The organism is Paraburkholderia sp. RL17-368-BIF-A, assembly GCF_046054045.1.
In the GTDB taxonomy this organism is placed as follows: domain Bacteria; phylum Pseudomonadota; class Gammaproteobacteria; order Burkholderiales; family Burkholderiaceae; genus Paraburkholderia; species Paraburkholderia graminis.
Window position 1 is genome coordinate 55756 of the sequence record NZ_JARESN010000014.1, and the last position, 106110, is coordinate 161865.

The window sequence follows — 106110 nt, forward strand, 5'->3', positions numbered from 1 at the left end:
TAGTCGCCCAGCATATGCAGATAGCGATTCGTGCCGGCGGGCAGCAGAAACGCGATGCGCATGGGTCTGGAAGCGGCCGCAGCAGGCGCTTCCTGTGTGAGCAGATAGCCGAGTTGCGCGGCCGCCTCCAGCACACGCCGTGCGGTGACGGCGCGCACGCCTTCGCGCCGGTTGAGCACACGGTCCACCGTGGCAGTGGAGACGCCCGCAGCGCGCGCGATGTCCGGAATGCGGGCACGTGCGGCGGTGATGAGGTTAACCGGATCGGCCATAACCGTCCTTCGCAGATTGGAAGTCCATCAAAAACCATCAGGTTCGCGGTTTGACAGCGATTGCCGCGCACGCCTAGTCTTGCAGCTATCACACGACAGATCAACGCAGTCGATCGGAAGTCGGAGCGTTGCCAGCAGGTGATGATGTTTTTTGATGGATTCGTCAGTCACATCAATTATAAGCAAGGAGACACTCAAATGACCAACCTCGCGAGACGCGCATTGCTGCGTGCCGCAGCCGCCGCGCCGATGGCCGGCGCGCTCGGCTTTCCGGCGATCGTGCGTGCTGCATCCGGCCCGGAGTTCGTGTTCAAGTACGGCAATAACCTGCCGCTGACTCATCCATTGAACGTTCGGGCGCAGGAGGCGGCCAATCAGATCCGCGAGGCGTCGAAGGGGCGCATGGAGATCCGTATCTTCCCGAACAACCAGCTCGGCGGCGATACGGACATGCTCGCGCAGGTGCGCAGCGGCGGCATTGAGATGTTCACGCCCTCCGCACTCGTCGTATCGACGCTCGCGCCGTCGGTTGCGATCAACGCCGTCGGCTTTGCGTTCAACGACTACAACCAGGTGTGGGCCGCGATGGACGGCAAGCTCGGCGCTTATGTGCGCGCGGCGATGCAGAAGGCCGGACTGGAGTCGTTTGAAAAGATGTGGGACAACGGCTTTCGTCAGACGACCACCAGCAACGGACCGATCACGAGCGCGCAGACCATGCGCGGACTGAAGATTCGTGTGCCGGTGAGCCCGCTCAGCATCGACATGTTCAAGGGGCTCGGCGCCGCACCGACCAGTTTGCAATTCAGCGAAGTGTATTCGTCGCTGCAAACACATATTGTCGATGCGCAGGAAAATCCGCTGCCTATCGTGCAGGTCGCAAAGCTCTACGAAGTGCAGAAGTACTGCTCACTGACGAATCACATGTGGGACGGCTACTGGTTCGTACTGAATCCGCGCGCATGGCAGCGTCTGCCGAAAGACCTTCAAGGCATTGCGAGCGACGCGTTCAATCAGTGCGCGCTGAAGCAGCGCGACGATGTGCGCAAGCTCAACGACGCGGCGGTCGCCGATCTGCAAAGCAAGGGCCTTGCGATCAACCGGCCCGCGCCTGATTCGTTTCGCGCGGCGCTGCGTCAAGCGGGTTTCTACGCGCAATGGAAAGGCAAGTTCGGCAATGAGGCGTGGGACCTGCTCGAGCAATCGGTCGGCAAACTGGCCTGATGCAACACCGCGCGGGCAAGCATCGGACGACGCGCGGCGCACGGCCGCGAGGAGATGGCAGCATGTCGAATCACGTATTGAACGCGGCGCAGGCCACTGTGCCGTTGCCGACGGTGAGCACGCCGCGCCGCTGGCTGAAGGCGCTCGACCGCGGCCTGATTTCGGTCGTCGAAGTGTGCGCGGCGCTGCTGCTTGCTGTGGAAATCGTGGTGATGCTGGCGGGCGTGGTATCGCGCTACGCGTTGCATCAACCTCTGGTGTGGTCGGATGAACTGGCCGGCATCCTGTTCCTTTGGCTCGCGATGCTAGGCGCCGTACTCGCATTGCGACGCGGCGAACACATGCGTATGACCGCGCTCGTCAGCCGGTTATCGGCGGAGCGTCGCGCATTTGTCGACACGCTTGCCGTTGCCGCGTCGGTCGCATTGCTCGCGCTGCTCGTTGCGCCCGCCTATAACTACGCATCCGGGGAAGCGGCCATCGTCACGCCTGCTTTGCAGATCAGCAATGCGTGGCGTGCGTTTGCATTGCCGATTGGCGCCGCGCTGATGCTGGTCGTCGGCGTGATGCGGCTTGCACAGACTTGCCGCATGCGCGACGTCGCTATCGCTCTGGTGATCGCGGCGCTTTTCGGCGCAGCGGCGATGTGGGCAGGACCGTGGTTCCAGACGCTCGGCAAGGCGAATCTGATCATCTTCTTTGTGGGCGTGGTTGCAATCGGCATCTTTTCCGGCGTGCCAATCGGCTTTTCGTTCGCACTCGCCACGTTCGGCTATCTCGGCCTGTCGACCTACACTCCGCTGGAAGTGGTCGTGGGGCGCATGGACGAAGGCATGTCGCATCTCGTGCTGCTGGCGGTGCCGCTGTTCGTCTTTCTCGGCCTGCTGATCGAGATGACAGGCATGGCGCGCGCGATGATCCAGTTCCTCGCGAGCCTTGTCGGTCATGTGCGCGGCGGGCTGTCGTTTGTGCTGATCGGTGCGATGTATCTCGTGTCCGGCATTTCCGGATCGAAGGTGGCCGATATGGCGGCCATCGCGCCCGTGTTGTTTCCCGAGATGAAAAAGCGCGGCGCGTCCGAGGGCGACCTCGTCGCCTTGCTTGCCACCACCGGCGCGCAAAGCGAAACCATTCCGCCGAGCATCGTGCTGATTACGATTGGCTCCGTCACCGGGCTTTCCATTTCCGCGCTCTTTACTGCGGGGATGTTGCCGGGCGCCGTGCTCGCGCTCGTTCTGTGCGTCGTCGTGTGGTGGCGCTATCGGAAGGAGGATTTGAGCGGCACGCAGCGCTTCAGCAAGCGGCAGATAGGCCGGCTCTTTATTGTGTCGCTGCCCGCGCTGGCGTTGCCGTTCGTCATCCGGGCCGCGGTGGTCGAGGGCATCGCGACCGCTACGGAAGTGTCGACCATCGGCATCGCCTACTCGATGCTGATCGGCCTCCTCATCTATCGCCGTTTCGAGTGGCGACGGCTTCCCCGCATGCTTGTCGATGCAGCCACTTTGTCGGGCGCGATTCTGTTCATTATCGGCTGCGCCACTGCAATGGCATGGGCCCTCACGCAATCGGGTTTCTCGCAGGACCTGGCGCAATGGATGGGTGCAATGCCCGGCGGCGCATACGGTTTTCTGGCCGTGTCGATCGTCGTGTTCGTGATGCTCGGCAGCGTGCTCGAAGGCATTCCGGCGATCGTGCTGTTCGGTCCATTGCTGTTTCCAATCGCGCGGCTTGCGGGCGTGCATGAAGTTCACTACGCGATCGTGGTGATTCTCTCGATGGGTGTGGGTCTCTTTTCGCCGCCGTTCGGCGTCGGCTACTACTCCGCGTGCGCGATCAGCAAGGTCAGTCCCGATGCGGGCATCCGTCCTATCGTCGGCTATATGGGGGCGTTGATCGTAGGGCTGATTGTCGTTGCCGCGATACCCTGGATCTCAACCGGCTTTCTCTAACTGCTGTCTATCCGTTCGACCTTCGGGCGCTGCATTTTTGCCGCGCCGGGGAGTCGCTCGTCTATCAATATTTGCTGCGTGGGGAGATTTTCATGAGTCGTTTCTTTGGCGAGATTCGTCAAGCGGGGTACGTGGTGCGCGATATCGAAGCCGCGATGGATTACTGGAGCCGCGTGCTCGGTGTGGGACCGTGGTTTTACAACGAACGTGTGCCCATTGAAAACTACACTTATCGCGGGCAATCATACGAAGTCCATAACTCCGTTGCGCTGGCGAACTCCGGACCGCTTCAGGTCGAACTGATTCAGACAAGGAACGAGGCGCCCTCCATGTACCGCGATTTTCTCACCGCTGGCAATACAGGGCTTCAGCACAACGCTTACTGGACCACTTCGTTCGACGCCGACCTCGCGCGTTTGCAGCAGCAAGGCTTCAAGGTTGCGATGAGCGGCGAAGTCGGCCGCAACGGCCGCTTTGTTTACTTCGACACGGAGAATCATCCGGGAACGGTGATTGAGCTCTCGGAGATTGCGGGTCCAAAGGGCAAGCTCTTCGACATGATCTACGCAGCCTCACGCGATTGGGACGGCCGTGAGCCGGTGCGCCGCTTTCCTGATCTGAACGCGCTATGACCGACGCACAGCAGCCGCATGGCGGCGATCGCGATTCGCTCGAAGCCGATTATCTGATCGAGACGCCGCTCGATCCCACGCGCGTCGCTGAGATCATGGCGGGCGAGCAGTCGAGCGGCACTTTCGTGCGCGTGGCGAACGAAACCGACGCACTGCGCGCGCGAAGCCGCGCGAGCGTGCTGCGCATCGACGAGATGGAACCCGCGGCGCAGCCGAGTCTTCATAGCTCATGGCTTGCCCGACAGGGCGCGCGAGGGCCGTGGCGGCGCGCGCGCGTTACGCTGTCTTTTCCGCTTGCCAATATTGGCGCTAACTTGCCGACGCTTGCCGCGACCGTCGCAGGCAATTTGTACGACCTCGGCGAAGTCACTGGCATGCGCCTATTGTCGCTGCGTTTGCCGGCGTCTTATCGTGCGCGCTTTGAAACTCCGCGTCATGGCGTGCAGGGTACGCGTGCGCTGACGCAGGTAACCGGCGGGCCGCTGATCGGCACCATCATCAAACCGAACGTGGGCCTGAGTGCTGAAGAAACCGCGGCACTGGTACGCGATCTGTGCGAAGCAGGCGTCGATTTTATCAAGGATGACGAAGTAAGTGCGAACCCCGCGCATGCGCCGCTCGCGGAACGCGTGCGCGCGGTCATGTCCGAAGTGCGTCGCTACCGCGAGCGCAGCGGCCGCACGGTCATGGTCGCCTTCAATATCACCGACGACCTCGACGCGATGCGTCGTCACGCGGAACTGGTGGAGCGTGAGGGCGGCACGTGTGTGATGGCAAGCATCAACTGGTGCGGCTTTTCTGCTATTCAGACTTTGCGTCGCGCCACGCCGTTGGTGCTGCACGCGCATCGCAACGGCTACGGCATGATGTCGCGGGATCCGTCGCTCGGCATATCGTTTCAGGCTTATCAGACGCTGTGGCGTCTGGCCGGCGTCGATCATATGCATGTACACGGCCTCGCCGGCAAGTTCGCGCAAAGCGACGACGAAGTCATCGAGTCCGCACGCGACTGCGCGACGCCGCTCGCCGCAGGCTGCGACGACACGGTATTGCCGGCGTTTTCTTCGGGACAGTGGGCAGGCACTGCGCAAGCGACGTTCGATGCAGTGCGATCCACCGACCTGTTGTTCATGTCGGGCGGCGGCATCCTCGCGCATCCCGATGGCCCCGCAGCCGGTGTGATGAGTGTGCGGCAGGCATGGGCCGCGGTAGAGGCGCGCACGCCCGTGCCGGTCTACGCGGAGCGCATGCCGGAACTGCGGCGCGCGCTCGAGTTTTTCGGCGGCCGCAAGTGAGTTCACACGACGACCACAGCCGTAGCGGCGAGGCCGGCGGCGGCCCGCAATACGCGTTTTACGGCGACGATTTCACCGGCGCGACCGATACGCTCGCGCATCTCGCACGCGCCGGCTTGCGCACCATGCTGCTGTTAGCGCCACCGGACGCAGCGCGTCTGCGAAAGCTCGGCCCGCTCGATGCGATTGGCGTGGCGGGAGCCGCGCGTACGATGTCGCCGGATGAGCAGCGGGTCGAACTCACAAATGTCGGTCAGGCGTTTGCCGAACTCGGCGTGCGCGTGATGCACTACAAGGTCTGCTCGACTTTCGATAGCGCGCCGCAAACGGGCAGCATCGGCGTGGCGATCCGCACGTTGCGCGACTATTGCGCGAATCCGCTTGTTGCAGTGATTGGCGGACAGCCCAATCTGCGGCGCTATTGCGTGTTTGGTGAGCTGTTTGCAGCGGCGGGTGCTGACGATGACAAGTCGTCCATCTATCGGATCGATCGTCACCCGACCATGAGCCGGCATCCCGTTACGCCGATGAACGAGGCGGATCTGCGCGTGCATCTGCAGCGGCAGGGCGTGGATAACGTGCAGTACATCGACTGGCGCTGCTACGCGGCAGGCGAGGCCGCGCTTCGGACCGAGCTGCAACGCCGGCTCGCTTTGCGGCCCGATGCCGTGCTGTTCGACGTGCTCGACGATTCGCATCTTCACGCGATTGGGCGCTTGCTGATGCATCAGGTGAGAAGTGCCGCGCCGCTGCTTGCGGTAGGCGCGAGCAGCGTGGCGCAGGCGTATGCGTCGGCGCTCGGCCAATCGGCGGCCAGTGAAGCAGTGCCACAGCGCGAGCGGTTGGCTCGTGCACGCGGTCCGGTATTCGTGCTGGCCGGCAGTCTGTCGCCGTTGACCGAGGTGCAGATCGGCGCCGCGCATTCCTATCGCCACATTGAACTGGACCCGCTGCAGATGACGGGCGAATCGGCACACGGCTATCTAATGGCGCAAGTGGCCGCAATCGCCGACGCGTTGCGCAATGGAAGCAATGTGCTGGCCTTCACGGCGCGGCGCCGGTCGAACGCGCACGAAACGCCCGGCGCGCTGCCACAACTCGCGCACGCGTGTGCGTCATTGCTGCGCCAGGTGCTGGGCGCAGTGAAATTGCAGCGTGTCGGCATTGCTGGCGGAGACACCTCGAGCATCGCTGTGCGGACCTTGGGCGCATGGGGCCTGTCGTACCTTGCTCCGCTGCCGGCCGGCGTGACCGTGTGCCGCGTGCATGCCGACAGTGCCGAACTGGACGGCGTCGAGCTAATGCTCAAGGGTGGCCAGATGGGCGACGCAGACGTGTTTCAGCAAATGCTCGAAGGGTATGGCGACGACGAACGCAGCAACGTTTAACTGCGTTGACCGTTGATTGGCAGGTGTCCGCCGCGTCCCGATCTTCGCGATTACGGATGAATGGTTTCGCCGCGATTCAGCATGCCGATGAACTCCTCGATCTTTCGCACCCGTGTTGCGGGCTTTTTGGCGTTCTGTATCCGAAACAGGATGGCGTAGCGGTTTCGTCCATTCAGCGTCGCAAAGAAGGCGCTGGCCTTGGGATTCGCAGCGAGTGCGGCCTGCAGGTCGTCCGGTACGACTGAGTTGCTGGCCGACGTATACGCAGCTTCCCAGCGGCCATCCTCTTTGGCTTTCTCGACTTCCCGCATGCCCGAAGGAAGCATTCGGCCTGCGGCGATCAGCGCTTCGGCCCGCTCTTTGTTGAGCTTCGACCAGATACTTTTTGCTGATCGTCGCGTGAAGCGTTGCAACCAGTATTCTTCACTTTCAGCCTGTTTTTGGCCGTCGATCCAGCCATGACAAAGGGCGCTCTCCAGCGCCTCTTCGTAAGTCAAGGTTGGCTGCCCGGCTCCCTTTTTGGCAAGGCGCAGCCATATTCCGGTCGACGTGTCGCCGTTTTGCGTCAACCAGTTTTCCCATTCATGCTGGTCAAGGCATGTCAGACGAGGCTCAGTCATGGTGGGTCCGAATGGTTGCATTCAGGCCGACGGCGCTTTCGTTCACCGAGGGCTCGCATTACCGGCGTTCAGTATCGTGCCCGGTATCGCGTTGCGTCGGGATCTCGCTTTCGCGCCCGGCCGGCGCCTCATCATTACGCGACGGATGAACATCGCCATCGCCTCGCTCGCCATTGTCGGGCGAGCCGCCGGTCACCGGCGCGCCGCGCTGATTGCCGAAGGAGCCGCCGCCGGAAGCCCCGGTAGATTTCGAAGGGTTGCCCCGATCATCGTCGTCGTTCGATGGTGTGTTCGTCATCGTGTGCTCCTATGGGTTGCATTAGTGCGTTCATCGCGAGCAAGCCATGCGCCAGCACTACCGATACGCTCAACCCAGCGCCCCCGTTTCACACGCTAGCTATTGCGCTGCCCACCCGCAATCACCCGCTCCAACGACAGCTTCAAATGCCGCAACATCGCCGCTTGCGCCTGGATCGCATCGCGCGCTTCAAGCGCTTCGAGAATCGCGCGATGCTCGTCGGGCACCGCGCGCCACGTCGTTTCGTTTTCGAAGTGGCCGCGCAGCTTTTCCGACAGCGGACTATGCCGCGCGTCGAATAGCGAACTGACGGTGCGCACGAGCACTTCGTTGCCGGACATCTGCGCGATGGCGAGATGGAAGGCGCGGTCGGCCGTCACGGGGATTCTGCCGGCCTCCACTTCGTGCTCCATCTCCTTGTAGATCGCACGCAGCGCCTTGAGGTCCTTCGGCTTGCACAACGGCGCGACGCTCGCGACGATCGCGCCTTCGATCACGCAGCGCGCCCCCATGATGTCGAGCAGGCTGTCGCCGAGCTCGGCCTGCGAAAGCGCCGCGCCTTTTTTCGCGGGCGGCGCAGCGCACAGATAGACGCCGGAGCCCATGCGAATTTCGACGAGCCCTTCGAGTTCCAGCGCGACGAGCGCTTCGCGCACCGACGGCCGCGACACGCCGAGCGTCTCGGCCAGCGCGCGTTCGGGCGGCAAGCGGCCATTCGGCGCGAAGTCCGGCTGGGCGATCAGGTCGCGCAGCTTTTCCGCGATCTGGAGATAGAGACGGCGAGTGTCGGCAGCTCTGGTGGTCACAAAACGTTTCCTGGCGGTGGAGCTTCATCAAGCCCGGTAAGGCGAACGCCGATTGTAGAGCGAAGCGCCAGCGGCGCAAATCGCGGCTCGGGACGAAGCTCGGGGTTTTCCCAGGGAGCCGGCAAATTGGCTTGACCAGTGAGCCAGTTTACCGTTATTTTTCGCAAAGTGGTAAGGCCGGAAGCGATGCAACCTGCGGGCGTCGCTGCGCCGCGCTCCTTGCCGAACGAAATTCCACACTGACTAAAAACTCAAACCGGACGCGCGCGTCATTAACGTGCTGCTCGCGTGCCGAGCCTGGAGTAACCAACAATGGCCAACCCGATTCTTCAATTCGGCACAAGCCGATTTTTGCAGGCGCATGCGGATCTGTTCGTGTCCGAAGCGCTCGACGCAGGGCGCGCGCTCGGCCATGTGACCGTCGTGCAGACCACGGCGAATCCGGAAAGCCTCGCGCGTATCGACGCATTGCGCGCGCAGGGCGAGTACGACGTGCGTATCCGCGGCGTGCGCCGCGAAGCGGTGATCGATACCACGACGCGTTGCCGTGCGATCAGCGAAGCCTTGAACGCCAACACGGATTGGCCGACGGTGGTGGAGCGCTTCGCGCGCGATGCGCGCGTCGTGATCTCGAACACCGGCGACCGCGGCTACGAGTGTTTCTCCGACGATACCGCCGAGCTGCTGCGCCGTGACGCCAGCGTGCCGCGCGGCTTCGCGGCGAAGCTCGTGGTGCTGCTGCACGCGCGCTTCAACGCAGGCGCCGCGCCGCTCACGCTGCTGCCTTGCGAACTCGTATCGCGCAACGGCGAGACGCTGCGTGCGCTCGTCGCCGACATCGCGCGTAGCTGGAATGCCGAGCCCGAATTCATCCGCTATATCGAAGAGACCTGCGTGTGGGTGAACTCGCTGGTAGACCGCATCGTGTCGGAGCCGATCCGGCCGGTCGGCGCCTATGCCGAGCCATACGCGCTGTGGGCGATCGAGCGCCAGGACGGCATGGTGCTGCCGTGCGAGCACGAAGCGATGATCGTCACCGACGATCTGCCGCACTACGAGCGCCTGAAGCTGTTGCTGCTCAATCTCGGCCACACGTGGCTCGCGGAACGCTGGAAAGTCGACGCGCGCGATCCACAGGAAAACACATTGCATGCGATGCGCGATCCGGCGCTGCGTGCGGACCTCGAATCGCTATGGCGCGACGAGGTGCTGCCCGTTTTCGACGCGCTCGGCCAGGGCGACGACGCGCGTGCGTATCTCGATGACGTGCGCGAGCGCTTCGAAAATCCGTTCCTCGATCATCGTCTCGCGGACATCGCCCGCAATCACGAGCAGAAGAAGCAACGCCGCTTTCAACCGGTGATCGATCTGGCGCATGAACTGCGTTTGGACCTCGAACAGCCGCGTCTTCGCGCGGCGCTCGCAGCGTCGCCCGATCATCTGAACACCTGACTATCAGCCCAGGAGGAGACAGTTTCATGAAAAAAATGCGTTGGGTTGTGATCTTTCTATGCTTTCTCGCGATCGCGGTTAACTATATCGACCGTGCGAATCTCGCGGTCGCCGCGCCGCAAATCGAAAAGGCGCTGGGCATCGGCCCCGCCGAAATGGGCTTCATTCTGAGCGGCTTTTTCTGGACCTACGCGTTGATGCAGATGCCGTTCGGCTGGTTCGTCGATCGCGTCGGCGCGCGCATTGCGTTGCCGCTCGCAGTCGGCTGGTGGTCGTTGTTTACCGCCGCGACCGCGGTGACCACCAGCGTCGCCGGCATGTTCGGCTGCCGGCTGCTGCTCGGCGTGGGCGAGGCGGGTGCGTATCCGTCGTGCGCGAAGCTCGTCAGCCAATGGTTTCATCCGCGTGAGCGCGCCATCGCGACGAGCATCTTCGACAGCGGTTCGCGCGTCGGCTCGGCGCTGTCGATTCCTGTCGTCGCGCTCATCATCAGCGCGCTCGGCTGGAAAGCGGCCTTCGTGCTAACCGGCCTGCTCGGCGCGGTGTGGATCGCGGGCTGGTTCGTGATTTATCGCAATCCGTCGCAAGACGATCTGGACGGCGCGCACGACGCCACGCGCGCAGCGCAAACGAGCGGCCAGCAAAAGGTCACGTGGGCGTCGCTGTTTCGCCACCGCACGCTGTGGGGCATGATGCTCGGCTTCTTCTGCCTGAACTTCGTGATCTATTTCTTCATCACGTGGTTTCCGAGCTATCTCGTGCAGACGCGCGGCTTTTCGCTGAAATCGCTCGGCACGCTCGGCATGATTCCGGCGTTGATCGCGATTCCCGGCGGCTGGCTCGGCGGCTATGTGTCCGACGCGCTGTTCCGGCGCGGCTGGAGCCTGACCGCGGCGCGCAAGACGTGCATGGTCGGCGGCATGCTGTTGTCGTCGGTGATCACGCTGTCGGCGTTCACGGAGAACGTGTATCTGATGCTCGCGTTCTTCGGCATCGCGTACGGCAGCCTCGCGTTCGCCGCGGCGAGCATCTGGTCGCTGCCAGGCGACGTTGCGCCGACGCCGGGCCATGTCGCGTCGATCGGCGGCATTCAGAACTTCGCGTCGAACCTGGCGGGCATCGTCATCACCACGTTCACCGGCGCGATGGTCGCGCTCACCAAGGGCTCGTTCACGATTCCGCTCGTGGTGGCAGGCGGTTTCTGTTTTCTCGGTGCGTTCAGCTATCTCGTCATCGTGGGCCGCATCGAGCCGTTGTCGATCGAACCGGCTCGCGACGACGAGCGCGAGCGCGTGAGCTCCACTGTCTGACCCATCCGATTCATTCTGCTTTCGAGGCTTCTCATGTCGACTCAAGCCAGCGTCGCATCCGCGATCATCCGTCTGCATCCGGGCGACGACGTCATCATCGCGACTCGCCAGCTACTGCCGGGCACGCGCATCGACGCGGAGCAACTGGTGGTCACCGGTTTGATACCACCCGGCCACAAGATCGCGACGCGCGACATCGCGAAAGGCGAGCCGGTCAAGCGCTATAACCAGATCATCGGCGTCGCGCGCGAAGCGATTGCGCGCGGCCAGCACGTTCATGTGCAGAACCTCGGCATGTCCGAGTTCGCGCGCGAGCATGTGTTCGGCGTCGATGCACAACCGACCGCTTATGTGAAGGAACCCGCGCACTTCATGGGCATCCGTCGCGGCGACGGGCGCATTGCGACGCGCAATTACATCGGCATCCTGACGAGTGTGAATTGCTCGGCGACGGTCGCGCGCGCGATCGCGGATCATTTCCGCCGCGACGTGCATCCCGATGCACTCGCCGATTATCCGAACGTCGACGGCGTGATCGCGCTGACGCACGGCCTCGGCTGCGGCATCGACACGCAGGGCGAAGGCATCCGCATTCTGCGCCGCACGCTCGCGGGCTATGCGGTGCATCCGAACTTCGCGTCGGTGCTGTTCGTCGGGCTCGGCTGCGAAACGAACCAGATCGACGGCGTGCTCGAGGCCGGCGGTCTCGGCAGCAGCGACCTCAAGCTGCGCAGCTTTACGATCCAGGACAGCGGCGGCACGCGCAAGACGATCGAGCGCGGCATCGCGATGGTGCAGGAAATGCTCGCCGACGCGAACCGCATCCAGCGTGTGCCCGTGCCGGCTTCGCATCTCAGCATCGGCTTGCAGTGCGGCGGCTCGGACGGTTACTCGGGCATCTCCGCGAATCCCGCGCTTGGTGCCGCGGTCGATCGCGTCGTGCGGCATGGCGGCACCGCGATTCTCTCGGAGACGCCGGAGATTTATGGCGCCGAGCATCTGCTCACGCGCCGCGCGGTGAGCCCCGCTGTGGGCGAGAAACTGCTTGCGCGAATCGCATGGTGGCAGGACTACTGCGCGCGCAACGGCGGCGCGCTCGACAACAATCCGTCGGCCGGCAACAAGGCGGGCGGCCTCACGACGATCCTCGAAAAATCGCTCGGCGCGGTCGCGAAGGGCGGCACGACGAATCTCGTCGACGTCTACGAATACGCGCAGCCGGTCGCCGCAAAAGGTCTCGTGTTCATGGATTCGCCGGGCTACGATCCGGTCTCCGCGACGGGCCAGGTTGCCTCGGGTGCGAACGTGATCTGCTTCACGACGGGGCGCGGCTCCGCGTATGGCTGCGCGCCGTCGCCGTCGCTGAAGTTTGCGACGAACAACACGCTGTGGGAGCGTCAGGCGGACGACATCGACCTCAACTGCGGCGGCGTGATCGACGGCAGCGCGAGCATCGACGAACTGGGTGAAGCGATCTTCCAGATGATGCTCGATTGCGCGTCCGGCACGCGCACGAAAAGCGAATTGCATGGCTACGGGCAAAGTGAATTCGTGCCGTGGCAAGTCGGCGTGGTGACGTGACACGAACCCGCACGTTACGCAAACTGAAACCCGATTGAAACGCGATAGCCGCATGAATCGCTGATAGGAGACACTGAATTGGAACGCCGCCTTTATGCAGGCCGCGACGTGAAGCGTGCGCATGGCATCGACGATCTGCGCGCGATGGCGCGCCGGCGCTTGCCGAATTTCTGTTTCGAGTATGTGGAGGGCGGTTCCGAAGACGAGGCGACACTGCGCCGCAATCGCGATGTGTTCCGCGAACTCGCTTTTCTGCCGCGTACGCTCGTGAACGTTGAAAAGCGCAATCAGAGCGTGACGCTGTTCGGCGAGCGCAGCGCTGCGCCGTTCATGATCGGCCCGACCGGCTATAGCGGACTGATGTTCCGCGAAGGCGACGTCAAGATGGCGAGCGCGGCGGCGGCGGCCGGCATTCCGTTTGTACTGAGCAACGTATCGACCGTCGCGCTCGAAGACGTCGTGCGGCGTGCGGGCGGCCGCATATGGATGCAGGTCTACATGTACCGCACGCGCGAATCGCTTGCGAAGCTCGCGCAGCGTTCGGAGGCCGCGGGCATCGAAGCGCTCGTCGTGACGACCGACAGCGCGGTGTTCGGCAAACGCGAATGGGACCTGCGCAATTACGTTGAGCCGCTCAAGCTCGACTGGCGCAACAAGTTCGATGTGCTGCGGCATCCGCGCTGGATGGCGAACGTGTTGTGGCCGAGCGGCATGCCGCGCTTCGCGAATCTCGGCGACTTGTTGCCGCCTGGGCAAAACAGCGTGAAGGGCGCGACGATCACGCTCGGTCAGCAACTGGACCCGTCGCTGTCGTGGGACGACATCCGCTGGTTGCGCGATTTGTGGCCGCATCGGCTGATCGTGAAGGGCGTGCTCGGCGCGGCCGATGCACTCGAAGCGGTGAAGGCGGGTGTCGACGGCATCGTGCTGTCGAATCACGGCGGCCGGCAACTCGACGGAGCGGTCTCGGCGATGGATGTATTGCCCGAGGTCGTCGAGCAGGCAGGCGGCAGGCTGTGCGTGATGCTCGACGGCGGATTCCGCCGCGGCACCGACATTCTGAAAGCGGTCGCGTTGGGTGCCGATGCGGTGCTGCTCGGACGCGCGACGACTTATGGCTTGAGCGCGGGCGGTCAGCCGGGCGTCGAACGCGCCATCGATATTCTCAAAACGGAGATCGACCGTGCGCTCGGACTACTTGGTTGCCGCGATATCGCGGAACTCGACCGAAGCTATCTGCGCCGTGTTGGGCACGACGGGGCGCTATCGCGGCGGCTGCAGGAACGACGCGTTGCCCTCGTCGGCCACGACGCTCCGGTAACTGGCGAGCCTTACCTGCAGGCGTGAGATGCAAGGCCGCGCTGCTCATTGCGCAAGCTGCCAGCGCAATACCGGATGCGTGGCGCCTGCCGGCATCGCCCACACGCCCGTTGAGCTGAAGTCGTAAGTGGGACCGAAGCTCGACGGCGCGCTCATTTCCGCAGTGGTCAATCCCTTCGCCGCCGATGTGCCAGTGCCGCTATACACGTCGCGCGTCGCGTGAGTGGTCTGCGTATCCCAGTAGACGTCGCCCGCAATCGTGCCGTTGTTGGTGCTCGCGACGCCGAGCGCGGGCGGACCCAGCGCGGGCTGAATGCTCTGGATCACCTGGCCGGTCGCGAACGACTGCTCGATCGTGCCGTCGTTTCGTTGAACCAGGGCGGCGCTGCCATCTGTGCAGGCCGTGCCGTTGCCGCCGCCGCAATAGTTCGGCTGAAACGATACCTGACCCGTCGCATACGACTGCGAGATGAGGCCCGAGTTGCTTCCTGCGAGTCCGCCTCCGCCGCCGGTATGCGCCTCCGCCGTCACCGCGCCGGTCGCATACGATTGCCTGATCGTCCCCGCGTTGATGCCCACGAGACCGCCCGGTGTGCCTTCGGCCAATACATTGACGCTGCTGCCCGAGCGCGTGATCGTGCCGTAGTTATAGCCGACGAGGCCACCCGTACTCGACGCGTAGCTGTAGCCTCCAAAGTCGGATGCCGATCCGCTCGTGCGAACGTAGGTGACGAGTCCGTAGTTGAATCCCGCCAGTATTCCGTACGATCCATAATCGTTCGGATCGCTAATGTTTCCGTTCACGTTGACATTGCGCACGACACCCGTCGTGCCGATCACGCCGAAGAGTCCTGCTGCGCGCTGGTCGGGACCGCCGGTGATCGAACCCGGCGTAACGAGCACCGTGCGCGACAAGGTAAGGCCGCTGATGGCGTGACCCATGCCGTCGAACTGACCGGAGAACGGCGTGGCGCCGTCGCCGATGGAAGTAAAGGCGAACGCCGGTGGAAAGCCCGACGTGGCGCTCGCGTCAATGTCCTTGCCTAGCGCATAGTTGCCGGCGAGATCCGCCGATACCTGCTGCAAGTCGTTCAGCGAATTGACGAGCTTGTAGGCCGTCGCCTGCGTCAGCAGTCCGCTGAACGGCGCGGCGGTCCACGCGCTATTGGTGAGCACCGTGCCGGGGCTGTAGGTGCCCGTCATGTCGTAAAGCGCGCTGACGATGCCGGTGCTCGCGGACCAGTCGAGCGTGCCGTGGTTCGCGATGCTGCCGCCGTTGTCGATGCCCGACGCGTCCGCGCGCAACGTGAGATTGCCGGAGCCCGAGTTTTTCAGCGTGACGCCCGATGCAATCGAGACATCGTGATAAGCCGCAAGCGACAGCGCGGCTGCGCCGTTCCAGTTCAGACCCGAGGCGACGCTCAGATCGCCGGATACGCCGTTTGCGCCTGTCGTGGTCACGTTGACGGAGGTGCCCGCGTCGAGACTGCGGCGAAGCGCACCCGCGGCGGCGGTGTCGATCGTGAATACGGGGGACGTCACGTTCCACTGCGATGCGAGCACGCGTGCGTCGCGGCCGAACGAGAGATTGAGCGCCTGCGTGTCGACGGTGCCGCCGCTGCCGTCTGCGTTGGACGCGACAATCGTGCCGCGCTGCGCGACGCTGCCCGTATCGGCGACGAGCCACACGTGGCCGCCGCGCGTCGCCGTGCCCGTTGCGCGTACGCGCGTGCCGCCGCCCGCGAGTGCGTAGATGTTGCCGTCTGCGGCTTGCAAATTTATCTGCGCGGCGCGCAAGGCCCCGGCGTTCGCAACCGTACCCTTGCTGCCGGTTTGCACGAAAAGCTGCTTGCCACTCGACGAATCCTGCAACAACACGTTGGCACCGACGCCGAGTTCGGCGGTTCCGTTGGGCGCTTCGACGGTGCCCGCGTTGACTACTGCGTTGCGCGCGATCAGAAATACGTCGCCGCCCGTCGAACTAATCTTGCCGAGATTCACGACGCTCGCATTCGAGTCGCCTGCGAATGTCAGCGCGCCGCCGTTCATGAACGCGCAATTGCAGACGTCGAGTGTGGAGGCCAGGAAACGTCCGCCGGTGCTGATCACACCCGACGGCCCCACGACGATACCTTGCGGGTTGATCAGATAAACGTCGCCTGTTGCACTCAGCTTGCCGAGGATCGCGGAGAGCGAACCGCCCGTCACGCGATTGAGCGTCGCGCCCGAGCCGTTCTGAAACATCACGGCATTGCCCTTGCCGATCGAGAAGCTGTTCCAGTCGATCACGCCGCGCGTGGAGCCCGGTTGCGTGACGATCAGGTTGTTGCCGCTGGTGTTGATCGAACCCTGGCCGCCGACATACTGACCGCCTTGCGGCAACACGCCCGCCGCTATCGCCACGGAAGCCGGAATCAATCCGGCGAGCGACAGTGCGAGCGCAATTGAACGATGCCGCGCGGCGATGCCTGTCCGAAGAGTGCCTTGAACCGCTCGGGGTATTAACCGAAATGACATGTGTGCCTCCTCGGTGTCAGTCCGATACGCGCGCGGCGGAACGCGGATGCCGTTGCACGATCCGCGTCGTCGGATGAAGTCTGCTGAATCAGCTTAGCAGTGCGCTTTGATGACACGCTGTAATAATCACAGCACTTTGTGCCGTGATGGTGTCGCTTTTTGCAGATCATTGGGCATGTGTGGAAGGAAGCGCAGGCGTTTGCCGCGCGCTAAATCCCTACGTTTTCATGACGTCATCTGTCATTTCGCTGACGCATTTTTTTGTGCGAGCGCAGCGACGGATTTTTCGCTGCTGGTGCGTTCAAGAAGAAACGAAGCCGCATTGTGCTTCGACATGCTTCGGCATGTTTCGATATCGAACGGGAGAAACCAGCATGACATCGAGAAAAAGCCTTGGGACTTTCATGCTTGCCGCCGCTTTGGCCGGTGGCGCCTTCGTCGGCTCCGCGCCCGCGTTCGCGCAGGCCGTGATCATCGCGCCGGTCGCGCCGCCGCCTCCGCGCGTCGAGGTCGTGCCGGCGCCTCGTGCGGGCTACGTGTGGGATCAGGGCCGCTGGCGTTGGCATCACGGCCGCTACGTGTGGGTGCCCGGTCACTGGCAGGCGGTGCGCGTCGGCTATCACTGGGTGCCGGGACATTGGGTGCAGCGCGGGCCGAACTGGCGCTGGGTCGAAGGTCATTGGGCCTGAACGGCTTCGCGTAACCAGTGAGGCAATCGCCATGAAAACGCTTGTGATAATGCTGCTGGCGGCGTCGCTGGCCGGCTGCGTGGTGTATCCGGCGCGGCCGGTCTACTATCGTCCGGCAGTCGTCGTGTATTGAGAGTGGCGGTCCCGGCTGCCGTGCGTATCGATCACCGTTGCACGCGCAACGAACATGAGAGTTGAAGCCGACGTGAATTGCATCGCATGTATGCCGGGAGCGCCGCGTCTTGAGTGAACGCGACCCCGACGCGGAGTTGCTCGAGCAGGTCGGCCGCCACGATGCGGCCGCCGTGCGCACGCTCGTCGCACGCAAGCTGCCGCGTCTGCTCGCGTTGGCCATGCGCATGCTGGGCGACCGCATGGAAGCGGAAGACGTCGCGCAGGAAGTGTTCGTGCGAATCTGGAAACACGCGACGCGTTGGCGCGAAGGCGAGGCGAAATTCGACACGTGGATTCATCGCGTGGCGCTGAACCTTTGCTATGACCGGCTGCGCGGCCGGCGTGAAGAAGTACGCGACGAACTGCCCGACGAGATCGATCCCGCCGCGCTGCCCGACGTGCGGCTCGAAGCGCGGGCTCGCGACGAGCGCGTGCGCGAAGCACTCGCCGCACTGCCGGTGCGGCAACGCGAGGCGCTGGTGCTCTGCTATTACCAGGAGATGTCGAACATCGACGCGGCCGCGCTGATGGGCATCACCGTCGATGCGCTGGAAAGCCTGCTCGCTCGCGCACGCCGCAATCTGCGCGCTCAACTGGCCGGCAGCGGCCTTAGCAAGGACAAGTCATGACGCCCGAAAGATTTCATCAGATCGTCGAAGCCTATGGCGCCGATCCACAGCGTTGGCCGCCGCAGGAGCGAGCCGCGGCGCAGGCGTGGGCGGGTTTGCATCGTCAGCAGGCGCAAGCATGGCTTGACGAAGCCGCCGGGCTTGATGCGTGGCTCGCGACGGATCGGCTCGCGTCGCCGGACGTCGCGTTGCAGCAGCGCATCGTTGCAAGCGCGCCCGCGCGGCCTGCGCGGCGGGCGACACCACAGCGGCGCGCGTGGTGGTGGTCGGGCGCTGCGGTCGGTGTCGGCCTGCTCGGTGGCGTGGCCGGCGCGTTGGCGGTGTCGTTTTTCGTGTTGACGGAAGCGGTGCCGCCTGTGCATGAATCCTCTTATCTCACGTCGAGTTTCGGTGGATCGTCCGCCGACTGGAGCGGCGAATGAACAGCCGGTCATGGAAAGTCGTGCTCGTAGTGTCGCTCGTCCTCAATGTGTTTTTGCTTGGCGCGATCGCGGGCGGCGCTTATCGATGGTATGCGGCGCGCGATGCCGCGGCGCCGCTCGCCGCGCAGCAGCGGGCCTTGCGTTTTGCCGCACAGACGCTGTCGGCGGAGCGGCAGAAGGCGTTCGCCGAGAGCCTGAGGAATGGACGCCGCGACGGCCGGCAGCTTGCGCGCGAGGCGCGCGAAGCGCGTCGCGAGGTATTGCGTCTGCTCGCCGCGCCGCAACTGGATCGCGCGGCGCTCGACGCTGCGTTGGCTCGCACGCGTGAGGCCGACAGCGGCCTGCGTGCGAAAGTGGAAAGCAGTGTCGCGGATTTCGCCGCGACGTTGTCGCCGCAAGAGCGCGTGGAGTTCGCCGACAGCCTGCGCTTGCGCGGACAGTGGCGCGAGCCGCAAACAAGCGCGAAGGGCGCCGGTCCGGCGAGCGCTGCATCGCCGGCCGCCCCTTCGAGCGAATAAAAATGTTTGCGAGCGGCGACGGATTGCATGCGTGCGCAACGTTCAAGCACTATTCAATGCCTGAGAGGGCGGTATGACTGCCTCATCCAATCTGACGACTGCTGCGATCGCGCTGAACCGTTTCGGCCTCGGCGCGCGCCCCGACGACCCAGCGCCCGCCGACCCGAAGGCGTGGCTGCTCGCGCAATTCGAGCACTATGAGCCGAGGCCTGCTGCCTGGGCCGATCAGCCGGATTCGATTGACTTGTCGAGCGAACTGGAACAGCAGCGCATGCAGTTGCGTCAGCAACGGCAGCGCAAGCCTGGCGATGGGAACACGCCGCAACAAAGCAACGCGCAAGGCGGCCAGCAAGCGGCATCGGAAAGCTCGGTGAAAAAAGATAAGGAAGCCGAACGGAAAGCGATGCATGTCGAAATACGCGACACGTATCGCGCTTCGGTGAATGCGCGCGTGCTTAGCGCATTGACCACGCAGACGCCTTTCATCGAGCGGCTGGTTCATTTCTGGGCGAACCATTTCGCGGTATCGACGGAAAAACCCGCCGTGGCCGCGCTCGCCGGTTCGTTCGAAGCGGAGGCGATTCGCCCGCACGTGCTCGGCCGTTTCGAGGACATGCTGGTGGCGGTCGAGCGTCATCCGGCGATGCAGGTGTTCCTCGACCAGACGCGTTCGGTCGGGCCCGACAGCACGGCGGCGCTGCGTGCGGCGGCGCGCAATCCCGAGCGCAAGCGTGGCCTCAATGAAAACCTCGCGCGCGAAATCATGGAGCTGCATACGCTCGGCGCGCGCAGCGGCTATAGCCAGGACGACGTTACTGAATTTGCTCGCGCGTTGACGGGCTGGAGTGTGGCGACCGATCCTGCCAACGCCGGCATGCAGGGCAAACCGCCCGCGCAGTCCATGCCGACTGCCGCCGCGCCCGGCACCTTCGTGTTTCGCGAAGCGCTGCACGAGCTCGGCGCGCGAACCGTCATGGGACGTCGCTACGATCAGCGCGGCGAGGACCAGGCGCTCGCGATCCTGCATGACCTCGCGACTGCGCCTGCGACCGCGCAACACATCGGCGCCAAGCTGGCCCGTCATTTCATCGCCGATACTCCGCCCGCGGCTGCGAGCGACAAGCTGGCGAGCGCGTTCATGACGAGCGGCGGCGATCTGCCGACGCTGTACCGCACATTGATCGACATGCACGAAGCCTGGTCGCCCGTCGCGGTGAAGTTCAAGACGCCGTGGGAATGGGCGATTTCGTCGATGCGCGGGCTCGGCTGGCAAGACCTCGGCAATCTGCAGGCCGCACCTCTGTTGACGCAGCTTGGTCAACCCGTATGGCGTCCCGGTTCGCCCGCCGGTTACGACGACGTCGCCGCAAGCTGGGCCGCGCCCGATGCGCTCGTGCGCCGCGTCGAGGTCGCACAGCGCTTCGCGGCGCGCGTCGGCGACCGGCTCGACGCGCGCTCGCTCGGCCAGGCGCTGCTCGCCGGATCGCTGGGCGCGCCGAGCGCGGTGGCGATCGCGCGCGCCGAAAGCGCATCCACTGCAATTGCGCTTTTGCTGGTCTCACCGGACTTTCAACGGAGATGAACGCCATGTCCTCACGCCGTCAATTTCTGCGAGTCGCCGCTGCGGGCGCGGGCGCGATTCTCGTGTCGCCGCGCATCGCGTTTGCGAATGTGGTCAGCGAGCGCCGTTTCGTGTTCGTGATTCAGCGCGGCGCGGCCGATGGCCTGAACATCGTCGTGCCGTACGCGGAACCTGCCTATGCGAAGTTGCGCGGCGCGCTCGCAATCGATCCGTCGAGCGCTCACCGGCTCGACGGCAGCTTTGCGCTGCATCCCGCGCTCACGCAGATGGCCGCGATGTACGCGGACCGTCAGGCGCTGTTCGTGCACGCGGTGGCGTCGCCGTATCGCGATCGCTCGCATTTCGACGGACAGAACGTGCTCGAGACCGGCAGCGCGTCGCCGTATCAGGTGAAGGACGGCTGGCTGAACCGGCTCGCCGCGCTGCTGCCCGCCGCGCGCGAGACGGCAATCGCCTTTGCGCCCACCGTGCCAATGGCGCTGCGTGGCACGGCGGCCGTCACGTCGTACGCGCCGTCCGCGTTGCCGCCGGCGCCCGACGATCTGCTGATGCGCGTCTCGCAACTCTACGACGACGACGCGCAGTTGCGCCCCTTGTGGGAATCCGCGATGACGGCACGCGGTCTCGCGGGCGACGCCGGCGCGCGCCAGGACCCCGCGAGCCTCGGCAAACTGGCGGCCGGATTTCTCGCACGCGACGACGGTCCGCGCATCGCAATGATCGAGACCGGCGGCTGGGACACGCATAGCGCGCAGAACGCGCGTCTTGCCAATCAGTTGAAAGCACTGGACACGATGCTCGCGGCATTGCGCGACGGCATGGGTCCTGCGTGGAGCAAAACCACCGTGCTGGTGGCGACCGAGTTCGGCAGGACTGCGGCCGCGAACGGCACCGAAGGCACCGACCACGGCACGGGCTCGGTAGCGATGGTGCTGGGCGGCGCGGTGGCGGGCGGCCGTGTCGTCGCGGACTGGCCGGGCCTCACGCCTCGCGATCTCTATGAGGCCCGCGACCTCAAGCCGACCGCTTCGCTCGATGCGCTGATCGCCGGTGCCGCGAGCGAAGCACTCGGTCTCGATCCGAAGCACACGGCGCGCGTGCTGTTCGGCCGCGCGGCTGCGGTGAAGCCGTTCAGCGGTATCGTTCGCGCGTAGTCGATACGCTCCGGCTGCGTGCCAGCCGGAGCGCCTCCCTCTCTCCTTCCTCCTCACATCTGCGGCAAGCAGATCGTTCCCCCGCAGCGGGCGCTCACGCGAGATTCAAATTTTTTTCGCGTGAGCCCTACGCAAGCGGCCGTTTCCTGCCGACATCCAGGCATGGGTTGCAGTGAGCAGCCAGCGGGAAAATTGACCGCGCCCCATTATTCGTGGCGATCGCCTCGTCGGCGCCCAACGCCGATTGATAAGGATGGCGAACGAATAAAGGCAGCGCTGTTTTCCCCATCCGCAACCACCTCTGATTTCACCGATTTTTGTCCGGGCCTCCCCGGCGTTGGATTGTCTTGCCATGGTTAAACGACGTGAGTTTCTCGGCTTGCTGACGGCTGTCAGCGGCAGTTATGTGCTGAGCGCATGCGGCGGCGGTGGCGGTGGCAGCGGCGACGGCAAGGGGACGAGCGCGGGCGTGACGACCAGCGCGACGTCCAGTTCAACGAGCGCGGCGTCGGGAACCACAAGCACTACAGGCACCACAGGGACCACAGGCACGACCTCGGCGACCGACAGCACCGGGGCCACGCAGAGCAACGCAACGTCGAGCGGATCGAAGGGCAACAACGGAGCGTCGAATACGTCGAATAACGACGCATCCGGGTCCGCGCTCGCGTCGGCGGATGGCACGGCGATTCCGCCCGCGGCATCGGTCATCGACAATCAGGCGGCGGTGTGGACCGTCGTCGGCGGATCGGTCTACCGCAACGGCGCGAAGGCCGGCAACACGTTCAGCGTGTCCTTGCTGCTGTGGTCCGGCGGCGTGATCTATCACCAGGGCACGGGCGGGCAGTTCTACGGCTGGAGCGGCTCCGCGTGGTACGCGTGCGCCGATCCGCGCCTCGGCGGCACGTCGCTCGACGGCACGACGATTCCTGGCGCGTCGCGCATCATCGACAGAGTAGGCGCAATCTGGACCGTCGCGAACGGCGTCGTTCTGCGCAACAACGCCGCGGTCGGCGTGAGCTCCAACGTGTCGCTGCTGCTGTGGTACGGCGGCAAGCTGTGGTGCCGCGCAGCGGGCGCGCAGTTCTACGTGTGCAACGATATCGACCAATGGCTGCCGTGCGCCGATCCACGTATTCCGGTGGCGGCCGCTAGCGGCATGTTCCATGGCATCAACGGACACTACGACTATCGCTACACGCCCGCGCAGGTCGTGTCGATCATGCAGAACATGGGCTGCTCGACATATCGCGTCGGCGTCACCGACGACCCCACCGAACTCACGGCCGTCGTCAGACTCGCGCAGGCTTTCCAGGCGGCGGGGCTCACGCTGTTCGTGGTGATCCAGATCGGCATGCGCGACGCCAACGGCGCGCTGCTCGCGAGCGAATCGGCGGCTTATGCGCGGGGGCATTCGTGCGGCGTGACAGTCGCCGGCGCGCTCGCGCCATACGGCGTGGTCATGTACGAGTGCGGCAACGAATTGACTCGCGATCCCGCGATCATTCTCGACTCGACCAATGCCGGCACGAAGGCGGTCGACTTCAGCAACGCGAACTGGCCGATCATGCGCGGCCTGATGCGCGGCATGATGGATGGCGTGAAGTTCGCGCAGCCCGCGGCGAAATGCGGGATCAACTTCTGCGTCGCGGACGTCGGCGCCGCCGACGCATTGTGGGACGGCACGCAACCGGACGGCACGAGCGGCTACCCGACCGTGCGCTGGGACATGACGACGTGGCACAACTACGAGATCTACGGCGACATCTTCGACATCGGTTCGGACGGTTCGGGTCCCGGCTTCGATCTGCCGACTTACTGCAAAGCGCGCTACGGCAAGCCGTTTTTGCTAACGGAGTGGAATACCGGACCCGAAAAGACGGTGGCCTATCGCGCGGATTACATCAGCGCACGCTACGCGAGCTACTATCAGGCGAGAAAGACAAAGAACATCCAGTCGACGATGTACTACGAGCTCGATAGCGGCAACACCACGTATGGCGTGATGATCGACGGCGTGGTGGTCAATCAGACGTATAGCGCGTTCGTGAGCGCCGTCGCGAGTCATCCGGACAATTGAGCGCGACGCCGAACGATGCCTGACCGATCGGCATCACGCTTCACACTCAGTCGATGTAGCGCAGCCCCAGTTGCCGCAACGGCTCGCGCATCTGATACATGTCGAGGCCCAGCACGCCGGAGGCGAGCTTCGCGCGCTTTTGCGCTTCGTTTGCTTCGCGCGCGCTGGCCTTGTCGAGCGTCTCTTGCGCTTGCGCCGACGGCACCACGGCCACGCCGTCGTGATCGGCGACGATCACATCGCCCGGCGTCACCAGTGCGCCCGCGCAGACCACCGGAATATTCACGGAGCCGAGCGTGGCCTTGATCGTGCCCTTCGCCGAGATCGCCTTGCTCCACACAGGGAAGCCCATGTCGGTGAGCACGGTCACGTCGCGCACGCCTGCATCGATGATGAGCGCCCGCGCGCCGCGCGCCTGGAAACTCGTGGCGAGCAGGTCGCCGAAATAGCCGTCGGTGCAGTCGGCGGTGACGGCGGCCACGACCACATCGCCCGGTTGAATCTGTTCGGCCGCGACGTGCAGCATCCAGTTGTCGCCGGGATGCAGCAGCACCGTGACGGCGGTGCCCGATGCGTGCGCGCCGGTGTAGATCGGCCGCATGTACGGCTTCATCAGGCCGACGCGTCCCATGGCTTCGTGAACGGTTGCGCTGCCGAGCGCGCCGAGTCCTTCCGCGACGCGGCTATCCGCGCGCGCGATGTTGCGATAAACCACGCCGAGTTCAAACATGTTCAACGTCCTTGTGCTTTGAGTGCGGCATCGAGGCGCGGATAGACGCGCCGCGCGTTGCCTTCATAGATCTTGTCGCGCTGTTGCGGATTCATCTCCGCTGCTTCGACATAGCGCTTCGTATCGTCAAAGTAGTGGCCGGTTTGCGGATCGATGCCGCGCACCGCGCCGATCATTTCGCTGGCAAAGAGAATGTTGTCGACGGGAATCACTTTCGTCAGCAGGTCGATGCCCGGCTGGTGATAGACGCAGGTGTCGAAGAAAATGTTCTTCAACAAATGCTCTTCGAGCAGCGGCTTTTTCATTTCCTGTGCAAGGCCGCGGAAACGTCCCCAGTGATAGGGCACTGCGCCGCCGCCGTGAGGAATCACGAACCTGAGCGTGGGGAAGTCGCGGAACAGATCGGACGTGAGGCATTGCATGAACGCGGTGGTGTCCGCGTTCAGGTAATGCGCGCCGGTGGTGTGAAAGCAGGCGTTGCAACTCGTGCTGACATGGACCATCGCGGGAATGTCGTACTCGACCATCTTCTCGTAGATCGGATACCAGTAGCGATCGGAGAGCGGCGGACTCGTCCAGTGTCCGCCCGATGGATCGGGGTTCAGATTGATCGCGACATTGCCGTACTGCTCGACGCATTTCACGAGTTCGGGAATACAGGTGGCGACGTCCACGCCGGGGCTTTGCGGCAGCATCGCAGCCGGAACGAAGTTCTCGGGAAACAACTGGCTCACGCGATAACACAGTTCGTTGCAGATCGCGGCCCATGTGCTCGACACGTTGAAGTCGCCGATGTGATGCGCCATGAAGCTCGCGCGCGGGCTGAAGACGGTGAGGTCGAGGCCGCGTTCGCGCATCAGGCGCAACTGGTTGGTTTCGATTGACTCGCGCAGTTCGTCGTCGCTGATTTGCAGTTCGGACGGCCTGGGCGCGTCAGTGGGATTGCCGAGCGCGGCGATCTGGCGATTGCGCCATGTTTCAAGCGCTTTCGGTGCGGTCGTGTAGTGACCGTGAATGTCGATGATCATGCAAGTAGTCCGAATTAAAATGCGGTGTGATGTGTCGTCAGCGCGACGCGGTTTCTGTAGCCGACGCCGCCGCGAGCAAAGGCTCCGCGTCGCCGCCCAACGCCTTCGTCACGCGCGCGGCGAATTCCAGCAGGCGCGGGCGATAGCGCTCCATCTCCTCCATGCCCATGCGCGCGGAGGGTCCGACGATGCCGAGCGCGCCGACGAGTTCCTGGCCGACGCGGAACACGGGTGCCGATATGCCCGAGGTTTCGCGGTCGCGTTCGCCCATCGACAGATACACGTAGCGCGAGCGCACGGTCTCGTACGGCTCGCCGGGTTCGCCGGCGAACGCGAGCAGCACGCGGCCGCCCGCGCCGCGTTCGAGCGGCTGTGTGTCGCCTTGCTGCACTTCGGCGCGGATCGAGTGGCGCGACGCGATGCGATAGAGGCACACGCGGTGATCGCGCTCGCGCACATGAAACGAAACGGCCTCGCCGGTTTCCTCGCTCAATTCCTTCATCGCGGGCAGCAGGATGTCGCGCAGATCGAAGCCGGCTTCATAGACCGCGCTCAGATGCATCGCGGCCGAGCCGATCCAGTAGCGCCCGTCGTCGCGGCGAATCAGAAGCTGGTGATGACACAGCGCCTGCGCGAGTCGCGACAGCGTGCTCTTGTACAGCCCCGTGCGTTCGGAAAGCTGCGTCAGCGTGAGCGGTTCGTCATTGCGGCGAAACGCAAAAAGGATCGACGCCGCGCGGTCCAGCACGTCGATGCCGCTCGAGGTGACGCCTTGCGGCGTGCGCGCCGTCTCGCTACTGCGGGCCATGATTCGCTCCGGTGTTTGTTCTATTGGATAGAACCAATAATCGTTGGATGGAACAATGCTAGTCCGATCGCCTCGTGCCGTCAATCGCGGATGCAGGAGCCTCGTCGGTAATATCCCTGAGCGACAGCGCCGGATGGTATCGCTACCATCGCGTCTATCACGACAGCGCCGTCCCGCGACCAAGCCTTGTGGCGGGATGGTAGCGATACCATGGAGACATCAGTGGCGAACCGCAAAACATCCGAGCAGTTGCGCAGTTATCGCTGGTATGGCGTGAACGACCTTCGCTCGTTCGGTCATCGGTCGCGGACGGCGCAAATGGGCTATCACGCGTCCGATTACATGGGCAAGCCGGTGATCGCCGTCGTCAATACGTGGAGCGAGATCAACTCGTGCCATACGCATTTCAAGCAGCGCGTCGAGGAAGTGAAGCGCGGCATCTGGCAAGCCGGCGGCTTTCCGGTCGAGATGCCGGTAATGACTTTGGCCGAGCCGTTCCAGAAACCGACCACGATGCTGTACCGCAATTTCCTCGCGATGGAGACGGAGGAAATCCTGAAGTCGTATCCGTTCGACGGCTGCGTGCTGATGGGCGGCTGCGACAAGACCACGCCTGGCCTGCTGATGGGCGCGATCAGCATGAACCTGCCGGCGATCTTTCTGCCGGCAGGTCCGATGCTGCGCGGCAACTGGAACGGCCGCACGCTCGGCAGCGGTTCGGACACCTGGAAATACTGGGCCGAACTGCGCGCGGGCAACATCACCGAGGACGACTGGAAGGGCATCGAGAGCGGCATCGCGCGCTCGCCTGGCCATTGCATGACGATGGGCACCGCATCGACCATGACCAGCGCGGCCGAAGCGCTCGGCCTCACGCTGCCGGGCTTTTCGTCGATTCCCGCCGTCGACTCGCGGCATGCGCAATTCGCGTCGCTGACCGGGCAGCGCATCGTCGAGATGGTGTGGACCGACCTGAAGCCGTCGGACATTCTCACCGCGAAATCATTCGATAACGCCGTCACCACCGTGCTCGCGATGTCGGGGTCGACCAATGCGATCGTGCATCTGGTGGCCGTGGCGCGTCGCGCCGGCATCGACCTGACGACCGCGCGCTTCGACGAACTGTCGCGCATCACGCCTGTGATCGGCAATCTGCGGCCGTCGGGTCAGTACCTGATGGAAGACTTCTTTTACGCGGGCGGCTTGCGCGCGCTGCTGGTGGAACTGGGCGATCTGATAGACGGCTCGCAACTGACGGTCAACGGCGCGACGCTCGGAGAAAACATTTCGGGTGCCGAAATATTCAACGACGACGTGATCCGTCGACGCAGCAATCCCGTCGTGGCAAGCGACGGCCTCGCCGTGCTGGCCGGCAATCTCGCCCCCGACGGCGCGGTGATCAAACCGGCCGCGATGGAAGCGCATCTTCTCAAGCATCGCGGTCCCGCCGTGGTGTTCAAGGACTATGCGGACATGGCGGCGCGCATCGACATGGAAGAGCTCGACGTGAGCGCCGATTCGGTGATCGTCCTTCAGCACGCGGGGCCGGTTGGCGCACCGGGCATGCCCGAATGGGGCCAACTGCCGATTCCGCAAAAACTCCTGAAGCAGGGCGTGCGCGACATGGTGCGCATCTCCGACGCACGCATGAGCGGCACGAGCTACGGCGCATGCGTGCTGCATGTGGCGCCCGAGTCGTTCGTCGGCGGCCCGCTTGCGCTCGTGAAGGACGGCGACATGATCGAACTCGACGTGGCCGCGCGGCGTTTGCATCTCAACGTCACCGACGAAGAACTCGCCGCGCGCAAAGCAGCGTGGCAGCCGCCGAAACTGCCATTCGAGCGCGGCTTCGGCGTGATGCATCAGTTGCATGTGTTGCAGGCGAATAAAGGCTGCGACTTCGACTTCCTCGAAGAGCCGCTGAAGGCCACGGCTTCGCGCGACACGGCACAAAGCGCGCCGGACGCGAAACGCGGCGAACCCGAGATCCACTAATTCAAACGGAGTCCTTCATGACCGCATCCGAAATCGTCGTGAGCGAAGCGACGCTCGAACAGTTGAGGCACGTCAGCACCGCTACCTTGACCACGCAACTCTTCAAGCGCGGCTTGCGCAACGTGTTCTTGCAAGGCGTGGCGCCGCTCGTGAAGCCCGCGCCCGGCGCGCCGAATGTCGTGGGTCCCGCGTTCACGCTGCGCAATATCCCGGCGCGCGAAGACCTCGATCACGTCGGCGTGTTTCAGGACCCGGATCATCCTCAGCGCAAGGCCGTCGAAACGGCGCCTGCCGGCAGCGTGCTCGTGCAGGACTGCCGCGGTGAGCGATCGGTGGCATCGGTCGGTTCGATTCTCGCGTTGCGTCTTGCGAAGCGCGGCGTCGCGGGCATGGTGTCGGACGGACCCGTGCGCGACAGCGGCACCATCGCGGCGCTCGGCTTGCCGATCTGGTGCGCGGGCGCGAGCGCGCCGCTCAATCTCGCGAAACATCATGCCGTCGATATGAACGTGCCGATCGCGTGCGGCGGCGTGGCGGTGTATCCGGGCGACATCGTCGTCGCGGACGTGGACGGCGTCGTGATCGTGCCGCGTGAAATGGCCGCCGATGTCGCGCGCGATGCCGCCGAGCAGGAGCAGCTCGAAGTGTTCATCGCCGCGCGCATCGAAGAAGGCCGGCCATTGCGCGGCACTTATCCGCCGAACGAGGAAACGCTGGCCGCGTACGCGCAATGGCGTGCGCAACGGCCATAAGCGGCGTGGCATCTGCATCTGCATCGCCGAATCGAACGACGCTTGATTGATCCATCGCAGGAAACAGGCTCGCGCAAAACACGCGGCCGTAGGAGACGTTGTGAGCACCATGACACCGGCCATCGCCGAATCGCGCCTGATCAACCGCCTTGCCCTGCGTTTGATGCCGCTGCTGGGGCTGCTTTATCTGGTTGCCTATATCGACCGCTCCAATATCAGCTTTGCGAAGCTGCAAATGCTCGGCAGCCTCGGACTTTCCGAGGTCGCGTATGGTCTGGGCGCGTCGCTGTTCTTCATCGGCTATCTGATTTTCGAAGTGCCGAGCAATGTGATGCTGCACAAGTACGGCGCGCCGCGCTGGATGGCGCGCATCATGTTGACGTGGGGCGTGGTGACGATATTGCTCGCCTTCACGCAGAACGCGACGATGTTTTACGTGCTGCGTTTTCTGCTCGGCGCATCGGAAGCGGGTTTATATCCTGGCGTGATCTATTATCTGACGCTGTGGTTCCCGTCGCGGCATCGCGTGCGCATGCTCGGCTATTTCACGGTGGGCAGCAGTCTCGGCAATATGGTCGGGGCGCCGATTTGCGGCTGGCTGCTCGACAAGGGCGGGCTCGCGGGGCTGGACGGCTGGCAACTCGTGTTCATCGTCACCGGGCTGCCGTCGGTGCTGTTGACGGTGGTGGTGCTGTTCCTGTTGCCGTCGTCGCCGAAAGAAGCCAAATTTCTTTCCGCCGACGAGAAGCAGTGGCTCACGAACACGCTCGATGCCGAGCGCGCGCAGATCAAGGCGAGCGTCGCGACGCACGGTTCGCTGTTGAGCGTGTTGACCGAGCCGCGCGTGATCGGCATGGCGCTCTACTACATGATGCTGTCCATTTCCGTCTACGGCGTGAGCTACTGGTTGCCGACGCTCGTGAAGGGCTTTGGCGTGAGCAATACGACCAACGGTTTGCTGAACATCATTCCGTGGCTGATGGCGACGATCGTACTCGCATGGTTGCCTTCGAAACTGCGCGACACCGGCAATCGCGCGCTCATCGCAATGCTGGTTTCGGCACTGCTCGGCGTGATGTGTTTCGCGAGCGCCGTGTTTCTGCCGACCAACACGCTGCGCTTTATCGCGCTGTGTTTCGGCGCGCCGTGCATGTATCTGCTGATTCCGTGCTTCTGGACCTTGCCGCCGAAATTCCTGTTCGGCGCGCGTGCCGCGGCCGGCATTGCCGCGATCAATTCGCTCGGCAACATCGGCGGCTTCATCGCGCAGAACCTCGTGCCGTGGGTTCGTCAAACGACGGGCAGCGTGAAGGCGCCGATGATGATTCCCGCGACCTGTCTGCTCGTATTCGCTATCGTCACGGTTTTCATCTTGCGCCGCGACCGAGGCGCCCGTGTCGCGCAAAGCGGGGTCGCGGTGACTGAGTAAGCCACGACGCGCAGCGCTCAATGCATGTCGCGCGAGTGCCCGAGCCGTCTGCGATAGGGCGCGGTTTAGAATACGCGCGCGATCCATCTTCTCCTGTCAGCCACCATGCCGAATAAAGAACCGCCCGCTGCCGCCGGCGCTGAGTTGCCCGACGCGGCGGCGCCCGTCCGGCGCATGCGCGGCGGTCCCAAGGGCTTGCGCATCACCGATGTCGCCGCGCAAGCGGGCGTCGCGCCGATCACGGTGTCGCGCGTGTTCAACAGCCCCGAGACGGTCGCGCCGGAAACGCTCGAACGCGTGCGGCAGGTCGTGCAAAAGCTCGGCTATGTGCCGAACCGGCTCGCGGGCGGCTTGTCGTCGTCGCGCTCGCGGCTCATCGCGGCGATCGTGCCGACCATCGCGCATTCGCTGTTTTCCGAAACCATTCAGGTATTCAGCGAGACCATGTCGCGCGCCGGCTACCAGGTGCTGCTCGCGCTGAGCGGCTACGACGATTCGAGCGAAGAGGCTTTACTCGACGCAGTGCTGAGCCGCCGTCCCGAAGGCGTACTGCTGACGGGCGTCGCGCATACCGATTCGCTGCGCGAGCGGCTTGCGAACGTCGGCATTCCGATTGTCGAGACGTGGGACATGACCGATCGACCGATCGACATGCTGGTCGGCTTTTCGCATTACCAGATCGGCGTCGCGGTCGCCGAGCATTTTCTGCAAAGGAATGTGCGCAAGCCAGGGCTCGTGTCCGCTAACGACGAACGCGCGCTCGCCCGTCGCCGCGGTTTTCGTGAGCGGCTCGCGCAGGCGGGCATATCCGGGATTGCCGAAGTACTCGTCGCGCCGCCGAGTTCGGTGGCGCTCGGCAAGGCGGCGCTGCCTCGTTTGATCGAGCAGGCGCCGGATATCGACGCCGTGTTTTGCGGCTCGGATCTGCTCGCGATCGGCACGTTGAGCGCGGCGAGGCAAATGGGGTTGAGCGTGCCGTCGCGATTGGCGATCTGCGGATTCGGCGATCTCGAGTTCGCGACGGAGACGACGCCGCAACTTACTTCGGTGCATGTCGATGGCACGCGCATTGGAGTCACGGCCGCGCGGTGTCTGCTCGATCGGCTTAGTGGGTCGGGGCAGAGCAAGGTGACCGATGTGGGGTTTGAGGTCGTGCGGCGTGGTAGTAGTTGAAGTGGGTTTTTCTGGTGGTTAATGACTCAGATGATTGATACGCGTGAACAGATCAAGCAGCGCCTTTTGGTCCTCGTCGGGCTGAACGTTAGTGGCGTGGGACACGCAGCGGAGGACGAAGCGCCAAACTATAAAACGTGTCGGCGCATGGTCAGTTCAAACGATTGAGGTCGGGGATAACGGTATGGTGCGCATCGGCTTGTCCGGAGATGTCCGGATTTCGATCACCACTGACGGAATATCGGACGAGGAGGACTGGCGGTTCTTTGCTTCGGGATCGGATGCTAAGCACTTTGTGATTACAGGTGGGAAGGTGGATCCTTGGTCTTTATCGTGACTGGCCGTCGCAAACAGGATCGTCTGGGGGAGGAGAGTTGCTTTGCTTCGTAAGACGGTACTGACGCAAGGCGCACAAACCGGGCGATCTGAAGGACCGCGATGCGACAAGAAGCCTGAAAAGGCGATGCAGCGAATTCAGCCCGCGGACTTGTCTGAGCTGCTAAACGGCGATGACGACGGGCGAAACGCGTGGACTTCATCGTGAGGTCGCGAAGCTACGTGCATGTTCACGCACGGCTCGAATGATTTTTTTCTGAGAGGATCAAACGCGCCGCCACACCCCGCTTGCTGTGCGCATGGCGGCGCGCGCCACGCCCTCGACTGATCCCCCTTGTATGACCGCAGAAATGTGCGTCGCGAATAGTTTGCCGTGCACTTCTGTCAAGATTTGTTGCTTCCCGCCTATCCCGAATTAAATTCGTTGACCTTATTGAACTTAAATGGTCAGTTAACGGGTTTGGCAGCTGAACGCTGCGTCGCTGGTCTTTTCAGGGAGCGGGGAGTGGCAGAGTTTGATCCATTACGGCAGGGCGTCACCGGACGCCAGGCGTATTTTCTCGACGTGCCCGGCACGGACAGCGCGGCGGCGCTCTCGGTCGTGTCATTCACGGCAACCGAAAAGATGGGCGCACCGACCGAAGTGTGCCTCGAGTTGACCCACCCGCAACAGCTCGCGCGCGCCGAATACCTCAGCCGCGATGCGTCATTTTCGATCGAGCCGGACGACGGTGCGCCCCGGAAATTCTCAGGCTTCATTGCGCGGTTTTCGACGGTTCAAACGACGAAAGATTTCACGAAATATCAGGTTGTCCTGAAGTCACGCATCGGGCGGCTCGAGGCCGTCACCCGGAACCGGATATTCCAGCACGCGAGCACGCCCGAGATTATCGCGGCGATCCTTCGCGGTCACGGGCTGAGGGAACATCAATTCCTGTTCCGTCTGCGCGGGCAGTACCGCAAGCATCTGTTGCGCATGCAGCACCAGATGAGCGACCTTGCTTATGTGCACATGCTCGCAGAGAAGGCGGGCCTGTACTTCTACATCGTGGAAACGGAATACGGCGACCAGGTTGTAGTGGGCGACGACGTCGACCATTACATTTACGAAAGTCCGCAACGCATTCTGCCGTACCGCGAAGCGGCGGGACTCGAAGCGGGCGGCGTCGAGGCGGTAACGGCGGTAAAGACGCATACCGTGACCGTGCCGCAGTCGTTCACGGTCGCGGACTACAACCCGCACCAGGCCTGGGAGCGTTTTCGCGACACGTCCAACGTTGCGCCCGACGATTCCACGACCTACGGCCAGCCCTACGTCTACGGCACGCACCATCTGGACCAGGCGGGCGCGAAGTGGGAAGCACAATTGCGGCATGAAGCGGCCATCGCCTGGCAGGTAGTTTATGAAGGTGAAAGCAATCTGCTGGCGTTGCAACCGGGCTATGTGCTGGAAACAGACATCGTCTTGCCCGATGCCCCCAAGGGCCAGCTGATCGTCGAGGTCACGCATAGCGGCGCGCGCGATGCATCCTATACGAACAGCTACCGGGCGATTCCCGCCGACCGTCGATTCCGGCTCAAGCTCGAGCCGCAAACCTGGGCCAAAGTGACCGGCACACTCAGCGCGCGTGTGACGAGCCCGGACAAATACACCTACGCATACGTCGATAAAAACGGCCACTACACGGTCCGTTTCGATTCCGATTTCGAAACGTGGCCGAATGGCGGCGAGAGCGTACCGCTGCGGCTGGCAAAGCCGTTCGCGGGCAAGCTGCAAACCGGCATGCACTTCCCCGCGCTGGACGATGCAGAAGCGGTGATTACCTGCCGTGACGGCGATCCGGACAAGCCCGAAATCATCGCGTTCCACCACCACAGCCAGGCGCGCGATCTTGTCACAAACGACCGGCGCTGGCTCTCGCGCAACATGATCCGCACGCAGGCGAACAACAAGCTGCGCATGGAGGACTGGGCGGGCCAGGAAGGGATCAAGCTCAGTACGGAACACTCGGGCAAGTCGCAACTAAACCTCGGCTATCTCGTCAACAGCAAGCTGGAATACCGGGGTGAAGGCTATGAACTGAGGTCATCGGGCTGGGGTGTGCTTCGCGCAGGCAAGGGCCTGATAGTCACGACTTACGACCGCCCTGCTGCCAACGGCAAGCAGCTCGACATGCAGGAAACCATCGCGCAGCTTGAAAGCGCGCTGGAGCTTGCGAAGGCGCTAGCTAGTTCAGCCAGCAGCGCGAAGGCCGAACCTGCCGACACTGATGCGCAGCGGCAGATGAAGGAGGATTTCGACGGCCTGAAGAAGCCGGGACTGCTGATGAGCACGCCCGCATCGGCGGGTATCGTCGCGGGCGGTGGCGTGCAGTTCGCGGCGCAGGGCGATATCAGCACGGTGGCCGGCAAGAACGCCGACTGGAGCGTGCTGAAGCGCTTCACGGTCGCAGCGGGCGAGAACATCTCACTGTTCGCACAGCAACTCGGCAGCAAGATTTTTGCGGCCAAAGGCCCCGTCGAAATTCAGGCACAGAGCGATGCCATGTCGTTGCTGGCCGCACAAGACCTGACGATGGCGAGCGTCAACGGCACTGTGCGCATCAGTGCGAAGAAGGAACTCACGCTCGAGTCAGGCGGCGCGTTCATCCAGTTGAAGGACGGCAGCATCACGCTGGGCGGCCCGCTCGATCTGTTCATCAAGACCATTACGGTCCAGAAGCAGGGGAAAGCGTCGCTGAACATGCCGCTGGACCTCAACCATCCGTCGCTGGCCGGTATGCCAACCGTGCCGCTGACGTTTTACGCGAGCTCATCGCCAGCTTCGCGCGCGGCGATTCCAGTCAACATGCCCTACAGCCTGTTCGCTGGTGACTCGCTGGTGAAGCAGGGTGTATTCGATGAAACCGGCCTGCTTCAGGTCGATCATCATCCCACGACGCGGCAGTACACGCTGAAGCTTGCGAACGGGGTGAACTACACAATTCCCGTTGCTGAGCAGCACCGGGGTAATGCACAGAATGGTGCGCTCGCCAATAGCGGCTTTCAGTTTCACGAGAACGGCAAGGACCCGGATATCACGCCAGTCATTGACCGCGCCACGCATCGTGAGGATTACCGTGGTCTGCTGCACGCGGAATCCTCGCGACAATCAGGAGAATAATCATGGCGAATCCATCAAACATTGTCGTCCCCGTTGCACTCAACGAACGTCAGGGCGCCGATTTCTGCTCGCCGTGGTTCATTGACTTCACGCCTGACGGACCGTCTGAATATCATCCGCGTGCGGCCAGCTATAAACCGCTCGTGAATGGTCTGGAGGCGTTCGGGGCGCTCTATGACGCCATTGACCAGGCAACATGTAGCATCGATTACATCTGCTGGGGCTTCCAGCCATCAATGTATTTCAGACGTGACGGCAAATCGCTGCGTCTTGGCGAACTGCTCATCAAGAAAGCGACGCAGGATCACGTCAAGGTCCGTATCCTGTGCTGGCTCGACAAGGCGCATCTTGCCCAGATTGGTGAACCGTCAATGCCGATGTACGACGTCACCCGGCCACTGTCGCAAAACGAGGACAAGGACCAGCGGGCATACGATTGGAGCTGGTATTTTCGCGCGCGCATGCCTGCAAGTAGTCCTACGCAACTAGCCCGAGGTGCCTCGGCACGGAAAATTGCCTCCCAGTTTCACACGAACGGTGCGTCGAACCGTCCGTCGCTTGTTGCTGAGCCGTTGAGGGATATCGGCATCGAACTAGTGACACGGGATTTTTCATGGAATGACCGGGAAGAAATCCGGGATCGGGAAAATCTTGAGCGTCAGCTTGGTTCAGGGCCAAGCTGGATGGCGGCTAACGTCGCCTACACGGCTGAACCGTCCCACCACCAAAAAATGGTGCTGATCGACTACGAAATCCCCAAAGTGGCTGTCGGTTTCGTGATGGGGCATAACACGCTCGACGCCTATTGGGATGACGACGCGCACAGTTGCGTCAAGAAAGCACCGAATCGCGGACGCAATGGCGCGACACCGCGACAGGACATGTCGGCTATGGTGACGGGACCGATCCTCGAACATCTAAACGTGAACTTCTGCCGTGCATGGCATCGCGACGCGAAGGAAGATCTGCTCGCAAAACGGAAGGGGCTGGAGAGTCTGTTAAAGCCGCGCCAGGGGTTCGGCATGCCTGTCATGGCGCAGATCAATCGCACGCAGTCACAGGAGGGCGTGCGCAACATCAGGTCGCTCTACCTGCAGACGGTCAATAACGCGACACAATTTATCTATATCGAGAATCAGTATTTTCGCTGGCCCCTGCTCGCGGAAAAGATCAAGGACGCGGTAAACGCGCAGATTAAGGGGGGGCGCGATCCAGCCAAACCGGTTTATCTTTTTGTTGTAACGAATTCCGACGATGACGCGCTGGACAAGGGACAAGGTACGACCTACGACATGCTCAACAGTCTTGGGCAGGCGCGACAGATGCCAAAGGTTTACAGGCTGGAACGGCAGGACGCGCTTGCTACACAGAACGATGCTGTCGTGAGGAATATATTACAGGCCAAACCAGGCGCGCAGACTCGCGACGCACTCATGGACATCGATTCCGTGAACCAGCAGAAGGCAAAGCTGCGCGAGATGAAGGATGAGGATATCCCGATTCCGGAGATTCCTGGCCTGAGAACCCTTGTTTGCACGCTAGTTGCGCCAGACTCGCCTGCGGGACACTGGATGCCAGTCTATGTCCATAGCAAGATCATGATCATTGACGACGTGTTCCTCACGCACGGTTCGGCCAACGTCAACCGCCGGAGCATGGAGGTGGACAGCGAACTGAACATCTGCCATGAACGGATGGACGTGACGCAGCCGCTGCGCAGGCACCTGTGGAACATCCATACGAACGGTCAGGGGGCGCAGGACGATCCAGCAGTAGCGTTTGCTGCATGGTCGTATATTTTGAAAACGAATGAGAGCCGGCAAGGAGCGAAGAACACCTCGCCCTACGCATCGCTTATCGGTTTCAAGAGCACGACGACGAAACGTATGCGAATGGACTGAGACATGAGAACGCTGATTTATATGCTTGTGCTGGCAGGAGTGCTCGGTGCTTGCTCGAACAAGGAGAATGCAATGCCATCGCAGGCTGAAAGGAATGCTGCACGTTCGCGACTTGCCTTTACCTGTGCCCGTGAATCGGACCATCTGCCGCCACTCGATGTGCAGGCCGACGCGCTGTTCAAATATGCGGTGTTCCTTGAAAAAAGAGCAGGGTCGAAGGATTTCGATGCTGCAGCCCGCTACTACCGGATTGCCGCCGCGCATGGTAATTACAAGGCCAATCACAATTTGCAGCTTCTGGTGTCCACGGGACAGGCAACCTCTCCTGACGCAGCCAAGGAAACAATTGATCTTGCTGAACAGCAGATCACTGAGGGTATTCCTGGCGGTTATTACGACATGGGTCACTACCTCGAACGTGGCTATGGGGTAGTCAAGGATGAGAAGAAAGCGCTAGTCTTTATACGCAAGGCGGCAGATATGGGAAGCCCGGAAGCACAGGCTTACATTGCAAGAATGCTTGCACCAGCAGATCGAGCGCCAGCCATTGCGACGCAGATGCGTCAATGTGCCGTTAGTCAGGGATATGGGGAGGCAGCGATAGATCTTGGCGTGGATCTAAAAGAAAAAAAATCCTACAACGAAGCGGTTGGCGCACTTCAGGCGGGTGTAAAAGCTGGAAATGCCGAATCAGCGTTTGGCTTATGGAAGGGATTCGAGTCTCAGCCCTCGAACGAACTGTACTACCTCGGGTTACCTTCGGACTTCGAGCGCTCACGCCGATATGAGGTGATCTGGAAATTCCTCAACGACCACCACGGCCTGAATCCAAAGGTGCCAGACATCGACCAGATCGTCCCGCTGCCGCCAGCGAAGCTGCCTCCTTGGGACGGCACGTTCCAGTGGCAGAAGGAGCAGGACGCGGCTCAGCCACCACAGAAGCCCGCGGAAACACTGGTCACAAAACTGGCCCGTGAGAAGAACCTCGATCCGGCAACGGGACTACCCGTCGCACCCGCCAAAAGCGCAAAGGATGGGCGTGTGCCGTTGGGGACGGTTGCCCGCACGGGGCAGGTATGTCCGCACGACGGGCTGTGGACTGTGCAGCGATTCGCGGACGTTTCCTGTGATGCGACGCGCCGCTTCAGGAAAGGCGAGACGATGCCACAACTCGCGCTGAACGATCCCCGTCCCATTCCTGGTCTCGACTGGCTGCTCGGCATGCGCAAGTATCGGAGCGACAGGGAATGGACTCTCAAGGCTTACATCGACCAGGCGTAGTGAGATGGAAAATTTCGCTCGTGCTTTACTTGGAGTAACTGGTGCGCTCCGTTTATTCATCCATTGCCGTGGACTCGTCCCCGAGCAAATGGGACTACATCTAGCTATGCGGACCGAGCGATGACCCGGAGACGCGTGCTTGTTCTACTGTTAACCGTGCTCTGTGCGTGCACCTATAAGGAGAACACGTTAGCTTCTCTTCCCGACATGAGCGCCGTGCGCGCCAACCTTGCATTCACCTGTGTTCACGAAGTGAACCATCTGCCGCCACTCGATCAGCAAGCCGATGCACTGTTCAGTTACGGTCGCTATCTGCAAAAGCAGGATGGACCAAAGGATTTCAACGCGGTTGCGCGTTATTACCGTATCGCAGCGGCGTACGGCCACTACAAGGCGAATCACAACCTGCAACTGCTGGTTTCACAGGGGCTGGCCGATTCGCCCGATGCACCGAAGGAAACCGTTGACCTTGCCGCGCGGCTGGTCCAGAAGGGCGTGCCGGGTGGCTACTTCGACATCGGGCATTACCTGGAGATCGGCTACGGGTTGAAACTGGACAGTGAGATGGCGTTGCGGTATTTCCGCAAGGCGGCTGATCTTGGCAGTCCCGAGGCTCAGTCGTACGTAGGTGACCTTCTTGCACCGTTGGACAAAGCGCCTGCAATCGCAAAGCAGATGCGCGAGTGCGCGACTGACCAAGGCTTTAGTGACGCTGCGACTACTTTAGGCGCAGATTCGATAAGTAAAAGGCTCTATCCCGAAGCCGTGAAGGCGTTCCAAGCGGGGATAGCTGCTGGAAACACTCAATCGGCATCCTTTTTAAAGAATGCATTCGACACCGAGCCATCTGACGCGCTTTATTACGTGGGATTGCAGAAGGATTCCGAGCGGTCAAGCCGCTACGAATTGATCTGGGAATTCCTCAACAACAACGACGGCCGCAATCCCAAAGTGCCCGACATCGACCAGATCGTCCCGCTGCCGCCAGCGAAGCTGCCTCCTTGGGACGGTACGTTCCAGTGGCAGAAGGAGCAGGACGCGGCTCAGCCACCACAGAAGCCCGCGGAAAAACTGGTCACAAAACTGGCCCGTGAGAAGAACCTCGATCCGGCAACGGGACTACCACTTGCACCCGCCAAAAGCGCAAAGGATGAGCGTGTGCCGTTGGGGACGGTTGCCCGCACGGGGCAGGTATGTCCGCAAGACGGGCTCTGGACTGTGCAGCGATTCGCAGACGTTTCCTGTGATGCGCCGCGCCGCTTCGCGGTCTCCGCCTGCTGCAGCCAAATCAGGCGCAACACGTCCGCCTGATAGGCAGGCGCCACGGCGTCGAGCTTCTTCATGAACCTGGCGCGTGACCTCTTTGAAGGTCAGTGCCGCCGTCGCGATCCCGGCGAGCTTTCTGCTCGCAATCGCGTTCCTCGGCCACTCCCTTCCCCCTCCCCAGCACCGCCCAACTCGCCCGCCCACCCCACCTCTGCACGTAGCTTGTCCAGGATCATGTTCCCGATCCCGCCGCACTCTTAGAATTCCACAGCGCATGAAGTAGTGGTCTGGTCTTCATGGCGAGAACATTGTGTAGCGTTTCAGATCGGTCCACGGAAATCAGCAGATATGGTGAATAAAAAGACCTTTGAACGGGTATTGATACCCTTGGGGGCTGGGCTCTCCGCGTGCCTTTCGGGGTGCAGCAATCTCGAGCTGCTCGATCCGAAAGGCAGTATCGGCATGGCGGAGAAGTCGCTGATCAGTACGGCGACAATGGCCATGCTGCTAGTCGTCGTGCCGGTGATCGTCATGATCATCGTGTTTGCCTGGCGTTATCGCGCGAGCAATCACAACGCGACGTACGCACCGAAGTGGGCGCACTCCACCGCCATCGAAACAGTGGTGTGGACCGTACCCACGCTCATCATTCTGTTCCTCGGCATTCTGACCTGGAACACGACGCACGAACTGGACCCTTACCGGCCGATCGAATCGGCGGTCAAGCCGATCAAAGTCGAAGTCGTCGCGCTCGATTGGAAGTGGCTCTTCATCTATCCCGAACTCGGCGTTGCGTCGGTCAATCAGCTTGCAGTACCCGTGGGTACGCCGATCGACTTCAGAATCACGTCCGATTCGGTGATGAATTCCTTTTTCATTCCGCAACTCGGAAGCCAGATTTACGCAATGGCGGGCATGCAAACGCGACTGCATCTGATAGCTGATCACGCGGGCGACTACGCCGGTATCTCCGCCAATTTCAGCGGCAAGGGCTTTTCGGACATGAAGTTCCGCACGCTTGCTGTCACGCCCGCGCAGTTCGACGCATGGGTCGACAAAGTGAAAGCGTCGCCGCGCCGGCTCGATATGAACGAGTACAACTCGGTGTCGAAACCCAGCGAGAAGGAACCGGTCGGCTATTTCTCGTCGGTCGATTCGAGACTCTTCAACAACATCATTGCGAAGTACAACAACGGTAATGTTCTTGATCCGCAAAACAGCAATTGCCGCACAAAGGGTTAGCACATGCTCGGAAATCTGACACTCTCCGCGATCCCGTTCGATCAGCCCATCATCATGGGGGCGGGCGCACTGATGCTCGTCATGGTGCTTGCGGTAGTCGCGGCACTGACCCGCCTTCACAAATGGAAATGGCTCTGGCACGAGTGGCTGACCAGCGTCGACCATAAGAAGATCGGCGTGATGTACATCGTCGTTGCCGTGCTGATGCTCGTGCGCGGTTTCGTCGATGCAGTCATGATGCGCCTCCAGCTTGCACTCGCCTATCATTCGCCAGGCTACCTGCCGCCGCATCATTACGATCAGATCTTCACCGCGCACGGCGTCATCATGATCTTCTTCATGGCGATGGCGTTAATGGTCGGCCTGTTCAATCTCGTCGTGCCGTTGCAAATCGGCGCGCGCGACGTCGCGTTCCCGTTCCTCAATTCGCTCAGTTTCTGGATGACTGCGATCAGCGCGATTCTGATGAATCTGTCGCTCGTGGTCGGCGAATTCGCGCAGGTCGGTTGGCTCGCGTATCCGCCGCTCTCGGAGTTGCAGTTCAGTCCTGGCGTCGGCGTCGACTATTACATATGGAGTCTGCAACTGTCCGGCGTCGGCACGTTGATTACGGCAATCAATTTCTTCGTGACGATCGTGCGGATGCGCGCGCCCGGCATGACGCTGATGAAAATGCCCGTATTCACGTGGACCGCGCTGTGCTCGAGTGTGCTGATCATGGCTACGTTCCCGATCCTGACGGTGGCGCTCGCGCTGCTCGGCCTCGATCGCTACATGGGCATGCACTTCTTCACGAATGAAGCAGGCGGCAACGCCATGCTCTACCTGAACCTGATCTGGGCATGGGGACATCCCGAGGTCTATATCCTCGTGCTGCCGGCATTCGGCATCTATTCGGAAGTGATTGCGACGTTCTCGAAGAAGCCGCTATTCGGTTACCGGACGATGGTCTATGCAACCTGCGCGATCATGGTGCTCGCATTCCTCGTGTGGCTGCATCACTTCTTCACGATGGGTTCCGGCGCGGACGTCAATGCGTTTTTTGGCATCATGACGATGATTATTGCCATTCCAACTGGCGTGAAAATATTCAACTGGCTGTTCACGATTTATCGCGGGCGGCTGGAGTTCACCGCGCCTGTTCTGTGGACGATCGGCTTCATGATCACGTTCACGATCGGCGGTATGACCGGCGTGATGATGGCGATTCCCGGCGTGGACTTCGTATTGCATAACAGCCTCTTTCTGATTGCGCACTTTCATAACGCGATCATCGGCGGCGTGGTGTTCGGTTACCTGGCCGGTTTCCACTACTGGTTCCCGAAAGCGTTCGGTTTCAAGCTCAATGAGAAGCTCGGCAAGTGCGCGTTCTGGTTCTGGTTCGTGGGGTTCTACGCTTCGTTCATGCCGCTCTATGTACTCGGTTTCATGGGCATGACGCGGCGCCTGAATCACTATGACAATCCGGCGTGGCATCCGTGGCTGATTGCCGCCGCGTGCGGCGTCGTGTTGATCGCTATCGGCGTCGTGTTTCAGGTGGCGCAAGTGTGGGTCAGTGTGGCGAACCGCAACAAGCCCGAGTATCGCGACATGACGGGCGATCCGTGGGACGGCCGCACGCTCGAATGGGCGACATCATCGCCGCCGCCGGTCTATAACTTCGCGATCATTCCGACGGTGCACGAGCTCGACGCTTATACACACATGAAGGAAACCGTGAGCGGCCACGCGAAAGCGCCGGTGTATCGCGACATCCATATGCCGTCGAATACCAGCGCAGGTTTGTTGATCGGTATGTTCAGTCTCGTGCTCGGATTTGCCGGCGTCTGGCATATCACGTGGCTGGCGGCTGCCGCGCTGTTGGCAATCGTCGCGACGCTGATCGTGCGCAGCTTCGGCGATAACGACGGCTATTACATTCCTGCGGAAAAAGTGCGGGAAATCGAAAGCAAGCGTGGCCCTGCGGCCGCACCGGTGAATAACCGCGAACTGGAAGCTGTGGAGGCCTGATTCATGTCGAACAATACACTCTCCGTTTCGCTCGATGGCGGACACGGCAATCACGGTTCATCGGACACGGTGTTCGGCTTCTGGCTTTATCTGATGACCGATTGCGTGCTGTTCGCGTCGCTCTTCGCGGTATTCGCCGTGATGTCGAATCAGTTCGCGGGCGGCCCATCGGGCAAGGATCTGTTCGACATCGGCGGCGTCGCGGTCGAGACCGCCGCGCTGCTGTTGAGCAGCATTACGTACGGCTTCGCGATGCTTGCCGCGCGGCGCGGCAAATCCGCTGCGGTACTCGCCTGGCTCGCGGTGACGTTCGTGCTCGGTCTCGCGTTTCTCGCTCTGGAAATGCGCGAGTTCTCGCATCTGATCGCCGAGGGCGCCGGACCGGCCCGCAGTGCGTTCCTGTCGGCGTTCTTCACACTGGTGGGCACGCACGGCTTGCACGTCACCGTGGGTCTCGTATGGATGGCAGTGCTCGCGGTGCAGATCGTACGCGGCCCTGGATTGTCGGAGCGTCAGCTCACACGTCTCGCGTGCTTAAGTCTCTTCTGGCACTTCCTCGACATTGTGTGGATCTGCGTCTTTTCGTTCGTCTATCTGGGGAGCGTGCTGTAAATGGCTCACATGCAATCACTTTCGGGCGACCAGGGTCACGGCAGTCTGCGCGGTTATCTCGCCGGCTTCGTACTGTCGGTTGTGTTGACCGCGGCTGCTTTCTGGCTTGTCATGCACGGCGCTTTCCCGGCGCAGACCGCGATGATCGCGCTCTCCGTTCTCGCCTTCGTGCAGATTGTCGTGCATCTCGTGTTCTTTCTGCATATCGACATGTCGGCGGGGCAGCGCTGGAATGTCATGGCATTGGCCTATACGGCATTGGCTGCGTTGTTCCTGATCGGCGGGACGGTGTGGGTCATGCATAACGTCAGTATGAATATGATGTCCCGATAGGGTAGACGTCGGAAGCCTTGTGCGCCCCGTCTCTTCGTGGCCGCTCACCACCAAGCTTGCGGTCGTCGTCGCGACCTTGCTTGCGCTTGCGCTGGCATCCATCGGCGTGACGTTGTGGATCACGTTGCAACTGGACGGCGGCGCGGCCGCCATCAACGAAGCGGGCCGCATGCGCATGCAGACTTATCGCGCGGCGCTGATGTTGCGCGAAGCGCCCGAGCGCATCGACGCATTGGCTACGCAATTCGATAAGAGCCTCGAACTATTGCGCGTCGGCGATCCGGCGCGTCCGCTGTCGGTGCCGTGGAACGACGAAGCTCGCGCGCGTTTTGCTAACGTGCAACGGCAGTGGCAGGCATTGCGGCCCATCTGGATCGATGCGGCGAAGGCGCGCGACGCGCCATCGTCCGCATCCACCGACATACTGCGCGAAGCGAACACCTTCGTCGAGATGATCGACGCGTTCGACACGTCGATAGAAGCGCAACTCGCGCGCTGGACGTCGATTCTCAACGTTGTGCAGATTGCGCTGCTCGTGCTGGCGATCGGCAGTGCATGGGCGCTGCTGTACATCGGCCATCTGCTTGTACTCGAGCCCGTGTCGCGTTTGACCGGCGGCCTCGCTCGCATCGAGGAGGGCGATTTCTCGATGCGCGTGCAAGTCGCGTCGCACGACGAGTTCGGTCAGTTGTCGGCCGGCTTTAACCGCATGGCCCGCAATCTTCAGCAGTTTTATGCCGAGCTTGAACAAAAAGTCAGCGAGAAGACTGCAAGCCTCGAAACCGAGCGCGCGCGGCTTGCGGCGCTCTACGAAATCAGCGCGTTCGCGGCTGAGGCCAGCACGCTCGACGTATTGGCGCACGGTTTCGCGCGACGCATGCGGGGCATTGCCGGAGCCGATTCGGTGGCGATCCGCTGGTCCGGCGAGGGCAACGAACGGTATCTGCTATTGGGAAGCGACGGCCTGCCGCGCTTCATGATCGAAGACGAGCAGTGCCTGACCTCGCGTAGCTGTCTATGCGGCGAGCCGCGCACCGAACCGGGCGCGCGCGTGATTCCGGTGCTCGCCGAAGGTGCGGCGATTCTCGGCCACTGCGCGCGCGCCGGTTACGCGACGCTCGTGTCGGTGCCCGTGATCTTGCATCAGCGTCCGCTCGGCGAAATCGATCTCTTCTTCAGCGACGAAATAGCGTTGTCCGCGCAAGACCGCGATCTGTTCGACGCGCTCTCGAGTCACCTTGCAACCGCAATGGAAAACCTGCGCGTCACGGCGCTCGAGCGCGAAGCGGCGGTTTCCGGCGAACGTGCGTTGCTCGCGAGCGAACTGCACGACTCGATCGCGCAGTCGCTCGCGTTCCTAAAAATCCAGGTGCAATTGCTGCGCGATGCGTTGCCCGCGCATACGGATGCGTCGGTTGCACGGATCGTCGAAGAACTCGATGCAGGCGTGCGCGAGAGTACCGGCGACGTGCGCGAACTGCTGGTTCACTTTCGCACGCGCGGCAATGCCGAGGACATGGAGCCCGCATTACGAACGACGCTGCGCAAGTTCGAGCATCAAACGGGACTGACCACGCATTTATCGATGCAAGGTCATGGCTTGCCGCTCGACGCCGATGTCAAGGTGCAAGTGCTGCATGTGCTGCAGGAAGCGCTGTCGAACGTGCGCAAACATGCTCGCGCGCGTGAAGTGTGGCTTGAGGTGCAGCAGACTCCGGCGTGGAGCTTCGAGGTACGCGACGACGGTCAGGGCTTCGATGCCGCACGCGATACGCTCGGCGAGACGCATGTCGGCATGCGCATCATGCGCGAGCGGGCCGCGCGCATCGGCGCGCGGGTGGTGGTCGAATCAGTGCCGGGCGAGGGCACTTGTGTGACGTTGACGTTGCCGCAGCATCGCGGAGACACGTGTATGCGGACTAACCAACCGGTTTACAAGGGCAGAACGATATGACTGCAATCCGCTTGCTCGTCGTCGACGATCACACGTTGTTCCGGCGTGGCCTGATCGCGCTGCTCGGCCAGGACGCGCGTTTTAGCGTGGCCGGCGAAGCTGCCGACGCAGGCGAAGCGCAACGCCGCGCGAGCGAATTGCAACCCGACGTGATCCTGCTCGACAATCATCTGCCGGGCGTGAACGGCGTGGACGCACTGAACGATCTGCGCGAAGCAGCGCCTCACGCGCGCATTCTGATGCTCACTGTTAGCGAGGACGAGCGCGACTTGGGCGCCGCGCTGCGCGCGGGCGCGCGCGGCTATCTGCTGAAAACGGTCGATGCCGAGGCGCTCGCGGATTCGATCGTGCGTACCATGCGCGACGAGTTCGTCGTAAGCCCGGAGATGACGGGCAAGCTGGTGCAAGCCTATCGCGCGATGGCGAACGCAGGCGAGGGCGACGCCAGTTCAATCGCCGATGATGATCCTGCAACGCTCAAGCCCGAAGCGCAACATGGCTCCGAGCCTGAGCCCGCGCTGTCGATACGCGAGCAGGAAATCCTCACCTACATCGCGCGCGGCGCGAGCAATAAGGAAATTGCTCGCGCGCTTGCCATTTCCGAAACGACGGTCAAGATCCACGTCCAGCACATTCTGCGCAAACTGAAGCTGACTTCGCGAGTGCAGGCCGCGGTGTATGCAACGGTCAATGCAATCGGTCGGCCTACGGCTGCATAGCATCAACTCAACGCTATCAATTTCCACCCATAGTTCGAAAGAACTACGTCTTGCCTAAAAGTAGTTAGTCCGCAGTAGTTCTTTTGCCGCGCTGAGACCCGCCATTCGAAGGATGTTCGCTAATGCGGTGAAAGTCCAAAGTCGATGTCATGAAAAGCGGAGTTCGTTTCATGACACAGACATCGACAGCAACCGACGGCCCATCTCGCCGGCGCGCCTTGTCCGTGCTGATCGCCAGCACGCTCGCATTCACGGTGTGCTTCATGGTGTGGATGATGTTCGCCGTCGTGGGCATTCCGCTGCGCCGCTCATTGCACCTGAACGAGACCGAGTTCGGCGTGCTCGCCGCATTGCCGGTACTCACCGGTTCGCTGGTGCGCGTACCGCTCGGCATCTGGACCGACCGCTATGGTGGCCGCATCGTCATGACCGCGCTGATGCTCGCCACGGCGCCGGCGATCTGGCTGATGAGCTATGCCACCGCCTATTGGCAGCTACTCGTGATCGGTCTCTTCGTCGGCCTTGCAGGCGGCTCGTTTTCGGTCGGCACGCCCTACGTGGCGCGCTGGTTTCCGCCAGAAAAGCGCGGCCTCGCGATGGGTGTTTTCGGCGCGGGCAATTCCGGCGCGGCGGTGAACAAGTTCGTTGCGCCAGCAATCGTCGTCGCATTCGGCTGGGCGATGGTCCCTCAGGTCTACGCGGTAATCATGCTGGTTACGGCTGTGGTGTTCTGGATTCTCAGCAGCAGCGACCCGTCGCATCTGGTCTCGCAGAACGTGCGTTTCGTCGACCAGTTGCGCGCGTTGAAAGACCCGACGGTGCTCAAGTACTGCCAGTACTACAGCATCGTATTCGGCGGTTACGTCGCGCTGTCTCTGTGGATGGTGCAGTACTACGTCGGCGAATATGGTCTCGACCTTCGCGTAGCGGCGCTGCTCGCCGCGTGCTTCTCGCTGCCGGGCGGCGTGCTGCGCGCGGTGGGCGGCTGGCTCTCCGACCGTTATGGCGCGCACCGCGTGACGTGGTGGGTGATGTGGGTGAGCTGGGTGTGCCTGTTCCTGCTCAGCTATCCGCGCACGCATTTGATCATTACCACGGTGAACGGCGCTAAAGGCTTCGACATTGGCCTCAACGTGATCGGTTTCACGGTGCTGATGTTCGTACTCGGCATCGCATTCGCTTTCGGCAAGGCCAGCGTCTTCAAGTACATCGGCGACGAGTACCCGGACAACATCGGCACGATTTCCGGCATCGTTGGGCTCGCGGGCGGCCTGGGCGGCTTTCTGCTGCCGATTCTCTTCGGCCTGCTGGTCGACTTCACCGGCATCCGTTCGAGCGCCTTCATGCTGCTTTACGGCGTGGTGTGGGTCTCGCTCATCTGGATGTATTTCACCGAAGTTCGCACGAAAGACGTACTCGCGGCAACGCCGCGCGCCTCGTCGGAACAGCTGGTGCGAACTGTCGACTCTCAACCTGCGGAAACGGAATCATGAATATCTCGACAGCACGCGCGCGGGCCGGCCGCACGCTGAAGATCTGGACACCCGAAGATAAAGCATTCTGGCGGCGCGAAGGCGAGGCCGTCGCGAAGCTCAATCTATGGATCTCGGTGCCGGCGCTCTTTTTCGCCTTCGTCATCTGGCAAATGTGGAGCGTGGTGGCGGTGAGCTTGCCGTCGCTTGGATTTAATTATTCGACCAATCAACTGTTCTGGCTCGCGGCCGCGCCCGCATTGTCCGGCGCGACGTTGCGCATCTTCTATTCGTTCATGGTGCCGATATTCGGCGGGCGGCGCTGGACCACGATCTCCACCGCGTCGCTGTTGATTCCCGCAATCGGTATCGGCTTCGCGGTGCAGGACAACACGACGAGCTATCCGACGATGCTGCTGCTTGCGCTGTTATGCGGCCTCGGCGGCGCCAACTTCAGTTCGAGCATGGCCAACATCAGTTTCTTTTTCCCGAAGGAACGCAAAGGTTCTGCGCTCGGCGTGAATGGCGGGCTTGGCAATCTCGGCGTGTCGGCGGTGCAATTCCTGTCGCCGCTCGTGGTAACGGCGGGCATGCTCGGCATCTTCGGCGGCGAGCCGCAGACGCTCGTCAAGGCCGGGCACACGTCGCAAGTGTGGATGCAGAATGCGGCGTTTATCTGGGTACCGTGTATCGTCATTTCAACGCTTGCCGCATGGTTCGGAATGAACGATCTCGCCGATGTGAAGGCGTCGTTCGCTGCGCAGGCGACCATTTTTAGAAGCCGTCATAACTGGCTGATGTGCACGCTGTATCTCGGCACCTTCGGCTCGTTTATCGGCTATGGAGCCGGCTTTCCATTGCTTATCAAGAGCCAGTTTCCCGGCGTGAATCCGCTGACGTATGCATGGCTTGGGCCGTTCGTCGGTGCACTCATCAGGCCGTTCGGCGGATGGCTCGCGGACCGGCTCGGCGGCGCGCGCGTGACGCTGTGGAATTTCGTCGTGATGGCGCTCGCGGTCGTCGGCGTTCTGTACTTTCTGCCAAAGACGGGCGGCTCGTCGTTCTCGCTCGCCTGGGGTCCGCGCGATGGCAGCTTCACAGGCTTCTTTGCGATGTTCCTGCTGCTCTTTCTCACGACCGGCATCGGCAACGGTTCGACGTTCTGCATGATTCCGGTGATCTTTTCGAATCTGCGCCTGTGTGGCGTGCCCGCGGGCGATGCGAATGCGCTCGCCGATGCGACACGTGAAGGCAGTACCGAAGGCGCGGCCGCAATTGGTTTTGCAGGCGCAATCGGCGCGTACGGCGGGTTCTTTATTCCGAAGAGTTATGGCAGTTCCATTCTGATGACCGGCGGCCCGGAACTCGCGTTGTACTGCTTCGTTGTTTTCTATTTGCTGTGTATTGGGCTTACGTGGTGGTTCTACGCGCGGCGCAATGCGGGCATGCCGTGTTAATCGAAAACGGACCTACACAATGAGCCACTTTCTCGACAGACTTAAATACTTCTCGCAGCGCAACCAACGCTTCGCGCAAGGCCACGGCGTGACGACCGGAGAGGACCGCACGTGGGAAGACGCGTACCGCGCACGCTGGCAGCACGATAAGGTGGTGCGCTCGACACATGGCGTAAATTGCACAGGCTCATGCTCGTGGAAGATTCACGTGAAAGGCGGCATCGTCGCGTGGGAAACGCAGCAGACCGATTATCCGCGTACGCGCGCCGAGCTGCCGAATCACGAGCCGCGCGGCTGCGCGCGCGGTGCGAGCTATAGCTGGTATCTGTATAGCGCGAACCGCGTCAAGTATCCGCTCGTGCGAGCGCGGCTGCTCAAGCATTGGCGCGCCGCGCGTGCGGTGGCGATGAGTGCCGTCGATGCATGGGCGGCGGTGGTGGAGAACGACGCGCAACGTCGCGACTATCAGCGTCAGCGCGGCCTCGGTGGGTTTGTGCGTGCGAGCTGGGACGAAGTGAATGAGATCGTCGCCGCGGCCAACGTCTACACGATCAGGAAGCATGGGCCGGATCGCATCATCGGCTTCTCGCCCATTCCGGCGATGTCGATGGTCAGCTATGCAGCGGGCAGCCGCTATTTGAGTCTGATCGGCGGCGTCTGCATGAGTTTCTACGACTGGTATTGCGATCTGCCGCCCTCGAGTCCGCAAACGTGGGGCGAGCAGACCGACGTGCCGGAATCGGCTGACTGGTACAACTCGAGTTACATCATTGCGTGGGGCTCGAATGTGCCGCAGACGCGCACGCCCGACGCGCATTTCTTCACCGAGGTTCGCTATCGCGGCACGAAGACCGTCGCGGTCACGCCCGACTATGCGGAAGTCAGCAAACTGGCGGACCTGTGGATGCACCCGGGCCAGGGCACCGACGCCGCGCTCGCGATGGCGATGGGCCACGTAATTCTGCGCGAGTTCTATTTCGAGCGGCGCAGCGCGTACTTCGACGACTATGCGCGCCGCTATACCGATCTACCGTTGCTCGTGCAACTAAAAGAGCAGACGCTGGCCGATGGTCGCCGCATCATGGTGCCCGACCGTTTTCTCCGAGCCGACGATTTCAACGGCATGCTTGGCCAGGACAATAACCCGGAGTGGAAGACGGTCGCGTTCAACGTCGACGGCAAGCTCGTGTTGCCGAATGGTTCGATCGGCTTTCGCTGGGGCGCGGAAGGCCGCGGCGACGCAGGGCGCTGGAATCTCGAAGCAAAAGAAGCGCGGCATGGCGCAGAAGTGAAGCTGAAGCTCTCCGTCGCGGAAGACGGCGCGCAAGCGCATGAGGTTGTCACGGTCGGCTTTCCGTACTTCGGCGGCATCGACACGCCGCATTTCACCGCGAGCAAACAGGCCGATGTACTCGTGCGCAAGGTGCCGGTTGCGCGCATTGCACTCGGCAAGAACGGCGAGCGCCGCGAAGTACTCGTCGCCACCGTGTTCGATCTGTTGGCCGCTAACTATGGCGTGGATCGCGGCTTCGGCGGCGCGCGCGATTACAACGACGACGTGCCGTATACGCCTGCGTGGCAGGAGCGCATAACCGGCGTGGCGCGCGAGCAGGCCATTTTAGTGGCGCGCGAATTTGCGGACAATGCCGACCGGACGCAGGGTAAGTCGATGGTGATTATCGGCGCCGCAATGAATCACTGGTATCACAGCGATATGAATTATCGCGGCGTGATCAACATGCTGATGCTGTGCGGCTGCATCGGTCAAAGCGGCGGCGGCTGGGCGCACTACGTCGGTCAGGAGAAGCTGCGTCCACAAACGGGCTGGACGCCGCTCGCTTTTGCACTCGACTGGATTCGTCCGCCGCGGCAAATGAATTCCACCAGCTTCTTCTACGCGCATACGGATCAATGGCGCTATGAAAAACTCGGCGTCGAAGAAATTCGTTCGCCGCTCGCGGATCGCGCGCACGACGGCGGCTCGTTAATCGACTATAACGTGCGCGCCGAACGCATGGGCTGGTTGCCGTCGGCGCCGCAATTGCAGACCAATCCATTGCAGGTGGCGCGCGACGCACAGGCAGCGGGCATCGATGCAAAAGCCTATGTCGCGCGAAGGCTGAAAGACGGCACGCTGAAGATGAGTTGCGAGGATCCGGATCATCCGGACAACTGGCCACGCAACATGTTCGTCTGGCGTTCCAATTTGCTTGGCTCGTCGGGCAAGGGGCACGAGTACTTCCTCAAGCATCTGCTCGGCACGACTCACGGCGTGCAAGGCCGCGATCTCGGCGACGACGATGCAAAGCCGCGCGAAGTCACATGGCACGACACGGCGCCGGAAGGCAAACTCGATCTGCTCGTCACGCTCGACTTCCGGATGAGCACGACGTGTCTCTATTCGGACATCGTGCTGCCGACCGCGACGTGGTACGAAAAGAACGATCTGAATACGAGCGACATGCATCCGTTCATTCATCCGCTGTCGAGCGCAGTCGATCCGGCATGGCAGGCGCGTAGCGACTGGGAGATCTATAAAGGCTTTGCAAAGGCTTTTAGCGAAGTCTGCATCGGTCATCTCGGCGTGGAGAAAGAAGTCGTGCTCACGCCGCTAATGCACGACACGCCCGCCGAACTCGCGCAACCGTACGATGCGCGCGACTGGAAACGCGGCGAGTGTGAACTCGTACCCGGCAAGACCGCGCCGCAGGTGAGCGTGGTCGAACGCGATTATCCGAACGTATACCGCCGCTTCACGGCTCTTGGCCCGCTGATGGACAAGCTCGGCAACGGCGGCAAGGGCATTGCGTGGCAGACCGGCACGGAGACCGCGCAACTCGCCGAACTCAACGGCACCGTCAGTGAAGAAGGCGCGACGCGCGGACTCGTGAAGATCGACAGCGATATTGACGCATGCGAAGTCGTGCTGATGCTCGCGCCCGAAACGAATGGCCATGTCGCGGTGAAAGCGTGGGACGCGCTCTCGAAGATTACAGGCCGCCATCATGCGCATCTCGCGCTGCATCGCGAGGACGAGAAGATTCGTTATCGCGATGTTCAGGCGCAGCCGCGCAAGATCATTTCTTCGCCGACCTGGAGCGGTGTGGAAAGCGAGAAAGTGTCGTACACGGCCGGCTATACCAACGTGCATGAATTGATTCCGTGGCGCACGCTGACGGGCCGCCAGCAGTTCTATCAGGATCATCCGTGGATGCGCGAATTCGGCGAGAGCTTCGTGAGTTATCGTCCGCCGGTGGATCTGAAAGCCGCATCGCCGATGCATGGCCGCAAGCCGAACGGGCACACGGAGATCGCGCTCAATTTCATTACACCGCATCAGAAATGGGGCATTCACAGCACGTATGCCGACAACCTTCTCATGCTCACGCTCAATCGCGGCGGCCCGGTGATCTGGCTCAGCGAAGGCGACGCTAAAAGGGCTGGCATCGAAGATAACGACTGGGTTGAACTGTTCAACATCAATGGCGCGATTGCCGCGCGTGCAGTAGTGAGTCAACGCGTGAATCCCGGCATGGTGATGATGTATCACGCGCAGGAGAAGATCGTGAATGTACCCGGTTCTGAAATAACCGGAACACGCGGCGGCATTCACAACTCGGTCACGCGCATTGTACTCAAGCCCACGCATATGATCGGCGGCTATGCGCAGCTTAGCTACGGCTTTAACTACTACGGGACCATCGGCACGAATCGCGACGAATTCGTTGTCGTGCGCAAGATGGCAAAAGTCGACTGGCTCGACGACGAACCGGTTATCGCGACACACGGAGATCGCACATGAAAATTCGCGCACAGATCGGCATGGTGCTCAACCTCGACAAGTGCATCGGCTGCCATACGTGTTCGGTGACGTGCAAGAACGTCTGGACGAGCCGCGAGGGCGTCGAATACGCGTGGTTCAATAATGTGGAAACGAAGCCGGGCATTGGCTACCCGAAGCAGTGGGAGAATCAGGACAAATGGAACGGCGGCTGGAAACGCAATCCGGACGGCTCGATCGAACCGCGTCAGGGCAGCCGGCTCAAGGTGCTGTCGCGGCTCTTTGCGAATCCGAATCTGCCGCAAATCGACGACTATTACGAGCCGTTTACGTTCGACTACGAGCACTTGCAGTCCGCGCCGGAAAGCAAGGCGCCGCCTGTCGCGCGACCGCGCAGCCTGCTGACAGGCAAGCGGATGCAAAAGATCGAGTGGGGGCCGAACTGGGAGGAGATTCTCGGCGGCGAGTTCGAGAAGCGCAGTAAGGACAAGAACTTTGACGACGTGCAGAAGGACATCTACGGTCAGTTCGAGAACACCTTCATGATGTACTTGCCGCGCTTGTGCGAGCATTGCCTGAATCCGGCGTGCGTCGCGAGTTGTCCTTCGGGTTCAATTTATAAGCGCGAAGAAGACGGCATCGTATTGATCGACCAGGACAAATGCCGCGGATGGCGCATGTGCGTGTCGGGATGTCCGTATAAGAAGATCTATTACAACTGGAAGTCCGGCAAGGCGGAGAAGTGCATCTTCTGCTATCCGCGAATTGAAAGCGGTCAGCCAACCGTGTGTTCGGAAACCTGCGTCGGGCGCATTCGTTATCTCGGCGTGCTGTTATACGATGCGGACGAAATTGAAAAGGCGGCGTCGGTGGAACATGAGACCGAGCTCTATCAGGCGCAGCTCGACATATTTCTCGATCCGCACGATCCGCGCGTAATTGCCCAGGCGCGCGCCGACGGCATTCCCGACGCATGGCTCGAAGCGGCGAAGAAGAGCCCCGTCTACAAGATGGCGATGGAGTGGAAAGTCGCATTACCCTTGCACCCGGAGTACCGCACGCTGCCGATGGTCTGGTACGTGCCGCCGCTGTCGCCGATCACCACCGCGGCAAGCGAGGGCCATATAAGCGCGAACGGCGAAATACCCGACGTCACGCAACTGCGGATTCCGGTCAAGTATCTTGCCAATCTTCTGACTGCCGGAGACGAAGCGCCGGTTATCCGCGCACTCGAACGAATGCTGGCAATGCGCACGTATCAGCGCGGCAAGCATGTCGACGGCTGCGAGAATCTGGCAGTGCTCGAGCAGGTCGGCTTGAGCCGCGACGAAGTGGAAGACATGTACCGCGTCATGGCGCTCGCAAGTTATGAGGACCGCTTTATGGTGCCGGGCACGCATCGTGAATACGCGGAGAACCTTTATGACCTGAAGGGCGGTTGCGGCTTCTCATTCGGCAACGGATGTTCGGATGGCGTTGGCGAGACAAGCCTGTTCGGCGGCGAGAAGAGACGCACCATTCCGATCAGGGAGCAGGTATGAAACGGGCCGACATGAATAGTGACGCTCATCATGTGGCCGCTCGCGTGCTGGCGGCGTTACTGAACTATCCCGGCGCTGAACTGCGCGCGGCCTTGCCGGATCTGCGCGTTGCGCTGCAGTCATCAGAGCGGGCGCTTTCCGACGAGAGCCGTGAAGACGTCGTCTCGCTGATCGACACTCTGCAAGACGCCGATGTGCTGGACGCCGAAGCGCTATATGTCGACACATTCGATCGCGGACGCCGAACATCGCTTCATCTATTCGAACATGTGCACGGAGATTCGCGCGAGCGCGGTCCCGCGCTGATCGATCTGCAACAAACGTACGCACAACAAGGCATGTTTCTCACCGCCGATGAATTGCCGGATTACCTGCCGGTCGTTCTCGAATTCGCCGCGATGCAGCCGCAGCATACGGCGCGCGAGTTCCTGGCCGAGATGGCGCATCTGTTGCAATCGATTCATGCGGCGCTCGTGTGTCAGCACAGTCCGTATGCCGCAGCGGTGGCGGCGACGCTGGACCTCGCGGGCGAGCCGGTGCAGCCGCCCGATGCCGTTGCGCGAGCGCCTGCCGAACCTGCGATCGACGACGAATGGCGCGAGCCGGACGCATTTGGCGGATGCCCGGCAACGGTTTCGCATTACGCGCCCGATGTTCGGACCATTCAGTTCGTTCGGCGCGACGCCACTTCTTTCGCTGCGCCCAAGGAAGGCTTGCTATGACCGCTATCGACACGCTCCTCTTCGGCATCTATCCCTATGTCTGCGTCACGGTGTTTCTGGTCGGCAGCCTGCTGCGCTACGACCGCGACCAGTACACGTGGAAAAGCGATTCGTCGCAGCTACTGCGCTCAGGCACGCTGCGTTGCGGCAGTAATCTGTTTCATATCGGCGTGCTGTTCCTGCTATTCGGGCACTTCTTCGGCATGTTGACGCCGGACTTCGTGTACGAGCCGTTCATCAGCGCGGGCACGAAGCAGATCGTCGCGATGGTCTCCGGCGGAATTGCCGGCTTGCTCGCGCTGATCGGCGTCACGCTGTTGCTGCGCCGGCGTCTCGGCGATCCGCGTATTCGCGCGACGTCGAAGACGAGCGACATTGTTCTGCTTGTGTTGTTGTGGATGCAACTGGTTTTGGGGCTCGGCACGATTCCGTTGTCCGCGCAACATCTTGACGGCAGTACGATGCTCAGGCTCGCCGGCTGGGCGCAGCACATCGTGACGTTCAGGCCCGGCGCGGCGCAACTGCTCGACGGCGTGAGCTGGGTTTTCAAGGCGCATATGGTGCTCGGCATGACGGTGTTTCTGATCTTCCCGTTCACGCGGCTGGTGCATGTATGGAGCGGCTTTGCTTCGCTCGCGTATGCGTTGCGGCCGTGGCAGTTAGTTCGCGATCGACGGATGAATCTGCGGGCGGGCCGGCAGGTGCCGCAGCAGCAACGCCGCGGCTAGCAGCGGATGTCGCTTACGTTCGCGCGTGCTCGGTGCCCGATGGCGCGAGATCAAAACCGCACACCGATGCCGCCCTCGATCAAATCCGTGTCGCGGTTATAGCGGGTGACCACGCGATTCCACGTCACGCGGGCGAGCCAGCGCGAGCCGAAGCGATAGCTCGCCGACACGGCGAAGAGCGCAGAAACGCGGCCGTCGCCCGTGCGGTCTTGCGGAAGGTTGTCGGTCTGCGTGATCGCAACATAAGGACCGACGCCCGCCGATAACGTGAGGCTGTCGCCGAAGAATGCGCGCGTTGCCCACAACTGCACGGCGACGCCGTCGCGCCGCGATTGAATGTGGCCGCCTTCGTGCAGATATGACGCGCTCACGTCGACATAGCGCCATAAGCCGCGCCGGTATTCAAGGCTTCCCGCACTCGCCGATTCTGACTCGTTGCTGTTGAGGATCGTTTTGCCGAACATGACTGTTAGCTCGTTGCTCGTCACGTTCGAGCTTCGCGGCACGGGTCGCTCGCGCGGGCCCGGCTCGCCGGACGCCTCGAGCTGATAACCGACGCCGAATAGCAGCGCGGTCGTGTTCGGACCGCCGAACGCATGTACATGATTCAGTTGGGCGAGGGCAATCCAGCGTCGGTCGAAATAATAGGCGGCGCGCAGGCTGGCCAATACGCCCCAGCCGTGGGTGTTCGAATAATCGCCGCCGGCGCTTGCCGCGGTGGTGTCGAAGTACCGGTATGGCCCGGCGCCCGCCGACAATTCGAGGCGATCGTTCCATAGCGGCATACGTCCCCAGGCTTGCAGCGCCTGTCCGTCACGATGATGGTTGGGCAGATGCCCTTCGTTGAGCCAGGAAAAGCTCCACGCTGCGTAGCGCCCCAAACCTTCGCGATACGTCGCGCTCCACGAGTAGGTATTCGAGCCTGCACTAAAAAGGGGACCCGCCAGTAGCGAGAACTCCTGCGCCTGTGCGCAAGAAGAAAAGCCGGCGAGAGCGCCGAATAGAAGCGCCGACAGAGGCGCAAGAGCATGTTTGCAGGATCGATTCGCGGACACTATCCGATAGTCACCAGAGTATGTACAACGAAGGTAGTGTGCAGATAGCCGCGGCGCAAGAGAAACAAGGGTCGGTGTGAGGGGATTAGCGCACGGCACTCAACACTATAGCGGCGCGATCGGCGCGTACGTGTGTTGACGCACTAAACGCAGATGTCGTGTTCTTGATGCGGTGTCCTGGTCTGCTAATGGTCGAATAGCCATTAATGCACGCTGTCAGGTGTTTATATCTCTATTGGCGAGGGATGTTTTAATCTCGCTTGGTGAAACCCTTGCTGGTTGCCCGGTTTGCGAACGCTGGGTTGTTTTTTGTCCGTTGCCGACGACTCGCTCCCCGCTTGAATGCGCTCGAATAGCGTTAACCACGAGAAAGGAAATTTCGTCGGATGATTGAATGCGGAAAATTCCATCCGTCATTCCCTAGGCGGCGTGCATTGTTAGATCGGCTTTCGTCTGATGATGGTTAATTTTTCCTATGGCGTGCACCACTTCTGCGCTAGAAAGAAAGACTTACTGCAAGCTCATGTAAAAGAGAACAATTGTCCTAGGGTCGGATGCACTAACGCGCTGTCCATCTAATCTTCCGATCATCATCTGAAAGCAGGAATTTTTGCGTTACGCGAAGTTCTCGGAAAGATTCCTGCTTTTTGCCCCAAAAGCACCGATTTCCGTGTGACCTGTCCAGCATTACCGGGTACGATTTACCCCGGTCGCGACGGAGAAGCGAACAACTTTCCGAGCGAGTGACCGGTAACAGCTGTCTCGCAGGTGGCGTTTCCAAGTGGTCCATTAACGAATCGCGGCGTCTAGCGCATCGCGACGGGCGGAGCTTTTTCTACCGCCAACGATTTATTCCACGTTGTCTCCGGCAATGTGATCGCACTTATGCAAAGTGCCGACGGCGCAGCATGCAATTGTGCATAGATAAGCACAACGAATTAATAACAATTGTTTTTTTGAATAATCGCAGGTTCTACCGAACTTCACAAACTCATCTTTTGATTTTTTATCGAGAACTTTCTCGACAGTGGGAAAAACAAACATGGTGAAACGACGACAATTCCTCGGCGGCTTGACGGCCCTGGCCGGCAGCTATCTTCTCAGCGCGTGCGGCGGCGGTGGCTCCGGTGACGGCAGCACGGGTTCAACAGCAAAGGCCTCCGCGAGTCCAATGGCGAAAGTCTCGGCCGCGAACGCCTCGGCAAACGGTACGGTGATGCCGGGAGCCGCTTCGATCATTGACGGTTACGGCGACGTGTGGACGCTCGTCAACGGCGTGATTTACCGCAACGGCTCGACGGTCGGCAATACGTATAGCGTGTCGCTCGTGCTCTGGTATGGCGGCAAGATATGGCATTGCGGCACCGGCGGTCAGTTCTATGTGAACGCGGATGATGTGCCCGAAAAATGGCTGCATTGCAGCGACCCGCGTATCGACGTGGCGCCCGTTCCGGGCAGCTTCTACGGTATGAACGGACACGCTGACTACACGTATACGCCGGAACAGGTCGTGTCGATTCTGAAGGGAATGAATTGCACGAGCTATCGCGTTGGCGTGACCGACGATCCGAAAGATCTGAATGCGGTCGTCAAGCTTGCGCAAGCGTTTCAGTCGGCAGGACTTACGCTGCTCGTGCTGATCGACCAGGGCGTGTATGAATCGGGCGGCCTGATGGGCAGCGAATCCGTTGCCTACAATCGCGGTTATTCGGTCGGCGCAACCGTCGCAAACGCGTTGAAGCCGTATGGCGTGACGATTTACGAGTGCGGCAACGAGTTGACGCGACAGGACGCGACCGTGGTGGACTTCACGTACGCGGGTTCGAAGGCGAGCGACTTCAACAACCAGAACTGGCCGATCATGCGCGGTGTCATGCGCGGAATGATCGACGGCGTGAAGTCGGCGCAGCCGTCCGCGAAGTGCGGGATCAATTTCTGCGTGGCGGACGTGGGCGCCTCGGATGCACTATGGGAAGGCAGGCAGCCGGACGGCAGCGGTGGCCATCCGACGGTGCGTTGGGATGTCACGACGTGGCACAACTACGAAGTATACGGCGACCTGTTCAACGTCGGCACCGACGGTGCGGGACCGGGCTTCGACTTGGCCACGTATTGCAAGGCCCGCTACGGCGTGCCGCTGATTGTCACCGAGTGGAACACCGGGCCGGAGAAGTCGGAGAGCTATCGCGGGACTTACATCTCGGACAGACTCGCCGCGTTCTACAATGCCCGAAAGACCCACAACATCCAGTCGGTCATGTACTACGTTCTGGATAGCGGAAACAACACGTACGGCATAATGGTCGACGGTAAGGCAATCGACGCACCGTACAACGCGTTCACCAGCTTCACGTCCGGCCACGCGGACACCTGAACGACGTCTAAAGATGCTGTTGCAATGAACCTGGTTCTCGCCTCACTTGTCGGGCGAGGCCAGGTTTATATCAGCGGCAGAAGCTCTGCGGCACCAGTTTCCCCCACTCGTAGTCGATCTTGTCTGGCGTAAAAGGCAGAACACCCGCGCCGGGAGTGAAAGTTAGCTCACCGAAATAAACGCGGTTATCCGGCGCGTATAGATCGACGCGAACGTAGTCGAAGTCTTCGCAAAGTCTCGTGGCCGCATGCAGAATGGCCTCGAGATTCTCGGGACGCGGGGCCGGTATCGGGCTGCGTTTGTAGTAGCCAATCGCTATGTCGAGATGATTCCAGTCGACGTCATAGACGTCGCCCCGCGTATTCCCGCCAAATCTGTCCGAAATCACCAGAATGTAGATGATCGGGCGTCCGCTTCTTCCGCCAAAGCAGTGCAGTTTGTAGTCGGCAGGAATCTCGCCGCTTTCGTCGAGCAGCAGTTGCTCAAAGAAGATGCGTGGCTTGATCTGCCGATAGTGTCTTTCGCGCGCGATCTTGTAGAAATCGAGCGACAGCCAGTAGTTCGCGAGATCCCGCAGTTTCTCGAACGATGTTGCCGATTTATCCGTGACCACCTCGACGTAACTGCTGCCGTGGTTGGCCTTCATGACGAACGCATTAGGCAGCGCGTCGAATACTTCTTTCGTGAAGACGTCGGGCGTAGCCAGCAACGGTATGACGTGCTGTTCGCCGATTTTCCTCGCAACATACTCGCGGACCGTCAGCTTGTCGGTCAGCTCGACGAACCACGGGTCGGGCCGCAGGCTTTTCTGCAGGATCTTTTCGTTGAACGTAGTGGGGCGCAGCAGGTTCGGATAGCGGCCAATTTCCTTGTGATGCAGCAGGCTCAGAAATATCGGTGCCGGCAGCATCGACTTGGCTGCTTCTTTTAGCCTTCTGGCCGGAGATTCCTTGCGCGGCGCCAAGTGGTGGCTCGCGGTGTCCTCCGGCATATCGGCCTGGTTGGAGAACTGTACAGACTTCGTTGTTGTCATTGTCCGGTCCCTTTTGAATAGCGGCTCGACGCTCAATCGGCGTGCGTAGCCTGCCAGGGCCAGCGGGGACGGCGCGCTATCGCTCTATATATGAGTGGCGCGGCTCCCGCTCACACTGGCATTAGCCGTCAATCGTCAATCGTCGATTGCCACGCATCGTTCCGCGACTTCCAGGCGCTGCTGCGCGCGGAATTGCGTGGGAGACATTCCATAGCGTTCCTTGAAAAGGCGGCCGAGACGATTGCCGTCGCCCATTCCACAACGCCGCGCGATCTTGTCGACGGGCAGATCGGTATTGCGCAGCATTGCGCGGACTACTTCGAAGCGTGTGCGCAGCAAGTACTCGAGGGGCGTCATGCCGAACTCGAACTTGAACCGGCGCTGATAGTTGCGCTTGCTCATTGCCGCGCACTCCGCGGCTTTCGCGACGGAAATAGGATTGCTGTAGTTCTCCTTGATCCACCGCGCCGACTCACGGATCTTCTCCGTTGTCGTCGTAATGCTCGCGTCGTCCAGTTCGAATTTGTCCGACTCGACGTAGGTGGTTTGCAGCGTGTCGGCGATCTTCCGCGCGACTTCGGTACTCAGGTCGCGTTCGATTTGCGCGAGCGCAAGATCGGTCGGCGTCGCGCTGTTGGGACGGGTCGTGGTCGGCGCATCGTCGAACAGGAAGATCGGCACGGTGGAATGCAACGGGTCCTTGCAAATGACCACCAGGTTCGCGCCTTGCTGAATATCGAACGACGCAATAGAGCCTTGGCGCGCTATCCATGAGAGCAGGCGGTCATTCGACTCCAGTGCCCGCGCAGCGTCGCGGCACGCGACAAACAATGCATGGAAGTCACCGAGCCGATTGCGCTCGATGCTTTGGGTCCAGATCGAAATGCCGGAGGAACTGGTCACGAGCCCGCCGCTTTCAGAAAGTACTGAAAGACGATAGGGTGAGTCGTCGGTCGCGCCTTCAGACAATTCGTTTGCGAGCCGGAACGCGTCGCCGATTGCTCCAGCAGTCGCCATCGAGCATTCCTGCGACACCAGTAGTCCAATGTGCTTTGCAGGTTTCCGTGTCGCCACTCTTGGGCCGCTGCGGTGCGTATCAAGATACGACGAAAGAAAGTCGGTGGAAGTTGTCACGCTTAGTTCTCCAAACAGGGTGAATCACTGTCTACGTGACGAGATTAACGTACTCAAATCACCCTTGCGAACCTGGCCGGTAATCGATGGTGTTTTGGCGCAATAGTGATGATTGGGGAAATTGTTACCTTGCCTGCCTAAATAAAGCCATACAAAAGGCAGTGAAAAGCAGCAAGATTTGCTTCGCATAATTCAGAAGCCGCTAATAAGGGTCGCAGTGCTCTTTCGCCCGAGAAGCCCGTCCGACAAGGCCGCTGGGGGCGCAACGTGCATTGAATGCCGCGATCAACCCTCTGAAGTGTCACTAAATGTTAGTGACAGAAAATTGGCTTACGCGTATCACTCTGTTACATCCATTGCACATAGCTACAACACTTTCTGGATGGGGTGTTGCGCGGAAATCGCTTCGGCGGAATCGGCCATTAGCACCCGAATTTATGCCGCTAACGATCCACTCATTCGCACGAGCGCTATGCTTCACTGCAACATCTGCAGAAATAGCGGTTGCCGCGGTAGGCGCTATGGAATGCCAGCAATGCGCAATATCTTCACCTTTTGGCGTGGATGGTTCCATTGAGGTGTAGTTATTGCCGTGTCCCGAAGTGCCGTGCACTGACGAAGTACGACGAGGCAACGCTCACGCAAGTCCGGGGCCGGACTGCGTATTGGCGACTCGACGATTCGCTCAGCGCTTCATTGAGCAAGCGAACCATTTGTAGAACCAAATAAAACGCGGTGCGCGGCGTAGAGCCGTTGTCCGGAGATTGGGGGATTCGAAGTCTGGAGACGGGGCGCGCCGTGCTGTTGGCGGTGCAGCCTTTGATCGTTCAAGCAGGTGGACAGCCACTTGGCTTGGCAAGACCATGACGTAGCTTCGACCACGCGTCGCGCTACGCCATACGCATTCCTGCCGGAGACGGCTCTGGACTGTGGACCGTTGGTGCAGCCAAGGCGGTGTCGACTCATTACTGTGCCCATCAAACATGGAAGGATCAAACCGGTGGACTACTATCCTCTGAATTCGCTCCCTGGCACTGCCAGTACAGAGCGTGGACAGCTTAGCGCGAGCGCCATGCTCCGTCTCATGCGCGACCATATCTGGGAGATCGTGCTGACAACGGTCGTCGTTTTCAGCCTGGCCGCCGCCTATTTGCTGATTGCGTCGCCGATCTATTCCGCGGATGTACTCATTCGCGTCGATCCGCCAGAACCGAATGCACTCGGCCTCGCACTCCAGAATCAGGAGAACATGCCTCCGCCAGCTCCGTCTCCTGTGACGGAAATGGGCGTGATCCGCAGCCGCTCGGTGCTCGAACCGGTTATTCAGCGCTTCCGCTTCGACGTCTCCGTGACGCCGCGCAAGCTGCCGCTGCTCGGCGATATCGCGGAGAAGTTCGCGACGCCTGGCGAGCCGTCGCGGCCATGGCTCGGACTCAAGTCATACGCATGGGGAGGCGAGCAGGTAAAGATCGGCGCGCTCGACGTTCCCAAAGATCTCGAAGAAGAAAAGATGACGCTGGTTGCCCGCGACGACAACACGTACGAGTTGCGCGGTCCGCAGGATCAGGTATTCCTCCAGGGCACGGTCGGCAAAGCGGTATCGAGCAACGGCATTTCGATGCGCGTCGATGCACTGGTCGCGCGGCCTGGCACTGAGTTCACGGTCGTACGCTGGAACGCGGTGGACGCCATCAAGCGTTTCGACGCGCTCATCAAGGTCGGCGACAAAGTGAAAGACTCGGGTCTTGTGCAGATCGAGTACACGGACAAGAGTGCGGCAAAGGCTGCCGAAGTCGCCAATGCGTTGGGTCAACAGTACCTGGCGACGGCAATCGCGAGCCGCCAGCTCAACGATACGACGACGCTTGCGTTCATCAACGGAGAACTTCCGCGTCTGCTCGGTGACCTGAGAAAGGCGGAAGAAGCACTTAAGTCATTCCGCGCCAACTCGCAATCGATGCAGCCGACGGCTGAGGCGCAAGCCTACCTGCAAGGCGGTCTCGACATCGACCGGCAGATCGCGACACTGCAATTGCAGCGCACACAGCTTCTCGAACGCTATACGCCGCAGAGCCGCTGGGTGCAGAGCGTCGACACGCAACTCGCGCAGCTCAATAGCGCGAAAGCGAATTTCAGCGGCCACTTCAACGGTATGCCCGCTTCGGAACGCCAGAGCGTCGATCTTCTGCGCGCGCAGAAAGTCGCGGAGACGATCTATCTGGGCATGGTGCAAAAGGCCGAGCAATTGCAGGTGCGTCGCGCAAGTACTACCGGCGGCGCGCATATCGTCGACCAGGCAATCACGCCGCATCGTCCGGTGAAACCTCAGCCGATTCTCGTGCTGCCAGGCGGTCTCGCACTCGGCATCGTCTCGGGCATCGTGCTGGTGTTCATGCGCCGCCATGTGCTGACGGGCGTTACCGATCCGCGTTATGTCGAACGCAGAATGAGTGTGCCGGTGTTCGGCGAGATCCTGTTCAGTCAGCAGCAGTCGTTGCTCGACAGAACCAGTCCAGGCGCCAAGTCATTGCCCGGTGCCGCGGCGCGGGCCGGATTGCCGCAGCCGGTGGCGGGCGGTGCGTCCGAAATACAGGTGGCGGCCGGCGGCAACAGGGTACTGGCCGAACGCTTCCCCAACGATAACTCCGTCGAGGCGCTGCGAGCAGTGCGCACTTCGCTGGCGCGCGATCTGGCGCATGCACGCAACAACATCCTCATGGTGATTGGACCGACGCCGTCGGCAGGAAAGAGCTTTGTCGCGGCCAATATCGCGACCTTGCAGGCAGAGATCGGCGCACGCGTTCTTCTTATCGATGCGGATATGCGCCGCGGTCATCTCGCATCGCTCTTCAATCAGAGCAATCGTGGCGGGCTTTCCGAAGTGCTTTCCGACCGGATGCCGCTGCGCAATGCGCTCCGTCACACGGGTATTGAAGGCTTGTCGTTCCTCTCATGCGGATCGCGTCCGGACAACCCCGCCGCATTGCTCGCAAGGCCGCGTTTCAAGGAAGTACTCGAACGCCTTAGCGCGCAATTCGATCTGGTGATCTTCGATACGCCGCCGTTCCTCGCAGTCACCGACGCGTCGATCATTGCAAGCGAAGCCGGTGCATCGCTGCTGGTTCTGCGCTCGGGTATGCAGAGCGAGGAAGAGATCGAAGACACGATCAAGAAGATGGAGCGCGCCGAGGGACGTATTGCAGGCGCTGTGTTCAACGGCATTCCGCTTCGGCGCAGTACTCGCACCTATGGATATGCGACGAACTACGCCAGCGATTACGGCGATGCCGATCCGACCAGCGCACCTCTCCGGACGTGAGCGAGTTGCCACTGTCGTCGATGAATTCGCAAAACGGAGAAGCAGATGGCGTTTGCAATTAACGGGAAATTTACTTCGCAACCCGTCACGGGTGTTCAGAGAGTCGCGTATGAATTGACGAGAGCGATGCAAATGCGGGTTCCCGCAGGCGAGCAGCTGGAGATCTACGTCCCGCGCAATGCGAGAGAGCCGGGGGCGCTGTTGAAATGGCAACGGCGCTTTTCGTGGCTGCGCGGCACGCTATGGGAGCAGATCACGCTGCCCATCGCCGCGAGAGGCGTCACGCTTCTGAATCTGTGCAACATGAGTCCGCTGTTCAAGCGCCGCCAGGTCGTCATGGTCCACGACATGGCGGTGTACGACGTACCTGGCGGATTCTCGAAGAAGTTCTTGCTGTGGTATCGCCTGTGCTTTTTCATGTTGCCGCGCATGGCGCCAACGATCCTGACCGTGTCGAAGTTCTCCCGATCGCGTATTTGCCATCACCTGAAAATCGATGAGTCGCGAGTCGCAGTCGTGCATCCGGCAGCGGATCATCTCGACCGCGTGACGTCGGAGCCCGCGGTACTGGAGCGCCTGAGTCTCGTCAAGGACGCGTATTGCGTAGTGGTCGGCAGTCTCGATCCGCGCAAGAACCTGCAACGCGTGCTGGAAGCAATTGAGAAGCTCGGCCATCTCGACCATGTGAAGTTCGTCGTGGTCGGCGGAAAGAATGCGCGCATTTTCAACAGCGAACTGGCTGAGGAAAAGCCGCAGTCGGAGAAAGTGGTGTGGGCCGGTTTCGTGACTGACGGCGAACTCAAGGCGCTCTATGAAAACGCGGGCTGTCTGGTGTTTCCGTCGCTATACGAAGGATTCGGCTTGCCGCCGCTCGAGGCCATGTACTGCGGATGTCCGGTCGTCGCTTCTTCGCGGACGTCGATACCCGAAGTGTGCGGAGATGCGGCGCTGTATTGCGACGCGACGTCCGCAGACGACATTGCAAAAAAGATCTCGCTCATGATGACCGACGACGCACTTCGCCAACGCTACAAGACAATGGGATTCGCGCGGGCGCGCGAATTCCGCTGGGATGTGACGGCGCAGACGGTGCTCGAGATCCTCAAGGGGCAGGCGGGCGTTCGGTTGTCGGGCGTGCCGGCCCGCGCGTCGGCGAGCTAACGCATGTCGGTAGGCAGGCCAATGTATCGCATTCGAAAGAGTGCCGGCAGACGTCGGGCGTTGCGAACCATTGCGGGCCTCCTTGGCGCCGCGATACCGCTCGCGTACGGCAAGACATCGCCGTCAGGAAGCGCCGCGCCGCAAACGGGCAGCAGCGGTGGTCGCCGGATCACAGATCTGATCGGCGCTAACGGATGGGCAGGCGCAAGCCGTGACGTCGAAATGTGGCGTCAAATGGGTATCACATGGGGGCGCGATTCGGTGGGCCCAGGGCAGCCGGAATCGCCGAGAGCACCCATGCGTGTCGACAAGACCGGGTCGCAATTCGACGCCGATCTTCCGACAGCGCTGCTCTTGAACAATCGCAACGGCATCAAGTCGCTGCTGTTGCTCGGCTATACGGCGCCGTGGAACGCCACTGTTCCCGGCGACAGCAATTCCGCGCCGATGGATGTCGGCGCGTGGACGCGCTATGTCGAGGCTGCCGTGCGCAAGTACTCCGCTCCGCCGTTCAACCTGCGCTACTTCCAGATCTGGAATGAGGCGGCCGGAACGTTGTCTGGCGGCGCGCAGCAGGCGACGTTCTGGCACGGTCCGACCTTCAGCAAGGACGGCAAGCACGAGAAGCCGTACGAGCGTGCCATGCAGGATTACGTGGAGCGAGTGCATCTGCCCGCTGCACGCATTATCCGCAAGTACAACGCCTATATCGTCTACGGCGGGTGGCCCGATCAGGGTGGTCTGTCCAATTACTGTAAGTGGCTCGAGTACAGAAGTCCTGCATCGAACGAACGCATGCTGGACTGGGTCGACTATCTCGACACTCACTACCTGGGTGTGCGCGATCTCGACGAGCTGTATCAGCGGTATGTGAAGAACGGACCGGCGAGAGGCATTTGGCAAACCGAGATCGGCGATGCGTATATGAAGGACCCGCATTACCTGCCGGAGTACTTCTTCGACTTCGCGGTGTGGGCGCTCGATCACAACTGGGACGATCCAAACAAATACGTCTCAATGATCTATCACTGGGACGGCTATGAGCCATTCCGTCTGACTCATCGGGGGCCGCCGGTACGTACTTACAACGTGTCGGGCAGGAGCCTCATCGTGCTTCATCAGACTGTTTCAGGGCCGCTGGCAAGTTTGTCGAACTCTTTGCAATTTGGTCCAGGCGCTTCGGGCAGCGGATTGCGTTCGGGCAATGACATCGTGCTGCAGGTGAGCGCGTCGGCGGGTTGGCGAAGGGTGACAGTAGCGGGACTCAAGCGACCCGCGTCGCGCGAAGTAAAGGTTGAGTTCATAGATGCGTTGACGGGCACAGTAAGTGCACAGGACGCGATGACGACCACCTGGAGTAACGACGGTTTGCAATTGAGCTTCAAGGTACCCGATCGGGTCAACGGTGCAGGAAACGATCCGCCGACCCACCTTGCGTATATCGCGGTCCGTTCCCTTGCGTAGCCATTCCGATTCACCGAAACATCAGACAGCGTCGAATGCCATGAACCAGGTCACAGTTGTCATCTGCAACTACAACTACGAACGCTATTTAGCGGACGCGATCGACTCCGCGCTCAATCAGGACTATCCCGGCACGCGCGTCGTCGTGCTCGACGACGGCTCGACGGATGGCTCGCGCGCGATCATCGAGAAGTACGGCAGCCGCATCACTGCGATTTTCCAGGAGAACGGCGGCCAGGTGTCCGCCTACAACCATGCGATCAGCGCGCTCGAAACGGAATACGCGATCCTGCTCGATTCGGACGACATTCTGTATCCGAGCGCCGTATCGGAAGTCATGAAGCTTTTCTCCAGCGGCGCGTGGGCCAAGGTGCAGTTCAGGCTCGACGTGATGGACGCAAACGGCGCAACGACAGGCGCTTATGTGCCGAACACCGAGCCGCCGCCCAATTGCGGAGAGCTGTTGCAAGCGGGCTGGCTGTACCCGTCGCCGCCCGCCTCGGGCAATGCGTATCGGGTGAGTGCGCTCAAGCAGGTCTTTCCGGTTCCCGCACCGGGCATCAATCGCTACGGCGCCGACTTCTTCGCGATCTATGGCGCCGCGCTCGTCGGCCCCGTCGCGACGCTGCGCAAATCGCTCGGCGGCTATCGCGTGCATAACGCCGATGGCGGCACGGTGTCGTTCGCCAATTCCGAGCAGATTTCCAAGGCGCCCAAAGCGTTGGGTATGCGCTGGGCAATTCTGCGCAACATCGCGCGGTCGCGTCTCGGTATCGAGTTGTCGCCGACGTTTCATGATTTCGGCCACGAGAAGGCGATCTTCTGCTCGAGCGTCTATCGCGCGACGTTCGCGCACCGCTGGCGCTGGATGATGCGCGATTCGCGGGGCTATTTCCACGCGATCCTGGCCAATCCATTCTGGAGTGTGAAGAAGAAATTCGGAACTGTGGTTCTTTCCGGCTTGTGCCTCGTGCCGTACTCGCCGCTTTCTGACTTTGTGGTTCGCTACATATCGAACCCGCTTGCGCGTCGGCGCATGGCGCAGCGTTAAGCCCGGGAGCAGGCATTTGGAGAACGGAATGGAAAGACGAGACAACGCAAGCGTCATTGCGTTTGTTTACGGCGGATATCTGATGAGGTACGTATACCTCATCATCGTGGTGCCGTTCTACGGAAGAATTCTCGGCGTCGCCGAGTATGGGCGAGTGCTCGCGTCGATGTCGCTCATGAACGTCATCTGGATGCTCGTGAGTTACGGCTTCACCTTCGTCGGCATGCGGGAAGTCGCGAAAGCCCATTCGGTGAAGGAGTGCAATGCAATCTATTCGCTCCATGTGAGCGCGCGGCTCATGCTCGCCGTGATTGGCGGAAGCATCGGTCTGATTGCGACGATGTGCTCGCCCACCTTGTCCGAGCGGCCGCTGATCGGCGTGCTGGGTACGCTGCTCGGCATCGTGTCGGCAATGAATCTCGGCTGGCTATTCCAGGGCCGTCAGCGTTTTCGCACGCCGATCATGATCGAAGTATTCGGCTTTGCCGTGAGCCTCGTTCTGGTGCTGAGTCTCGTGAGAAAGCCCGAGGATTCCGTGTGGGTGCTGGCGAGTCTGCTGGTTGCCGGCGTGGCGTCGTCGATCATTTCCTATGGCATCACCACGTCGCAATTGGGACTGCCCCGACTGAAAGTGGAAGGCGTGATGCCGCTCATTCGCAGCTCGACGATGCTCTTCTGCTACTCGTCAGGCTCGGTTGTATTGACGGCGTCTTCCACCTATCTGCTGACGCTATTGTCGACGCCCGCGCAAGTCGGCTATTTCGGTGCGGCGGAGCGTTTCGCCACCATTGCACTGAGCCTGATGGGCCCGGCGTCGCAGGTATTCGTGCCGACTATTTCGCGGCAGCTCGCACACGGCGACAAAGAGGGCGCGCACGCGACCACGCGCCGTGGCGCGGCGCTTCTGCTCGGTTATGGACTGCTCGTATTCTGCGGCGCAATGACGTTGTCGCCGTTCCTGTTGCCGTTGATTCTCGGCGCCGAGTTCGAGCCTGCCGCGCGCATTCTTCAATGTTTCGCATGGATGTTCCCGTTCGTCGCGTTCAACGAATTCGTCGCGTTTTACGTATTCGTTCCGCGCAAGAAAGACCGGCTGCTCGCGTTTGCCGGGCTCGCCTCCGGCCTCGCCAACCTGGCCGCGGCACTGATTCTTGCGCCGCGCTTTGGAGCAATGGGCATGGCCATGGCTCGTGTATTCGGTGAAGCAACGCTCGCCGTGATCCTGCTGGTCATCATGGTCCGCCTCGAGCTGATCGGGCTGGTGCCGGGCGCGCGGCGCGCCGCTGGAATGCTGGGGCTGGCGTGGGGTGTAAGAGCCCAAACAAGCGCGGCCAAAGACAAGTGAAACGGATTGCCGCCGGTGAAGCGTCCGGCGCGTCATCTCACAGGAGAGAGAAGTGAAAGTCGCTATTGTTCACGATTGGCTGGTGGTTTCGGGCGGCGCAGAGAAGGTTTTGAAGAACATTATCGAATGCTTTCCGAAAGCGGACGTCTTTTCGATTGTCGACTTTCTCGAAGATCGCGATTGCGTGAAAGGGAAACCCGTCAACACGTCGTTCATTCAGAAGATGCCGTTTGCGCGCAAGCGCTACAGAGCTTATCTCCCGTTGATGCCGATTGCGATCGAGCAACTGGACCTGTCCGCGTACGATCTGGTCATTTCGAGTTCGCACGCGGTGGCCAAGGGTGTACTGACCGGACCCAATCAGATTCACATCAGCTATGTGCATTCGCCGATCCGCTATGCGTGGGATCTGCAGCATCAGTACTTGCGCGAATCGCATCTGAACAAGGGCGTCAAATCGATCATGGCGCGCGCGCTGCTGCATTACATTCGCGGCTGGGATTCGCGTTCGGCGAATGGCGTCGATCATCTGCTGGCGAATTCGCACTTCATCGCGCGGCGGATCAAGAAGGCTTATCAGCGCGACGCGACGGTTATCTATCCGCCTGTCGATCTCGACAACATGGTGATGTGCACGCAGAAAGAAAACTTCTACGTGACGGCCTCGCGGATGGTGCCTTATAAGCGCATCGACTTGATCGTGCGGGCCTTCTCGCAGACACCCGAGCGCCGGCTGGTCGTGATCGGCGACGGCCCGGAAATGAAGCGGATCAAAGCGACTGCGGGGCCGAATGTGACGATACTCGGTCACCAGCCTCTCGAAGTACTCGTCGATCATTTGCGACGCGCCCGCGCATTCGTTTTCGCGGCGGAAGAGGACTTCGGCATTTCCGTTGTGGAAGCACAGGCTTGCGGCACACCCGTGATTGCTTTCGGCAGGGGCGGTGCGCTCGAGTCGGTTATCGGCTTGCCTCTGGAGCAGCCCACAGGTGTCTTCTTCGGCGAGCAGACGGCGGAGTCATTGCTCGAAGCGGTGACACGTTTCGAGCGCAATGCCTCTTTATTCGATCCGGTGAATTGCCGTCAGAATGCCGAGCGGTTCTCAACCGAGAACTTCAAGACGGCATTGACGGACTTTATCGACGCGCGGCTTTTGCGCAGCTCGATCGAACAGCTTCGCCCCTACCTGGTGCGCGAGCGCACGGCAGAGGAGCGTCACCTTGCGAGTATGCCCTCGTAAGACTGAATGCGGTATTTGACGCGGCCGGCGAGAGCCATGATCGAATGAGCATGGCTATGTATTTGCGGCGAGCGCGTTTCAATGAGCCGCTGAAGCGGCGCCTGATGCCCATAGGCGAGCACGCAGACGCACAGAAAGCTCGCCGCCGACCATGCGGGCCGTGGGCGTTCGAACTCCACGGAAAGCGCCTTTCTCAAGAAGAGCAGCGCGACGATTGCGCCCAGAATCCAGCCTGAAATGACTTCCGGCACGGAATGCGAAAGGTCCATCAGGCGCGACACGCCAGTCAACGCACCGATAACCAGACCGGCCGCAATACCCAGAAACGCCGGCAGACGCCACCATCTGAGCTGCAATGCGAGGGCCACCATCCACACGGAGGTGGAGAGCATCGCATGGCCGCTAATCACGCGGAAATCAGACGCCGGAAACGATATGCCCCAGCCCGCATAGAAGATCTTGCTCGCGCCGACAATAGCGACGCCGGCTGCGAGCATCGCGATCCACCGGCAGGCCAGCTTGACGTCGAATAGTGCGATCCAGCAGGCGCAAACAGCGGCCACGGGCAACGTGACGGCCGCATCGCCTATGTTAGTGAATACAGTCCACATAGGGTTCTCGTTGTTGTTGGGTTCTCTACAGCGGGATCTTTATGTTCCCGCTGTACCGGAGTGGGCGCAGGTACTGTCAGACGCGCGAGCGAATCAGCGAGTTCCGCCGATTGAATTCCGCCGAGATTGCATTGGCCGATTGCGAGGCCAGCAGTAGTGAGATGACGAGCGAGAGGATCAGGACATTGGAAGGCGACACGAGGCGATGTTCCGTTGCCGCCATGACCAGCAGGCAAATAGAAGAGATCTCGACGAACCGGAAGGCGGCGAAGTTCTGACCGCCTCCCACGAGCGCGCCCGCAGCCGCTCCATGCTTGCTCCAATCAACGAGTCTCCAGAAGAAGCTCAGCAGCAGGAAAAGACCGACGACACCGGTTTCCGCGAGGAAATTGAGGTACGAGTTGTGAGCGTGCGAATCGCTATGTTCGACGAGGACGTTCGACGGCGCACCGAACAGGTGAAAGTATGAAGTCACATTGCCGATGTGATCGTCGAAAGAACCGAAGCCCATACCCACGATCGGACTCTGCTCGAAATAGGCGAGCGCGCGCGGCCACAGCCACTCATACCGGATATTCAGATTGGCGACCTTCGCATCCTGGTTGTGGATACTGAACGGGTAGCCCATGTAGTCGACGGTGGCGTCCGTGTGATAGAACGCCATTGCAAGCGAACCTGCTATGAGCACGCCCATCAACGCAGCCAGCAGCCAGCGCTTGCGGCCGAAATAGAGGTACGGCAGTACCGCAGCCGCGCCGAGCAGCGAACCGCGGCTATACGTGGAGAACAGCATCAGCGCGTTCATCGCGAGTAGCCCGAGCAGTAGCTTGCTGCGCTTTTGCAGGTAGCAGCCCACGCCGAGGCAGAACAGCATGGCGAAGAATCCGCCCGCCGCATTGCGCGCGATGAAGTAGCTGCCGAAGCTCTTGTCTGGATTCGTGAAGATGCCGAGGAGTCCGGTGCTGACGATGTACACCGCGTACGGCGGGATATTGATGCCGACCGCGAAAATAAAAAACGCGCGAAGTACTTTGTTCAGATCGAGACGATGCGCGTACAGGCAACCGGCAAAAATGGGAGCATACGAAATGAAGAAGTTACCGTCGCGCCGATAGAAATCGAATTCGGCGAAAGACTGAGGATCGTAGAGCAGCGTGGAGACGACGATCACGACCGTCAGCGCGGTGAGCGGCGTAATGAACGCCGGATAGCGGCGACCGTAAAAGCGCCACGCGTACACGAAGATCGGCACAAAGCCGACCGCGCTGAGAGGCACGAAATTCGTAACCGTTAGAAACAGCGCAAGTAGCGAAATGTAAGCCATTGCGACTCCCGGAAAACAAATGGCGCATAGCTTGCAATGACAGTGCCATTACGTGCGAAGACAACCTGGTTGGAGGTGCGGTGCACCACGATGGCGGTGCACCTGAACGGAATCGGGGTCCTACGTCTCGATGAACGAACTGCCCATCTGTCATGAAGGTACTCGCGAAGGTACCACGTCTAGGCACTGATTTCCACGCGCTACCGCACACACAGCGGCCATAAGAAAGGCCACAGTGGCCGATGTGCGGGCTAATGCGACGAGGCTGGCCAAAACCTCAACTGAACGCGCCACCATTGCTGTGGTGCAGCGTGAGGTGACTATGATGGATCACATCGAGTCATGCTTGAGTGGCATCGGCTTTCTGGCGCCACGCCGATATGTGTGCCGCTAACGCTCGCCTAGTGCGAGAACTTCGGTGCGCATCCCTAGCTTTGCGCGGACAGAACGGCTCGCCGAGCCCGTTGATGCCCACACCCCGTTATTGATCACACGTGAGACCGGAGCAGTGCCGACGTGCAGCGTATTTCGTCGGCGCTTATGCGATTAATCGCGCTTTGGCTTGCCCGTCCAGGAGCAATAAAAATGGATAAAGTTTTTGCAACCGCACACGAGAACGACAACGAGACGCAAGGCGCCGCGTCGCAGGAATGCACCACGCTCGCACAGGTGATTCTCGCAGGCGGCTCAGGCACGCGTCTATGGCCCGTATCACGCGAGCAGTTCCCGAAGCAGCTTATCGACGTGATCGGCGACCAGACGCTGTTGCAGGCCACGATGGGACGCATGAATAACTTCAGTCCTCTGTGGGCGGTCGCTCCAGAACCGGTGATTGTGTGCGGTGCCGAACATTACTTTGCAACCTGCGAGCAGGCGCGCGAAAGCGGCGTGAAGGCACGGGTCGTCGTCGAGCCTGGCCGCCGCGATACGGCTCCTGCACTCACGCTTGCTGCGCTGGCTGCAGCGTCGGACGGCAACGACGTGATTCTCGTCGCGATGCCCGCAGACCACGCTATTGCAGATCTCGATGCGCTTCATAAGGCAATCGAAATAGCTGCGCGTCATGCCGACGCAGGCGCAATTGCGACGCTTGGTGTTCCGCCCACTGGCGCGGATACGGGCTTCGGCTATATCCGACTCGGCGCTGCGTTGAACGACGGCGCACGCCGCATCGAACGTTTCGTTGAAAAGCCGGCGCCCGAACTTGCAGCGCAGTATGTCGAGTCCGGCAATTACTGGTGGAATAGCGGCATGTTCGTCGTGCGTGCGTCTGTATGGCTTGCCGTCATCAAGCAATTTCAGCCGCAAATTCACGATGCCTGCGTGCGCGCTTACGAAGGCGCGAAGGTCAACGACGGCTGCATCGTTCCCGATGCCGAGGCCTTCCTGCAATCGCCGTCGGACTCGATCGACTACGCGGTGATGGAACATCTTGGCAAGCCGGAATCGCAATTCGCGGGGATCGTCGTGCCGCTGCAAGCGGGATGGTCGGACCTCGGTTCATGGGACGCCGTGTGGCAGGCAATGGAAAAGGACGAGTGCGGCAACGCGTCGAATGGACGCGTTCTTTTCGAAGGCGCGACGGCAACGTATGCGCGTTCGCAAGGCGGCCGGCTCGTCGCATGTGTCGGCACTAACGACCTGATCGTCGTCGAAACGGACGACGCGGTTCTGGTGGCCGACCGCTCGCATGTGCAGGACATCAAGGGACTCGTGTCGCGCATCAAGGCCGAAAATTCGCCGGAAGCGGATGCGCACCGCAAAGTGCGTCGTCCGTGGGGCTTTTACGATTCGATCGATCACGGCGACCGCTTTCAGGTTAAACGCATCGTGGTAATGCCGGGCGCGCGCCTGTCGTTGCAGATGCATCATCACCGCGCGGAGCACTGGATTGTGGTGAGCGGCACCGCGCTCGTCACACGCGGAGAAGAAAAATTCCTGCTTGGCGAAAACGAGTCGACGTATATCCCACTCGGTGTCACGCATCGTCTCGAGAACCCGGGTTGCGTTCCGCTTCAGATCATCGAGGTGCAGTCCGGCGCCTATCTGGGCGAAGACGACATCGTCCGGTTCGACGACAAGTATGGCCGTGCGGGTTAATCGGCCGTGGCGAACCAGAGCGTATTCGAGGGGACTGCTATGCGATTGATTACCGGTCTGCTGGCCAGAATGTTCGATGTGGCGATGATCCTCGGCGGCGCATTCGCTGCCTCTCATATCCGCTTCGACGATTTCGCGCAACGCAACTTTTATCTGGCATTCGTCGCTTTCGCGGCGGCGTTTTCGCTCGCGGTGTTTCCGGCATTAGGCGTCTATCAGTCGTGGCGCGGCCGCTCGAAACGTGTACTGGTTGGCCAGGTCGCACTCGGCTGGCTGCTGGTCCAGGCATGCGCGCTTGCTTTGATGTTCTCGTTGCATCGGATCGACTTCGTGTCGCGCCTATGGTTCGCGTACTGGACGGGAATTGCGGGTGGCGCAATGATCGCTGGCCGGATAATGACGCACGTTCTGCTCGGGCGCGTTCGCCACGCTGGCCTGGATCTGCAAAAGGTGGCTATTGCCGCATGCGGCGAACATTGCGACGAGATCCTGCGCAAAATGGAACGGGAGCCGGCAGCGGGTTTTCGCGCGAGTGCCGTCTACAACCTGCGCCCGGTCAACAAGACGACGAGTTCCGTGCCGACGTTCGAACAGCGCGCGGCTTTTGCGAAGTATGTGCGCGAACAGCAGGTGGATGAAGTGTGGCTCGCGCTGCCTTTATCGGAAGAACGCGCGATTCTCGAGCTGGTCGATGAGTTTCGCAACGATCTGATCAACGTGCGCTTCATGCCGGACGTGCGCGCATTGGCTCTCTTCGATGGAAGCGTGACCGAGTTGCTCGGCTTTCCGACGATCAATCTCGCCGCCTCGCCATTGCCGCCGAATGCAATGGTGGAAAAGGAATTGTTCGATCGCGTTTTTGCACTGCTCGCATTGATTGCCGTGTCGCCGATTCTTCTTGCGTGTGCGATAGCGGTCAAGCTGAGTTCGCCGGGGCCGGTGTTCTTCAAACAGTGCCGCAAGGGCGCGGACGGACGCATCTTCATGATCTACAAGTTCCGCAGCATGCGTCTGCATGAACAGAAACAGGGGGTGCTTGAACAGGCCACGCGTGGCGACCCGCGCATTACGCGGGTCGGGCGTTTTCTGCGGCGCACGAGCCTCGATGAATTGCCGCAGTTCTTCAACGTGCTGCGCGGCGATATGTCGGTGGTCGGTCCGAGACCGCACGCGCTCGAACACGACGACCTGTATCAGGGCATCGTCTCCGGCTATATTCACCGTTACCGGATCAAGCCAGGCATTACCGGCTGGGCGCAGATCAATGGCTTTCGCGGAGAGACCGATCGCATCGAAAAGATGGAAGGCCGGGTCGCACACGATTTGTACTACCTTCGAAACTGGTCGTTCGCACTCGACGTCAAGATCATTTGCGCGACCATTTTCAAGGGACTGCATCATCCTAACGCTTACTGATCCCCGCGTCGGATCGAGTCGTTGATTGTGCGGTATGGGAGTGGGTCAACAAGAACCTGATCACGAGGGGACAATGAAACTACACGGCGTAGAGAAAGTAGTCAGACGTTCAATCAAGAAGGTGGGGCAATACACGTTCCACCAGGTTCATCGCGCACAGGCGAGACAGGTTCTTCGGCTATTGCAGAAGAAATACGGTCCTCCCGATCCGGCCAACCTGAAGCTCGCCGACACCTATGCGCGGGACGTGTTTGGCGACGCAAAGTATGCGCCGTGGCTGCGTGTCTACGCGGCGTTTAGCGGGACCTTCAAGGAAGGCTGGATTCCCGACAACTACTACGGCGGCGTGGTTGTGCCCAGCATGAAAGGCGGATATGGACGAATCTCGAATCTGAAGCCGATGTCGCGGGTTATCTTCGGCTGTGACACGTTCCCGGACCTGGCCTACTTCGCGAACGGTCTCTTCTTCACGGACCGCAATCTGGTGGTGCGCGAGCAGGAGATCGAGCACGTCGTCTTCCGCGAATGCGACAAGATCGTTTTCAAACTCGACGGCTCGGCGCAAGGCAAAGGTATTCATTTCTTCGACCGGGAATCGTTTGACTGCGGCCTGATCAAATCGCTTGGCAATGGCGTCATTCAGAAGTTCATCGTTCAGCATCCGCTTCTCAGCACGTTTGCTCCAAACTCGGTTGCGACCTTGCGCCTGACGACGGCTGTCGACGATCTCGGCCGCACTTCTCTTCGTGCGGCTTTCTTGCGGCTCGGCAGAGCGCGTCATACCCACATCAGGATCGACGACGAAATCTGCGTGCCGGTGGATCTCGGCACAGGAGAACTTGCGCGCGAGGGTTTCCTGACCGATTGGGGCGCGACGGAAGAACACCCCGATTCGAAAGTCAGATTTGCCGGCCTGAAGATGCCCGCATTCAACGATTGTGTCGATACGGTGCTACAACTCCATAGCAAGGTGCCTTTTGCGCGCTGCATAGGCTGGGACGTCACAGTCGACAGCGACGGCAAAGTCCAGGTGATGGAGTGGAATGGCGAACACAACGACGTCAAATTCAGTGAGGCGACGCAGGGCCCATGCTTTTCCGACCTGAAATGGGAACTGCTGAACGCCAGTCCCTTATGACTGTACCCGGCGAGGAACGTCGCGTGAGCGAACAATTGTGGTGCGTCCATATTGAAGGACCTGACGACTTTATCGCAGCAACTTCAAAAGAGGCGGCGGAGCAGGAGGCATTGGCTATCAATGCGTATGTCGAGCGCTCGGGAGAAGGGCGGCGCGACTCGCCGGTGCGAGCAGTCGCGATGGAGTGGCCCTTCACGCCGGAAAGCCACGCGCGTGCTGTGGAAAGCGACTGGGAAGATTTGCAGCGCATGCCGCATCGCAAGCAACAACCGGCTTCGTCGCAGAACATTTTGACGAGTATCGCGCGCCGTGTGAAAGAACTCATCGAAACGGCGCGCGGTGCCTGACTCGGTTAGTGCAGATCCATTCGGGGGCTCGACGATACGACGTTGCCCGAACTGTCCACAATCACAACGGGGTCGTTCTGAGGGGCCGGCGGCTGCTCAATCACGAGAGGACTTGTGACGTTCGTGCGGCCCGTTGAGACCATGCCAATCGAGGCCGCACTACCGAGCAACGAGAAGAACGTGGACAGATAACTTTGCACGCTGTCTTGTAGAGCATCCACAAGATCATTATGCGTGTCCACTGCAATGTCCTCGACGTGCCCCCAATAGGCGCACGTCTTTTTTATTGCTGCCGGAACCTGCTGAAACTGCAGATCGATCATCTGGTTGAGAGAGCTGGATGAGAGCGCGGCATCGACCAGTGCCTGTTGCTCGGACAAAGAAGTCTTGACGGTCTGCACATTCAACTCGACAACTTTTTCAAAGCCCGCAACGGCTTTCGCTGCAAGCTCGTAGGCGGCAATTGCATGGCTTTGCTGACCGACATCGGGCTGGTTCGGGACGATTGCATTCATGAGGTGCTCCGTATCAATGCGAGTGGGGGAAATGCCTGACAACAGGCAGTGTTTAAGCAACGCCTATTCCTCCCCACGACACAGACTGCATACGCCGCGAGCTTCACCTCACACAACGCGGAGAGCGCGAAAAGCCGCTATTGGCTTGCGCCGGCAGGCGCGTCGCTTGCTGCCGTGGCGGGCGCGGAGACGGCAGGCCCACTCTGCGCGGCGCCGCTGACGGCGGCCGCGCCCGCCTGATCCGACGATGGACCGGAGCGGTTGCAACCGGAAAGTGCCACGCTCAGCGCAGTCACGCTGGCTGCAATCAACAAGGCTGTATGTTTCATGGTCGCGAATAAATCCGTTGGGCGGCGCAGGGGCGCGCCGCGTTGCATAGAATGAGCAATGCGTATGCCTCGCGCGCAGCACGTCTCGTTGCCCGACAGCCAAATGGAAGATTGCCATGACCGAACCCGATCTCTCGGACATCTACCGAAGCTATATCGCCTGCCTGAACCGGCAGGACTGGCAGAGCTTTCCGCAATTCGTTCATGACGATGTCTATTACAACGACAAGCAGATCGGCTCGGCAGGCTATCGCGCAATGCTCGAGAGAGACTTTCTCGAGATTCCCGACCTTCATTTCGACATCGATCTGCTGGTTGCCGACCCGGCTTATGTCGGGGCGCGGCTGCGCTTTAATTGCACACCGCAAGGAACGTTTCTCGGTCTCGAAGTCAATGGAAGAAAAGTGACCTTCACCGAAAATGTCTTCTACGAATTCCGCGGAGAAAAAATTGGCCGGGTCTGGTCGATTATCGATAAGGCGGCTATTGAAGCCCAACTGTAGTTCGCACACGCCGCGCGAGCCGTCATAGATTGCTGCCGAGCGCCTGGAACAACGCAGCCGTGTCGGAGAAGCGGTTTGCTTGAGCCTGGGTTCGATCTATCGCCGTTTGCAGCGAATCACGTTCCGCATCAAGAAGAGCGAGCTGACTGATTCCACCCGCCGCATATTGCCGACTTGCGATGTCCAGACTGGCTTGCGCTTGCTGCGCGGCTTCGGTGCGCGCCTGCAACTCGCGGGCGTCGTTCTGCATGGCGGTCAGCGAATCGGCGACCTGCTGCAATGCCTGGAGAACCGTTTGCCGATAGTTCTCGAATGCGGCGTCATAAGCGGCTTCTGCGGCGCGTTTCTTCGCATGCAATTCTCCACCGCGAAAGATGGGTTGCGTCAGGTTGAGGCCGATATTCCAGACGTTCAAGCCATTCACAATATCGCCGATCCGCGTGCGCTCCGAGCCGATTCCCGCGGACAATGAAAATTGCGGGTACAGGTTAGCGGTTGCGACGCCTACGTTCGCGCTTGCCTCGTGCAGTAATGCCTCGGCCGCTTTTATATCGGGCCGCGCGCGGGCGAGTGTCGACGGCAAAGCGAGTGGAATATCCAGCGGCAAATGCAGCGCATCGAAAGTGAGTTCGTGGAAATCCGCTTGCGACGGTACTCTGCCCAGCAAAATGGCGAGTTGATGATCCGCGGCCGCAAGCTGGCTTTCAAGCGGCGGCAACGATGCGCGTGTCTGTGCAAGCAGGGTACGCTGGCGGTGCACATCCAGTTGCGATACGCCGCCGGCGGCGAAGCGCGCATCAACGATCGACAGTTGATGCGCCTGTGCGTCGGCCAGACGTTGCGTCAGCGCGATCTGCTGCTGTAACGACGCGCGCCGCACCGCGGTAGCCACGATATTGCCGGCGAGACTCAAGCGCGCTGCATCGAGTTCATACGACTCGTAATCGACTTGCGCCATGCTTGCCTCGAGCGCGCGCCGATTGCCGCCGAAAATATCAAACACGTAAGAGACGCTGACCGATGCACTGAACAGCGAGAACGGTCCGGGACTCTCGACGTGCGGAATGCCGAACGCAGCGGGATCGACTTTCTGCCTTGAGCCGGAAAGCGTTGCGTCTATGCTCGGGAATTGCGTTGCGCCCGCGAGCGCGGTGTAGTTTTCGCGCGCCTCGATCAGTCTTGCGCGCGCTTGACCGAGTGTTGGATTCTGGAGCAATGCTTCATCCACGAGACGGTTTAGCGCGTGGGACTGGAATTGACGCCACCACATGGGTATGGGACCAGGCGCCGCGTTGAACGTCTGTGCGGCTCCCGCTGGCCCTTCGGACGAGGCCGTCTGCTCAGGTAATGCGCGTTGCGTGTAGTTTTGAGTGTCGGGCGCGGCCGGTGCGTGAAAGTCGGGTCCTACCGCGCAGCCGGTCAAAGAAAGTGCGCACACAACAAGAAGTGTTTTCATGAACGTTCTTCCTAGTCGAGTGTGCGCCGATAAAAACGCAGCGCAATCGCCATCACAACGGCGGTGAAAAGAGCCATGGGCCACACTGAGGGCCAGAGATCCGCCCATCCGTCGCCCTTGAGCATGATTCCGCGAATGAGCCGGTTGAAATACGTCAACGGCAAAAAGTTGCCGATGAACTGCGCCCATTTCGGCATGCCCGCGAACGGGAACATGAAGCCGGACAGAAGAATATTCGGCAGAAAATAGAACATGGTCAGTTGCATCGCCTGCAACTGGTTCTGTGCAAGCGAGGACAGCGTAATGCCCACAGTCAGGTTCGCGGCAATGAACAGCAGCGCGGCCAGATAGATTGCGATGGGACTGCCGACAAACGGCACATGAAATACGAAGCGTGTGGCAATCAATATGATCGACGCCTGAATCAGGCCAATAGCCACATAAGGAATGATCTTGCCGGTCATCACTTCGACGGGAAGAACTGGCGTCGCGAGCAGATTTTCCATCGTGCCGCGTTCGCGTTCGCGCGTGACGGCGAGGCCTGTCATCATCACGAGCGTCATGGTGAGAATGACGCCCATGAGCCCGGGAACGACGTTGTACTGCGTAATTCCTTCGGGGTTGTACAGATTGTGGACTTGCACGCCGAAAGCGCCTGGCGTGCCGTTAAGATGCGCGAGCGGTCCGGTGATGTCCTTGTCGGCGACGGGCTGTACGAGATTGGGCAGTGCGGCAACGGCGGTGTGAGTCGCGGTCGGGTCGGTGGCGTCAGCCTCGACAAGCAGTGAAGGGTGCTCGCCGCGCAGCAGCTTCCGCGAGAAATCGACCGGTATGTTCAGCACGAACTGCACGCGGCCCTGGGCGAGCGCACGGCGTCCGGCTTCTTCGTCGGGCAGCGTTTCTACGATGTCGAAATACGCGGAGTTCCTCATCGCCGCAATGAAGCTGCGCGAGAACTCGCTTTGGTCGTGAACGATAACGGCAGTCGGCAGATGCTTCGGGTCGGTGTTGATCGCGAAACCGAACAACGCGAGCTGAACGATCGGTATGCCGACGATCATCGCGAACGTGACGCGGTCGCGCCGCAATTGAAGAAACTCCTTCAGCACCACGCTCCACCAGCGCATCAACGAAAAGCCCGTACCTGTGCTCACGATCGCGCTCCGAAGTTATCCCGCGAATGACTCATCAGATAGATGAACACGTCTTCGAGTCCGGTTTCGATCGGCTCCATGCGCAAACGCGTGTCCGCGGTGGCCTGTTTGAGCGCGTGTTCCAATGCCGCGTGATCGCGCCCGCTGGCATGCAGCGCGGCGCCGAATACGACGGTTTGATCGACACCAGGCATCTCGCGCAGCTTCTCGGACAATTCGCTCAGATGCTCGCCTTGAATCGACCATGTAGCGAGATTCTGCGACTCGATCACCTCTCGCGACGTGCCTTGCGCGAGCAGCTTTCCATACGCGATATAGGCGAGTTTGTGACAGCGTTCGGCTTCGTCCATGTAATGCGTGCTGACGAGGACGGAAATGCCGCGCGCCGCGAGCCGGTGCAGTTCTTCCCAGAAGTCGCGGCGCGCAGTTGGGTCGACGCCGGCAGTCGGTTCGTCGAGCAGCAGCAACCTGGGTTCGTGCAGCATGCATGCTGCGAGCGCGAGGCGTTGCTTCCAGCCTCCGGATAGCGACCCTGTGAGCTGATTCGCGCGGCTTTGCAGTCCGAGCGATTCGAGCGATTTGTCGACGGCCTCGCGACGGTTGCGCATCTGGTAGATACGCGCGACGAACTCGAGGTTCTCGCGAATGGTCAGATCTTCCCAATACGAGAAGCGCTGCGTCATATAGCCGACATTGCGCTTGATCTGCGCACTCTCGCTGCGGATGTCGTAGCCAAGGCATGTGCCGGTGCCCGAGTCGGGCGTCAGCAGTCCGCACATCAAGCGGATCGACGTCGTCTTGCCGCTGCCGTTAGGACCGAGAAAGCCGAAGATCTCGCCGCGCGCGACCTGCAACGAAACGTCGTTGACCACGTGCTTGTCGCCGAAATGCTTGTTCAGGCCGTGCACGTCGATCACATACTCTAGCGCGGGTGTACTCATTTGAGCGCCACCGTCACCGGCTGGCCCGGATGAAGCTTCGTTGCATCTGCAACCGACGTGTGTGCTTCGATCATGAAAACGAGCTTCGCGCGGCTCTCGTTGCTATAGATAACCGGCGGCGTGTACTCGGCTTTATTCGCAACGTAGGTAATCTTCGCGGTCAAATCCACTGCGCATCCGTCGCAATGGATCGACACTTCGCGGCCCGGCGCCAGTGCGCCGACTCGCGTTTCCGGCACGAAAAAACGCACCTTGATGTTCTGCGGCGGCAGCAATTGCACAACGGGACTGCCGGCCGGCACCCACTCGCCGAGGCGATAGAGCGTGTCGTAGACGAGCCCGTCGGCGGGCGCGTTCGCGCGCTTCTGATCGAGCTTCCACTGCGCCTGTGCGACGACCGCTTCGGCCGCCGCGACCTGAGCCTGCTGCGCAGCGATTTGTTGCGAGCGGCCCGGCAAACGCGCTACTTCCACCTGATTCGTAAGCTGCCGCACTTGTGCCGACGTCGCCTCTGCATTCGCGCGCGAATCGTCGAGCTGCGCTTTTGCAATGCCGCCCGCGCTGTACTGCGCTTCGTCGCGTGTGAGTTGCAGCGCCGCCTTGCGCGCGTTCGCCGCGGCCTCGGCGAGTTGCGCGCGATTGACGTTGACTTCGGGCACGCGCTTGCCGGTTTGAATGTCGGCGAGTTGCGAGCGGGCCGCCGCGAGTTGCTGCTGCGCGTGCCGCAGCGCGGCCGTTTCGTCCACTGAATCAAGCGCGAAAAGAGACGCGCCCGCTTTTACGGTTTGACCGCGTGCGACCTGCAACTGCGTGAGCGTGCCGGCCTGCGATGAGCCCAGGTACACATATTCGCCCTCTGCATAGCCCTGGTAGGCGTTCTCGTCGCGATGCTCGCATCCTGCAAGCAGTACGCCGATAAAGAGTGCCAATGCGGGGCGCCAGAGCCGGGTAATGAAGTTCCTCATGGGGTGTCGTCCGCACGGATGAAGTACAATGAATATATGCGAATTTGAATTCGAATTCAAACTATTTCCGGAGCCTGCACTTTCCCATGCCGACGAAACGAGCGACGACTCCTGCAAAGCAGAAAGAGCGGACCAAGCAGGCAGGCGCAACGAAAACACCCACGAGGGCGGCGCGCAAATCCCGCACGGAACAGGGAAAGCAGCCTCGGCCGGTCAATCGCGCGAGCCGTCCCGACGGTGCGGCGACACGCCAGCATCTGCTCGATATTGCAGGCCAGGTTTTCGCCGCGCGCGGTTTCGCCGATGCCACCAGCAAGGAAATATGCGAGCGCGCGGGCACGCCGATGGCGTCCGTGAACTATCACTTCGGCAGTCGCGAGGCGCTATACGAAGCGGCGCTTGTCGAAGCGCATCGCCAGGTCGTGAGTCTCGATGAATTGTCCGCGCTGACAGAAGGGCCGGGCGATGCGCGCGACAAGTTGCGCGCGGTAATCTCGCGATTCGTGGGTTTGTCGACCAGCAGCGGCGCGCCGTGGGGATTCATGCTGATGCTGCGCGAAGTACTGTCTCCGTCGCCCGCCATTCCTGCGCTGATTGAAAAAGCGGTGCGGCCAAAGGCGACGGTGCTACTGGGATTGATCGGCGAGGTATTGCAATTGAATCCGCAAGAGCCGGCGGTGCAACGAGCGCTGATGTTCGCGGTGCTGCCTTGCATCGCGCTGATGATCGCGCCCAGGCAAATGCAGGCAGCGTTGCTGCCCGCCGTTGCAAAAGACAAAAATGCGCTGGTGGAGGACTTTATTCGCTTCGTGATGGCGGGACTCGATGCAGTCGCCGCCGCGCATCGAACGCGCAAATAGTTCTATTGATCGAATGCGATGCCGCGCCTGCGCAATTCGCGCATTGCGCTTTGCAAATGCGCGTGCGCGCTTTCCTTGTCGCCGGCGCGCATCTGTTCATAAGTACGCTGCGCCACTTCGTGCGGTATGGGTTTCAGCGGACGATTACTGCTCATTGCCTTTAACTGGACTTCAGCCGCACGCTCCAGGTAATAGAGATCATCCCACGCTTCGGCAATACTCTCGCCCGCCACCATCACGCCGTGATTCTTGAGGAACAGGATATCGGCGTCGCCGATGGTCGCGGCAATGCGGTCGCCTTCCGAGTCGTCGAGCGCGAGGCCGTTGTAGTTCTCATCGACGGCGGTGCGGCCGTAGAACTTCAGTGCCGTTTGCCCGAGCCACAACAGCGGCGGACCGTCGAGCAAACATAACGCCGTGGCGTTCGGCATATGCGTATGAAAAGCGGCCTTCACGCGCGGCTTTAACCGATGCAATCGTGCGTGGATATAAAACGCCGTTGCTTCAGGTTTGCCTTCGCCCGACACGACGTGCCCGTCGAAATCGCAGATTAGAAGCCGCGATGCGGTGATCTCCGAGAACGCATAGCCATACGGATTGACGAAGAACAGATGGTCGTGTCCGGGCACGACCGCCGAGAAATGGTTGCAGATTCCCTCTTCAAAACCGTATTGCGCCGCTAGTTGAAAGCATGCCGCGAGTTCGATGCGCGCCTCCATGACGGCGTCGGAATCGAGTCGCAATGTCGGCGACGATTTCGCCGAGCCAATGGATGAAAGCGTATGCGCCATGTTCGTCGTTCCTCAAAGTCACCAGCCGAGCGATGAAAAAAGCACCGGCACCTGGTCGAGCGTGGAGAGTGTTGCATCGGGCGTGTAATCGGGCAGTAGCGTGCGGCCCGTTGCACGATCGATCCATACGCAACGAAAGCCGATGTCGCGCGCGGCCGCGTGATCGAGATGCGGACTCGCGCAAATATGCACGACTTCATCGCGCGTCACGCCGAGTTGTTCATGCGCGTAATCGAATAGCCGCCGGTTCGGTTTGTACGCGCCCGCTTGCTGTGCAGTGATCACACGGTCGATAAAGCCGCCCAGTTGCGCGACGTTGCCGGCAATGATGTCGTCGTCGGTATTCGACACGATGCACAGGCTATAACCATCCCGCTTGAGTTGCCGCAATGTGTCGACTACTTCCGGAAACGGCGGCATCGCGGAAATGCGGTCCGTCAAAGTACGTATGTCGCGCTCGTCGCGCTCGTCGCTTTCGTCGCCGGGCAAGCCGAATTCGGCGAGCGCAATACGCAGCGCCGTGCCCGCGACTTCGCGAAACGTGCGATAAGGCGGAGTCTGCTCGAGTGCGTGTTCGTGCCGGTCGTAGACGGCGAGCAGCTTCGCGGGGTCCACGTCGTGGCCGCGCTTGCTCTGAAGAATCTCGCGTACTGCGGCTTGCAAACCTTCGTCCCACTGGATCAGTGTGCCGTAGCAGTCGAACGTCAGCCAGCGCGGGCGTGCGGTGTTTTGCAGTGACATGGAATGTGTTCCCGAAGTGATGGACCTGTGAATGGCGTTTAGCTTAGGCGCATTGACACTTATTGGAAAATTAAATTAACCTCTCGACGTCAGTTGCATCGCAAATAACGAAGCGAGTCCATCATGCTTGATCTCGACCTGTTGAATACGCTCATCTGCGTTGTCGATGAAGGCAGCTTCACGCGTGCCGGCGAGCGCGTGCATCGCACGCAATCCACGGTGAGCCAACAGGTTCGGCGGCTCGAAGAACTGGTCGGCCGCACGCTGCTGATGCGTGACCGCACCGGCAATCAGGTGACGCCAACCGAGCATGGCGAACTGCTCGCGCAATATGCGCGACGGCTGCTCGCGCTGGCGCAGGAAGCACAAGATGCGTTGACGAGCGACGTTGCGGTTACGCCGCTTCGCATAGGCGTTCCGGAAGATTTCGACGCGCGCCGCATGTCGGCCATGCTGTCGGGCTTTGTCAAAACGCGGCCAGGCGTCAGGCTCGAAACAGTGGCCGGCATGAGTGCCGATTTGCAGCGCAGGCTCACGAATGGCGAAATAGAAATCGCGCTGATCAAGCGCGAGCCGGCAAGCGGCGAGTGTCTCGCGTCGTGGCCGGAGTCGCTCGTGTGGGTGCAGGGCGCAAATGCACAAGCGCTGGAACCTTCTTCCGACGAACCCATTCCTCTCGCGCTATTTCCGCAAGGCTGCGTGTACCGGCAGCGCGCGATTCGCGGTCTCGACAAGGCGCATCGGCGCTGGCGCATTGCATTCGGAAGCCATAGTCTCACTGGCATTCAGGCCGCGGTGTCGTCGGGATTGGGCATTTCGGTTCTGCCCACTACAGCGGTACTGCCGGAGCATCGCTTATGCAACGGCTTACCGCCTTTACCGCCGACAGAGCTTGCGCTTGTCAGCTCCGGCGGCGTGCTCAATGCGCATCAACGCGCGCTCGTCGACTTTCTTCTCACGGAAATGAGTGGATAGAAAGAGTGCATAGAGCGGCCGGCTCGAAGCAAAAGCCGGCCGCCATGCTTTCACATCTACGAAAGGTGATGCACTTCCTGCAATCCGAACACGGGTGTCGGAATGCCTTCCATGCGAGCCTTGAGTTGCAGTGACAGATACTGCGAGTAATGCCGCGACTGATGCAGATTGCCGCCATGAAACCAGAGTGCTTCTTGCTGAGTGGGCTTCCACATGTTGCGCTGTTCGCCTTCCCACGGCCCTGGATCTTTTGTCGTGTTCGAGCCGAGGCCCCACACTTTGCCGACTTTATCGGCCACTTCGCGTGAGATGAGATCCGCGGCCCAACCGTTCATCGAACCATAGCCCGTTGCGTACACGACGAGATCCGCTTCGAGTTCGCTGCCGTCGCTCAGCAGCACAGAGTGCTCTTTCAGTTCGACTACATCGACGCCGCTTTTCAGCTTGATCTTGCCGTCGGCGACGAGTTGCGATGCGCCCACGTCGATGTAATAGCCGGAACCTCGCCGCAGGTACTTCATGAAAAGGCCGGAGTCGTCGTCGCCGAAATCGAGCATGAAGCCGCTCTTTTCCAGGCGCGCATAGAACTCCGCATCGCGCTCGCGAATCGCGTTGAAAACCGGGATCTGAAACTCGTGAAGCATCGCATATGGTATCGATGCGAAGGTCAGATCCGCTTTCGCGGTCGTCATGCCGGAGGCCACCGCGCGTTCCGAATAGAGATCGCCGAGCGCCAACTCCATTAGCGAATCGGACTTCACGATATGCGTGGACGACCGCTGCACCATCGTCACGTCGACGCCTGCTTCCCACAGCGCCGCGCAGATGTCGTGAGCCGAATTGTTCGCGCCGATCACGACGACCTTCTTGCCGTGATACGCGTCCGGCCCCGGATGCTGCGACGAATGATGCTGCTCGCCCTTGAATACATCCATGCCCTTGAAGCTCGGAATATTCGGCTTGCCGGACATGCCGGTCGCGAGCACGAGTTGCTTCGGGCGCAATGTGATGGGCTCTCCGCCTCGCTCGACTTCGACGATCCATTCGCCTTTCGCTTCGTCGTAGCGCGCCGATTTGCAGACGGTCGATCCCCAGTAGTTCAGCTCCATGACCTTCGTGTACATCTCGAGCCAGTCGCCGATCTTGTCCTTCGGCGTGAAGACGGGCCAGTTGTCGGGGAAGGGCAAGTAGGGCATATGGTCGTACCAGACCGGGTCATGCAGACACAGCGTTTTATAGCGCTTGCGCCATGCATCGCCAGGCCTTTCGTTCTTATCGACGATGATGGTCGGCACGCCGAGTTGCCGCAGCCGCGCACCGAGTCCGATGCCGCCTTGCCCGCCGCCGACAATCAGGCAATACGGTTGCTCCGCCGTGCCGAGCGTGTCGAGCTCGGCCTCGCGCCGCTCTTTCCAGCTCGTGCGATCGCGGCGTGCGCCGTGCTCGGCGCCCATCGGCCGAAGCGGCCCTTTGGGCTCTTCATGGCCCTTCAATTCGGCCATCGTGGTGAGCAGCGTCCAGATGCGGCCTTGCTTAAGTCGAATGAAGCCGGTGCCGCGCGCGACGCCGGTTTCGAACGCGATCCAGCCTTGCGCGACGCCGTCCGCTTCCGTTGCGGGCTCGTTATCCGCAAGCCGCAGCCTGGACGGTTTGATTGCGGCCAACTGCGTATTCAGCATCTCCGCGATCTGCTCACGGCCTTCGAGCGTCTTGATGTTCCAAGTGAATGCGACGAGATCGCGCCAGTAGCAGTCGGGCTGAAACAGGTCGACGGCGGCTTGTGTGTCGCCGCGTTTGAGCGCGGCTTCGAGGCTTTCCAGCACAGCGGAGATAGCCTGATTTGCAGTGTTTTCGGACATGGTTGCTCCTCCATATGAAACGGATAGTCGAACTTCGGTGAGAACGCGGGTTCTATGCCCGCTAAGGGAATCTGTGCAGCGCCGCTAACACTTGTGCGGCGGCAGAATATGCAGCTTCGCGATGCGTCGATACAAAGTCGCGCGCGATATGCCGAGTGCTTGCGCGGCCAGGTCCGTGCGCCACTTGGCGTCGTTCATCGCGTCGACGATGCGCCTGCGCTCGAGCGCTTCGCTCTCCGACATGAGCGGCATATCGTGCGGCGCGGTGTTTGCGTTGTTGGTGCTTGCTTCTGGCGATGCGGCGTGCGTGCGTCGGGAGATTCGCGCGGCGGCCGGTGCGCGCACACGCGCATAGAGCGGCGAGCCGGTATCGTTGAGCCTCAGCGATACGAGACCGCGGCTTGTCTTGGCGTCGAACAGACGCTCGGGCGGAACGTCGAAGATCTCCGACACATGGCGCGGCAACTGATTGAGCGCCGGCAGACATTCGCGTGCGCGCCGGTTCGCGGCGACTGCGTGGCCGCGTGCGTCGATGGCAATCAGAATCTCGGGCTGCGCCTCGACGTAATGGCGGTTGCGATGTGCGAGCAATACCCAGCAATCCGTTGCGGCATTCAGGAAGTAAGCGTCCTCGATCAGCAGCGCGCTTTGCCGCACGATGTGATTGACGAGCCGCTGGCTTTCGCGATCGTCGGGCGAACGTACGGCCGATGCATCGAGCACGCCGAGCAGTTCGCCGTGCAAACCGAAAATCGGCGACGCGCTGCACGTGAGCGTGGTGAAGGCCGCGCGAAAATGATCGCTGCGATGAACGGTAATCGGCTCCGCGTCGAGCAGCACGGTCGCGACGCCGCACGTGCCTTCCTCGCTTTCGGACCAGCATGAGCCGAGATAGAGTCCCGCGCGCTTGAAGTCGTGGCGGCGGTCCTTGTCGACGCGATAGTCGATCGTCACGCCTTTCGCGTCGGTGAGCATCACGCAGTAGTCGGCTTCGCGCACCATCTCGTGCAGCCGCGACAGACACTGGCCCGACGCGCGCAGAAACGATTCCTCGCGATGCTGCACGTCGCGCAATTCGGGCACCGTCAGAATGCGCGGCCCGGCGGTCGCGCCGGGATCGAGATGGTATTGCTCGAGCGAGCGCCTATACGACGAGGCAAGCCGTTTGCCGTCGGCGCCCGGACGCTGGGTCCGTCCTTCTATGACGTTGCATATGCGGTCGATATGTCTCGTGGACGGAACGTAGGGCATGACGAGCCTCCGGGCGAACTCAGCGCGAACTGGGTGCTGGAGACATTCTGCGCTACGCCGCACCGCGTGTCTCCGAAGCCTGAAACGTACGGTACGTTTGTAGCACGCGCGAATCGGGAGATCACACTGCAGTGCACCATCGGGGGCGGTGAGAATTTTTTCTCAAGGGCGAAGACGCACGCGACATGGCGCGTGCGCTGGCTTGCTGCAACAAAAACCGGCGCTCGTGCGCCGGTTCTTGCGGGAAGGGACGGACTTAGAACGTTTCCCAGTTTTCCGCGCCGGCGGTCTGGAGTTCGCGTTCCTTGAAGTGCGAGGACGATGAAGACGACGAGGAAGACGACGAGGAAGACGACGAGGAAGACGCCGGCAACGCCTTGCGCGCCGTGGCGCTAATAGCCTTCGACTTCGACGCCGGCACAACCGCCTTTTTCGGCGGCGTGGCGCCGCGCGCGGACATGGCTACACCCGTGCGCATTGCCCCTTGCCCACTATGCCCGGCCGCATCCACCCGGAAAACCGATACCGCCGAACGCAGGCTTTCGGCCTGATCCGCCATGGCCTGCGCGGCGGCGGTTGCCTGCTCGACGAGCGCCGCGTTTTGCTGAGTGACTTCGTCCATCTGCGTGACGGCCACGTTGACCTGCTCGATGCCCTTCGTTTGCTCCGACGACGCCGACGCGATCTCGCCCATGATGTCGGTCACCTGCTGCACCGAGCGCACGACTTCGCTCATCGTCTGACCTGCGTTTTCGACGAGTTGCGAGCCGCTCGCCACATGCGACGCGGAGGCTTCGATCAGTTCCTTGATCTCCTTCGCCGCTGTCGCGCTGCGCTGGGCGAGCGTGCGGACTTCGCCCGCGACGACCGCGAAGCCGCGGCCGTCTTCGCCTGCCCGAGCGGCTTCGACCGCTGCGTTCAGTGCGAGGATATTGGTCTGAAATGCAATTGCTTCGATCACCGAAATGATTTCGGTCACCTTCGTCGAACTCGATGAAATGTCGCGCATGGTCGACACGACCTGGTGAACCACTTCGCCGCCGGATGCCGCGGTCGTGGAAGCCGCCGCGGCGAGCGTGCTGCCCTGACGCGCGTTATCGGTGTTATTGCGCACCGTCGACGTCAACTCTTCCATGCTCGCCGCGGTCTGCTGGAGCGACGCGGCCTGTTCCTCGGTGCGTTGCGACAGGTCCTGGTTGCCTTGCGCGATCTCGCCGGCCGCCACCGAGATCGATTCCGCCGACGTCTTGATGCCCGACACGATCGTGGTGAGCTTCTCGCGCATTGCTTCGAGCGATGCCATCAGACTGCTCCGGTCGCCGGCTGCAACCTGCACGCGCACGGTCAGGTTGCCTTCTGCGATCTGCGCGGCCATTTCCTGCGCGGCGCGCGGCTCGCCGCCCAACTGCCGCAGAATGCTGCGCGAGATGAGCGCGGCAGTCGCGACGCCCAGCAGGAATGCGATCGCGGCAATGACCGAGATCATGGTGCGGACCGTCGAGTAGGTCGCGAAGGCGCTGAGCTGCGCTTCCTTGTTCTGCTCATCTTCGACGCGCGCGAGTTCCGTCGCGCGGGCAAGCCATGCTCGCTGCGGCGGCCGCGCGTTTTGCAGCAGCTCCTGCGTCGCAAGCGCGGCGTTCTGCGACAGTGCGAGATCCATCGCCTTGCGCAGCGGCGGCATCGCCGCGGCTTCGTCCTGCTTGAGCTGTTCGATCAGCGAGCGCTCCACCGAAGTCGTGGCCGGCTCCTGCGCGAACAGGCGAGTGAGTTGCTGGTAGGCGTCCGCATAATTCTGATCCTGCTTCTTGATGCGGTCCGCTTCCTGGGCAAGGTCGCGCGGCTCGGTGATCAACGCCAGGTTGCGTATCGCGATGGCGCGATCCTGAATCGACGCGCGCAATTCGTTCGCGAGACGGGTCTCCTCGTTATTCACGCGGGCAATACCGTCGAGACTATCGTTCAGCTCCGACAAGCCGAACAGCGCGATGCCGGCCAGCACGAGAAGCAACGCCGTCAGCAGGCCGAAGCCGGTTTGCAGGCGCGTGGAGACCTTCATGTTTTTCATTTCCGTTCCTGTATCCAGAAGAGGCGTACATCTGGTTTACGTCTGCCTGCCGGAATACTGAAGGGTGTTTGTAATTGAGGGTTTCACTGCGCGGGGCAAGGTGGCGCGGCTTGCCCACGCACGAGGCGATGCGCACGCGCCGCGGCGTCGAGGGCGCGAATGCCGTCGGCGACATTGGCGGCAATCTGCTGAAGCGCCTGCCGATGACCGGCCACGAGCGCGTCGTTGCCCGCACCGACCGGCTCGCTGACGACGCTGCGGCACGTCAGCACCGCTTCTTCGGACAACGCCCGCACGCTCCACACCGCGTCGATCAGCGCATGCGAGCCCGGCCACGATTCGAAGCGCTGCACACTCAATTTCACGCGATAAACCGACACGCCGGCCGGGCGCGGAGAACGCGAGACGTCGATCGCATCGAGCCGTTGCGCGAGTTCCTGCGAGAGCGCGAGACGGATTTCGTCGGCGGGCAACGACGCCCAACGGGCTTGCTCGAGCACGTCCACGCGAGTCGCGCTGGTCTGCACGACGAGCGCCGACCGCGCGACTTGCGCGGGCACGTCGACGGCCGCGACGTCGATCATCAGCAGAGGCGGCGCGGCACTGCGCACTTCGCTCGATGCGAGCCCGCCGGCGAGCGTATAAAAGCGGCTCGGCGGCGACGAACAGGCACTGAGCGCGCCGAGTGCGACGAATGCCACCGATGCGATCAATGCCGCGCATGGCGCGAGCGCGGCCAACCCGGCGAGCGGACGACGCGAATAGCGGCTCATGGCTTGTCCTCCGATTTGCCGCGCACGAGCGATTCCGGATGACGCTCCAGATAATCGGCCAACGCGTTCAGCGATTGCAGCGTGCGCGTCAGTTCCTGCAACGCCTGATGCATGTCGGCCTGCACCGGCGAATCCTGCCTGAGCGTGGCCTCCGCGGAACCGAAAGTCTGCTTCGCCGCCGCGAGCGTGTCGCGCGCCTGCGGCATGATCTCGGTGCTCAACTGCGTGAATAGCTTGTCGGCGTTCTTCAGCGAATTGTTCAGGTTCACGCCGATCTGATCGAAGGGCATGCGCTCCAGCTTCTTCGCGATCTCGGCGACCTGCGTTTGCAATGCGTCGAGCGAGTTCGGAATGGTCGGCAGTTCGAGCGGATCGCGCGCGGGATCGAAGCTCACGGGCGCGGCCTTCGGGAAAATATCGAGCGCCACATATAACTGACCCGTCAGCAGGTTGCCGGTGCGCAATTGTCCGCGCAGCCCGCGCTCGACGAGATGTTGCAGCAGCCGCTGATTTTCCACCGTCCCGGCTTTGGGGACCTCCGTGCCGTGCACCCGGCGCCTCAGCCGGTCGGGATACAGTTCCAGCGTGACGGGCATCGTGAAGCTGCGCGTCTTGGGATCGTAGTCGACGCCGATGTCCGTGACCTGGCCGAGCACGATGCCGCGGAAGTCGACCACCGCGCCCACCGACAATCCGCGCAGCGACTGGTTGAACTTCATCACGGTACGCACCGGCGTGGTGTCCGGCGCGCGCATCGCATCGGCTTCGTCGGACGCGAGATGGAAGCTCGAGTAGTCCGCGGCCTGCGGCCCCGGCGTCTGGCCCGGCGGCGCGCGGAACGACAGACCGCCGATCAGGATCGACGTAAGCGACTGCGTGTTCACGACAAAGCCGTTCGAATCGAGCCGCACATTGACGCCGCTTGCATGCCACCAGCGCGAATTCGTGCCGACGTACTGATCGTACGGCGCCGCCACGAATACCTGCATCGTCACGCCCGTGCCGTCCTTGTCGAGCGAAAGGCCGTACACCTGGCCGACCTGCACGCGCCGGTAAAAAATCGGCGAGCCAATGTCGATCGAGCCGAGCGAATCGCCGTGCAGCGTGAAGCGCCGGCCTTTCTGATCGCCGGTGACGGGCGGAGGCGCCTCGAGCCCGACGAACTCGCTGCGCGCCTCTTTCGAGCGGCCCGCGTCCACGCCGATATACGCTCCCGAGAGCAGCGTGCCGATGCCGGTTACGCCGCTCGCGCCGATTCGCGGACGCACCACCCAGAAGCGCGTGTCCTTCACCGCGAAGTCGTCGGCCTGGTTGCTCAATTGCACTGCCACCTGCACCTGCGAATGATCCTTCGACAGCGTGATGCTCTTCACCGAGCCGATCACGACGTCCTTGTACTTGACCTGCGTCTTGCCCGGCTCGAGACCTTCCGCGTTGTTGAAACTGATGGTGACCGCGGGGCCGCGTTCGGTGATCGACTTCACGACGAGCGCGATGCCGATGAGCGCCGCGATCAGCGGCACCACCCAGACGAGAGAGGGCAGCCAGCCGCGGCGCGGCTCGATGCCGGGATCGGGCGCGTCCGGCAGATCGGGCGGCGCGGCGGGGCCTTGCGGGCTATTCATGAGGCGGCTCCGTAACGGGGCGGGACATCGGCGGGCTGCCGCCTTCGAGGTTGTCCCAGATCAGTCGCGGGTCGAATTGCATCGACGCCAACATTGTCAGGATCACTACGCAACCGAACGCGAGCGCGCCGGGCCCGGCGGTGATGACGGCAAACGATTCGAAGCGCACGAGTGCGACGGTCAGCGTGATCACGAACACGTCGAGCATCGACCAGCGGCCGATGCGCTCGACAAGCCGGAACAGCTTCACGCGCTCCATCGGACGCCATGCCGAGCGGCGTTGCGCGGTTGCGGCGAGCAGCACGAGCACCCCGAGCTTGAGCATCGGCACGAGAATGCTCGCGACGAATACGACGATCGCTAGCGGCCACGACCCCGAGGTCCAGAAATAGATGACGCCGCTGATGATCGTGTCGTCTTCCGAGCCGACCAGCGACGACGTATGCATGACCGGCAGCAGATTGGCCGGGATATACAGAATCGCGGCCGAAATCAGCAGCGCCCACGTGCGTGCGAGGCTGTTCGGATTGCGCCGATGCAGGGCCGCGCCGCAACGCGGGCAAGACTGAGCAGCATGAGCGGCATGAGCGGCATGAGCGGTTGCGCGCCGCGCGACGCGTCCGCATGCGTGGCACGTGAGCAGGCCGGCTTTCGATGCGGTGAGTGTGTTCATCGCGTGACCCGGTGTTTGTGCCACGGACCGCGCGGAGCCGCGACCGGCAGCCAGTTGCCGCGCGTGCGTTCTGGCTGCGCTGCGCGGCGCGCGCGGATGTCGTCGGCGAAGTCCCAGAGCGTGCGCGGATCGAACATGACGACGAGCACCAGCATCAGCGTGAGCGCACCGAAGGCGAACAGCGCTGCGCCCGGAACCACGCGCGCGAGGCTCACCATCTTTACGATCGTGACCAGCACGCCGAGCATGAATACTTCGATCATGCCCCACGGCCGCACGAACTGAATGGCGCGTAGCACGCGATTAAAGCCCGGCGGCACGTAGCCCTGGCGAATGGAAGTCAGCACATATAGCAGTGCGGCCAGTTCGGTCAGCGGGAACAGCACCGTCGAGCAGAACACCATTGCCGCGACCAGTTGCATGTCCTCGTTCCATAGCGCGACGAGTGCGCCGAACAGGCTCGTGTGCGAAGTAACGCCGCCCGTTTCGAGTTCGAGGAGCGGCGTGCCGAGCGCGATGACGAACGTGAACAGCGACGCGAGCGTCAGCGCACAAATGCCGTCGAGGTTCGTCGACATGCCGCGATACAGGATCGCGCCGCAGCGCAGGCAATGGGCGGACGACTTTCCGCGCAACCGGCGCTTGCGGAACAGCGCGTCGCACTCGTGGCAGGCAACCAGGTTTTCTTCGTTCATACGGGCATCGGCGTCGGTATCGGCATTCACGGCGCTACCGGTTCCCACGACGGATCGGGATCGAACGATCGGAGCGCCGCCGCTTTTCTTGCCGACTGCGGCCCGAGGTTCTTCTGATAAACCTGGCCATCCTGATTAACGATGAAGCTCATCACGCCGGTCTTGCCGTATTCGGCGGGCCACGCAACGAGGCCATAGCCCTTCGTCAGCGCGCCGTTCTCGACATAGTCGAGCGCGCCGCCCTTCGCGTGCGAACCCTGCGCGCTCAGAATGCGAAAGCGATAACCGTGATAGCCCTCCTTGCTCACCGATCCGGTGTTCGGCATCGCGGCTGCGAGTGGGCCGAGCGGACTTTCCGCTTCGCCGGGAGCAGTGGGCCAATAGAGGCCGTCGTGCTGACCCGGTGTGCTGAGGAGGCGCTGCGCGTAATGGCCGGCCGATGCGCGATAGTCGCGCTGCGCATCGAGATAGGCAAGCGACGTCATGATCGCCGCGCGTTCGTTGCGGCCGATTCTGCGCGTGAGGATTTCATCGCTGCCCGCCGCGGGATCGAAACGCCAGCCGCTTGATGCCTGCACGAGCGGAATCGGCAGCGTCCAGCCGCCGGTGCCGACCGACAGATGCTTGCTTGGGCGGCCATGAAGCGGCGCGGCGTCGTCGACGATGCGATGGCCCGCAGCCCACGCGCCCAGGAACTCGTAGATGTCCTCGTCGCCGACGTCCTTCGACGGAATGAAGCGGTCGTAGTGCTGGCCGAGCACGTGCTGCATGGCCGCGTGGTCGTTGATGGCGAGCGCGTCGGCGAATGCATCGGCGGCGGCTTCCGGTGTCGGATAGACGGCTTGCGCATGCGCCGGTGCCGCGCAGACGAGTAGCGACGAGATCGCAATCGTCGTGTGTGCAAGATGGCGGGACAGCGGCAGTGTGGTGAATCTCGCGAGGCAAGCGCGAATCGATTGAATGTGGTTCATGAGCGGCTCCTGGGTATCGTTCAACGTTGCCGGCCGAGGTGGCGTTGTCCACCGCCGCCCGCGCCGAAGCCGCCGCGTTCATGTCCACCGCCGCCTGCACCGAAGCCGCCGCGTTCCTGTCCACCGCCGCCTGCGCCGAGGCCGCCGCGCTCCTGTCCGCCGCCGCCTGCGCCGAGGCCGCCGCGCTCCTGTCCGCCGCCGCCTGCGCCGAGTCCGCCGCGTTCCTGTCCACCACCGCCTGCACCGAGGCGGTTGTGCGAGCCGGCTTGCGCCTGGCGGCTCGCTTGGCCGCGCTCGATGTCCTGCCGTGCGGCCGGGCCGTTGCCCGCGCCGCGCAGCGCGTTGTCGCGATTGACGTTCTGCGCGCTCGCGCGAATGTTGCCGGCGTTCGTACCGCCATGCTGAATGCCTTGCAGACGCTCGCTCGCGCTGCCGCCGAGATTTTGACCAGTGCGGTTCTGCAGCGCCTGCTGCGCTTGTGCGCGTGACGCGGAGACGTCGCGCCCGCGGTAAGCGTCGCGCTGCACGCCGCCGCCGAGATTCGCCGATGCGTTGCGGTTGAACGTCGTGTCGCGATTCCATCGCGTGGTGTTGCTGTTCACGTCGAGGCGCCGGTTCACGTTGATGTTGTTGTATCGGTTCACATTGATGTTGACGTTGTGGTTGTTCCAGTTGACGTCGCTCCACAACGCGCTCGTGATCGCGATGCCCACGCCGAACGCGAGACCCGCGGCGAGCCCGCTCGCGACCGCATAGCCGGGCGGCGGCGGCACATACACGGGCGGATAGGCAGGGTAGGGCCACACGCCGTACACCACCGTCGGGTTATACGTCGGCACATAAACGACCTCCGGATTGACCGGCACGATCTGAATCGTGCTCTGTTCGACGATGACCTTCTGCTGTTCGGTCGTCTTCAGATTGCCGGCTGTTTGCGCCTGTTTGCGCAGACGTTGCACGGAGTCCATCACGTCGTTCGGCTGCGCGAGAAACGCGTTGCCGAGTTGCGCGACCCAGTCGGGCTTCGACGCCATCGTCGCGAGCACCTGTGGAAACGCCACCAGCGATTGCACGCTCGGGTCCCACGGTTCTGCGGCGACGGCTCTGACCGCGTCGTCGCCCTTGCTGTTCGGATTCGCCTTCGACCATGCCGCCGCGGACGTGACTTCCTGCGGAAAGGTCGTGGCCATCAGCACCTGGGCGAGCAATGCGTCGGGATAGAGCGCGATCGGCGCGGTCAGCGAATCGAGTTGCTGACTGGATATCTTCGCCGAGGTTTGCGCGTGGGCCGCGGGAGTCGCGACATCGAGCATGACCGGCAAGCCGGCCAGTATGGCAATCGCGATTAGCGTTGCCCCCTGGATTGCGCTTGAGCGTTTCACGATGGAATCTCCGTGTGTCGAAGTTGCATGTCTCGTTGTGATGTGGATGAGGGCGGGCTCGTGGTGTGCGCTCGTGCTTGCACATGAATCGACGGGCACGGCGTGACGAACATTGGACTGCGAAATGCGGGAATGGAATGGGCGTGTGCGGCAAGCGTGTCAGGCATTCGTGTCGGTATATCCCCGTTTCGATGGCGAGATTATTAGCTCTATTCCATATGGAATTGCAATGCTCGAGCCAAATAAATTCGGGTTGAACTTGGCGAAAGGATGATCTATGACACGCCGTATTCAATTAGCACTTGGACAGGTTAATGCAGGTCCGAAAAAACGTAGGCATATCTAAGCATAGCCTTGCATTTGCTAATGGACTTTTCTATCTTCCAAGCAGGAAGAATCATTCGGTGAAGAGAATCGTAGCGCATGAATCGGTGCGCACGGTGTTAAGCAAAGCTGTTCACGTTTAGCTGCATTGCTCTCGGCTGCCGCGAGCCTGCCACGTAAGATGCGTTGAGCTGTGCGCCTCGCAGACTGCCCTTGTTCAGCAGATGCATGAGCCGTCAGTGTTCCTCACTAGAAGGTTTCAAATGAAGCGAATCGCCGCATTGATTCTGGCAAGCGCGAGCGCGCTTGCTTATGCCCAGAAACCGGCAACCTATCCCGCGCATGGACAAAGCCAACAGCAGCAGATGTCGGATGACGGCGCGTGCTATGCCTGGGCGAACCAAAGCACCGGCATCGATCCGGCTGTCGTCGCGCAGACGCCCGCGCCACCAGCGGGCCCGACCGGCGCGCGCGTCAGAGGGGCGGCGCGAGGCGCGGCCGCGGGTGCGATCGTCGGGGACGTGAGCGGCAATGATGCGGGACACGGCGCCGCGGTGGGCGCGACCGCGGGCGTGCTCGCCGGCGGAGTGCGCAGCCGTCAGCAGCATGCGGCGCAGGCGCAGTCCGCTACAGCGTCGCAGCAATCTTCGATGACGACTTATTGGCATGCATACGGCGCGTGCATGCAAGGCAAGGGCTACACCGTTCAATAGCGATAGCGGGCAACGGGCGACAGGCTCGCATCGCATTTCATCGCATCTCATCCGCGCGGCCTGACGCCGGTCATTCTCCCGCAGCGGCGAGCAGCGATACGGGCACGCCGCGGCAGCTCACTGTCGCTAGTACCGCGACGCCTTCTTTGCCATTGAGCTTCACGCCTGTCTCGTCCCGAGATAACTGCCTGTCGACCCGCACGAGGTTAAGCGGCCACGATGCACGCGACAACCGTTCATGCGCGATCGAGCCGATCCACAGCGGCACGGCGGACGTGCCGTTATCGACCGCATAGCCGCTCGGCCAGAAGCGCAGCACGTCGCGTCGATTGCGCGTGTCGCCGGGACGCATGAACACGAGCGACGACGGCACGCCGTTGTTCAGCTTCGGCAACACGGGCAACGCGGTCGCGGGCACATCGGGCGAGGCGAGCGAAAGCAGGCTATGCACGGAGAGCGTCGTGCCCTCGATCCATCCCTGCTCGCGCAATTGCCGGCGCAGCGTATCGCCGTCGGACACCCATTGCAGCGTGAGCGGCTCCTTGCGGTCGCCGCCCATATCCGAGCGATAGCAGGGAAGTTGCTTCCACACCGAATCCGTCCATTGCTGCTGCGTCACGTGCGTGAGCGGCAGCGGCACCAGCGTCAGGCCGCCCGCCGGCGCGCCGCTCATGCCGACGCCGGACTGGACGCCCACGCTCGCGAGCACCGTCACGAGCATGACGGCCGGCATCCAGCGGCGCGCGGGCGGCGGCTGCGGATGCCGCAATATCGCGGTGAGCGCGACAATCGCCACCCACACATAGGCGAGCGCCGCGCCGCCGATCGCGTCCGACACCCAGTAGCGGCCGAAGTACACGCCCGCCAGCGCGACGACGATGACGACAAGCGTGCTCGCGGTGACGACGAGCAGACCCTCGAGCATGCCGACCCGCCGCGCGAGCAGGAACGCAAGAAAGCCATACACGATGACGGTCGCCGCCACGTGATTGCTCGGGAATACGTAGGCGTCGGTCATCAGCGCGTTCGGCGCGGCGCGTTGCATCGCGAGTTGCAACGCGAAGATCAGCAACTGCGAAAAGAGCACGGCCGCGAGCCAGTAGCCGACGGTGCGCCAGCGCCGCTCCCATGCCATCCACAGCGTGACGGCGACGATCAGCGCGGCGAGCGTGCCGGTGCTGCCGAGCGTCGCGAGGCCGGCGAGCAGCGAGTCGCCCCACGGCGTGCGCACCGATTGCATGAAGCGATAGACGGACTGGTCGACGTGCGTCAGCGGGTCGCCGCTGATCACGTCTTCGAGGATGCCGAAGAACAGTGCGCCGCATACCAGCACGATCAGCGACGCAGCGAGGATGCTGGTCGCATCCGGCGCTTCGGGATCGAGCAGTCTGCGCGCGACGCGGCCGACCGGCCCCGGATGACGGCAAGCCCAACTGCCGAGGTGGCGGCCGGCTGCATTCGACCATGCGTGAGCGTGCGACAGCAGAAAAGCCGCCGCGCGATAGCTGAGCCAGATGCTCGCGACGAGCAACGCGAGAATCACGACGAGCCGGAACGACACCGCGCCGGCAAGCAGCACCGACGCGCCGAACACGACGCCCGGCAGGATATGCGCGGGCGCCCACAGCAGCGCGGACAGCACGTTCATCGCGTAAAAGCGCACGGGCGACATGCCGAGCATGCCGGCGACGACCGGCACGATTGCGCGCAACGGTCCGGCGAAGCGCGCGAGCACGACGCTCTTCGCGCCGTGCTTGCCGAAGAAGCGGTAACCGGCTTCCAGCACTTCGGGATGACGGGAGAACGGCCAGAGCTTGACGATCCGGCTCTTGTAGCGGCTGCCGATCCAGAAGCTGAGGCCGTCGCCGGCGATGGCGCCCGCGATCGCCCACGCGAGCACCCAGCCGAGGCTCAGCGAGCCGGTGCCTGTGAGCGCGCCCGCGAGAAACATCGCGGTGCTGCCGGGAACGAATGTGCCGATGACGGCAACCGACTCGAGAAAGGCCGCGAGGAATACGACCGTGAGCAGCCATTCCGGATGACCGGCCAGCAGGTGCAGGAGGTGGACGTACGCTTGCTCCATCGTGCGCGATCAGCCGTTTGGGCCGTTTGGGCGTGACGGTCGATCATAACGCGCGCGGAGGGTTTGTATCGTCGGCGGTGGGTGTGCGGTGGGGTTTGGGCGGGGTGCGGCCGGTGCGTGCCCGATGATGCTGGGGGTGCCGATCGCTACAAACCGTGGCCGCGGGTGCCGGTCATGCCCGCGGGTGCGCGTCGATGCCACTAGTGCGTGCTTGCCAGTGCCGGTCGTCCTGGTTTCTGCACGCGCTTTCCTCACGCGCCGGCACGCGCGAGGAAAGCCCGTCAAACGCTAAGCGTCACGCTCACGAAGCCGAAAGCTGGTCGCCCGAAACATGCACGCGTTCGCCGACCTGGACCGGCGGCTGCGTCTGATAGTCGAAGTTGCGGTAGCTGCCGTCCTGCATGCGCACCTGCACCTGATAGCTCGTCTGCTTGCGCACCGCATGCTCGATGCCGTTGCCCGCCAGCCCGCCGCCCACGGCGCCGGCGATCGTCGTCAGGATCTTGCCGCGTCCGCCGCCGATCTGATTGCCGACAAGCCCGCCCGCGACCGCGCCGCCGAGTGCGCCGAGGCCGGTCGTCGGCTCGGGCGACTGCACGGTGTTGATCGCGACCACTTCGCCGGCGTACGGATCGGCGGGAACCGGGCGTGTCGCGGGTTCGTTGGCCGTCTGGTAGCCGTTGTTGTTCGCGTAGCGGGGCGCAGTCGCGCCGCCGCTATGCGTGCGATGCACCGGCGGTTTCGCGGGCGCGACATGCTGCGCCGGCTCTTGCGCCGTTTGCGCGGCGGGTTGCTGTACGGCTTGCGGCACGGCCTGCTGCGTCGTTTGCTGCGCCGCCGACGGCTGCTGCGCGTTGAGCGTGCCGTTCGCGCTTTGCGCGGCGAGCGCCGCGGGCGAAACCGCGGGTTCGGTCACTGCATGCGACGTGGGCAGCAAGCCGGTCATCGCGGCGATCCCCGTCGCGCTTGCGACGATGACGGCCACCGCTGCGCCGGCGATCAACGGATGGATACGGCTGCGCGGTGAAGTGCTGGTCGTGACGTTCGTGTTCATTGCGGTCTCCGCGGGGTAGGTGCCTGCAATAACGGTTGCGCGACGCGTCCGGTGCACGTTCCGCCCGCGCTGCTTTGTAAGGATTTGTACGACTTTGTACAGCGGCAGGCGGCCGGAGGCGAAACGCGGACATAAGCTGTTACGAGCGTGAACGAAGCAGGCTGCGGTTCGTCATACAGGTTGAGCGGCGCGTTATCGCGCGCAGTCGAACGGACGGAAATGACGGAGTGGAGCAATGAAAATCGTAATGGGCCGTATGGCAGCAACAGTGGTGATCGCGGCGTCCCTGTGCGGCGCGGTCGGAACGGCGTGCGCGCAGTCGGGCGGCACGCGCGCGGTGCCGTCTACCGGAAACGTGGCTGGCGGCGGCGGAACGGTCGGCTCGACGCTCACGCCTTCGCCGGGACTTGCGACGCCTGGCGGCTCTATTGGCACAGGCCTCAGCGCAGGCGGCGTCGGCACGGGTCTGAACTCAGGCCACGTCCCTAACACGATGCGAGCGAACGGCACGAGCCTGAATCAGAACCCCGATCCGCGAGTGCCGAGTCTCAGCGGCAGGCCGGCGGCGCCGCGCTAGATCGACGCGCGCGAGCGGTGGTTTGCAGCGCATAAGCGGCTTTAAAATGAACGCTTCATCCACCGGTTCACCCCATCACAGGAAGCGCGCATGGCATACGGCGAGCACAACTACCAGGTCTCCGTTCAATGGACGGGCAATCGCGGCAGCGGCACATCCGGCTATCGTGACTACAGCCGCGACCACGTGATCGCTTCGGGAAGCAAGCCGGACATTCCGGGCTCGTCCGACGCCGCGTTTCTCGGCGACGCAAAGCGGTGGAACCCCGAGGATTTGCTGGTCGCGGCGGCCTCGGCGTGTCACAAGCTGTGGTATCTGCACCTTTGCTCGGACGCGGGCATTGTCGTCGTCGACTATCGCGACGACGCCGAAGGGACCATGCTCGACAGTCCGCAGCAGGGCCGCTTTTCGCAGATCGTGCTGCGTCCGCGCGTCGTCATTCAGGCGGGCGGCAACGCCGAACTGGCGCAGCAGCTGCACCACGCGGCGCATGAGAAGTGCTATATCGCGAACTCGGTCAATTTTCCGATTCTGTGCGAGCCGGCGATCGAAACGCGTGCGGGCTGAGCACTAACGCGCGCCTTTACCGGACGTTCAACGCGCTTTACCGATTGCCGTCGAGCAACTCGCCCAGCAGTTCGTCGAAGGCGGCCTGCGCGTCTTCCAGTTCCTGCAGCGCGGCGTCGAAAGTTTGCAGCGCGAATTGCGAGGGATTGCCGCTGCCGGCCGGCGGAAACTGCGACTGCAACGAAGCGAACGCGGTCTTGACCCGCTGGGTCGCCGTCAATACGCGCTCCATTGCGGCGGCTTCTTCCGCCCGCGCTTTCTCGTGATCGATGTTGTCCATGAAAACTCCGTGTTCGCCGACGCGTTGCCGGCGTCAGATTGATGCCACCTGCGATGCAACGTTGATGCAACGCGCACCCCGTGAAAAGGCGTGACTATGCCACGTTCGCACTCACGATAGCGGCAAGCCGCTGTCCGCCTTCACCTCGCGCAACGATAGCGCCGATTCCACCGACGTCACGCCAGGCAGGCTACGCATCTGGTCGCGCATGAAAGTGCCGTAGTCGTCGAGATCGCGCGCGACCACTTGCAGGATATAGTCCGCGCTGCCCGACACGTTGTGGCACGCGATGATGCGCGGTATCGCCTGCACCTCGCGCTCGAAGCGGTTGGCGAGATTCTTGTCGTGCACGGCAAAGCGCACGAGAACGAAAGCGACCACGCCGAAGCCGAGCGCCGGACGCGCGAGCACGGCGCGATAGTGGCCAATATAGCCTTCGTTTTCCAGGCGCTTGAGCCGCCGCGCGCAAGGCGTCTCGCTCAGCCCGACGAGTTCGGCGAGCTTCGCATTCGACATGCGGCCGTCTTTTTGCAGCGCCGCGAGAATCGCGCGGTCGGTCTTGTCGAGGTCGGTTGTCATGGTCGGGCGGCCGATGTTTTGTGCTGGGGGAAAGCTGATGTAGATGACGCGATGTTAGCGTATTCCACCAAACCTCACGCCGCCGCGCCGGAAATTCGCCAACAAACCCTCCTTCGACGATAGCAAGATAGAGCCATCGAATCCACGAGGCTCTCATGATTTCCGCACATCTTCTCGCCGTCTATATCGCCGCGCTGCTGGTCGTCTACGCGGTGCCTGGCCCGGACATGGCGCTGATCCTGCAAACCAGTATTGGGCGCGGCGTGCGCAGCGGTTTCGCGGCGGCTTGCGGGCTCGGCGTCGCGCGTGCGACGCATGTCACGCTGTCCGCTTGCGGCGCGGCCGCGCTGCTTCGCAACGCGCCGTGGCTATACGACGTCGTGCGCTATGGCGGCGCGGTTTATCTCGCCTGGGTCGGCATCCAGATTTTTCGCTCGCCGGTGTTCGCGTTGCCCGAGGGCGGCGCCGCGCGCGACGGGACCGGCGGCGTGCAGCAGCAGGCTTCGCAGGCGGGCATGCCGCAGTTGCGGGCTTCGTTCGTCAAGGGCTTGCTGACCAACCTGCTGAATCCGAAGGCGCTGCTGTTCTGTTCGGTGCTGTTGCCGCAGTTCGTGCGTCCCGAAGCGGGACCGGTCGTATTGCAGATGATCGAGCTGGGTTCGGTGCTGCTCGCCGTCGGCTTCTGCTTCGACCTGGCGTACGCAGTCGGCGCGGCGCGGATCGCCCAATGGATGCGCGCGCATCCGCTTGCTCAAACGCTGCAGCGCTGGACTTTTTCGGCGGCGCTGATCGGCTTCGCGGTGCGGCTGTCGCTCGATTGACGCGGCTTTGGCGGACGCCTGCGAGTTAACGCTGCCGACGCTACGACCCACAGCCGGCGTCGCGACGACGCCGGCCGGGGGGGGGGGGGGCCGGAAAAAGGGCCCCCGCCCCCCCGCCGGGGGGGTATTGA

86 protein-coding genes and 1 pseudogene (1 of these 87 only partly in view) are annotated in these 106110 nt (G+C 61.7%); 54 read left to right on the forward strand and 33 right to left on the reverse strand.

The features are described from left to right. On the reverse strand, window positions 1-272 hold the start of the coding sequence (locus P0D87_RS22810) for a LacI family DNA-binding transcriptional regulator (protein ID WP_053859449.1). The gene continues 784 nt to the left of window position 1, outside the view; 272 of the gene's 1056 nt are visible here — the first part of the coding sequence; it begins with the start codon at window positions 270-272; the stop codon falls past the left edge of the window. Between the two features lie 198 nt (window positions 273-470). On the opposite strand from P0D87_RS22810, the gene P0D87_RS22815 reads away from it, so the two are divergent. The 5 genes from P0D87_RS22815 to P0D87_RS22835 all read left to right on the forward strand — a co-directional run bounded on the left by P0D87_RS22815 (window position 471) and on the right by P0D87_RS22835 (window position 6760). Next, entirely contained in the window at window positions 471-1496 is a 1026-nt protein-coding gene (locus P0D87_RS22815) for a TRAP transporter substrate-binding protein (protein ID WP_006049393.1), read from the forward strand. 62 nt (window positions 1497-1558) lie between these two features. Continuing rightward, window positions 1559-3445 carry a TRAP transporter large permease gene (locus P0D87_RS22820; protein WP_053860749.1) on the forward strand — a complete coding sequence of 629 codons (1887 nt, stop codon included), beginning with the start codon at window positions 1559-1561 and terminating at the stop codon, window positions 3443-3445. A 92-nt stretch (window positions 3446-3537) separates the two neighbouring features. Further along, on the forward strand, window positions 3538-4077 hold the full coding sequence (locus tag P0D87_RS22825; RefSeq protein ID WP_053859448.1) for a VOC family protein: 540 nt from the start codon (window positions 3538-3540) through the stop codon (window positions 4075-4077). After that, window positions 4074-5372 carry a ribulose-bisphosphate carboxylase large subunit family protein gene (locus tag P0D87_RS22830; RefSeq protein ID WP_053859447.1) on the forward strand — a complete coding sequence of 433 codons (1299 nt, stop codon included), beginning with the start codon at window positions 4074-4076 and terminating at the stop codon, window positions 5370-5372. The genes P0D87_RS22825 and P0D87_RS22830 overlap by 4 nt, the downstream gene beginning before the upstream one ends. Next, window positions 5369-6760, forward strand: coding sequence for a four-carbon acid sugar kinase family protein (locus P0D87_RS22835; protein WP_171799993.1), 1392 nt, complete (start codon window positions 5369-5371; stop codon window positions 6758-6760). The genes P0D87_RS22830 and P0D87_RS22835 overlap by 4 nt, the downstream gene beginning before the upstream one ends. A gap of 50 nt (window positions 6761-6810) precedes the next feature. Here the strand turns inward: P0D87_RS22835 and P0D87_RS22840 are convergent, their stop codons facing one another. From P0D87_RS22840 to P0D87_RS22850, 3 genes are all read right to left on the reverse strand, one after another. Further along, entirely contained in the window at window positions 6811-7380 is a 570-nt protein-coding gene (locus P0D87_RS22840; RefSeq protein ID WP_053859445.1) for a YdeI/OmpD-associated family protein, read from the reverse strand. A 58-nt stretch (window positions 7381-7438) separates the two neighbouring features. Then, window positions 7439-7678: a hypothetical protein gene (locus P0D87_RS22845; RefSeq protein ID WP_053859444.1), complete on the reverse strand. Its 240-nt coding sequence runs from the start codon at window positions 7676-7678 to the stop codon at window positions 7439-7441. 95 nt (window positions 7679-7773) lie between these two features. Further along, the gene (locus tag P0D87_RS22850) at window positions 7774-8484 is read right to left on the reverse strand and encodes a FadR/GntR family transcriptional regulator (protein WP_006049401.1); all 711 of its coding nucleotides are present in this window, start codon (window positions 8482-8484) and stop codon (window positions 7774-7776) included. Window positions 8485-8796: 312 nt separating this feature from the next. Between P0D87_RS22850 and P0D87_RS22855 the strand changes: the two genes are divergently transcribed. The 4 genes from P0D87_RS22855 to P0D87_RS22870 all read left to right on the forward strand — a co-directional run bounded on the left by P0D87_RS22855 (window position 8797) and on the right by P0D87_RS22870 (window position 14174). After that, window positions 8797-9936 (forward strand): mannitol dehydrogenase family protein, encoded by a 1140-nt coding sequence (locus tag P0D87_RS22855; protein WP_053859443.1) that lies wholly within the window; start codon window positions 8797-8799, stop codon window positions 9934-9936. Between the two features lie 26 nt (window positions 9937-9962). After that, complete coding sequence (locus P0D87_RS22860) at window positions 9963-11246, forward strand: MFS transporter (RefSeq protein ID WP_006049403.1); 1284 nt, start codon at window positions 9963-9965, stop codon at window positions 11244-11246. Between the two features lie 33 nt (window positions 11247-11279). After that, the gene (locus P0D87_RS22865; RefSeq protein WP_006049404.1) at window positions 11280-12827 is read left to right on the forward strand and encodes a UxaA family hydrolase; all 1548 of its coding nucleotides are present in this window, start codon (window positions 11280-11282) and stop codon (window positions 12825-12827) included. A gap of 78 nt (window positions 12828-12905) precedes the next feature. Continuing rightward, window positions 12906-14174 (forward strand): alpha-hydroxy acid oxidase, encoded by a 1269-nt coding sequence (locus tag P0D87_RS22870; RefSeq protein WP_053859442.1) that lies wholly within the window; start codon window positions 12906-12908, stop codon window positions 14172-14174. Between the two features lie 18 nt (window positions 14175-14192). Here the strand turns inward: P0D87_RS22870 and P0D87_RS22875 are convergent, their stop codons facing one another. Beyond that, the gene (locus P0D87_RS22875) at window positions 14193-16664 is read right to left on the reverse strand and encodes a two-partner secretion domain-containing protein (protein ID WP_053859441.1); all 2472 of its coding nucleotides are present in this window, start codon (window positions 16662-16664) and stop codon (window positions 14193-14195) included. Between the two features lie 374 nt (window positions 16665-17038). On the opposite strand from P0D87_RS22875, the gene P0D87_RS22880 reads away from it, so the two are divergent. The 7 genes from P0D87_RS22880 (at window position 17039) to P0D87_RS22910 (ending at window position 23912) form a co-directional block, all read left to right on the forward strand. Further along, window positions 17039-17353 (forward strand): YXWGXW repeat-containing protein, encoded by a 315-nt coding sequence (locus P0D87_RS22880; protein WP_006049409.1) that lies wholly within the window; start codon window positions 17039-17041, stop codon window positions 17351-17353. A gap of 209 nt (window positions 17354-17562) precedes the next feature. Beyond that, the gene (locus P0D87_RS22885; RefSeq protein ID WP_258196152.1) at window positions 17563-18156 is read left to right on the forward strand and encodes an RNA polymerase sigma factor; all 594 of its coding nucleotides are present in this window, start codon (window positions 17563-17565) and stop codon (window positions 18154-18156) included. Next, complete coding sequence (locus P0D87_RS22890; protein WP_053859440.1) at window positions 18153-18578, forward strand: hypothetical protein; 426 nt, start codon at window positions 18153-18155, stop codon at window positions 18576-18578. Before P0D87_RS22885 ends, P0D87_RS22890 begins: the two co-directional genes overlap by 4 nt. Further along, on the forward strand, window positions 18575-19096 hold the full coding sequence (locus P0D87_RS22895; protein WP_053859439.1) for a periplasmic heavy metal sensor: 522 nt from the start codon (window positions 18575-18577) through the stop codon (window positions 19094-19096). The genes P0D87_RS22890 and P0D87_RS22895 overlap by 4 nt, the downstream gene beginning before the upstream one ends. Before the next feature lie 73 nt (window positions 19097-19169). Further along, window positions 19170-20678 (forward strand): DUF1800 domain-containing protein, encoded by a 1509-nt coding sequence (locus tag P0D87_RS22900; protein WP_408637048.1) that lies wholly within the window; start codon window positions 19170-19172, stop codon window positions 20676-20678. A 5-nt stretch (window positions 20679-20683) separates the two neighbouring features. Next, the gene (locus P0D87_RS22905) at window positions 20684-21832 is read left to right on the forward strand and encodes a DUF1501 domain-containing protein (protein WP_053860748.1); all 1149 of its coding nucleotides are present in this window, start codon (window positions 20684-20686) and stop codon (window positions 21830-21832) included. Window positions 21833-22184: 352 nt separating this feature from the next. Next, window positions 22185-23912, forward strand: a complete 1728-nt coding sequence (locus P0D87_RS22910) for a hypothetical protein (protein WP_082367106.1) — start codon at window positions 22185-22187, stop codon at window positions 23910-23912. Window positions 23913-23958: 46 nt separating this feature from the next. On the opposite strand, the gene ligK is transcribed toward P0D87_RS22910, so the two are convergent. From ligK to P0D87_RS22925, 3 genes are read right to left on the reverse strand one after another with little or no spacing between them, the layout of a single operon-like run. After that, a complete protein-coding gene (ligK, locus tag P0D87_RS22915; protein WP_029966178.1) occupies window positions 23959-24642 on the reverse strand; it encodes a 4-carboxy-4-hydroxy-2-oxoadipate aldolase/oxaloacetate decarboxylase in 684 nt (227 codons plus the stop codon). Window positions 24643-24644: 2 nt separating this feature from the next. After that, entirely contained in the window at window positions 24645-25670 is a 1026-nt protein-coding gene (locus P0D87_RS22920; protein ID WP_053859437.1) for an amidohydrolase family protein, read from the reverse strand. 37 nt (window positions 25671-25707) lie between these two features. After that, window positions 25708-26478: an IclR family transcriptional regulator gene (locus P0D87_RS22925; RefSeq protein WP_029966176.1), complete on the reverse strand. Its 771-nt coding sequence runs from the start codon at window positions 26476-26478 to the stop codon at window positions 25708-25710. A gap of 210 nt (window positions 26479-26688) precedes the next feature. Here P0D87_RS22925 and araD point away from each other — a divergent pair, with 210 nt between their 5' ends. From araD to narI, 20 genes and pseudogenes are all read left to right on the forward strand, one after another. After that, entirely contained in the window at window positions 26689-28473 is a 1785-nt protein-coding gene (gene araD, locus P0D87_RS22930; RefSeq protein ID WP_053859436.1) for an L-arabinonate dehydratase, read from the forward strand. Between the two features lie 17 nt (window positions 28474-28490). After that, window positions 28491-29225: a ribonuclease activity regulator RraA gene (locus tag P0D87_RS22935; protein WP_029966172.1), complete on the forward strand. Its 735-nt coding sequence runs from the start codon at window positions 28491-28493 to the stop codon at window positions 29223-29225. A gap of 100 nt (window positions 29226-29325) precedes the next feature. Continuing rightward, complete coding sequence (locus P0D87_RS22940) at window positions 29326-30654, forward strand: MFS transporter (RefSeq protein ID WP_053859435.1); 1329 nt, start codon at window positions 29326-29328, stop codon at window positions 30652-30654. 105 nt (window positions 30655-30759) lie between these two features. Continuing rightward, window positions 30760-31827 (forward strand): LacI family DNA-binding transcriptional regulator, encoded by a 1068-nt coding sequence (locus P0D87_RS22945; protein ID WP_053859434.1) that lies wholly within the window; start codon window positions 30760-30762, stop codon window positions 31825-31827. Window positions 31828-32788: 961 nt separating this feature from the next. Next, window positions 32789-35326, forward strand: coding sequence for a type VI secretion system Vgr family protein (locus tag P0D87_RS22950; RefSeq protein WP_408637051.1), 2538 nt, complete (start codon window positions 32789-32791; stop codon window positions 35324-35326). Window positions 35327-35328: 2 nt separating this feature from the next. Next, window positions 35329-37227 carry a phospholipase D-like domain-containing protein gene (locus P0D87_RS22955; RefSeq protein WP_082367105.1) on the forward strand — a complete coding sequence of 633 codons (1899 nt, stop codon included), beginning with the start codon at window positions 35329-35331 and terminating at the stop codon, window positions 37225-37227. A gap of 3 nt (window positions 37228-37230) precedes the next feature. Next, a complete protein-coding gene (locus P0D87_RS22960) occupies window positions 37231-38508 on the forward strand; it encodes an SEL1-like repeat protein (RefSeq protein ID WP_321175868.1) in 1278 nt (425 codons plus the stop codon). A 120-nt stretch (window positions 38509-38628) separates the two neighbouring features. Next, a pseudogene (locus tag P0D87_RS22965) lies at window positions 38629-39771 on the forward strand (SEL1-like repeat protein); the annotation flags it as partial. Between the two features lie 351 nt (window positions 39772-40122). Next, entirely contained in the window at window positions 40123-41016 is an 894-nt protein-coding gene (gene cyoA / locus P0D87_RS22970; RefSeq protein WP_053859432.1) for a ubiquinol oxidase subunit II, read from the forward strand. A 3-nt stretch (window positions 41017-41019) separates the two neighbouring features. Next, window positions 41020-43026, forward strand: a complete 2007-nt coding sequence (cyoB, locus tag P0D87_RS22975) for a cytochrome o ubiquinol oxidase subunit I (protein ID WP_053859431.1) — start codon at window positions 41020-41022, stop codon at window positions 43024-43026. Window positions 43027-43029: 3 nt separating this feature from the next. Beyond that, window positions 43030-43638 carry a cytochrome o ubiquinol oxidase subunit III gene (gene cyoC / locus P0D87_RS22980; protein ID WP_053859430.1) on the forward strand — a complete coding sequence of 203 codons (609 nt, stop codon included), beginning with the start codon at window positions 43030-43032 and terminating at the stop codon, window positions 43636-43638. Next, the gene (gene cyoD / locus P0D87_RS22985; RefSeq protein ID WP_053859429.1) at window positions 43639-43971 is read left to right on the forward strand and encodes a cytochrome o ubiquinol oxidase subunit IV; all 333 of its coding nucleotides are present in this window, start codon (window positions 43639-43641) and stop codon (window positions 43969-43971) included. A gap of 19 nt (window positions 43972-43990) precedes the next feature. After that, window positions 43991-45925, forward strand: coding sequence for a type IV pili methyl-accepting chemotaxis transducer N-terminal domain-containing protein (locus P0D87_RS22990; protein WP_053859428.1), 1935 nt, complete (start codon window positions 43991-43993; stop codon window positions 45923-45925). Beyond that, window positions 45922-46644 (forward strand): response regulator, encoded by a 723-nt coding sequence (locus tag P0D87_RS22995; RefSeq protein WP_053859427.1) that lies wholly within the window; start codon window positions 45922-45924, stop codon window positions 46642-46644. The genes P0D87_RS22990 and P0D87_RS22995 overlap by 4 nt, the downstream gene beginning before the upstream one ends. A 170-nt stretch (window positions 46645-46814) precedes the next feature. Further along, on the forward strand, window positions 46815-48137 hold the full coding sequence (locus tag P0D87_RS23000; RefSeq protein ID WP_053859426.1) for an MFS transporter: 1323 nt from the start codon (window positions 46815-46817) through the stop codon (window positions 48135-48137). After that, window positions 48134-49573, forward strand: coding sequence for a NarK family nitrate/nitrite MFS transporter (locus tag P0D87_RS23005; RefSeq protein WP_053859425.1), 1440 nt, complete (start codon window positions 48134-48136; stop codon window positions 49571-49573). Before P0D87_RS23000 ends, P0D87_RS23005 begins: the two co-directional genes overlap by 4 nt. 19 nt (window positions 49574-49592) lie before the next feature. After that, window positions 49593-53375: a nitrate reductase subunit alpha gene (locus tag P0D87_RS23010; protein WP_053859424.1), complete on the forward strand. Its 3783-nt coding sequence runs from the start codon at window positions 49593-49595 to the stop codon at window positions 53373-53375. Continuing rightward, window positions 53372-54895: a nitrate reductase subunit beta gene (gene narH, locus P0D87_RS23015; protein WP_053859423.1), complete on the forward strand. Its 1524-nt coding sequence runs from the start codon at window positions 53372-53374 to the stop codon at window positions 54893-54895. Before P0D87_RS23010 ends, narH begins: the two co-directional genes overlap by 4 nt. Before the next feature lie 11 nt (window positions 54896-54906). Next, entirely contained in the window at window positions 54907-55617 is a 711-nt protein-coding gene (narJ, locus tag P0D87_RS23020) for a nitrate reductase molybdenum cofactor assembly chaperone (RefSeq protein WP_053860743.1), read from the forward strand. Next, complete coding sequence (narI, locus tag P0D87_RS23025; RefSeq protein ID WP_053859422.1) at window positions 55614-56345, forward strand: respiratory nitrate reductase subunit gamma; 732 nt, start codon at window positions 55614-55616, stop codon at window positions 56343-56345. Before narJ ends, narI begins: the two co-directional genes overlap by 4 nt. 50 nt (window positions 56346-56395) lie before the next feature. Here the strand turns inward: narI and P0D87_RS23030 are convergent, their stop codons facing one another. After that, the gene (locus P0D87_RS23030; RefSeq protein ID WP_216649150.1) at window positions 56396-57361 is read right to left on the reverse strand and encodes a hypothetical protein; all 966 of its coding nucleotides are present in this window, start codon (window positions 57359-57361) and stop codon (window positions 56396-56398) included. Window positions 57362-58442: 1081 nt separating this feature from the next. Here P0D87_RS23030 and P0D87_RS23035 point away from each other — a divergent pair. Beyond that, complete coding sequence (locus tag P0D87_RS23035) at window positions 58443-59774, forward strand: hypothetical protein (protein ID WP_006052030.1); 1332 nt, start codon at window positions 58443-58445, stop codon at window positions 59772-59774. Between the two features lie 70 nt (window positions 59775-59844). Here P0D87_RS23035 and P0D87_RS23040 read toward each other — a convergent pair whose 3' ends face one another. Both P0D87_RS23040 and P0D87_RS23045 read right to left on the reverse strand, forming a co-directional pair. Beyond that, window positions 59845-60807 (reverse strand): ATP-grasp fold amidoligase family protein, encoded by a 963-nt coding sequence (locus tag P0D87_RS23040; RefSeq protein WP_053859420.1) that lies wholly within the window; start codon window positions 60805-60807, stop codon window positions 59845-59847. A gap of 135 nt (window positions 60808-60942) precedes the next feature. Further along, window positions 60943-61824, reverse strand: coding sequence for a GlxA family transcriptional regulator (locus tag P0D87_RS23045; protein ID WP_006052032.1), 882 nt, complete (start codon window positions 61822-61824; stop codon window positions 60943-60945). Between the two features lie 1189 nt (window positions 61825-63013). On the opposite strand from P0D87_RS23045, the gene P0D87_RS23050 reads away from it, so the two are divergent. Genes P0D87_RS23050 through P0D87_RS23075 form a run of 6 tightly spaced genes read left to right on the forward strand, consistent with a single transcriptional unit; the run spans window position 63014 to window position 71521 of the window. Further along, window positions 63014-65260, forward strand: a complete 2247-nt coding sequence (locus tag P0D87_RS23050) for a polysaccharide biosynthesis tyrosine autokinase (RefSeq protein ID WP_035569443.1) — start codon at window positions 63014-63016, stop codon at window positions 65258-65260. Between the two features lie 45 nt (window positions 65261-65305). After that, entirely contained in the window at window positions 65306-66421 is a 1116-nt protein-coding gene (locus P0D87_RS23055; protein WP_006052034.1) for a glycosyltransferase family 4 protein, read from the forward strand. A gap of 21 nt (window positions 66422-66442) precedes the next feature. Next, window positions 66443-67885, forward strand: coding sequence for a hypothetical protein (locus P0D87_RS23060; RefSeq protein WP_082367102.1), 1443 nt, complete (start codon window positions 66443-66445; stop codon window positions 67883-67885). 40 nt (window positions 67886-67925) lie between these two features. Further along, window positions 67926-68936 (forward strand): glycosyltransferase family 2 protein, encoded by a 1011-nt coding sequence (locus P0D87_RS23065; RefSeq protein ID WP_053859418.1) that lies wholly within the window; start codon window positions 67926-67928, stop codon window positions 68934-68936. Window positions 68937-68964: 28 nt separating this feature from the next. Further along, complete coding sequence (locus P0D87_RS23070) at window positions 68965-70281, forward strand: lipopolysaccharide biosynthesis protein (RefSeq protein WP_053859417.1); 1317 nt, start codon at window positions 68965-68967, stop codon at window positions 70279-70281. A gap of 52 nt (window positions 70282-70333) precedes the next feature. Beyond that, window positions 70334-71521 carry a glycosyltransferase family 4 protein gene (locus P0D87_RS23075; protein WP_006052038.1) on the forward strand — a complete coding sequence of 396 codons (1188 nt, stop codon included), beginning with the start codon at window positions 70334-70336 and terminating at the stop codon, window positions 71519-71521. Here P0D87_RS23075 and P0D87_RS23080 read toward each other — a convergent pair. Together P0D87_RS23080 and P0D87_RS23085 are read right to left on the reverse strand one after the other, a co-directional pair. Next, complete coding sequence (locus tag P0D87_RS23080) at window positions 71497-72132, reverse strand: phosphatase PAP2 family protein (RefSeq protein ID WP_006052039.1); 636 nt, start codon at window positions 72130-72132, stop codon at window positions 71497-71499. The two genes, P0D87_RS23075 and P0D87_RS23080, sit on opposite strands and share 25 nt — an antisense overlap. Before the next feature lie 76 nt (window positions 72133-72208). After that, a complete protein-coding gene (locus tag P0D87_RS23085) occupies window positions 72209-73456 on the reverse strand; it encodes an O-antigen ligase family protein (RefSeq protein WP_006052040.1) in 1248 nt (415 codons plus the stop codon). 585 nt (window positions 73457-74041) lie between these two features. Here P0D87_RS23085 and P0D87_RS23090 point away from each other — a divergent pair. The 4 genes from P0D87_RS23090 to P0D87_RS23105 all read left to right on the forward strand — a co-directional run bounded on the left by P0D87_RS23090 (window position 74042) and on the right by P0D87_RS23105 (window position 78457). Further along, a complete protein-coding gene (locus P0D87_RS23090; protein WP_053859416.1) occupies window positions 74042-75556 on the forward strand; it encodes a mannose-1-phosphate guanylyltransferase/mannose-6-phosphate isomerase in 1515 nt (504 codons plus the stop codon). A 39-nt stretch (window positions 75557-75595) separates the two neighbouring features. Beyond that, on the forward strand, window positions 75596-76972 hold the full coding sequence (locus P0D87_RS23095; RefSeq protein WP_006052043.1) for an undecaprenyl-phosphate glucose phosphotransferase: 1377 nt from the start codon (window positions 75596-75598) through the stop codon (window positions 76970-76972). Window positions 76973-77084: 112 nt separating this feature from the next. After that, on the forward strand, window positions 77085-78110 hold the full coding sequence (locus tag P0D87_RS23100; protein WP_053860742.1) for a sugar-transfer associated ATP-grasp domain-containing protein: 1026 nt from the start codon (window positions 77085-77087) through the stop codon (window positions 78108-78110). Beyond that, the gene (locus tag P0D87_RS23105) at window positions 78107-78457 is read left to right on the forward strand and encodes a hypothetical protein (protein WP_006052045.1); all 351 of its coding nucleotides are present in this window, start codon (window positions 78107-78109) and stop codon (window positions 78455-78457) included. The genes P0D87_RS23100 and P0D87_RS23105 overlap by 4 nt, the downstream gene beginning before the upstream one ends. Before the next feature lie 5 nt (window positions 78458-78462). Here P0D87_RS23105 and P0D87_RS23110 read toward each other — a convergent pair whose 3' ends face one another. Beyond that, entirely contained in the window at window positions 78463-78972 is a 510-nt protein-coding gene (locus P0D87_RS23110; protein ID WP_053859414.1) for a phasin family protein, read from the reverse strand. Between the two features lie 445 nt (window positions 78973-79417). On the opposite strand from P0D87_RS23110, the gene P0D87_RS23115 reads away from it, so the two are divergent. After that, on the forward strand, window positions 79418-79804 hold the full coding sequence (locus tag P0D87_RS23115; RefSeq protein WP_053859413.1) for an ester cyclase: 387 nt from the start codon (window positions 79418-79420) through the stop codon (window positions 79802-79804). 22 nt (window positions 79805-79826) lie between these two features. On the opposite strand, the gene P0D87_RS23120 is transcribed toward P0D87_RS23115, so the two are convergent. From P0D87_RS23120 to P0D87_RS23135, 4 genes are read right to left on the reverse strand one after another with little or no spacing between them, the layout of a single operon-like run. Beyond that, a complete protein-coding gene (locus tag P0D87_RS23120) occupies window positions 79827-81260 on the reverse strand; it encodes an efflux transporter outer membrane subunit (protein WP_053859412.1) in 1434 nt (477 codons plus the stop codon). A gap of 11 nt (window positions 81261-81271) precedes the next feature. Beyond that, window positions 81272-82387: an ABC transporter permease gene (locus P0D87_RS23125; protein WP_044021901.1), complete on the reverse strand. Its 1116-nt coding sequence runs from the start codon at window positions 82385-82387 to the stop codon at window positions 81272-81274. 23 nt (window positions 82388-82410) lie between these two features. After that, window positions 82411-83355, reverse strand: coding sequence for an ABC transporter ATP-binding protein (locus P0D87_RS23130; protein ID WP_053859411.1), 945 nt, complete (start codon window positions 83353-83355; stop codon window positions 82411-82413). Then, the gene (locus tag P0D87_RS23135) at window positions 83352-84320 is read right to left on the reverse strand and encodes an HlyD family secretion protein (RefSeq protein ID WP_053859410.1); all 969 of its coding nucleotides are present in this window, start codon (window positions 84318-84320) and stop codon (window positions 83352-83354) included. Before P0D87_RS23135 ends, P0D87_RS23130 begins: the two co-directional genes overlap by 4 nt. 86 nt (window positions 84321-84406) lie before the next feature. Between P0D87_RS23135 and P0D87_RS23140 the strand changes: the two genes are divergently transcribed. After that, window positions 84407-85180, forward strand: coding sequence for a TetR/AcrR family transcriptional regulator (locus P0D87_RS23140; protein ID WP_053859409.1), 774 nt, complete (start codon window positions 84407-84409; stop codon window positions 85178-85180). A gap of 2 nt (window positions 85181-85182) precedes the next feature. On the opposite strand, the gene P0D87_RS23145 is transcribed toward P0D87_RS23140, so the two are convergent. Beyond that, on the reverse strand, window positions 85183-85971 hold the full coding sequence (locus tag P0D87_RS23145) for an aldolase (RefSeq protein ID WP_053859408.1): 789 nt from the start codon (window positions 85969-85971) through the stop codon (window positions 85183-85185). An 18-nt stretch (window positions 85972-85989) separates the two neighbouring features. After that, complete coding sequence (locus P0D87_RS23150; RefSeq protein ID WP_053859407.1) at window positions 85990-86712, reverse strand: haloacid dehalogenase type II; 723 nt, start codon at window positions 86710-86712, stop codon at window positions 85990-85992. A gap of 123 nt (window positions 86713-86835) precedes the next feature. On the opposite strand from P0D87_RS23150, the gene P0D87_RS23155 reads away from it, so the two are divergent. Further along, window positions 86836-87687: a LysR substrate-binding domain-containing protein gene (locus tag P0D87_RS23155; RefSeq protein ID WP_053859406.1), complete on the forward strand. Its 852-nt coding sequence runs from the start codon at window positions 86836-86838 to the stop codon at window positions 87685-87687. Window positions 87688-87743: 56 nt separating this feature from the next. Here the strand turns inward: P0D87_RS23155 and P0D87_RS23160 are convergent, their stop codons facing one another. The 9 genes from P0D87_RS23160 to P0D87_RS23200 form a co-directional block, all read right to left on the reverse strand. Beyond that, entirely contained in the window at window positions 87744-89546 is a 1803-nt protein-coding gene (locus P0D87_RS23160) for an NAD(P)/FAD-dependent oxidoreductase (protein ID WP_053859405.1), read from the reverse strand. A gap of 84 nt (window positions 89547-89630) precedes the next feature. Further along, window positions 89631-90797, reverse strand: coding sequence for a sigma-54-dependent Fis family transcriptional regulator (locus tag P0D87_RS23165; RefSeq protein ID WP_053859404.1), 1167 nt, complete (start codon window positions 90795-90797; stop codon window positions 89631-89633). A gap of 256 nt (window positions 90798-91053) precedes the next feature. Then, window positions 91054-92862 (reverse strand): methyl-accepting chemotaxis protein, encoded by a 1809-nt coding sequence (locus P0D87_RS23170; protein ID WP_053859403.1) that lies wholly within the window; start codon window positions 92860-92862, stop codon window positions 91054-91056. Between the two features lie 83 nt (window positions 92863-92945). Then, complete coding sequence (locus tag P0D87_RS23175) at window positions 92946-93635, reverse strand: PqiC family protein (RefSeq protein ID WP_053859402.1); 690 nt, start codon at window positions 93633-93635, stop codon at window positions 92946-92948. Then, window positions 93632-95260 (reverse strand): PqiB family protein, encoded by a 1629-nt coding sequence (locus P0D87_RS23180; RefSeq protein WP_053859401.1) that lies wholly within the window; start codon window positions 95258-95260, stop codon window positions 93632-93634. The genes P0D87_RS23175 and P0D87_RS23180 overlap by 4 nt, the downstream gene beginning before the upstream one ends. Beyond that, a complete protein-coding gene (locus P0D87_RS23185) occupies window positions 95253-95933 on the reverse strand; it encodes a paraquat-inducible protein A (RefSeq protein WP_053859400.1) in 681 nt (226 codons plus the stop codon). Before P0D87_RS23185 ends, P0D87_RS23180 begins: the two co-directional genes overlap by 8 nt. Further along, window positions 95930-96628: a paraquat-inducible protein A gene (locus tag P0D87_RS23190; RefSeq protein WP_053860740.1), complete on the reverse strand. Its 699-nt coding sequence runs from the start codon at window positions 96626-96628 to the stop codon at window positions 95930-95932. The genes P0D87_RS23185 and P0D87_RS23190 overlap by 4 nt, the downstream gene beginning before the upstream one ends. 26 nt (window positions 96629-96654) lie before the next feature. Continuing rightward, window positions 96655-97599, reverse strand: a complete 945-nt coding sequence (locus P0D87_RS23195) for a DUF2950 domain-containing protein (protein WP_053859399.1) — start codon at window positions 97597-97599, stop codon at window positions 96655-96657. Between the two features lie 20 nt (window positions 97600-97619). Further along, window positions 97620-98981, reverse strand: coding sequence for a DUF3300 domain-containing protein (locus P0D87_RS23200; RefSeq protein WP_171799987.1), 1362 nt, complete (start codon window positions 98979-98981; stop codon window positions 97620-97622). A 587-nt stretch (window positions 98982-99568) separates the two neighbouring features. Between P0D87_RS23200 and P0D87_RS23205 the strand changes: the two genes are divergently transcribed. Beyond that, complete coding sequence (locus P0D87_RS23205) at window positions 99569-100018, forward strand: glycine zipper domain-containing protein (protein ID WP_053859397.1); 450 nt, start codon at window positions 99569-99571, stop codon at window positions 100016-100018. Between the two features lie 70 nt (window positions 100019-100088). Here P0D87_RS23205 and P0D87_RS23210 read toward each other — a convergent pair whose 3' ends face one another. Next, the gene (locus P0D87_RS23210) at window positions 100089-102101 is read right to left on the reverse strand and encodes a bifunctional DedA family/phosphatase PAP2 family protein (protein WP_053859396.1); all 2013 of its coding nucleotides are present in this window, start codon (window positions 102099-102101) and stop codon (window positions 100089-100091) included. A gap of 301 nt (window positions 102102-102402) precedes the next feature. Next, window positions 102403-103155 (reverse strand): glycine zipper 2TM domain-containing protein, encoded by a 753-nt coding sequence (locus P0D87_RS23215; RefSeq protein WP_053859395.1) that lies wholly within the window; start codon window positions 103153-103155, stop codon window positions 102403-102405. A gap of 235 nt (window positions 103156-103390) precedes the next feature. Here P0D87_RS23215 and P0D87_RS23220 point away from each other — a divergent pair, with 235 nt between their 5' ends. Together P0D87_RS23220 and P0D87_RS23225 are read left to right on the forward strand one after the other, a co-directional pair. Then, entirely contained in the window at window positions 103391-103732 is a 342-nt protein-coding gene (locus P0D87_RS23220) for a hypothetical protein (RefSeq protein ID WP_006052068.1), read from the forward strand. A gap of 90 nt (window positions 103733-103822) precedes the next feature. Then, window positions 103823-104299, forward strand: a complete 477-nt coding sequence (locus P0D87_RS23225; protein WP_053859394.1) for an OsmC family protein — start codon at window positions 103823-103825, stop codon at window positions 104297-104299. Between the two features lie 37 nt (window positions 104300-104336). Here P0D87_RS23225 and P0D87_RS23230 read toward each other — a convergent pair whose 3' ends face one another. After that, window positions 104337-104579, reverse strand: coding sequence for a hypothetical protein (locus P0D87_RS23230; protein ID WP_053859393.1), 243 nt, complete (start codon window positions 104577-104579; stop codon window positions 104337-104339). Window positions 104580-104690: 111 nt separating this feature from the next. Beyond that, window positions 104691-105158, reverse strand: a complete 468-nt coding sequence (locus P0D87_RS23235) for an Lrp/AsnC family transcriptional regulator (RefSeq protein WP_006052071.1) — start codon at window positions 105156-105158, stop codon at window positions 104691-104693. A gap of 155 nt (window positions 105159-105313) precedes the next feature. Between P0D87_RS23235 and P0D87_RS23240 the strand changes: the two genes are divergently transcribed. Continuing rightward, window positions 105314-105979, forward strand: a complete 666-nt coding sequence (locus tag P0D87_RS23240; RefSeq protein ID WP_053859392.1) for a LysE family translocator — start codon at window positions 105314-105316, stop codon at window positions 105977-105979. Window positions 105980-106110: the final 131 nt, after the last annotated feature.

Excerpts from the sequence above, each read along its gene's own strand:
- P0D87_RS22815 (WP_006049393.1), top strand. The coding sequence starts at position 471 with ATGACCAACCTCGCGAGACGCGCATTGCTGCGTGCCGCAGCCGCCGCG.
- P0D87_RS22820 (WP_053860749.1), top strand. The coding sequence starts at position 1,559 with ATGTCGAATCACGTATTGAACGCGGCGCAGGCCACTGTGCCGTTGCCG.
- P0D87_RS22825 (WP_053859448.1), top strand. The coding sequence starts at position 3,538 with ATGAGTCGTTTCTTTGGCGAGATTCGTCAAGCGGGGTACGTGGTGCGC.
- P0D87_RS22830 (WP_053859447.1), top strand. The coding sequence starts at position 4,074 with ATGACCGACGCACAGCAGCCGCATGGCGGCGATCGCGATTCGCTCGAA.
- P0D87_RS22840 (WP_053859445.1), bottom strand. The coding sequence starts at position 7,380 with ATGACTGAGCCTCGTCTGACATGCCTTGACCAGCATGAATGGGAAAAC.
- P0D87_RS22845 (WP_053859444.1), bottom strand. The coding sequence starts at position 7,678 with ATGACGAACACACCATCGAACGACGACGATGATCGGGGCAACCCTTCG.
- P0D87_RS22855 (WP_053859443.1), top strand. The coding sequence starts at position 8,797 with ATGGCCAACCCGATTCTTCAATTCGGCACAAGCCGATTTTTGCAGGCG.
- P0D87_RS22860 (WP_006049403.1), top strand. The coding sequence starts at position 9,963 with ATGAAAAAAATGCGTTGGGTTGTGATCTTTCTATGCTTTCTCGCGATC.
- P0D87_RS22865 (WP_006049404.1), top strand. The coding sequence starts at position 11,280 with ATGTCGACTCAAGCCAGCGTCGCATCCGCGATCATCCGTCTGCATCCG.
- P0D87_RS22875 (WP_053859441.1), bottom strand. The coding sequence starts at position 16,664 with ATGTCATTTCGGTTAATACCCCGAGCGGTTCAAGGCACTCTTCGGACA.
- P0D87_RS22880 (WP_006049409.1), top strand. The coding sequence starts at position 17,039 with ATGACATCGAGAAAAAGCCTTGGGACTTTCATGCTTGCCGCCGCTTTG.
- P0D87_RS22890 (WP_053859440.1), top strand. The coding sequence starts at position 18,153 with ATGACGCCCGAAAGATTTCATCAGATCGTCGAAGCCTATGGCGCCGAT.
- P0D87_RS22895 (WP_053859439.1), top strand. The coding sequence starts at position 18,575 with ATGAACAGCCGGTCATGGAAAGTCGTGCTCGTAGTGTCGCTCGTCCTC.
- P0D87_RS22900 (WP_408637048.1), top strand. The coding sequence starts at position 19,170 with ATGACTGCCTCATCCAATCTGACGACTGCTGCGATCGCGCTGAACCGT.
- P0D87_RS22905 (WP_053860748.1), top strand. The coding sequence starts at position 20,684 with ATGTCCTCACGCCGTCAATTTCTGCGAGTCGCCGCTGCGGGCGCGGGC.
- P0D87_RS22910 (WP_082367106.1), top strand. The coding sequence starts at position 22,185 with ATGGTTAAACGACGTGAGTTTCTCGGCTTGCTGACGGCTGTCAGCGGC.
- ligK (WP_029966178.1), bottom strand. The coding sequence starts at position 24,642 with ATGTTTGAACTCGGCGTGGTTTATCGCAACATCGCGCGCGCGGATAGC.
- P0D87_RS22920 (WP_053859437.1), bottom strand. The coding sequence starts at position 25,670 with ATGATCATCGACATTCACGGTCACTACACGACCGCACCGAAAGCGCTT.
- P0D87_RS22925 (WP_029966176.1), bottom strand. The coding sequence starts at position 26,478 with ATGGCCCGCAGTAGCGAGACGGCGCGCACGCCGCAAGGCGTCACCTCG.
- araD (WP_053859436.1), top strand. The coding sequence starts at position 26,689 with ATGGAGACATCAGTGGCGAACCGCAAAACATCCGAGCAGTTGCGCAGT.
- P0D87_RS22935 (WP_029966172.1), top strand. The coding sequence starts at position 28,491 with ATGACCGCATCCGAAATCGTCGTGAGCGAAGCGACGCTCGAACAGTTG.
- P0D87_RS22945 (WP_053859434.1), top strand. The coding sequence starts at position 30,760 with ATGCCGAATAAAGAACCGCCCGCTGCCGCCGGCGCTGAGTTGCCCGAC.
- P0D87_RS22950 (WP_408637051.1), top strand. The coding sequence starts at position 32,789 with ATGGGCGCACCGACCGAAGTGTGCCTCGAGTTGACCCACCCGCAACAG.
- P0D87_RS22955 (WP_082367105.1), top strand. The coding sequence starts at position 35,329 with ATGGCGAATCCATCAAACATTGTCGTCCCCGTTGCACTCAACGAACGT.
- P0D87_RS22960 (WP_321175868.1), top strand. The coding sequence starts at position 37,231 with ATGAGAACGCTGATTTATATGCTTGTGCTGGCAGGAGTGCTCGGTGCT.
- cyoA (WP_053859432.1), top strand. The coding sequence starts at position 40,123 with ATGGTGAATAAAAAGACCTTTGAACGGGTATTGATACCCTTGGGGGCT.
- cyoB (WP_053859431.1), top strand. The coding sequence starts at position 41,020 with ATGCTCGGAAATCTGACACTCTCCGCGATCCCGTTCGATCAGCCCATC.
- cyoC (WP_053859430.1), top strand. The coding sequence starts at position 43,030 with ATGTCGAACAATACACTCTCCGTTTCGCTCGATGGCGGACACGGCAAT.
- cyoD (WP_053859429.1), top strand. The coding sequence starts at position 43,639 with ATGGCTCACATGCAATCACTTTCGGGCGACCAGGGTCACGGCAGTCTG.
- P0D87_RS22995 (WP_053859427.1), top strand. The coding sequence starts at position 45,922 with ATGACTGCAATCCGCTTGCTCGTCGTCGACGATCACACGTTGTTCCGG.
- P0D87_RS23000 (WP_053859426.1), top strand. The coding sequence starts at position 46,815 with ATGACACAGACATCGACAGCAACCGACGGCCCATCTCGCCGGCGCGCC.
- P0D87_RS23005 (WP_053859425.1), top strand. The coding sequence starts at position 48,134 with ATGAATATCTCGACAGCACGCGCGCGGGCCGGCCGCACGCTGAAGATC.
- P0D87_RS23010 (WP_053859424.1), top strand. The coding sequence starts at position 49,593 with ATGAGCCACTTTCTCGACAGACTTAAATACTTCTCGCAGCGCAACCAA.
- narH (WP_053859423.1), top strand. The coding sequence starts at position 53,372 with ATGAAAATTCGCGCACAGATCGGCATGGTGCTCAACCTCGACAAGTGC.
- narJ (WP_053860743.1), top strand. The coding sequence starts at position 54,907 with ATGAATAGTGACGCTCATCATGTGGCCGCTCGCGTGCTGGCGGCGTTA.
- narI (WP_053859422.1), top strand. The coding sequence starts at position 55,614 with ATGACCGCTATCGACACGCTCCTCTTCGGCATCTATCCCTATGTCTGC.
- P0D87_RS23035 (WP_006052030.1), top strand. The coding sequence starts at position 58,443 with ATGGTGAAACGACGACAATTCCTCGGCGGCTTGACGGCCCTGGCCGGC.
- P0D87_RS23040 (WP_053859420.1), bottom strand. The coding sequence starts at position 60,807 with ATGACAACAACGAAGTCTGTACAGTTCTCCAACCAGGCCGATATGCCG.
- P0D87_RS23045 (WP_006052032.1), bottom strand. The coding sequence starts at position 61,824 with ATGGCGACTGCTGGAGCAATCGGCGACGCGTTCCGGCTCGCAAACGAA.
- P0D87_RS23050 (WP_035569443.1), top strand. The coding sequence starts at position 63,014 with ATGCTCCGTCTCATGCGCGACCATATCTGGGAGATCGTGCTGACAACG.
- P0D87_RS23055 (WP_006052034.1), top strand. The coding sequence starts at position 65,306 with ATGGCGTTTGCAATTAACGGGAAATTTACTTCGCAACCCGTCACGGGT.
- P0D87_RS23060 (WP_082367102.1), top strand. The coding sequence starts at position 66,443 with ATGTATCGCATTCGAAAGAGTGCCGGCAGACGTCGGGCGTTGCGAACC.
- P0D87_RS23065 (WP_053859418.1), top strand. The coding sequence starts at position 67,926 with ATGAACCAGGTCACAGTTGTCATCTGCAACTACAACTACGAACGCTAT.
- P0D87_RS23070 (WP_053859417.1), top strand. The coding sequence starts at position 68,965 with ATGGAAAGACGAGACAACGCAAGCGTCATTGCGTTTGTTTACGGCGGA.
- P0D87_RS23080 (WP_006052039.1), bottom strand. The coding sequence starts at position 72,132 with ATGTGGACTGTATTCACTAACATAGGCGATGCGGCCGTCACGTTGCCC.
- P0D87_RS23085 (WP_006052040.1), bottom strand. The coding sequence starts at position 73,456 with ATGGCTTACATTTCGCTACTTGCGCTGTTTCTAACGGTTACGAATTTC.
- P0D87_RS23090 (WP_053859416.1), top strand. The coding sequence starts at position 74,042 with ATGGATAAAGTTTTTGCAACCGCACACGAGAACGACAACGAGACGCAA.
- P0D87_RS23095 (WP_006052043.1), top strand. The coding sequence starts at position 75,596 with ATGCGATTGATTACCGGTCTGCTGGCCAGAATGTTCGATGTGGCGATG.
- P0D87_RS23105 (WP_006052045.1), top strand. The coding sequence starts at position 78,107 with ATGACTGTACCCGGCGAGGAACGTCGCGTGAGCGAACAATTGTGGTGC.
- P0D87_RS23110 (WP_053859414.1), bottom strand. The coding sequence starts at position 78,972 with ATGAATGCAATCGTCCCGAACCAGCCCGATGTCGGTCAGCAAAGCCAT.
- P0D87_RS23115 (WP_053859413.1), top strand. The coding sequence starts at position 79,418 with ATGACCGAACCCGATCTCTCGGACATCTACCGAAGCTATATCGCCTGC.
- P0D87_RS23120 (WP_053859412.1), bottom strand. The coding sequence starts at position 81,260 with ATGAAAACACTTCTTGTTGTGTGCGCACTTTCTTTGACCGGCTGCGCG.
- P0D87_RS23125 (WP_044021901.1), bottom strand. The coding sequence starts at position 82,387 with ATGCGCTGGTGGAGCGTGGTGCTGAAGGAGTTTCTTCAATTGCGGCGC.
- P0D87_RS23130 (WP_053859411.1), bottom strand. The coding sequence starts at position 83,355 with ATGAGTACACCCGCGCTAGAGTATGTGATCGACGTGCACGGCCTGAAC.
- P0D87_RS23135 (WP_053859410.1), bottom strand. The coding sequence starts at position 84,320 with ATGAGGAACTTCATTACCCGGCTCTGGCGCCCCGCATTGGCACTCTTT.
- P0D87_RS23140 (WP_053859409.1), top strand. The coding sequence starts at position 84,407 with ATGCCGACGAAACGAGCGACGACTCCTGCAAAGCAGAAAGAGCGGACC.
- P0D87_RS23145 (WP_053859408.1), bottom strand. The coding sequence starts at position 85,971 with ATGGCGCATACGCTTTCATCCATTGGCTCGGCGAAATCGTCGCCGACA.
- P0D87_RS23150 (WP_053859407.1), bottom strand. The coding sequence starts at position 86,712 with ATGTCACTGCAAAACACCGCACGCCCGCGCTGGCTGACGTTCGACTGC.
- P0D87_RS23155 (WP_053859406.1), top strand. The coding sequence starts at position 86,836 with ATGCTTGATCTCGACCTGTTGAATACGCTCATCTGCGTTGTCGATGAA.
- P0D87_RS23160 (WP_053859405.1), bottom strand. The coding sequence starts at position 89,546 with ATGTCCGAAAACACTGCAAATCAGGCTATCTCCGCTGTGCTGGAAAGC.
- P0D87_RS23165 (WP_053859404.1), bottom strand. The coding sequence starts at position 90,797 with ATGCCCTACGTTCCGTCCACGAGACATATCGACCGCATATGCAACGTC.
- P0D87_RS23170 (WP_053859403.1), bottom strand. The coding sequence starts at position 92,862 with ATGAAAAACATGAAGGTCTCCACGCGCCTGCAAACCGGCTTCGGCCTG.
- P0D87_RS23175 (WP_053859402.1), bottom strand. The coding sequence starts at position 93,635 with ATGAGCCGCTATTCGCGTCGTCCGCTCGCCGGGTTGGCCGCGCTCGCG.
- P0D87_RS23180 (WP_053859401.1), bottom strand. The coding sequence starts at position 95,260 with ATGAATAGCCCGCAAGGCCCCGCCGCGCCGCCCGATCTGCCGGACGCG.
- P0D87_RS23185 (WP_053859400.1), bottom strand. The coding sequence starts at position 95,933 with ATGAACACACTCACCGCATCGAAAGCCGGCCTGCTCACGTGCCACGCA.
- P0D87_RS23190 (WP_053860740.1), bottom strand. The coding sequence starts at position 96,628 with ATGAACGAAGAAAACCTGGTTGCCTGCCACGAGTGCGACGCGCTGTTC.
- P0D87_RS23195 (WP_053859399.1), bottom strand. The coding sequence starts at position 97,599 with ATGAACCACATTCAATCGATTCGCGCTTGCCTCGCGAGATTCACCACA.
- P0D87_RS23205 (WP_053859397.1), top strand. The coding sequence starts at position 99,569 with ATGAAGCGAATCGCCGCATTGATTCTGGCAAGCGCGAGCGCGCTTGCT.
- P0D87_RS23210 (WP_053859396.1), bottom strand. The coding sequence starts at position 102,101 with ATGGAGCAAGCGTACGTCCACCTCCTGCACCTGCTGGCCGGTCATCCG.
- P0D87_RS23215 (WP_053859395.1), bottom strand. The coding sequence starts at position 103,155 with ATGAACACGAACGTCACGACCAGCACTTCACCGCGCAGCCGTATCCAT.
- P0D87_RS23220 (WP_006052068.1), top strand. The coding sequence starts at position 103,391 with ATGAAAATCGTAATGGGCCGTATGGCAGCAACAGTGGTGATCGCGGCG.
- P0D87_RS23225 (WP_053859394.1), top strand. The coding sequence starts at position 103,823 with ATGGCATACGGCGAGCACAACTACCAGGTCTCCGTTCAATGGACGGGC.
- P0D87_RS23230 (WP_053859393.1), bottom strand. The coding sequence starts at position 104,579 with ATGGACAACATCGATCACGAGAAAGCGCGGGCGGAAGAAGCCGCCGCA.
- P0D87_RS23235 (WP_006052071.1), bottom strand. The coding sequence starts at position 105,158 with ATGACAACCGACCTCGACAAGACCGACCGCGCGATTCTCGCGGCGCTG.
- P0D87_RS23240 (WP_053859392.1), top strand. The coding sequence starts at position 105,314 with ATGATTTCCGCACATCTTCTCGCCGTCTATATCGCCGCGCTGCTGGTC.